This is a genomic window from Azospirillum soli, assembly GCF_017876165.1.
GTDB lineage: Bacteria > Pseudomonadota > Alphaproteobacteria > Azospirillales > Azospirillaceae > Azospirillum > Azospirillum soli.
Genome location: NZ_JAGINQ010000004.1, coordinates 281,095 through 392,556, shown reverse-complemented (window position 1 = coordinate 392,556; position 111,462 = coordinate 281,095). Strand labels below are relative to the sequence as shown.

The 111,462-nt window shown below is 68.1% G+C and carries 103 protein-coding genes and 4 tRNA genes (2 of these 107 cut by a window edge); 54 read left to right on the top strand and 53 right to left on the bottom strand.

Annotated features, from left to right (window positions below; translation table 11 throughout):
- Positions 1–534: the 5' portion of an LOG family protein gene (locus J2852_RS09530; RefSeq protein ID WP_209874377.1), read on the bottom strand. The gene continues 51 nt to the left of window position 1, outside the view; 534 of the gene's 585 nt are visible here — the first part of the coding sequence; it begins with the start codon at positions 532–534; its stop codon lies off the left edge, out of view.
- Between the two features lie 143 nt (positions 535–677).
- Here J2852_RS09530 and J2852_RS09525 point away from each other — a divergent pair, with 143 nt between their 5' ends.
- From J2852_RS09525 to J2852_RS09515, 3 genes are all read left to right on the top strand, one after another.
- Positions 678–1,163, top strand: a complete 486-nt coding sequence (locus J2852_RS09525; RefSeq protein WP_209874374.1) for a c-type cytochrome — start codon at positions 678–680, stop codon at positions 1,161–1,163.
- Entirely contained in the window at positions 1,163–2,035 is an 873-nt protein-coding gene (locus J2852_RS09520) for a cytochrome c (RefSeq protein ID WP_209874372.1), read from the top strand. The genes J2852_RS09525 and J2852_RS09520 overlap by 1 nt, the downstream gene beginning before the upstream one ends.
- Before the next feature lie 157 nt (positions 2,036–2,192).
- Entirely contained in the window at positions 2,193–3,308 is a 1,116-nt protein-coding gene (locus J2852_RS09515) for a LysM peptidoglycan-binding domain-containing protein (protein ID WP_209874369.1), read from the top strand.
- Between the two features lie 121 nt (positions 3,309–3,429).
- Here J2852_RS09515 and J2852_RS09510 read toward each other — a convergent pair whose 3' ends face one another.
- Complete coding sequence (locus J2852_RS09510; protein WP_209874367.1) at positions 3,430–3,894, bottom strand: hypothetical protein; 465 nt, start codon at positions 3,892–3,894, stop codon at positions 3,430–3,432.
- 127 nt (positions 3,895–4,021) lie between these two features.
- Between J2852_RS09510 and J2852_RS09505 the strand changes: the two genes are divergently transcribed.
- Together J2852_RS09505 and pssA are read left to right on the top strand one after the other, a co-directional pair.
- Positions 4,022–4,720, top strand: coding sequence for a phosphatidylserine decarboxylase (locus J2852_RS09505; RefSeq protein WP_209874364.1), 699 nt, complete (start codon positions 4,022–4,024; stop codon positions 4,718–4,720).
- Positions 4,717–5,613, top strand: a complete 897-nt coding sequence (gene pssA / locus J2852_RS09500) for a CDP-diacylglycerol--serine O-phosphatidyltransferase (protein ID WP_246499405.1) — start codon at positions 4,717–4,719, stop codon at positions 5,611–5,613. The genes J2852_RS09505 and pssA overlap by 4 nt, the downstream gene beginning before the upstream one ends.
- Before the next feature lie 19 nt (positions 5,614–5,632).
- Here pssA and J2852_RS09495 read toward each other — a convergent pair whose 3' ends face one another.
- Positions 5,633–6,001 (bottom strand): hypothetical protein, encoded by a 369-nt coding sequence (locus J2852_RS09495; RefSeq protein ID WP_209874361.1) that lies wholly within the window; start codon positions 5,999–6,001, stop codon positions 5,633–5,635.
- Positions 6,002–6,188: 187 nt separating this feature from the next.
- Between J2852_RS09495 and J2852_RS09490 the strand changes: the two genes are divergently transcribed.
- Together J2852_RS09490 and J2852_RS09485 are read left to right on the top strand one after the other, a co-directional pair.
- Positions 6,189–6,779, top strand: a complete 591-nt coding sequence (locus tag J2852_RS09490) for a GNAT family N-acetyltransferase (RefSeq protein ID WP_209874358.1) — start codon at positions 6,189–6,191, stop codon at positions 6,777–6,779.
- 113 nt (positions 6,780–6,892) lie between these two features.
- Positions 6,893–9,016, top strand: coding sequence for a hybrid sensor histidine kinase/response regulator (locus J2852_RS09485; RefSeq protein WP_209874355.1), 2,124 nt, complete (start codon positions 6,893–6,895; stop codon positions 9,014–9,016).
- Between the two features lie 56 nt (positions 9,017–9,072).
- Here the strand turns inward: J2852_RS09485 and prmB are convergent, their stop codons facing one another.
- Positions 9,073–10,038, bottom strand: coding sequence for a 50S ribosomal protein L3 N(5)-glutamine methyltransferase (prmB, locus tag J2852_RS09480; protein ID WP_343206705.1), 966 nt, complete (start codon positions 10,036–10,038; stop codon positions 9,073–9,075).
- Positions 10,039–10,380, bottom strand: a complete 342-nt coding sequence (gene arsC / locus J2852_RS09475) for an arsenate reductase (glutaredoxin) (protein WP_209874352.1) — start codon at positions 10,378–10,380, stop codon at positions 10,039–10,041.
- Between the two features lie 198 nt (positions 10,381–10,578).
- On the opposite strand from arsC, the gene serA reads away from it, so the two are divergent.
- The 7 genes from serA (at position 10,579) to J2852_RS09440 (ending at position 16,994) form a co-directional block, all read left to right on the top strand.
- The gene (serA, locus tag J2852_RS09470) at positions 10,579–11,826 is read left to right on the top strand and encodes a phosphoglycerate dehydrogenase (protein WP_425514361.1); all 1,248 of its coding nucleotides are present in this window, start codon (positions 10,579–10,581) and stop codon (positions 11,824–11,826) included.
- Positions 11,827–11,886: 60 nt separating this feature from the next.
- Complete coding sequence (locus J2852_RS09465; RefSeq protein ID WP_209874346.1) at positions 11,887–12,627, top strand: hypothetical protein; 741 nt, start codon at positions 11,887–11,889, stop codon at positions 12,625–12,627.
- Between the two features lie 88 nt (positions 12,628–12,715).
- Positions 12,716–13,564 (top strand): PIG-L deacetylase family protein, encoded by an 849-nt coding sequence (locus J2852_RS09460; RefSeq protein WP_209874343.1) that lies wholly within the window; start codon positions 12,716–12,718, stop codon positions 13,562–13,564.
- Positions 13,555–14,610, top strand: coding sequence for a glycosyltransferase family 4 protein (locus J2852_RS09455; protein ID WP_209874340.1), 1,056 nt, complete (start codon positions 13,555–13,557; stop codon positions 14,608–14,610). The genes J2852_RS09460 and J2852_RS09455 overlap by 10 nt, the downstream gene beginning before the upstream one ends.
- Positions 14,607–15,665 (top strand): GNAT family N-acetyltransferase, encoded by a 1,059-nt coding sequence (locus J2852_RS09450; protein WP_209874338.1) that lies wholly within the window; start codon positions 14,607–14,609, stop codon positions 15,663–15,665. The genes J2852_RS09455 and J2852_RS09450 overlap by 4 nt, the downstream gene beginning before the upstream one ends.
- The gene (locus J2852_RS09445) at positions 15,662–16,480 is read left to right on the top strand and encodes a hypothetical protein (RefSeq protein WP_209874335.1); all 819 of its coding nucleotides are present in this window, start codon (positions 15,662–15,664) and stop codon (positions 16,478–16,480) included. Before J2852_RS09450 ends, J2852_RS09445 begins: the two co-directional genes overlap by 4 nt.
- Positions 16,473–16,994 (top strand): GNAT family N-acetyltransferase, encoded by a 522-nt coding sequence (locus J2852_RS09440; protein ID WP_209874332.1) that lies wholly within the window; start codon positions 16,473–16,475, stop codon positions 16,992–16,994. Before J2852_RS09445 ends, J2852_RS09440 begins: the two co-directional genes overlap by 8 nt.
- A gap of 212 nt (positions 16,995–17,206) precedes the next feature.
- On the opposite strand, the gene J2852_RS09435 is transcribed toward J2852_RS09440, so the two are convergent.
- Complete coding sequence (locus J2852_RS09435) at positions 17,207–17,503, bottom strand: HNH endonuclease (RefSeq protein WP_246499403.1); 297 nt, start codon at positions 17,501–17,503, stop codon at positions 17,207–17,209.
- Between the two features lie 7 nt (positions 17,504–17,510).
- A complete protein-coding gene (locus J2852_RS09430) occupies positions 17,511–20,597 on the bottom strand; it encodes a response regulator (protein WP_209874329.1) in 3,087 nt (1,028 codons plus the stop codon).
- A 178-nt stretch (positions 20,598–20,775) separates the two neighbouring features.
- On the opposite strand from J2852_RS09430, the gene J2852_RS09425 reads away from it, so the two are divergent.
- The 3 genes from J2852_RS09425 to J2852_RS09415 all read left to right on the top strand — a co-directional run bounded on the left by J2852_RS09425 (position 20,776) and on the right by J2852_RS09415 (position 22,067).
- Entirely contained in the window at positions 20,776–21,135 is a 360-nt protein-coding gene (locus J2852_RS09425) for a hypothetical protein (RefSeq protein WP_209874326.1), read from the top strand.
- Between the two features lie 23 nt (positions 21,136–21,158).
- The gene (locus tag J2852_RS09420) at positions 21,159–21,425 is read left to right on the top strand and encodes a hypothetical protein (protein ID WP_209874323.1); all 267 of its coding nucleotides are present in this window, start codon (positions 21,159–21,161) and stop codon (positions 21,423–21,425) included.
- Between the two features lie 69 nt (positions 21,426–21,494).
- Positions 21,495–22,067, top strand: coding sequence for a DUF421 domain-containing protein (locus J2852_RS09415; protein WP_209874320.1), 573 nt, complete (start codon positions 21,495–21,497; stop codon positions 22,065–22,067).
- A gap of 57 nt (positions 22,068–22,124) precedes the next feature.
- Here the strand turns inward: J2852_RS09415 and carA are convergent, their stop codons facing one another.
- Entirely contained in the window at positions 22,125–23,300 is a 1,176-nt protein-coding gene (carA, locus tag J2852_RS09410; RefSeq protein WP_209874317.1) for a glutamine-hydrolyzing carbamoyl-phosphate synthase small subunit, read from the bottom strand.
- A gap of 324 nt (positions 23,301–23,624) precedes the next feature.
- On the opposite strand from carA, the gene J2852_RS09405 reads away from it, so the two are divergent.
- From J2852_RS09405 to J2852_RS09390, 4 genes are all read left to right on the top strand, one after another.
- Positions 23,625–24,083 (top strand): GatB/YqeY domain-containing protein, encoded by a 459-nt coding sequence (locus tag J2852_RS09405; protein WP_209874314.1) that lies wholly within the window; start codon positions 23,625–23,627, stop codon positions 24,081–24,083.
- Between the two features lie 121 nt (positions 24,084–24,204).
- Positions 24,205–26,121, top strand: a complete 1,917-nt coding sequence (dnaG, locus tag J2852_RS09400; RefSeq protein ID WP_209874311.1) for a DNA primase — start codon at positions 24,205–24,207, stop codon at positions 26,119–26,121.
- A 156-nt stretch (positions 26,122–26,277) separates the two neighbouring features.
- On the top strand, positions 26,278–28,236 hold the full coding sequence (gene rpoD, locus J2852_RS09395) for an RNA polymerase sigma factor RpoD (protein WP_209874308.1): 1,959 nt from the start codon (positions 26,278–26,280) through the stop codon (positions 28,234–28,236).
- Between the two features lie 133 nt (positions 28,237–28,369).
- Positions 28,370–28,445, top strand: a tRNA-Ile gene (locus tag J2852_RS09390).
- A 188-nt stretch (positions 28,446–28,633) separates the two neighbouring features.
- On the opposite strand, the gene J2852_RS09385 is transcribed toward J2852_RS09390, so the two are convergent.
- From J2852_RS09385 to J2852_RS09355, 7 genes are all read right to left on the bottom strand, one after another.
- A complete protein-coding gene (locus tag J2852_RS09385; RefSeq protein ID WP_209874305.1) occupies positions 28,634–29,659 on the bottom strand; it encodes a DUF4424 family protein in 1,026 nt (341 codons plus the stop codon).
- Between the two features lie 212 nt (positions 29,660–29,871).
- On the bottom strand, positions 29,872–31,662 hold the full coding sequence (locus J2852_RS09380) for an acyl-CoA dehydrogenase family protein (RefSeq protein WP_209874303.1): 1,791 nt from the start codon (positions 31,660–31,662) through the stop codon (positions 29,872–29,874).
- 26 nt (positions 31,663–31,688) lie between these two features.
- Positions 31,689–32,624, bottom strand: a complete 936-nt coding sequence (locus tag J2852_RS09375; protein ID WP_209874300.1) for an electron transfer flavoprotein subunit alpha/FixB family protein — start codon at positions 32,622–32,624, stop codon at positions 31,689–31,691.
- A gap of 2 nt (positions 32,625–32,626) precedes the next feature.
- Positions 32,627–33,376 carry an electron transfer flavoprotein subunit beta/FixA family protein gene (locus J2852_RS09370; RefSeq protein ID WP_209874297.1) on the bottom strand — a complete coding sequence of 250 codons (750 nt, stop codon included), beginning with the start codon at positions 33,374–33,376 and terminating at the stop codon, positions 32,627–32,629.
- Between the two features lie 2 nt (positions 33,377–33,378).
- The gene (locus J2852_RS09365; protein ID WP_209874294.1) at positions 33,379–35,007 is read right to left on the bottom strand and encodes an acyl-CoA synthetase; all 1,629 of its coding nucleotides are present in this window, start codon (positions 35,005–35,007) and stop codon (positions 33,379–33,381) included.
- Positions 35,008–35,533: 526 nt separating this feature from the next.
- A complete protein-coding gene (locus tag J2852_RS09360; protein ID WP_209874292.1) occupies positions 35,534–36,259 on the bottom strand; it encodes a response regulator transcription factor in 726 nt (241 codons plus the stop codon).
- Positions 36,260–36,280: 21 nt separating this feature from the next.
- Entirely contained in the window at positions 36,281–38,662 is a 2,382-nt protein-coding gene (locus J2852_RS09355; RefSeq protein ID WP_209874289.1) for a cache domain-containing protein, read from the bottom strand.
- Positions 38,663–38,806: 144 nt separating this feature from the next.
- Between J2852_RS09355 and J2852_RS09350 the strand changes: the two genes are divergently transcribed.
- On the top strand, positions 38,807–39,118 hold the full coding sequence (locus tag J2852_RS09350) for a DUF485 domain-containing protein (RefSeq protein ID WP_209874286.1): 312 nt from the start codon (positions 38,807–38,809) through the stop codon (positions 39,116–39,118).
- Positions 39,115–40,782, top strand: coding sequence for a cation/acetate symporter ActP (gene actP, locus J2852_RS09345; RefSeq protein WP_209874283.1), 1,668 nt, complete (start codon positions 39,115–39,117; stop codon positions 40,780–40,782). Before J2852_RS09350 ends, actP begins: the two co-directional genes overlap by 4 nt.
- Positions 40,783–40,841: 59 nt before the next feature.
- Here the strand turns inward: actP and J2852_RS09340 are convergent, their stop codons facing one another.
- From J2852_RS09340 to J2852_RS09325, 4 genes are read right to left on the bottom strand one after another with little or no spacing between them, the layout of a single operon-like run.
- Entirely contained in the window at positions 40,842–41,201 is a 360-nt protein-coding gene (locus J2852_RS09340; protein ID WP_209874280.1) for a carboxymuconolactone decarboxylase family protein, read from the bottom strand.
- Between the two features lie 45 nt (positions 41,202–41,246).
- On the bottom strand, positions 41,247–42,356 hold the full coding sequence (locus J2852_RS09335; RefSeq protein WP_209874277.1) for an NAD(P)/FAD-dependent oxidoreductase: 1,110 nt from the start codon (positions 42,354–42,356) through the stop codon (positions 41,247–41,249).
- Positions 42,353–43,063, bottom strand: a complete 711-nt coding sequence (locus J2852_RS09330) for a methyltransferase domain-containing protein (RefSeq protein WP_209874274.1) — start codon at positions 43,061–43,063, stop codon at positions 42,353–42,355. The genes J2852_RS09335 and J2852_RS09330 overlap by 4 nt, the downstream gene beginning before the upstream one ends.
- A complete protein-coding gene (locus J2852_RS09325) occupies positions 43,060–44,142 on the bottom strand; it encodes a type III polyketide synthase (RefSeq protein WP_209874271.1) in 1,083 nt (360 codons plus the stop codon). Before J2852_RS09325 ends, J2852_RS09330 begins: the two co-directional genes overlap by 4 nt.
- Before the next feature lie 121 nt (positions 44,143–44,263).
- On the opposite strand from J2852_RS09325, the gene J2852_RS09320 reads away from it, so the two are divergent.
- From J2852_RS09320 to J2852_RS09310, 3 genes are read left to right on the top strand one after another with little or no spacing between them, the layout of a single operon-like run.
- Entirely contained in the window at positions 44,264–45,139 is an 876-nt protein-coding gene (locus tag J2852_RS09320) for an SAM-dependent methyltransferase (RefSeq protein WP_209874268.1), read from the top strand.
- 21 nt (positions 45,140–45,160) lie between these two features.
- Positions 45,161–45,478, top strand: a complete 318-nt coding sequence (locus J2852_RS09315; RefSeq protein WP_209874265.1) for a hypothetical protein — start codon at positions 45,161–45,163, stop codon at positions 45,476–45,478.
- 56 nt (positions 45,479–45,534) lie between these two features.
- On the top strand, positions 45,535–46,308 hold the full coding sequence (locus tag J2852_RS09310; protein ID WP_209874262.1) for an SDR family oxidoreductase: 774 nt from the start codon (positions 45,535–45,537) through the stop codon (positions 46,306–46,308).
- 7 nt (positions 46,309–46,315) lie between these two features.
- Here J2852_RS09310 and J2852_RS09305 read toward each other — a convergent pair whose 3' ends face one another.
- From J2852_RS09305 to J2852_RS09295, 3 genes are all read right to left on the bottom strand, one after another.
- The gene (locus tag J2852_RS09305; RefSeq protein ID WP_209874259.1) at positions 46,316–47,317 is read right to left on the bottom strand and encodes a glutathione S-transferase family protein; all 1,002 of its coding nucleotides are present in this window, start codon (positions 47,315–47,317) and stop codon (positions 46,316–46,318) included.
- An 86-nt stretch (positions 47,318–47,403) separates the two neighbouring features.
- Positions 47,404–47,985: a YceI family protein gene (locus J2852_RS09300; RefSeq protein ID WP_209874256.1), complete on the bottom strand. Its 582-nt coding sequence runs from the start codon at positions 47,983–47,985 to the stop codon at positions 47,404–47,406.
- A 26-nt stretch (positions 47,986–48,011) separates the two neighbouring features.
- Positions 48,012–48,854: a hypothetical protein gene (locus tag J2852_RS09295; RefSeq protein ID WP_209874254.1), complete on the bottom strand. Its 843-nt coding sequence runs from the start codon at positions 48,852–48,854 to the stop codon at positions 48,012–48,014.
- 93 nt (positions 48,855–48,947) lie between these two features.
- On the opposite strand from J2852_RS09295, the gene J2852_RS09290 reads away from it, so the two are divergent.
- On the top strand, positions 48,948–49,847 hold the full coding sequence (locus J2852_RS09290; protein WP_209874251.1) for a LysR family transcriptional regulator: 900 nt from the start codon (positions 48,948–48,950) through the stop codon (positions 49,845–49,847).
- Between the two features lie 16 nt (positions 49,848–49,863).
- Here the strand turns inward: J2852_RS09290 and J2852_RS09285 are convergent.
- A tRNA-Arg gene (locus tag J2852_RS09285) sits at positions 49,864–49,940 on the bottom strand.
- A 181-nt stretch (positions 49,941–50,121) separates the two neighbouring features.
- Here J2852_RS09285 and J2852_RS09280 point away from each other — a divergent pair.
- Together J2852_RS09280 and J2852_RS09275 are read left to right on the top strand one after the other, a co-directional pair.
- Positions 50,122–50,595 (top strand): hypothetical protein, encoded by a 474-nt coding sequence (locus J2852_RS09280; protein WP_209874249.1) that lies wholly within the window; start codon positions 50,122–50,124, stop codon positions 50,593–50,595.
- A gap of 98 nt (positions 50,596–50,693) precedes the next feature.
- Positions 50,694–51,029 carry a hypothetical protein gene (locus J2852_RS09275; protein ID WP_209874246.1) on the top strand — a complete coding sequence of 112 codons (336 nt, stop codon included), beginning with the start codon at positions 50,694–50,696 and terminating at the stop codon, positions 51,027–51,029.
- On the opposite strand, the gene metK is transcribed toward J2852_RS09275, so the two are convergent.
- Positions 51,026–52,195 (bottom strand): methionine adenosyltransferase, encoded by a 1,170-nt coding sequence (gene metK / locus J2852_RS09270; protein WP_209874243.1) that lies wholly within the window; start codon positions 52,193–52,195, stop codon positions 51,026–51,028. The two genes, J2852_RS09275 and metK, sit on opposite strands and share 4 nt — an antisense overlap.
- Positions 52,196–52,490: 295 nt before the next feature.
- Between metK and J2852_RS09265 the strand changes: the two genes are divergently transcribed.
- Positions 52,491–53,915 carry a mannose-1-phosphate guanylyltransferase/mannose-6-phosphate isomerase gene (locus tag J2852_RS09265; RefSeq protein WP_209874240.1) on the top strand — a complete coding sequence of 475 codons (1,425 nt, stop codon included), beginning with the start codon at positions 52,491–52,493 and terminating at the stop codon, positions 53,913–53,915.
- A 488-nt stretch (positions 53,916–54,403) separates the two neighbouring features.
- Here J2852_RS09265 and J2852_RS09260 read toward each other — a convergent pair whose 3' ends face one another.
- Genes J2852_RS09260 through J2852_RS09235 form a run of 6 tightly spaced genes read right to left on the bottom strand, consistent with a single transcriptional unit; the run spans position 54,404 to position 61,956 of the window.
- Complete coding sequence (locus J2852_RS09260) at positions 54,404–55,522, bottom strand: acyltransferase family protein (RefSeq protein WP_209874236.1); 1,119 nt, start codon at positions 55,520–55,522, stop codon at positions 54,404–54,406.
- Between the two features lie 34 nt (positions 55,523–55,556).
- Entirely contained in the window at positions 55,557–56,336 is a 780-nt protein-coding gene (locus tag J2852_RS09255; RefSeq protein ID WP_209874233.1) for an FkbM family methyltransferase, read from the bottom strand.
- A gap of 24 nt (positions 56,337–56,360) precedes the next feature.
- On the bottom strand, positions 56,361–57,710 hold the full coding sequence (locus tag J2852_RS09250; RefSeq protein WP_209874231.1) for a lipopolysaccharide biosynthesis protein: 1,350 nt from the start codon (positions 57,708–57,710) through the stop codon (positions 56,361–56,363).
- A gap of 10 nt (positions 57,711–57,720) precedes the next feature.
- Positions 57,721–58,767, bottom strand: a complete 1,047-nt coding sequence (locus J2852_RS09245) for a glycosyltransferase family 2 protein (protein ID WP_209874229.1) — start codon at positions 58,765–58,767, stop codon at positions 57,721–57,723.
- 36 nt (positions 58,768–58,803) lie between these two features.
- Positions 58,804–61,077, bottom strand: a complete 2,274-nt coding sequence (locus J2852_RS09240) for a GumC family protein (RefSeq protein ID WP_209874226.1) — start codon at positions 61,075–61,077, stop codon at positions 58,804–58,806.
- A gap of 45 nt (positions 61,078–61,122) precedes the next feature.
- Entirely contained in the window at positions 61,123–61,956 is an 834-nt protein-coding gene (locus tag J2852_RS09235) for a WecB/TagA/CpsF family glycosyltransferase (protein ID WP_209874223.1), read from the bottom strand.
- Between the two features lie 864 nt (positions 61,957–62,820).
- On the opposite strand from J2852_RS09235, the gene J2852_RS09230 reads away from it, so the two are divergent.
- Genes J2852_RS09230 through J2852_RS09215 form a run of 4 tightly spaced genes read left to right on the top strand, consistent with a single transcriptional unit; the run spans position 62,821 to position 67,832 of the window.
- On the top strand, positions 62,821–64,026 hold the full coding sequence (locus J2852_RS09230; RefSeq protein ID WP_209874220.1) for a sugar transferase: 1,206 nt from the start codon (positions 62,821–62,823) through the stop codon (positions 64,024–64,026).
- A 3-nt stretch (positions 64,027–64,029) separates the two neighbouring features.
- Positions 64,030–65,169: a glycoside hydrolase family 113 gene (locus tag J2852_RS09225; RefSeq protein ID WP_209874216.1), complete on the top strand. Its 1,140-nt coding sequence runs from the start codon at positions 64,030–64,032 to the stop codon at positions 65,167–65,169.
- A 19-nt stretch (positions 65,170–65,188) separates the two neighbouring features.
- Complete coding sequence (locus J2852_RS09220) at positions 65,189–66,544, top strand: O-antigen ligase family protein (RefSeq protein ID WP_209874214.1); 1,356 nt, start codon at positions 65,189–65,191, stop codon at positions 66,542–66,544.
- A gap of 28 nt (positions 66,545–66,572) precedes the next feature.
- Entirely contained in the window at positions 66,573–67,832 is a 1,260-nt protein-coding gene (locus J2852_RS09215; RefSeq protein ID WP_209874211.1) for a glycosyltransferase, read from the top strand.
- Here the strand turns inward: J2852_RS09215 and J2852_RS09210 are convergent.
- Positions 67,802–70,333 (bottom strand): cellulase family glycosylhydrolase, encoded by a 2,532-nt coding sequence (locus tag J2852_RS09210; protein WP_209874208.1) that lies wholly within the window; start codon positions 70,331–70,333, stop codon positions 67,802–67,804. The two genes, J2852_RS09215 and J2852_RS09210, sit on opposite strands and share 31 nt — an antisense overlap.
- A gap of 380 nt (positions 70,334–70,713) precedes the next feature.
- Here J2852_RS09210 and J2852_RS09205 point away from each other — a divergent pair, with 380 nt between their 5' ends.
- The 4 genes from J2852_RS09205 (at position 70,714) to J2852_RS09190 (ending at position 76,389) form a co-directional block, all read left to right on the top strand.
- Positions 70,714–71,361: a phosphatase PAP2 family protein gene (locus J2852_RS09205; protein WP_209874206.1), complete on the top strand. Its 648-nt coding sequence runs from the start codon at positions 70,714–70,716 to the stop codon at positions 71,359–71,361.
- Positions 71,362–71,781: 420 nt separating this feature from the next.
- Positions 71,782–75,057: a DEAD/DEAH box helicase gene (locus J2852_RS09200; protein ID WP_246499400.1), complete on the top strand. Its 3,276-nt coding sequence runs from the start codon at positions 71,782–71,784 to the stop codon at positions 75,055–75,057.
- A 109-nt stretch (positions 75,058–75,166) separates the two neighbouring features.
- Positions 75,167–75,676: a hypothetical protein gene (locus tag J2852_RS09195; RefSeq protein WP_209874199.1), complete on the top strand. Its 510-nt coding sequence runs from the start codon at positions 75,167–75,169 to the stop codon at positions 75,674–75,676.
- On the top strand, positions 75,673–76,389 hold the full coding sequence (locus J2852_RS09190) for an endonuclease III domain-containing protein (RefSeq protein ID WP_209874196.1): 717 nt from the start codon (positions 75,673–75,675) through the stop codon (positions 76,387–76,389). The genes J2852_RS09195 and J2852_RS09190 overlap by 4 nt, the downstream gene beginning before the upstream one ends.
- Positions 76,390–76,659: 270 nt before the next feature.
- Here the strand turns inward: J2852_RS09190 and J2852_RS09185 are convergent, their stop codons facing one another.
- Both J2852_RS09185 and J2852_RS09180 read right to left on the bottom strand, forming a co-directional pair.
- Positions 76,660–76,866, bottom strand: a complete 207-nt coding sequence (locus J2852_RS09185; protein WP_209874193.1) for a hypothetical protein — start codon at positions 76,864–76,866, stop codon at positions 76,660–76,662.
- A 15-nt stretch (positions 76,867–76,881) separates the two neighbouring features.
- Positions 76,882–77,130, bottom strand: coding sequence for a hypothetical protein (locus J2852_RS09180; RefSeq protein WP_209874190.1), 249 nt, complete (start codon positions 77,128–77,130; stop codon positions 76,882–76,884).
- Between the two features lie 178 nt (positions 77,131–77,308).
- Here J2852_RS09180 and J2852_RS09175 point away from each other — a divergent pair, with 178 nt between their 5' ends.
- Positions 77,309–79,945 carry a glycosyltransferase gene (locus J2852_RS09175; RefSeq protein ID WP_209874187.1) on the top strand — a complete coding sequence of 879 codons (2,637 nt, stop codon included), beginning with the start codon at positions 77,309–77,311 and terminating at the stop codon, positions 79,943–79,945.
- Between the two features lie 120 nt (positions 79,946–80,065).
- On the opposite strand, the gene J2852_RS09170 is transcribed toward J2852_RS09175, so the two are convergent.
- From J2852_RS09170 to J2852_RS09140, 7 genes are all read right to left on the bottom strand, one after another.
- Positions 80,066–80,779 (bottom strand): hypothetical protein, encoded by a 714-nt coding sequence (locus J2852_RS09170; protein ID WP_209874184.1) that lies wholly within the window; start codon positions 80,777–80,779, stop codon positions 80,066–80,068.
- Between the two features lie 88 nt (positions 80,780–80,867).
- Positions 80,868–81,083, bottom strand: a complete 216-nt coding sequence (locus J2852_RS09165; protein WP_209874181.1) for a hypothetical protein — start codon at positions 81,081–81,083, stop codon at positions 80,868–80,870.
- Between the two features lie 61 nt (positions 81,084–81,144).
- The gene (locus tag J2852_RS09160) at positions 81,145–81,495 is read right to left on the bottom strand and encodes a hypothetical protein (protein WP_209874179.1); all 351 of its coding nucleotides are present in this window, start codon (positions 81,493–81,495) and stop codon (positions 81,145–81,147) included.
- 78 nt (positions 81,496–81,573) lie between these two features.
- Positions 81,574–82,053, bottom strand: coding sequence for a hypothetical protein (locus J2852_RS09155; RefSeq protein WP_209874176.1), 480 nt, complete (start codon positions 82,051–82,053; stop codon positions 81,574–81,576).
- 194 nt (positions 82,054–82,247) lie between these two features.
- On the bottom strand, positions 82,248–83,546 hold the full coding sequence (locus tag J2852_RS09150; protein WP_209874173.1) for a TRAP transporter large permease: 1,299 nt from the start codon (positions 83,544–83,546) through the stop codon (positions 82,248–82,250).
- The gene (locus J2852_RS09145) at positions 83,543–84,235 is read right to left on the bottom strand and encodes a TRAP transporter small permease (RefSeq protein WP_209874170.1); all 693 of its coding nucleotides are present in this window, start codon (positions 84,233–84,235) and stop codon (positions 83,543–83,545) included. The genes J2852_RS09150 and J2852_RS09145 overlap by 4 nt, the downstream gene beginning before the upstream one ends.
- 151 nt (positions 84,236–84,386) lie before the next feature.
- Positions 84,387–85,400: a TRAP transporter substrate-binding protein gene (locus J2852_RS09140; protein WP_209874167.1), complete on the bottom strand. Its 1,014-nt coding sequence runs from the start codon at positions 85,398–85,400 to the stop codon at positions 84,387–84,389.
- A gap of 156 nt (positions 85,401–85,556) precedes the next feature.
- Between J2852_RS09140 and J2852_RS09135 the strand changes: the two genes are divergently transcribed.
- The 3 genes from J2852_RS09135 (at position 85,557) to J2852_RS32000 (ending at position 89,989) form a co-directional block, all read left to right on the top strand.
- Entirely contained in the window at positions 85,557–87,515 is a 1,959-nt protein-coding gene (locus J2852_RS09135; protein ID WP_209874164.1) for a PAS domain-containing sensor histidine kinase, read from the top strand.
- Positions 87,515–88,147: a response regulator transcription factor gene (locus J2852_RS09130; RefSeq protein ID WP_246499398.1), complete on the top strand. Its 633-nt coding sequence runs from the start codon at positions 87,515–87,517 to the stop codon at positions 88,145–88,147. Before J2852_RS09135 ends, J2852_RS09130 begins: the two co-directional genes overlap by 1 nt.
- Before the next feature lie 114 nt (positions 88,148–88,261).
- Entirely contained in the window at positions 88,262–89,989 is a 1,728-nt protein-coding gene (locus tag J2852_RS32000; RefSeq protein ID WP_209874160.1) for a sensor histidine kinase, read from the top strand.
- A 36-nt stretch (positions 89,990–90,025) separates the two neighbouring features.
- On the opposite strand, the gene J2852_RS09120 is transcribed toward J2852_RS32000, so the two are convergent.
- Positions 90,026–90,331 (bottom strand): hypothetical protein, encoded by a 306-nt coding sequence (locus J2852_RS09120; RefSeq protein ID WP_209874157.1) that lies wholly within the window; start codon positions 90,329–90,331, stop codon positions 90,026–90,028.
- A gap of 429 nt (positions 90,332–90,760) precedes the next feature.
- Positions 90,761–91,012: a (2Fe-2S)-binding protein gene (locus tag J2852_RS09115; RefSeq protein WP_209874154.1), complete on the bottom strand. Its 252-nt coding sequence runs from the start codon at positions 91,010–91,012 to the stop codon at positions 90,761–90,763.
- 192 nt (positions 91,013–91,204) lie between these two features.
- Between J2852_RS09115 and J2852_RS09110 the strand changes: the two genes are divergently transcribed.
- Complete coding sequence (locus J2852_RS09110) at positions 91,205–92,191, top strand: alpha/beta hydrolase family protein (protein WP_209874151.1); 987 nt, start codon at positions 91,205–91,207, stop codon at positions 92,189–92,191.
- Positions 92,192–92,200: 9 nt separating this feature from the next.
- Positions 92,201–93,154, top strand: coding sequence for an SAM-dependent methyltransferase (locus J2852_RS09105; RefSeq protein ID WP_209874148.1), 954 nt, complete (start codon positions 92,201–92,203; stop codon positions 93,152–93,154).
- A 192-nt stretch (positions 93,155–93,346) separates the two neighbouring features.
- Here the strand turns inward: J2852_RS09105 and J2852_RS09100 are convergent, their stop codons facing one another.
- A complete protein-coding gene (locus J2852_RS09100; RefSeq protein WP_343206704.1) occupies positions 93,347–94,327 on the bottom strand; it encodes a patatin-like phospholipase family protein in 981 nt (326 codons plus the stop codon).
- Positions 94,328–94,607: 280 nt separating this feature from the next.
- Here J2852_RS09100 and J2852_RS31995 point away from each other — a divergent pair, with 280 nt between their 5' ends.
- Entirely contained in the window at positions 94,608–94,736 is a 129-nt protein-coding gene (locus J2852_RS31995; RefSeq protein WP_281418434.1) for a hypothetical protein, read from the top strand.
- Between the two features lie 14 nt (positions 94,737–94,750).
- On the opposite strand, the gene J2852_RS09095 is transcribed toward J2852_RS31995, so the two are convergent.
- From J2852_RS09095 to J2852_RS09085, 3 genes are all read right to left on the bottom strand, one after another.
- Positions 94,751–95,374, bottom strand: a complete 624-nt coding sequence (locus J2852_RS09095; RefSeq protein WP_209874142.1) for a LysE family translocator — start codon at positions 95,372–95,374, stop codon at positions 94,751–94,753.
- Between the two features lie 4 nt (positions 95,375–95,378).
- Complete coding sequence (locus J2852_RS09090; RefSeq protein WP_209874140.1) at positions 95,379–95,828, bottom strand: Lrp/AsnC family transcriptional regulator; 450 nt, start codon at positions 95,826–95,828, stop codon at positions 95,379–95,381.
- A 333-nt stretch (positions 95,829–96,161) separates the two neighbouring features.
- Positions 96,162–97,469 carry a pentapeptide repeat-containing protein gene (locus J2852_RS09085; RefSeq protein WP_209874137.1) on the bottom strand — a complete coding sequence of 436 codons (1,308 nt, stop codon included), beginning with the start codon at positions 97,467–97,469 and terminating at the stop codon, positions 96,162–96,164.
- A 417-nt stretch (positions 97,470–97,886) separates the two neighbouring features.
- Here J2852_RS09085 and mepK point away from each other — a divergent pair, with 417 nt between their 5' ends.
- Together mepK and J2852_RS09075 are read left to right on the top strand one after the other, a co-directional pair.
- Complete coding sequence (gene mepK / locus J2852_RS09080; RefSeq protein ID WP_209874134.1) at positions 97,887–98,477, top strand: peptidoglycan L,D-endopeptidase MepK; 591 nt, start codon at positions 97,887–97,889, stop codon at positions 98,475–98,477.
- Between the two features lie 230 nt (positions 98,478–98,707).
- The gene (locus J2852_RS09075) at positions 98,708–100,876 is read left to right on the top strand and encodes a TonB-dependent receptor (protein WP_209874131.1); all 2,169 of its coding nucleotides are present in this window, start codon (positions 98,708–98,710) and stop codon (positions 100,874–100,876) included.
- Positions 100,877–100,974: 98 nt separating this feature from the next.
- Here J2852_RS09075 and glmS read toward each other — a convergent pair whose 3' ends face one another.
- Together glmS and glmU are read right to left on the bottom strand one after the other, a co-directional pair.
- Positions 100,975–102,801: a glutamine--fructose-6-phosphate transaminase (isomerizing) gene (gene glmS / locus J2852_RS09070; RefSeq protein ID WP_209874128.1), complete on the bottom strand. Its 1,827-nt coding sequence runs from the start codon at positions 102,799–102,801 to the stop codon at positions 100,975–100,977.
- Between the two features lie 59 nt (positions 102,802–102,860).
- Entirely contained in the window at positions 102,861–104,216 is a 1,356-nt protein-coding gene (gene glmU, locus J2852_RS09065; protein ID WP_209874125.1) for a bifunctional UDP-N-acetylglucosamine diphosphorylase/glucosamine-1-phosphate N-acetyltransferase GlmU, read from the bottom strand.
- Between the two features lie 309 nt (positions 104,217–104,525).
- Here glmU and gph point away from each other — a divergent pair, with 309 nt between their 5' ends.
- Both gph and J2852_RS09055 read left to right on the top strand, forming a co-directional pair.
- The gene (gene gph, locus J2852_RS09060) at positions 104,526–105,191 is read left to right on the top strand and encodes a phosphoglycolate phosphatase (protein ID WP_209874122.1); all 666 of its coding nucleotides are present in this window, start codon (positions 104,526–104,528) and stop codon (positions 105,189–105,191) included.
- Between the two features lie 151 nt (positions 105,192–105,342).
- The gene (locus tag J2852_RS09055; protein ID WP_209874119.1) at positions 105,343–105,612 is read left to right on the top strand and encodes a hypothetical protein; all 270 of its coding nucleotides are present in this window, start codon (positions 105,343–105,345) and stop codon (positions 105,610–105,612) included.
- Here the strand turns inward: J2852_RS09055 and J2852_RS09050 are convergent.
- Entirely contained in the window at positions 105,609–106,439 is an 831-nt protein-coding gene (locus J2852_RS09050; RefSeq protein WP_209874116.1) for a DUF3108 domain-containing protein, read from the bottom strand. The genes J2852_RS09055 and J2852_RS09050 overlap by 4 nt on opposite strands.
- Positions 106,440–106,594: 155 nt before the next feature.
- Here J2852_RS09050 and J2852_RS09045 point away from each other — a divergent pair.
- Both J2852_RS09045 and J2852_RS09040 read left to right on the top strand, forming a co-directional pair.
- A tRNA-Val gene (locus tag J2852_RS09045) sits at positions 106,595–106,669 on the top strand.
- Positions 106,670–106,894: 225 nt separating this feature from the next.
- The gene (locus J2852_RS09040) at positions 106,895–107,302 is read left to right on the top strand and encodes a hypothetical protein (protein ID WP_209874113.1); all 408 of its coding nucleotides are present in this window, start codon (positions 106,895–106,897) and stop codon (positions 107,300–107,302) included.
- A gap of 87 nt (positions 107,303–107,389) precedes the next feature.
- Here the strand turns inward: J2852_RS09040 and J2852_RS09035 are convergent, their stop codons facing one another.
- The 4 genes from J2852_RS09035 to J2852_RS09020 all read right to left on the bottom strand — a co-directional run bounded on the left by J2852_RS09035 (position 107,390) and on the right by J2852_RS09020 (position 110,375).
- Positions 107,390–107,578 carry a hypothetical protein gene (locus J2852_RS09035; RefSeq protein WP_209874109.1) on the bottom strand — a complete coding sequence of 63 codons (189 nt, stop codon included), beginning with the start codon at positions 107,576–107,578 and terminating at the stop codon, positions 107,390–107,392.
- A gap of 16 nt (positions 107,579–107,594) precedes the next feature.
- Positions 107,595–109,286, bottom strand: coding sequence for a cbb3-type cytochrome c oxidase subunit I (locus J2852_RS09030; protein ID WP_209874106.1), 1,692 nt, complete (start codon positions 109,284–109,286; stop codon positions 107,595–107,597).
- Positions 109,287–109,304: 18 nt separating this feature from the next.
- Entirely contained in the window at positions 109,305–109,961 is a 657-nt protein-coding gene (locus J2852_RS09025) for a cupredoxin domain-containing protein (RefSeq protein ID WP_209874104.1), read from the bottom strand.
- 78 nt (positions 109,962–110,039) lie between these two features.
- Positions 110,040–110,375: a hypothetical protein gene (locus J2852_RS09020; protein ID WP_209874100.1), complete on the bottom strand. Its 336-nt coding sequence runs from the start codon at positions 110,373–110,375 to the stop codon at positions 110,040–110,042.
- 175 nt (positions 110,376–110,550) lie between these two features.
- Between J2852_RS09020 and J2852_RS09015 the strand changes: the two genes are divergently transcribed.
- From J2852_RS09015 to panC, 3 genes are all read left to right on the top strand, one after another.
- Positions 110,551–110,625, top strand: a tRNA-Val gene (locus J2852_RS09015).
- Positions 110,626–110,806: 181 nt separating this feature from the next.
- Complete coding sequence (locus J2852_RS09010; RefSeq protein WP_343206703.1) at positions 110,807–110,956, top strand: sugar tyrosine-protein kinase; 150 nt, start codon at positions 110,807–110,809, stop codon at positions 110,954–110,956.
- Positions 110,957–111,141: 185 nt separating this feature from the next.
- Positions 111,142–111,462 carry the 5' portion of a pantoate--beta-alanine ligase gene (gene panC / locus J2852_RS09005; protein WP_209874094.1) on the top strand. Its footprint extends 573 nt past the window's final position, so 321 of the gene's 894 nt are visible here — the first part of the coding sequence; it begins with the start codon at positions 111,142–111,144; its stop codon lies off the right edge, out of view.

The window sequence follows — 111,462 nt, the reverse complement described above, 5'->3', positions numbered from 1 at the left end:
CGCGTCGAACACTTCGTCCGCCTCGTTCACGACGGTGAACAGGGCGCGGTGGCCGGTCTGGGCGAAGCCCTGCGCGATCATGTGGTCGATCAGGCCCAGCAGCGGGCGCCAGTAGCCGTCCACGTCGACAATGACGATGGGCTTGTCGTGCAGCCGCAGCTGCTTCCAGGTCAGGACCTCGAAGGTCTCGTCCATGGTGCCGAGGCCGCCCGGCAGCACCACGAAGGCGTCCGACCGCTCCATCATCATGCGCTTTCGCGTGTGCATGCTGTCCACGACGTGCAGTTCGGTCAGGCCGGTGTGCTCGACCTCGGCGGACTGGATGTGCTCCGGGATGATGCCGACCACGCTGCCCCCGGCGCCCAGCGCCGCGTCGGCGACGATGCCCATCAGCCCGACCCGGCCGCCGCCGTAGACCAGCTGAATGTCCCGGCGGGCCAGCCCCTCGCCCAGCGCGTGCGCGGTATCCTTGTGGAGGTCGGCGACGCGGCTGGACGAACCGCAATAGACGCACACGGATTTCGGGGCCTTCATCGCTCACCCTTTCTTTCCCGGAGGGCACCACGTTTCGGCGACTGGTCCGATGCGCCGGTCCAATCCACCTAGGACCAGGGAATATCAGCCCCGGCCATTGCGTCTACCCGGACAACAGGCATCGACCCATTTGGAGGGACCATATGGACCCGCGCGTCATCAACGCTCTGGCGGCCGCTTCCGTTGCCGGAGTTCTGTTTCTTGGTTTCGGCGGCGTCGTCGGGACCGCCATCGGCGCCGATCCCGTGGCGCTCGTCAAGCAGCGCGAGCAGACGATGAAAACCATGGGCGGTGGTCTCGGCGCCGTCGCCAAGTTCGTGAAGGGGGAGGGGGCCACCGTCGCCGACGTCCGCTCCGCCGCCGCCGCCATCACCGAAATGGTCGCGAAGGATCCGCACACGGTCTTCCCGCAGGGCACCGCCATCGGGGTGTCCGACAGCGAGGCCAAGCCGGAACTGTGGCAGAACTGGCCGAAGGCGGTGGAGTACTGGAACGGCCTGAAGCCGGCCGCCGCCCGCCTGACCGAGGCCGCCAACGGTGGCGACCGCACCCAGATCGCGCAGGCGATGCAGGTCATGTCCAAGGCCTGTTCCAACTGCCATGAGGACTTCCGGCAGAAGAAGCCGTGATGTCCATGCGAGGTCCAGCACTCCTCGTCCTGCTTTTGACGATATCCGGCGGGGCGCTGGCGGCGGATCCGTCCTCGCCCAACGCGGTTGAGCGTGGCGAATACCTGTTCAACGCCGCCGGCTGCCTCGGCTGCCACACCGACGAGAAGGGCGGTGGCAAGCCGCTGGCCGGCGGCCGGCCGCTCGCCACGCCCTTTGGCACCTTCTATCCGCCCAACATCACCCCGGACCCGGACCACGGCATCGGCCGCTGGTCCGACGCCGACTTCATCCGCGCCCTGCGCGAGGGCAAGGGGCGGGAGGGCGAGCCCCTCTACCCGGCCTTTCCCTACACCAGCTACACGCGGATGACCGACCGCGACCTGTCGGACCTGAAGGCCTACCTGTTCACGCGGGAGGCCGTTCCCACCCCCAACAGGCCGCACGAGCTGTCGCCGCCCTTCTCCTGGCGCTTTACCCTGGCCGGCTGGCAGTGGCTCTACCTGACCGAGGTCGGTCCCCGCCCCGACGATCCGTCCAAACCGCCGGACTGGAACCGGGGGCGCTATCTGGTGGAGGCGGTCGCCCATTGCGGGGAATGCCACACCCCGCGCACGACGCTTGGCGGCTTGGACCGTGACCGTTATCTGGCTGGCAACCCCAAGGGACCGGACGGCGACAAGGTGCCCAACATCACGCCGCATCCCAAGGTGGGCATCGGCTCCTGGTCTCCCGGCGACATCGCGCTGTTGCTGGAAATCGGCCTGCTTCCCGACGGTGACGTGGCCGGCGGAGCGATGGCCGAGGTCGTCCGCAACTCCACCTCGAAACTGACGGCGGAGGATCGTGCGGCCATCGTCGCCTATCTCAAATCCATTCCACCCCTCGAATAGGTCTCGAACCGATGACGCAAACAGCCGGCGCGAAGGCGGTGCGGGCCGTCCGTGAGGATATGCATATGATCCATCGGCGGTGTTCTGCCTGGGCAATCCGATCTGCTATCCTCCGGACGGTCGGCGTGTCGGCCGGTGGCGAAGCGGCGGTGCATCCGTGAATCAGGTTCTCCTTTTCGGCGGTGTGGCGGCAGTCCTGGCGGCCGGAGCGGTCGCCTATGTCTCCGTGACCCCGCCTCCAGCCCCGAAAGGCGCCACCGTGGCGCTCGGACCGGCCGCCTCGGCGCCCGCGAAGCCCCCCGAACCCAAGTCCAGTGAACCCCGTGCCACACCCGCCGCCGTGGCCCCGGTCCCAGCCCAACCTCCCGCTCCCAGCGGCCCGCGCTTTGACATCGTCCGCGTCGCTCCCGATGGCGCGGCGGTGATCGCCGGCCGCGCGACGCCCGGTTCCTCGGTCACCGTGCGCGACGGCGAGCAGCCCCTGGGCTCGGTCAAGGCCGACGGGCGCGGCGAGTGGGTGCTTCTGCCCGACCAGCCCCTGACCCCCGGCACGCGCGAGCTGAATCTTTCCGAACAGAAGCCCGGCGCCGCCGAGCCCATTCCGTCCGAGCGGGTCGTGGTCGTCATGGTCCCGGAAGCGACGCCCTCCACCGGCGGCGCCTCCTCGGATGCGCCCTCGGCTCCGCTTGCCGCCCCGCTCGCCGTCGCCGTCCCGCGCGATGGCTTGGGGCCGAGCACCGTGCTGCAAGCCCCCACCGTTCCCAAGGACGCCACCCCCAAGGACGCCGGAACCGTGACGCGCAGCATCGCGGCCCCGCCGCCGCCGGGCGGCGTGTCGGTGGAAAGCATGGACTACGACGCCACCGGCCAAGTGGCGATGGGCGGACGCGCTCAGCCCGGCAGCGCGGTTCAGCTTTATCTCGACAACCTGCTGGTCGGCCGCGCCCACACCGACCCGGACGGCCGTTGGCGGCTCAGCCCCGAACGGGCGATCAGCCCCGGCGTCTACACGCTGCGCGCCGATCAGGTGACCGAGGCCGGCAAGGTAACCGCCCGAGTCGAGCTTCCCGTCCAGGTGTCCGAGGTGCCGGCCAACCTGCCGGAAGGCCGGAAGGTCGTGGTCCAGCCCGGCAACAGCCTGTGGCGCATCGCCCGCAGCACCTACGGCCACGGCGTGCAGTACACGCAGATCTATCAGGCCAACCGCGACCAGATCCGCGATCCGGACCTGATCTATCCGGGCCAGATCTTCGCGCTTCCCGTGGCGAACTGAGCCCCGTTGGGCCCCCACCCAAACCCTCCCCCACCTTCGGCGGGGGAGGGCTAAACAACCTGCCCCCGCCGAAGGTGGGGGAAGGAGGGGCCCACGCAGAGCGTGGGAGGAAGGGGGCCTGTCACAGGTACGGCGCGAGCATCCGCAGGAAGGGCCGCGCCTCCTGGAGCGCCAGCACCGTTTGATGGATCAAATCCTCCGGAGTCGCCTGCCCATCGTAGCGCGCTTCGGAAAACAGCAGGATCTTCTGCCCCCCCTGCACCAGGAACCGGGCGAACCTCAGGTCCTGAATCCCGCGCAGGATGCCGAGCAGCTGCCGACGCCGCTCCGGCGACTGCGCGGTGTAGGGGATGTGCCCGACCTCCGCCCAGATCTGCGACACCGACACCGCGCCGTCGAAGCTGACCGCCACGTTGAACGGCAGGTCGTCGGCCATGAAATGCAGGCGCGCCGGGCGTGGCGGCTTGGCGATGCCCAGCACGCCTTCCGGCGTCATCACGAAGGAGTCGGGGTTGAACGGAAGCGCGGTCTCGGCGACCTCCGCGAGCGACGGCATGGCCTGAAGGCGGGCGGCGGGAACGGACACGGGGGGTCGCTCATTCATGTCGATGGTTGGCGTTAGTCTCCGCCCCGCCTGCTAAAATTCTGTAAAGGGCGGGGGAGGACGTCTAGAATGCGCCGCATCAAACGCAGTAAGGGCTTAAGAGACGGCGATGTCCGCCATTGATACCGTAGTCGTTCCGATCCACCGCGCCGGCTGGCCCTTCATCGCCGCCTTCGCCGTGGTCTCCCTGGTCCTCGGGCTTGCCGTCGCCGAGCCGCTCGGCTGGATCGGGTTCGTGCTGACCCTGTGGTGCGCGTATTTCTTCCGCGACCCCGACCGCGTCACCCCGTCGCGCCCCGGCTTGCTGGTCAGCCCGGCCGATGGCCGCGTGACCATGATCGTGCCGGCCGTGCCGCCGCCCGAACTCGGCATGGGCGACGCGCCGCGCACCCGCATCAGCATCTTCCTCAACGTCTTCAACGTGCACGTCAACCGCGTGCCGGCGGACGGCACCGTGGTCGCGGCGGAATACCACAAGGGTACCTTCGTGAACGCCGCGCTGGACAAGGCCAGCGAGGAGAACGAGCGCGCCGCCTTCCGCCACCGTCTGCCCGACGGGCGGGAGATCGCCTATGTGCAGATCGCCGGCCTCGTCGCGCGCCGCATCCTGTTCTGGGTCAAGCCGGGGCAGGAGGTGAAGGCGGGCGAGCGCTTCGGCCTGATCCGTTTCGGCAGCCGCACCGACGTCTACCTGCCGGACGGCGTGGCCCCGCTGGTCTGCGTCGGGCAGAGCGCCATCGGCGGCGAGACGGTTCTGGCCGATCTCACCTCCACCGAACCGCAACGCCAGGGGGAAGTGCGCCGATGAAACGGCCGCCCGTCTTCAAGCAGCCGGTCTTCAAGCCGGGCGTCTTCCGCAAGCGCCGGGTGCGCCGGCCGCACCCGCGCCTGAAGGGGTTGTCGATCAACCACCTTCTTCCCAACGTGCTGACGGTGCTGGCGCTGTGCTCCGGCTTGACGGCGATCCGCTTCGCCATGCACGAGCGGTGGGAACCGGCGGTGATCGCCATCGTGATCGCCGCCATTCTCGACGCGCTGGACGGCCGCATCGCCCGCCTGCTGAACGGCCAGAGCAAGTTCGGCGCGGAGCTGGACAGCCTGTCCGACGTGATCAGCTTCGGCGTGGCGCCGGCCTTCATCATGTATCTGTGGGCGCTGAACGGGGCGGGCAGCCTGGGCTGGATCGCGGCCATGGCCTACGCCGTCTGCGCGGCGCTGCGGCTCGCCCGCTTCAACTCGCGCCTCGACGTCGAGATGCCGCCCTGGGCCTTCAACTACTTCACCGGCGTTCCGGCCCCGGCCGGCGCGGGTCTGGCCGTGCTGCCCATGGTCGTCGGGTTCGAGGCCGGGCCGGAGATCGCCGGCCATCCGGCCATCGTGGTGCCCTGGACGCTGCTGGTCGGCGGTCTGATGGTCAGCACGCTGCCCACCTTCTCCTTTAAGGGGATGCGGGTGCCGACCCACTATGTGGTGCCGGCGCTGGTCGGCGTCGGCCTGCTCGCCGCCGCGCTGGTCAGCCAACCCTGGTGGACGCTGGCCTTCGTCGGGCTCGCCTACCTCGTCACGCTGCCCTTCTCGGTGGCGCAGTTCGCCAAGCTGCAGCGCGCCGCCCAGCAGATGCAGGAAGAAGCGGAGCAAACCACCGACACGGGGGAGGCCCAGCCCACCCCCGCGCCCGAGACCAAGACGACGACCGAGTAGGCCGTCGACTGGGCAAGCCTCAATCGGCGGCTTCCGGCAGGTCGATGTGCCGCAGATCGACGTGCGGCAGATCGGCCGGGACCGTCCGTTCCACGACGGTCACCCGCGCCACCATGGGGATCTGGCGCAGGCAGTTGCCGACATGGTCCGACTCGGCGCGGACCATGCCGGCGACCTCCATCGCCACCTCCAGCGTATCGCCGGCCAGCCGACTGCTCAGCGACAGCGGGACGAGGCCGCGCTTGGCGATCAGCTCAAGCACGCGGGGCAGGGTGCCGGGATCGGCGTCGGCCTGCACCAGGAAGGCGACGCAGCGGTTGGGATCGGTCGGACGGGATTCAGCGGCGGGGGCCGACAGAACGGCCACGGGGCGCACGACGGTGGTCATGGATCACATCACTCAAAAACGGGTCGGAAAAAGCAGACGTACGAAATCCCCGGCTCTCAAAGGAGAACCGGGCTGCTAATTCGCTGACCGAGCGTGAGGTGATGTCCAACCATGCCAGCAGGGTACGGCGGGACGGACGGATGGTCAACGCCCACAACGACGCAGCAGCCGACAAAAGGAAAGCAGCATGTCCACGCCCGACATCCTCATCCGCCCGGCGGAGCCCGACGACGCGCCGGAGATGGCGCGGCTGATCGACATGGCCGGCGGCGGTGTCTACGAATTCCTGCTGGACGGGCTGGTGCCCGGCATGACGGCGGCGGAGATGCTGGTGCCCGGCCTCGCCGGCTCGTCCGGCTCCTTCTCGCACCGCCATTCCGGCGTGGCGGAACTGGGGGGGCGCGTCGTTGGCGTTGCGCACGCCTATCCCGTGGACTGGATCAAGACCGAGGATTACAGCGGTCTTCCCCCGGATCGCCTCGCCCATCTGGCGAGCTTCAACGCGACCCAGGATTGGGGCAGCTACTTCCTCTCGGCGCTGGCCGTCGATCCGGCCTTCCGTCGCGCGGGTGTCGCCCGCCGCCTGCTCGACTGGGTGTATGGGCGGGCGCGCACCGGCGGGTTCGACCGGGTGTCCCTGCACGTCTGGGCCGACAACCCCGCCGCCCTAAGCCTCTACGCCTCGGAAGGCTTCCACGAGGTCGCCCGCGCCGCCGTTCCCTGGCACGAACGCCTGCCGCACCAGGGCGGCAGCATCCTGCTGCGCAGGCACGTGTAGGGCCCCTTCGGCTGTTCGGCCTAGAACTTCAGCGGCGGCCTTCCGAATGGGGTAATGACAGCCCTGCCGGTTTTAGTATTCACTGACGCGGAACAACCCCGGCGGGCAACCCTATGTCGAAGCGACTCTCCATCGGCGAGTCCCTGACTCTGCTGGTGACGTGCTTCGCCGTCCCGCTGACCCTGCTGCTGGTCGCCTCCCTGCGTGACTACCGCGAAACCTTCCTGGAGGGGGAGCGCCACGCCAGGCGCACCGTCCAGCTTCTGCACGAGCAGGCGGCGCGCTCCTTCGCCACTCACCAGTTCATCCTGGATGAGTTGGACGACCGCCTCCGCGACCTGACCTGGGACGACATCGCCCGGTCCGAAACCGTCCACCGCATGCTGAAGCGCGTGGACGAGGCGTTCGACAGCGTGGACAGCATCTGGCTGACCGCTCCCGACGGGCACAGCGTCAACAGCAGCGTCATCTTTCCCCTGCCGGACATCAGCGTGGCCGACCGCGATTACTTCAAAGCGGTGCGCGAGCGCGACGCCCTGTTCGTCAGCGAAGCCTACGAAGGGCGCATCACCCACGTTCCCGCCTTCAATCTCGCGCGGCGGCGAACGGCCCCGGATGGCCGCTTCGACGGGGCGATCACGCTGTCGGTGCACATCGATGCCCACGCGGCGGCCTTCGCGCGGGCCTTGTCCGCATCCGGCGACGTCGCCGGCCTGATTCGGGCGGACGGCACGATCCTCGTGCGGCGCCCGTCTTTTTCCAGTCCGGGTTCCGTCCGCCTCGGCCCCGACAACCCCCTTCTCAAGGCGATGACGATCCGTCCCGAAAGCGGCCTGATCCGCACGCGGTCGGAACTGGACGGGGTGGAACGCTTTTTCGCCTATCGCCGGCTGGGCGATCTGCCGATCTACGTCACCTATGGCCATCCCGTGGCGGCGGTGCAGGCGCAATGGTTGAGCCACGTCGCCATCTACGCCCTCGTCGCGGTGCCCTCGTCCTTCCTGCTGGCTTTCCTCGCGCGGATCGCCATGCGCAAGAGCCGCTCGGAACGGCGCGCCGTCGCCCAATTGCAGGAAGAGGTGGTCCGGCGCGAGCGGGCCGAGGAAATCCTGCAAAAGATCCAGCGGCTGGAGATGCTGGGCCAGATCACCGGAGGCATCGCGCACGACTTCAACAATCTGCTGATGGTCATCACCAGCAACCTCTATCTGGCGCAGGCGCGGGCCGGCGCGGACAGCCCCTGCAACCCCTTCATCGACACGGCGATGCAGGCGGCCTACCGGGGCGGCCAACTGACGCAGCAGCTTTTGAGCTTCGCCCGGCAGCAGACCCTGAAACCGGAGGTCGTCAACCTCACCGAAACCCTGTCCACCATGGCGGACAGCATGCTGAAGCGGTCACTGCGCGGCGACATCGCCGTGGAGACCGACTTCGCCTCCGGCCTCTGGCCGGTCGAGGTGGACCGCGCGCAGCTGGAACTGGCCGTCCTGAACCTCGCCGTCAACGCCCGCGACGCCATGCCCACCGGCGGGACGTTGCGCGTGGTGACCCGCAACGTGGAGTTCGCTTGCAACGACGGCCCGGACGGCCTCGATGGCGCTTTCGTGGCGTTGACCCTGGCCGACACCGGCACCGGCATCGATCCGGCGATCCGCGACCGCGTCTTCGATCCCTTCTTCACGACGAAGGAGGTCGGCAAGGGCACCGGTCTCGGCCTCAGTCAGGTCTACGGCTTCGCCTCCCAGTCCGGCGGCACCGCCGTGATTGAGGGCGAGCCCGGCGCGGGCGCCGCGATCACTCTCTACCTGCCGCGCTCGCGCCACGCCCCGAACCTGGCGACGGGCGACATCCCGCCCCCCATCCCCGCAGGCCATGGACGCGCGGTCCTCTTGGTCGAGGACAGCCCGGAAATCGGCAAGACGACCACGACCCTTCTGCAGGGCTTCGGCTACGCGGTCACGCTGGCGGAAAACGCCGACCGCGCCCTGGAATGCCTGTCGAACGGCAAGCGCTTCGACCTCGTCTTCTCCGACATCGTCATGCCCGGCTCGATGAACGGGCTGGAACTCGCCCGGACCATCCGCCGGCGCTTTCCCGACCTGCCGGTGCTGCTGACGACCGGCTACTCCAACGGTGCCGGCAAAGCCCGCGAGGAAGGCTTCCAACTCCTCCACAAACCCTACCGCCCCGAAGCCCTCGCCAGGGCCATGCGCGACCTGCTGCGGGTCGAGGCATAGGCTCCAGGCGCCCTCTCCCGCCCGCTGTCGCGGGCAGGAGGGGGAGGAGTCGGCGCTTACTTCACGCCCTTCAGCTGGTCGCGGGTCAGCCAGAAGACCTCGCCGAAGCTGTTGGCCGTCTCGACCCAGAAGAAATCCAGGTCTGGATATTCGGCTTCCAGGATCTCGCGGCCGGTGCCGAACTCGCACAGCAGGCCACCCTCCGGCGTCAGGTGCTTGGCGGCTTCGCGCAGGATGCGGCGGACGATGTCCAGCCCGTCCTCGCCGGACGCCAGCGCCATTTCCGGCTCGTGCCGGAATTCCGGCGGCAGGTTCGCCATCGCCTCTGCGTCCACATAGGGCGGGTTGGTGATGATGACGTCGTATTTGCGGTTCTTCAGCGGCGCGAACAGGTCGCCCTGATGCAGGGTGATGCGGTCCTCGTAGCCGCTGTCGCCGACGTTGCGCCGGGCGACTTCCAGCGCGTCGGGCGACAGGTCCACGGCGTCCACCTGCGCCTCGGGGAAGATGCGCGCCGCCAGGATGGCGAGGCAGCCCGACCCGGTGCACAGGTCCAGCACCCGCTCCACCGAGGTCGGGTCCTCGACCAGGGTGAAGTCGTCGCCGTCATCGCTGTCGTCGTCACCGCCGATCAGGCCGGAGAACAGGATTTCCCCGATGTAGGAGCGCGGCACGATCACCCGCTCGTCCACGTAGAAGGGGATGCCCTGGATGTAGGCGCGGTTCAGCAGATAGGGCGCCGGCTTGCGCGTGTTGACCCGCTTGTGCAGCAGGTCGGCCAGCTTCTCGCGCTCCGGCGTGGTCAGCCGGGCGTCCAGATAGGGCTCCAGCTGGTCGATGGGCAGGTTCAGCCCTTCCAGCACCATGAAGACCGCCTCGTCGAAGGCGCTGTTGGTGCCGTGGCCGTAGTCCAGCTCGGCCTCGTTGAAGCGGCTGACGCCGAAGCGGATGAAGTCGCGGACGGTGCGCAGCTCGGCGGCCGCCGTCTTGGGATCGAAGCCGATCGTGGTGTTTGGGGTCACTTACAGGATCTCCAGAACGCTTTCCGGCGGGCGGCCGACGCGGGCCTTGTCGCCCTTGACGACGATGGGACGCTCGATGGCCGTGGGGTTGGCCGACAGGGCGGCGATCAGGGCGTCGCCGTCCAGATCCTTGGAAATCCCGGCCTCCGCCGCCTCCTTGGAACGGACGATGTCGCGCGGGCCCTTGCCCAGCTTGGTCAGGATGGCCTTCAGCTCGGCGGCGGATGGCGGGGTCTTCAGGTACTCCACCACCGTCGGGGTGATGCCCCTGGACTGCAACAGCTCCAGCGTCTGGCGCGACTTGCTGCATCGGGGGTTGTGGTAGATGGTCACGTCGCTCATGCCGGGGTGCCTCCCTCGCGTTATCCCGGCCCGGAGAAATACACCGGCCCCGCGCGCCCCGCCAAGCCGCCATGCGCGGACGCGTGCGGCAACGCAACATCCCTCGCGTGACAAGGCCCCGTCTTGGTATTACCTTGCGCGCTCGCATTTCATACGGCCCGCCGACATGGGGGCCACCAGACATTACGGATGCCCGCCGTGACCAAGCTTTCGCTCTCCAGGGACAAGATCAACATCCTTCTCCTCGAAGGCGTCCACGACAACGCCATCAACGAGCTGGCCCTCAGCGGCTACGCGACCGTTGAGCGGCTGCCGAACGCGCTGGACGAATCGGAACTGCTGGAGCGCATCGGCTCGGTGCACATGCTGGGCATCCGGTCGCGCACCCACCTGACCGCGAAGGTGCTGGAGGCGGCGACCCGCCTCTTCAGCGTCGGCTGCTTCTGCATCGGCACCAACCAGGTCGATCTGAAGGCGGCCCGCCGCATGGGCATCCCGGTCTTCAACGCGCCGTACTCCAACACCCGTTCGGTGGCGGAGCTGGTGATCGGCGAGATCATCATGCTGATGCGCGGCATCTTCCCGAAGTCCAACCTCGTCCACGGCGGCGGCTGGATGAAGTCGGCCAAGGACTCTTACGAGATCCGCGGCAAGACGCTGGGCATCGTCGGCTACGGCCACATCGGCACGCAGGTGTCGATTATGGCCGAATCCATGGGCATGCAGGTCCGCTACTACGACATCGTGAAGAAGCTGGCGCTCGGCAACGCGCAGCCCTGCCACTCGCTGGAGGAGCTGCTGGCGGTGTCCGACGTGGTGACCCTGCACGTGCCGGACACGGCCCAGACCCGCAACATGATCGGCGAGGCTCAGCTTCGCACCATGAAGAAGGGCAGCCACCTCATCAACGCTGCGCGCGGTCAGGTCGTGGACATCGACGCGCTGGCCCGCGCCCTGAAGGAGCGGCACCTGATCGGCGCCGCCATCGACGTCTTCCCGAAGGAGCCGGGCGGCAACGACGAGGAGTTCGTCAGCCCCCTGCGCGGCCTGGACAACGTCATCCTGACCCCGCACATCGGCGGCTCGACCATGGAGGCGCAGGCCAACATCGGCACCGAGGTGGCGCAGAAGCTGATCGAGTATTCGGACAACGGCTCGACCATGGGTGCCGTGAACTTCCCGCAGGTGGCGCTGCCGGTGCACGCCGGCTGCACCCGCTTCCTGCACGTCCACGAGAACCGTCCGGGCGTGCTGCGCAAGCTGAACGAGGTGTTCTCCGGCCGCAACCTGAACATCGCCGCCCAGTATCTCCAGACCGATCCGGAGCTGGGCTACGTGGTGGTGGACGTGGACGGCGACGTGGACGAGGCCGAGGTGACGAACGAGCTGCGCGCCATCGAAGGCACGCTGAAGGCCCGCTTCCTCTACCCCGGCGCGCGCGGCTGATCGGCGCAGACCCGGCAGCGGCCCTTGCTTGAGGCGGGGCCGCTCCCGACATTCGGGGACATGACGGTCGCACGCCTGCCTCTGACGGCATACCTCCTCGTGTCGGGCATGGTTCTGGGCGTGGCCGGGATGCTGTCCGCATCCCCGGCCATGGCGCAGCAGGGCGCCTCCTGCCCGCGCTTCGGCCCGGTGGAGGTGAACGTGCAGTTCCAGGTCGCCAAGCTCCAGCGCGACTACACCCGGCCGCTGGCGCAGCTCGCCGCCATGCCCGGCCGGGCGCCGGGGCCGGCGGGCGCCTCGCGCGGGCACATCATGGGCCTCGCCCACGCCAAATACGGCGAACAGTCGCAACTCGGCGCCCTGTTCCAGCCGATGGGCGACGGCACCGTCTGCGGCGCCGCCAAGACGCTGAACGTCACCTTCGGTTTTCAGGAACGCATCATCTTCGTGGCCCGCGAGCTGCCGCAGGGCTCCTGCATCCATGGCGAGGTGCTGAACCACGAGATGAAGCACATCGCCGTGGACGAGCAGCTGTTGCGGGAGTTCGGGCCGACCATCAAGCGCCGCTTGGAAGGGGCAATCTCCCAAACCCGGCCGGTGCGCGCCCGCTCCCAGGAACAAGCTCTAGGCGCGATCCGTCGGCCCATCGAAGCGACCATGCGCCAGATGATGCAGGAGTTCGGGCGCGAGCGCGAACGGCGTCAGGCCCAGGTGGACACGGTGGCCGAATACGAACGGGTCAGCCGGTCCTGCAACGGCGAGATCAACCGGTATATCCCAAAGGGGAAAAGCCGCCTGTAAGGGGTGTGTCTACCGCTCCGGAGTTCCGGAACACGGCAGCTCTGGTTCCTGTTTGGCTTTCGCTCTTCCGCAACAGCGAACCGCCGACATGCCCTTCTCCTGCATCGACGAGGCGCCACCCGCGTCCCGCCGTCCCGATGTTTGTGGCCATTTGCCCTTCGACCTCGGCCAGCGCGCGCTGGTGGTCGTGGCCCATCCCGATGACGAGACCATCGGGGCCGGCGCCCATCTCGGCCGCCTCAAGGAGGTCCGCATCCTCCACACCACCGATGGCGCCCCCCGCTCCGGTGTGGATGCCGAGGCCGCCGGCTGCACCGGCGTGCTGGAATACGCCGCCCTGCGCCGGCTGGAACTGGAACGGGCCTTGGCCCAGGCCGGCGTGACGGCCGACCGGCTGGACAGCTTGGGCTTCGCCGACCAGGACGCCTCCTTCCACCTCGCCGCCCTGACCCGGCTGGTCATGCATCGGATTGAGGACCGGGCGCCCGACGTGGTGCTGACCCACGCCTACGAGGGCGGACACCCCGACCACGACGCCACCGCCTTCGCCGTTCACGCCGCCTGCGCCCTGCTCGACGGTGCCGCCCCCAGCATCGTCGAGATGGCCGGCTATCACGGCGCGGACGGCATGACCAACGTGCAGGAATTCCTGCCGGCCCCCGGCATCCCCGTCCACACCGTCACCCTCGACCCCGCCGCCCGCCGGCTGAAGCGCCGGATGCTCGACGCCCACGCCAGCCAAGCGGCCACGCTCGCCCCCTTCCGGGACGACGTGGAGCAGTTCCGCCGCGCCCCCGCCTACGACTTCACCACCCCGCCGCATCCCGGCCTCCTGAACTACGACCGCTTCCCGTGGGGCATGACCGGGGAGCGCTGGCGCGGCTTGGCCGCCGAGGCGCTGCGCACGCTCGGGCTGGAGGGTGCCGGATGCCTCTGACCGTGCTGAGCGTCGCCTATCCCTTCGCCCCCGTCGGTCCCGACGCGGTCGGCGGGGCGGAGCAGGTGTTGAGCACCCTCGATCACGCCCTGGTGGAGGCCGGCCACCGTTCCCTCGTCGTGGCCTGCGAGGGCTCATCGGTCGCCGGAACCCTGCTGCCGGTCCACACCGTGCGCGGCCGGATCGACGATGCCGTCCGTGCCGCCGTCCACGCCACCGTGCGCCGCACGATCCGCGCGGCGCTGGCCCGTCATCAGGTCGATCTGGTCCATCTGCACGGCATCGACTTCGCCGACTATCTGCCGCCGCCAGGCGTGCCCGCGCTGGCGACCTTGCATCTGCCGCCCGGCTGGTACCCACCGGACGCGCTTGCTCCCAAGCGCCCGGACACGCATCTGGTCTGCGTCTCGGCCTCCCAGCACCGGGTCTGCCCCCCGAGCGTCCGGCTGCTGCCCCCCATCGCCAACGGCGTGGCGGTGGAGCGCTTCGCGGCCCGCCTGACCAAGCGGCGCTTCGCCCTGACCATGAGCCGGGTTTGCCCGGAGAAGGGCATCCACCTCGCCCTCGACGCCTCCAAGCGGGCTGGCCTGCCGTTGCTGATCGGCGGACAGGTGTTCCCGTACCCCGAGCACGAACGCTACTTCGCCAGCAAGGTCCGCCCCCGCTTGACCGGTGGCAGCCGTTTCCTCGGTCCGGTGGGCGGTGCCCGCAAGCGGCGCCTGCTGGCGGCGGCCCAATGCCTGTTGGTGCCGAGCCTCGCGCCGGAGACCAGCTCGCTCGTCGCCATGGAGGCGATGGCGAGCGGCACGCCGGTCGTCGCCTTTCCCAACGGTGCCTTGCCGGAGCTTGTGGAGCCCGGCGTGACCGGCTTCCTTGTCAGGGACGCGTCCGAAATGGCCGACGCCATCGCGAACGCCGCCCGCCTGGATCCGGAGGCCTGCCGGGCCGCCGCAAGAATGCGCTTTTCGGCCCGGCGCATGGCGGCCGACTATCTGGACCTCTACACCCGGCTGGCCGGCCGGAACCTGCAAGCGGGGGCGGCATGATGCGGGCTTGGACGGAAACGCGGGTGGAAACGGGGACGGTCCGCGTTCCCGCCTTATCGTCCGACATCCGCATCGTCTCCGCCCGCAGCGGGCCGGCGCTGGAGGCTTTGGCCGCACCCTGGGCCGCGCTGTGGCGCCGGGTGCCGCACGCCACGCCGTTCCAGCACCCGGCCTGGCTGATCCCCTGGTGGCGGAGCTTCGGTCATGGCGACCTGTGGGTGCTGGCCCTGTACCGCCGCGTCCGGCTGGTCGGCGTCATTCCCCTGTACCGGGAGGGTGACAGGTTGCTGCCGCTCGGCGTCGGCATCACCGACATGCTGGACGCGCTGGTGGAGGAGGACGTTCCGCTCGGTCCCGTTCTGGCCGCCATCCCCGGCCTGACCGGCTGCCCCAGCATCGAGTTCCCCGCGCTGGCCCCGTGGTCGCCGCTGCTCCGCACGGCGGCTCCGCCCGGCTGGTCGGAGGAAGGCGGGGTGACCGATGTCTGCCCCGTGCTGCCCCTGCCGCCGAGCGCCGCCAGCCTCGGCGCGGTGTTGCTGGCCAGCCAAGCCCGCAACCTGCGCCACACCACCCGCCGCGCCGAGCGGGCCGGCGCCATCGAGATCGAGGCGGCCACCGCGCACACGGCCGGCGGCATGCTGGAGGATCTGTTCCGCCTGCACGCTGCCCGCTGGGGAAAACGTGGCGAGTCCGGCGTCCTCGCCGACCCAGCCGTCCAGTCCTTCCACCGCATGGCCGCCCCGGCACTGGCCGAGGCCGGGCTGCTGCGCATGCACCGCCTGCGCATCGGCGGGCAGCTCGCCGCCGTCCATTACGGGTTCGGCGACGGTCTGGGTGGGGGCCGGCGCGCCTACTACTACCTGGGCGGCTTCGATCCGGAACTGGCGCCGCTCGGCCCCGGCGTTCTCATCGTCGGCCACGCCATCGCCGAGGCTCTGCGCGAGGGCGCCGCCGAGTTCCATTTCCTGCGCGGGCGGGAGCCCTACAAGTACCGCTGGGGCGCCCTGGACCAGCCGAGCGTCACGCGCCGCTTCCATTGCGGAGACGACGCATGAACCGACCCATCGGAGTCCGCTGGACCATCGGCGACGTCAGTCCGCGCGGGTTCGAGGCGCTGCGGCTCTCCATCTGGGGCGCGTGGCGGCTGTTCGGGCCGGAGGCGCGCTATGCGGTCGTCGTCAACAGCCTGACGCCCGAAGCCGCCCAGCGGCGCACGGGCGCCGTGCCGGACGCGGTGGAGTGGCGCACGGCCGGCGGACTGCCCGACTTCCTGCGCGATCACCTCGACGCCGAGATGGCGGAGGGCGTGGCCTGGAAGTTCGCACCGCTGCGCTGCTTCCCGGACCGGTACGAGCTGTCGCTCGACAACGACTGCATCCTCTGGGACCTGCCCGAGGCCATGCGGGCGTGGCTGGAGGAGGCGGAACCCCGCTGCCTCGTCGCCGCTGACGTGACGGCGGCCTTCGGCGCCTTCGCCGGCCTGACGCGGGACGATCCCCGGAACATGGGCATCCGCGGCCTGCCGCCCGGCCACGACCTGGGCGCCGCGCTTTGGGCCGTGTTGGCCCGGCATCCGGTGCCGCTGCGCTCCGAACTGGACGAGCAGGGGCTTCAGGTCGTGGCGCTGGATCTCGGCCGTCCGGCCCATGTGGTGTCCACGGCGGACGTGAACCTCTGTTCCCCCTTCTGGCCGAAGGTGCCGGAGCTTGGGCGGGCCGGCGCCCACTTCGTGGGTCTGAACGCCCGGAACCTGCCCTGGAACTACTACGACCGTCCGGCGACCGAATGCGTCATCGAGAACTGGCGCAACCACCGGCCGGAGCTGTACCGCCGCGTCGGGCTCGCCGAGCCCGTCCTGACCGATGCCTGAACCGCCCACACTCGGTCGGGCGACGCTGACGGTCGAGATGGTCATCCGCCTCTGCGCAGAGGCGGACCTGCCGGCGCTGGAATGGATGGGCCTCTTCTCCCCGCACCGGGCCGTGATCCGCGATGCCTTCGAGGCGCAGCAACGGGGCGACGGGCTGATGCTGCTGGCGCTGACCGCCGGATTCCCGGTCGGTCAGGTGTGGATCGACCTCGCCCGCAAGCGGGGGGAGGGGACGGCGGTGCTGTGGGCGGTGCGGACCTTTCCCCCCTTGCAGGGCGCCGGCATCGGCCGGCACCTGATGACCGCCGCCGAACGGATCCTGCGGGAGCGCGGTATCCACCGTGCCGAACTGGGGGTGGAGCGGGCGAACGAGGGGGCGCGGCGCTTCTACGAAAGGCTCGGCTGGCGAGAGGCGGGGACGCTCCGGGAAACGTTCCGCTTCACCGATCCCGAGGGGCGGATCTTGGAAGAGCCGTTGGATCAGTGGCGCATGGTCAAGGACCTGGACGGGTGACCACGCCGGTTTGGGCGGCCCGTCTTCGCCGTATGCCTGTCCTTATGTCGTCATTCCCGCGCAGGCGGGAATCCAGCCCGGACAAGCATTGAACCGCGGAGATCCTGGATCCCCGCCTTCGCGGGGATGACGGTGAGGAGACGGAACGCTCCGAGCGGGCACGCTTCCCCGGACAACCGTGCGCCTTCGCGGGGAGGACGAAGGGGAGACGGTCACCGCTTCCTCTTCCCGCGTCCGGAATCGTGTCGGTCCATGAACTCCGGCGGCTTGCGGGCGACCCAGCGGAGGAAGGACGCGATGTCCGGATGGCCGCGCAGGCTTTCGACCGTATGATAGTGGTCACGCAGTTGCTGTTCGCTCAGCACGGCGTGGATCTTGGCGTGGCAGATGCGGTGCATGGTCACCGTCTCCCGTCCCCCGTAGGTGCGCGGGACGAGGTGGTGTTCGTTCAGGCTCGGCCCCGGCATCATCGGACGGCCGCAGAGCGGGCAAGGCGGAAGGGCGTCCATCGGCCTGTCATGGCATGCCCACAGGGGAGGGCGGGGCGAGGGTCGCGCGGATGCGGGCCTCCAGCTCCTCCGAACGGTAGGGCTTCTGGATGATCGTCAGCCCGTCGATCTGCGCGGCCTTGGGGATCTCGGCGTAGCCGGTGACCATCAGCACCGGCAGGTTCGGCCGCTCGGCGCGCAGGGTCCGGATCAGCTCAAGCCCCGTCATGCCGGGCATGGCGTAGTCGGTCAGCACGAGGTCCACCTCCGTCTCGCCGGACAGAATCTCCAAAGCCTCGATGGCGCTGGACGCCTCCGTGACGTGGAAACCGGCCTGCTCCAGGACCGTCACGGTGGTCATGCGGACGAGCGCCTCGTCCTCCACCACGAGGACGGTGGCGAAACGCTGATGCTTGGCAGCCTCGGGTTCCGGGACGGCGGCCTCCAGCATCCTTTCCCCAATCTCGGCGCGCGGCAGGTAGAGCGCCACCGTCGTGCCGGCGCCGATACGGGTGTCGAGCGTCGCCGTGCCGCCGGACTGCGCTGCCAGCCCGTGCACCATGGATAGGCCGAGGCCAGTGCCGTGGCCGACGCCCTTGGTGGTGAAAAAGGGCTCGAAGACGCGGGCGGCGACGTCGGGGCTCATGCCCGTGCCGGTGTCGGTCACCGCGATTCGGACGAAGTCGCCGGGGGCGAGATCGGCCGGACGCGCGGCGGCATCGGCCGCGCAGTTGACGCTGCGGATCACCAGCGTTCCGCCGCCGGGCATGGCGTCGCGCGCGTTGATGGCGAGGTTCAGCAGCGCCATTTCCAGTTGGCTGGGGTCCACCTGCGCGGCCCACAGGCCGGGCTCGGTCTCCGTCATGATGTGGATCGTGCCGCCGAGCGTCCGCTCCAGCAGCCCAACCATGCCCTGGACCAGGGCGCCGACGTCCACCGTCTTCGGCTCCAGCCGCTGGCGGCGCGAGAAGGCCAGCAGGTGCTGGGTCAGCGTGGCGCCGCGATCCACCGCTCTGGTCGCCATGCTCAGCGCCTCGCCGGCTGGGCCGCCGTCGATGTCCGCCTTCGCCTCGATCAGATAGAGCGCCGACCCGATGGCCTGGAGCAGGTTGTTGAAGTCGTGCGCGATACCGCCGGTCAACTGGCCGATGGCGTCCATCTTGCGGGCCTGGTGCAGCGCCTCCTCGGCGTCGCGCAGCGCCGCTTGGGCGCGCTCGCGTTCGCTGATGTCGCGGGCGACGTGGAAGGCGCCAATGCGCCGGTCGCCCGCGTCCAGGATCGTGCCGAAGGCCAGCTCGTAGCGGCGGCGGCGCAGGATCGGGTTGCCGAAGTCGGAAACGATGGTGAAGCTCTCGCCGGACAGCGCGCGGCCCCACAGCTCCCGCGCCGCCGCCTCCATGTCCGGCAGTCCGGCCAGCATGTCGAGCAGCGAGGCGCCGATCTCCGGGCGCTGGCCGAAGAGGGACTCGAACTCGTCCTGGTAGGCGTTGTTGAACAGGATGAAGCGCAGATCCTGGTCCATGGCGACGATCATGTCGCCGCTGCTCTCGATGATCGCGGCGAACAGGCGGCGGTCGGCGGCGTGGCGCTCCACCACCTCGCCCAGCTGCTCCTCGTGGGCGCGGCGGCGCTCGGTGACGTCTTCCAGGATGCCGACGGCGCGCGTTGCCTGCGGATCGGGGTCGGCGAGAAAGGCGCCCCGCATGGCCAGCCAGCGCACCCGGCCATCGGGGGAGCCCACCGGGAACTCCACCTCGAACTCACCGGCGGCCGGACCGTCGCGGTGCAGGGCGATGCGGATGCGGTCGCGGTGGTCGGCCGCGACGTTGCGGATCCACGCCTCCAGCGACGACCCGCCGGTGGCGGACACGCCGAGCAGCGCGGCCGTGCGGCCCCAGCCGTGGAACTGCCCGCCGCGCGCGTCGAAGCGCCAGACGCCGAGGCCGACCGCTTCCATGGCGAGCCGCTGCTGTGCCTCGCTATCGCGCAGGCGCCGGGCGGTGGTGGCGAGCGCGCCGGCCACCTCGTTCACCTCGCGCAGCAGGGTGCGCTCGGCCAGAACCGGCGCGGCGGGGATGGATCCGCGGCCGAGCGCCAGCGCGGATTCGGCGAGCGCGGTCACCGGCTCGGTGATGCGCCGGCCGACCGCCAGCGTCATCAGCAGGCTGAGCATCAGCAGGATGCCGCCCCCGCTCAGCACCAGGGTCACCGACTGGCGCATCGGCTCGTCGATGATGGCCTGCGGCACGCCCACGGCGACGGTCCAGCCCGACAGGTCCGACCGGGCGAAGGCGTTGAAGAAGGGAACGCCGTCGCGCGCGTTGAAGCGGAAGGTTCCGGCCGGCGTCGTCGATGTCAGCTGGAAGGTGTCCGGCGATACGGGCGTGCCGGTGAACGCCTCCGGCGCCTTCGTCCGGGTGATGAAGACGCCCTTGCGGTCCCACAGGCCGGCGATCCACCCGGTCGGCAGCGTCTGGTTGGCCAGGACGGCCGCCAGGACTTCGGTCGGGACGCTCATCGACAGGACCCGGTTCACCCCGCCTTCGCGCGGGACCGGCACGGCGACGGCGACCACGGGGCGGCTGGCCACGGCGCCGGTGAACAGCTCCGAAATCTGCGGTTGGCCGGTTTCCGCCGCCCGGCGGATCAGGGCCGGCACCGCCGCGCGCGGCAGCGGTTCGCCATAAGGGCGGCGCGTGCTGACGATCTGCTGGCCGTTCCCGTCGGACAGGACGATGTGGATTCCCTCGCGCCGAATGTCCTTGTCGCGCAGCACGTTGGTGGCCTGCCGGTGGAAGGCGGCGAAATCATCCGTGGCGATGTGGTGGGAGTTCGTCAGCACCTGCAGCGCCGTGACCATGGAGGTCAGCTCACGGTCGATGGCGACGGCCATCGTTCGGGCGAGATCCTGGCCCGACCGCTCGATGGTTGCCCGCTGGGCCTCGGCCATGCGGATCACCGTCCAGCCGGCGAAGGCCAGCACCGGCAGCAGCGCCGCCATCACCAGCAGCACGAGCCCGGCGCGCAAAGACAGGCCACCGGCCGGCGTGCGGGGGGCGGTGCCGCTTTCCGCAGGTTGGGCTTGCAGGTCCGAGATCGGTTCCCGAACAGGCACGGTCGTGTCTTTCCTCGCGTTGGTTGAGCGGCGGCGCGGGCCCGCAACATCGCAGAGTCCGGCCTGAAAAGACATACCCCCATCGAAATAGACGCGTCCAAGGGGAACCGGCCGGGACTCGTTCTGTTGCCTGATTGCGAGGAACGCAAACTTTTGGCGAAGGACTTGGGTGACCGGAATGGTTGACCGCAACCCTGACGATACCGCGTCCGGCAAAGGCAGCCCCAACAATGGCAGACCCAGCAACGTCGGGGCCGGTCCCGGCACGGGCAATCCGCGCCCCGACTATCCCGGCGGTTCGCCGGCCGATGTCCGGGACGGCACTCTGCGCCAGCGCCCACCGGTGGACGACCGCACCGGGCCGGCCAATCCGGGCCTTGCCGCCGAGGGCGTCTCGCCCAATGCCCGGCATTCCACCGTGACGCATTCCACCGTGACGCCGTCTTCGACCCGCTCCGGCTGGTCGGGCGGTGGGATGGCGATCCCGGCGCTGTTCGTGGTGGTGGCGATTTTGGCCCTGATGGCGGTGTTTCTGTGAGCGTGCAGGAGGGAGAATTTACGATGTCCGATAAACGGAATGAGCGGAGCGGCGCCGACTGGCAGACCACCGGCCAGGCGCCCTTCAACGAGAAGCCCGGCCCCATGACTCCGCCCTGCGGGCCGGAAAAGCCGGCCGACGGCCAGGGCCGCAAGAGCCCCGGCAAGACGACCGAGGTGGATGACACCCAGGTCGGGCAGGCCGGCGGCGCCGGCGGTCGTGGCGGTGCCACCGCCTTCGGCGGCGTGGAGCGCGTCCAGCCCCGCACCAAACCCGGTGGCGGGAAATAGCGAAGAAATGGCACCGCCGCCGGCTGCCGTCGTTTCCCGTCGTAGAAGACGGAAGGGACGGGGGCAGAGATGGATGAGATTGCGGCGGTGGTGCGATTCGCTCTGGGACTCGGCCTCGACGGCAAGGAACTGGGCCTCGGCCAGATGGTCCTGCGGGCAGTCGTCGTCTATGTCGTGACCGTGGCGATGGTCCGCCTCGGCAAGAAGCGGTTCATGGGCAAGGCCACGGCCTTCGATGTGATCCTCGGCATCATGCTGGGCTCCGTCGTCAGCCGCGCCATCACCGGCAACGCTCCGTTCGTGCCGGCGCTCGGCGCGGCGGCGATGCTGATCGCGCTGCACGCCGCCATCTCCGCCATCGGCTGCCGGTTCCATGGCTTCGGCTGGCTGGTGAAGGGCGACGCGCGGCTTCTGGTCCGCGACGGCACGGTCGATTGGGCGGCGATGCGGCGCGCGCACCTGACCCAGAGGGACCTAGACGAGGATCTGCGCCGCCACGGGATGACCGGCGTCGATCAGGTGACCGAGGCCCGTCTGGAGCGCAACGGCGACATCAGCGTCATCAAGGCCAAAAGCGCGCCCAAGGTCGTGGAGATCGCCGTCGCCGACGGCGTGCAGACCGTGCGCGTGGAGTTGGGCTGACATAAGAAAAGGGAGCCGAAGCCGGCTCCCTTTCTTGCGTTCGTATGGCTGGGACGCTTACGGCAGCGGCTTGCCGGCCATCAGGTCCACGAAGCGGTCGAACAGATAGTGGCTGTCCTGCGGGCCGGGCGAGGCCTCGGGGTGGTACTGCACCGAGAAGACCGGCTTGCCCTTCAGGCGGATGCCCTCGTTGGTGCCGTCGAACAGGCTGACGTGGGTCACCTCGGCGTCGGCGGGCAGGGTCTCCTCCATCACCACGAAGCCGTGGTTCTGGCTGGTGATCTCCACGCGGCCGGTGGCGAGGTCCTTCACTGGATGGTTGGCGCCACGGTGGCCCAGCGGCATCTTCTTCGTCTTGGCGCCCAGCGCCAGCGACAGCATCTGGTGGCCCAGGCAGATGCCGAACACCGGCAGGCCGGTGTCGATCAGGCCGCGGATGGTCGGGACCGCATACTCGCCCGTGGCGGCGGGGTCGCCGGGGCCGTTCGACAGGAAGACGCCGTCCGGCTTGTGGCGCATCACGTCCTCGACTGTGGCGTTGCCGGGCACGACCGTCACCTTGCAGCCGGCCGCCGCGAGGCAGCGCAGGATGTTGCGCTTGGCGCCGAAGTCCAGCGCGACGACGTGGAAGCGCGGCTCCTCCTGCTTGGCATAGCCCTGGCCCATGGTCCAGGCGCCCTCGTCCCAGCCGTAGGTCTGGCGGCAGGAAACCTCCTTGGCGAGATCCATGCCCTCCAGCCCCGGCCAGCCCTTGGCCTTGGCGATCAGCGCGTCGAGGTCGAACTTGCCGTCCGGCGCGTGGGCGACGACGCCGTTCGGCGCGCCCAGGTCGCGGATGCGGCGGGTCAGGCGGCGGGTGTCCACGCCCGCCAGACCGACGAGGCCGAAGCTCTTCAGCCAGTCGTCCAGGTGGCGGGTGGCGCGCCAGTTCGACGGGTCGGTGATGTCCGCGCGCAGGATCAGGCCGCGCGCCACCGGGGTCACCGTCTCGATGTCCTCGACGTTGGCGCCGGTGTTGCCGATGTGCGGGAAGGTGAAGGTGATGATCTGCCCGGCGTAGCTCGGGTCGGTCAGGATTTCCTGATAGCCGGTCATCGAGGTGTTGAAGCACACCTCACCCACCGAATCTCCCACGGCACCGATGCCTCGGCCCTTGAAGACGGTGCCGTCGGACAGAACCAGGACACCGGTGTAAGCGCCGGCATCGCCCGCCGGGAGAGTCGATTGAGCCATCCTTCAGACCTTATCAAGAGCCGCCGCGGGTACATATAATCGTGTTGCGGAACGGCGACAGCGCGTTCGTCCCGCTCGGCGCACGCGTCGCCGTTCGCTCCTGGTTCGTCCGAAAATCCGTGAGGACACGCGGACGGAGCCGGGACCGATTAATCGGGACGGGTGGGCCGGTCAACCGTATATGACGATTGGTGATCCGATTTCCAGCGGTCCGTTTGCATGGTCGGGGTGCGGAAACGAATTGCCGTGGCAATCCGCCGGCATTTTAGGAATATTGCCGGTCCGTGCCGGGGTGTCCCGGCCTATCGAGATGAGGGAACAGGCATGCTGCGCACGCGGCTGAACGAGGCCTTGAAGCAGGCGATGCTCGCCAAGAACCAGCGCGCGGTGTCCACCGTGCGCCTGATCCTGGCCGCGTTGAAGGATCGCGACATCGCGGCGCGCACGCGCGGCGCCCCCGAACTGGACGACGCCGAAATCCTGTCGATGCTGCAGACCATGATCAAGCAGCGCCGCGAATCCATCAGCCTGTACGAGCAGGGCGGCCGCCTCGAACTCGCCGAGCAGGAGCGCGAGGAGATCGGCGTCATCGAAGGCTTCCTGCCGAAGCAGATGTCGGACGAGGAGGTGAACGCCGCCGTCCAGGCCGTGGTCGCCGAGACGGGTGCGGCCAGCATCAAGGACATGGGCAAGGTGATGGCGGAGCTGAAGGCCCGCTACGCCGGCCAGATGGACTTCGCCAAGGCCGGCCCCGTGGTGAAGCAGCAGCTTTCCGGCGGCTGAGGGGCGGGCGGCTGAAGGGCGGGGTGCCGGCGGAGTAGACCGAACGCGGGCGGAGCCGTTGGAGTGTCCGGCGGCGTTCTGCTATAGGGTTCTGCCCATCCCGTCACGGTGACGCTCACCCATGGCCTTTCCGCCCCAATTCCTGGAGGAGTTGCGCACCCGGCTGGCGCTGTCCGACGTCGTCGGCAAGCGCATGCGCCTGATCCGCGCCGGGCGCGAATACAAGGCCCCGTGCCCGTTCCACCACGAGAAGACGCCCTCCTTCTACGTCAACGACCAGAAGGGCTTCTTCCATTGCTTCGGCTGCGGGGCCCACGGCGACATCATCGGTTTCGTGATGCGCCACGACAATCTGGCCTTCCCCGAGGCGGTCGAGGCGCTGGCGGGGGAGGCGGGCCTGCCGGTCCCCCGCGCCACCGAAGAGGACAAGCAGCGCTACGAGCGCCGCAAGACGCTCCATGACCTCGTCGAGCAGGCGGCGCGCTGGTTCGAACAGCAGCTCTACGCCCCCGTGGGGCGGGCGGGGCTGGAGTATTTTCAGCGCCGGGGCCTCGACCCGGAAATCATGGCCCGCTTCCGGCTGGGCTTCGCGCCCGGCGATTCCGGGGCGCTGCGCCAGCATCTGCTGAAGCTGAACTTCGCCGAGGAGGACATGGTCACCGCCGGCCTGCTGAAGCGGCCGGACGACGGGCGGACGCCCTTCAGCTTCTTCCGCAACCGCGTGATCTTCCCGGTCACCGACCGGCGCGGCCGGGTGGTCGCCTTCGGCGGGCGCATCCTGGAGGGCGACGGGCCGAAATACGTCAACACCTCCGACACGCCGCTTTTCCAGAAGGGCACGCTGCTCTACGGCCTGTCGCGGGCGCGGCAGGCGGCGGCCGACGGCAAGCCGGTGATCGTCGCCGAAGGCTACATGGACGTGATCGCCCTTGTCCGCGCCGGCTTTGAGGGGGCGGTGGCGCCGCTCGGCACCGCGCTGACCGAGACGCAGGTGCAGGAGCTGTGGAAACTCATCCCCGACGCGGAAAAGGTGCCGTTCCTGTGCTTCGACGGCGACAACGCCGGCCGGCGCGCCGCGTGGCGGGCGGTGGAGCGCATCCTGCCGCACCTCGCCCCCGGCCATTCGGCCCGCGTCGCCTTCCTGCCGGAGGGGGAGGACCCCGACAGCCTGATCCGCCTTCAGGGTGCCCGCGCCATGCAGGCGTTGCTGGACGACGCCATTCCGCTGTCCGAGGCGGTCTGGCGGATGGAGACCGAGGGCAAGCCCACCGACACCCCCGAATCGAAGGCCGCCGTGAAGGCCGCGCTGGAGGCGCGGGTGGGGCAAATCGCCGACCGGGACGTTCAAATCTTCTATCGCACGGAAATGCGCCGCCGCGTGGACGAGGCCTTCGCCCCGCCGCCGCGCCAGCGTCCCGGACGGGCGCCGTGGCAGCCCGGCCAATGGGTGGGGGGGCGTCCCGGCCAGCCGCCGCGCCGCCACGTTCCCGGCACGCCGGGCCTGCGCACCGGGCCGCAGCCGGGCCACAAACGGCGCAATCCCGCCCATTTGCCCCATGCGCGCGAGCGCGTTCTTCTGGCCGTGATGATCAACCACCCTGATCTGTTTGACGAGTTGGGGGAATCGCTCGGTATGCTCCCGTTCGCCGATCCGGCGCTCGATGATTTGCGGCGCGCGGTCATCGAAACGCTGTCCGGAAACGCGAAAAACGACTCGGGACTTGACGCCGCTTCGCTTTGTCGCCACTTGTCTCTCGCCGGCCATGACACCATTGTCGGCTCTCTGCTGAGTGAGTCGACTTACGTTCACGCCGGCTTCGCACGACCGGATGCTTCCGCCTTGGAGGCCAAACGGGGGTGGTGGCCGACATGGCGGCATCTGCATCATCGGCAGGTGATGGCCGATTTGAGGGAAGCGGAGGCGGCTTTGGCCCGTGACAACAGCGAAGCGAACTTCGCGCGGGTCGTGGCCCTTCAACAGGAGGTTATCAGGTCCGGAATGGGTATGACGGATGACGAGGACCTCGACGATGCCTAGCTGTTATGACGGCCGGGCGCCGAACGGAAGGGTAAGGCCGCGCATGGTTCGGGGCGGTACACAACCGGGTTAGCAGGGGCGGATCGTCAGCGGGGGGCCGCTGCGGCACGCGCCATTTGTCTTTTTCTAATGGGGTAATGCGGGGGCATCGATCGCATGGCCACGAAAGCTGCGAACAGCGTTGAAGTTTCCGAAACCCGGGATGAATCCGGTGACGGTCCGCTCATGGACGGCATGGGTCTTGCCGTCAAGAAGATGATCGCCAAGGGCAAAGAGCGTGGCTACGTCACCTATGACGAGCTGAACGCGGCTCTGCCCCAGGATACGTCGTCTTCCGAGCAGATCGAAGACACGATGGCCATGCTGTCCGAAATGGGCATCAACATCGTCGAATCGGAAGAGCAGGATTCGGAAGGCAACGCCAACGCCGACGGCGAGGGCGAAGGCCGGTCGTCCGGCAATCTGGACGATGACGACATCGGCCGCACCGACGACCCCGTGCGCATGTATCTGCGCGAGATGGGCTCGGTCGAGCTGCTGTCCCGCGAGGGCGAAATCGCCATCGCCAAGCGCATCGAAGCCGGCCGCGAGATGATGATCGGCGCGATCTGCGAATCGCCGCTGACCATCCGCGCCATCCTTGAGTGGCACGACGCCCTCATGGAAGGGAAGATGCTGCTGCGCGACATCATCGACCTGGACGCCACCTATGGTGGTGGCCCGGACGGTGAGGAGATGCCCGAGGGTCTGGCCGAAGCGGTCGAGGCCGCCGAGGAGACCGAGGAGGAGCAGCCGCCGCGTCCCGAAGGCGAGGGCGAGGAAGAGGGCGACGAAGACGGCGAGAACAGCCTGTCTCTGTCGGCCATGGAAGCCGCCCTGAAGCCGCAGGTCATCGAGACCTTCGAGAAGATCAAGGCCACCTACGACAAGCTGCACAAGCTGCACGAGGCCCGCATCGCGGCCATGCAGCGCGGCGAGGACGTGGTCAAGCAGTCGGACAAGAAGTACGACAAGCTCAAGACCGAAATGGTCGAGCTGATGAACACCGTCCGCCTGAACAACCAGCGCATCGAGCAGTTGGTCGAGCAGCTGTACGCCCTGAACCGCAAGCTGACCGGCTTCGAGGGCAAGCTGCTGCGCATGGCGACCGAGTGCCGCGTGAAGCGCGAGGACTTCCTCAACCAGTATTTTGGCCATGAACTGGACCCGAACTGGATCGAGCGCATCCGTGGCCTGAACCCCAAGACCTGGGGCAAGTACGTCGAGAAGTACGAAGCCGACATCCGCAAGACGCGCGAGAACGTCTCGGGCATCTCGGACGAGGCGAAGCTGCCGATCAGCGAGTTCCGCCGCATCGTCTCCACCGTCCAGAAGGGCGAGAAGGAAGCGAGCCGCGCGAAGAAGGAGATGGTCGAGGCCAACCTGCGCCTCGTGATCTCCATCGCCAAGAAGTACACGAACCGCGGCCTGCAGTTCCTGGACCTGATCCAGGAGGGCAACATCGGCCTGATGAAGGCGGTGGACAAGTTCGAGTATCGGCGCGGCTACAAGTTCTCGACCTACGCGACGTGGTGGATTCGTCAGGCGATCACCCGCTCCATCGCGGACCAGGCGCGGACCATCCGCATCCCGGTCCACATGATCGAGACGATCAACAAGCTGGTCCGCACCAGCCGCCAGATGCTGCACGAGATCGGCCGCGAGCCGACCCCGGAAGAGCTGGCCGAGCGTCTGATGATGCCGCTGGAGAAGGTGCGCAAGGTCCTGAAGATCGCCAAGGAGCCGATCTCCCTCGAAACGCCGATCGGCGACGAGGAGGATTCGCACCTCGGCGATTTCATCGAGGACAAGAACGCGGTCCTGCCGCTCGACGCCGCCATCCAGGCGAACCTGCGCGAGACGACGACCCGCGTCCTGGCCTCGCTGACCCCGCGCGAGGAGCGCGTGCTGCGCATGCGCTTCGGCATCGGCATGAACACCGACCACACCCTGGAAGAGGTTGGCCAGCAGTTCAACGTGACGCGCGAGCGCATCCGCCAGATCGAGGCGAAGGCCCTGCGCAAGCTGAAGCACCCCTCGCGGTCGCGCAAGCTGCGCAGCTTCCTGGACACCTGATCCGGGACGGCGTCCTGCGTCGGAATGCGAAACGGGAGCCTTCGGGCTCCCGTTTTCGTTTTGGCGTGAAAGGGTTGCCAAACGGGGTTGCATAAAGCCCCGGTTCTGGCGCACATTCGCCTTCCCTTGGAACGGGCCTGTAGTTCAGCGGTTAGAACGCGCCGCTCATAACGGTGTTGTCGTCGGTTCGAATCCGGCCGGGCCCACCATCTTTTCAATGGCTTAGCGCGCCGCTTGGTAGGCACGCAACCAGATGGGCACGCAATGGGAAAGCAGACTCCATCGGCGGGCCCGCAAAATCGGCTCTTCTTCGCGCCGTGCCTTACGGGTGGCGCTGATCCTGCCGTCTGAGGCACCTGTCTGCTGATCGACCTCGGCGTGCGGATCGAAATCCGCTCTATGGCTGGTTCTTGGTTCGGACGAAGATCAGCAGGCGGATGTCGTGGTCCGGGACGAAGTCGTCGATGACCGATTCGAAGGTCGTTGGTCCCACCTTCTTCAGGCCGTTCCAGCAGAGCGAGAGGATGTTTTCCGGCGCGCCCTTGTCAAGGGTCAGGCGGAATCGGCCGATCGGTCCTCGCCAGTTGCGCGCCGTGGTCACGATGTATTCGATTTCCGCGGCGCTGAACGGCATCATGTCGTTGGGGTTGCGTCTTTCCACGGCCGCCAGGGCACGCTTGGTACCGTCGTCGAGGCAGTAGCGGTCAGTGCCCTTACCCGTCTCGTCACCGACGAGGCGGCCGACCGCCGTGCGCCCGTCGATGTCCGTCGCCTTGCCGATGAGGGCGTTGCCGACGAATGGCCGGTAGGCGTGCCGAACCCGCACGTCCATGCCCGGCGGAAAGGTCTGGCGCCAATAGTAGCGGGTCCGCAGCACCCATTGCGGTGTGTTCTCGTCCTCGCCGGACTGGATGAGGCCGGCGCGCCGCAACCGTTCGAGCGCGGCGGCGGGGATGGCCTTGACCTGCTCGTCATAACCGCCCGGCTTCCAAGGCACCAGATTGAGCGCGCCCGCCGCCTCGATCTCTCGGGTCACGTCTTGGCCTTGGTGGAACGCCCGCCGCTCCAGCTGCGGCGCCAGGGGACGGTCGTCCACCCACAGCCGGAAGCCCAGGAAGTCGGGGCCTTCAGCAGGGAACCCCCAATTCGGCGCGGTCAGCCCCTGTGACAGATCGAGATCCGGCAACGGGAACACCACGAGCGTGTCGATGGGGCGATCACCGACGTTGCGGAACACGTAGGACACCCGGATCTCGTCCAGGCCGATCCGCAGATCCTCGGACATCATCTGAATGTCTTCGCTGGCGGACAGCTCAATGCCGCCTGTCCCTTGGAAGCCCGTGCTGTCGTTGGCCACCGCCGGGCCGGACAGCAGCAACGCCGTCGTCAGCGCCAGGGGGAACAGGAAGCAGCGGTTGCGCATGACGTCGTCTCCGGCTTTCGGGATGCCTCCCGTTGTCCTTACCGCAACCGTGTCGGAATAATCCCGAAAAAGAAACGGGGCGGCGATGAACGCCACCCCGGCAAGTGAGGCTCCTTGGGGGAATTCCCGAAAACGGCTCCGAATCCGGGCCGTCCTCCGAGACCCGCCGGCGAGCCGACCGGCGGCGCAACTCTCGGCGCGCTCGTGCGCCGTTACAGCTGGGCGTCGTCCAGGGCCATGACCGTCGCGGTGCCGTTGACCACGGCCGAACGGTAACCCTCCACCTGACCCAGCAGATGTTCGGCGTAGAAGCGGGCGGTGACCGGCTTGGCGGCGAGGAAGCCGTCATCCGCCGCACCCTCCGCCAGCCGCTTCAGCGCGGCCCGCGCGCCGATGGCGAGGTAGTGGCCGCCAGCGACCAGACCCATGGCGTGCAGCAGAGGCACGGCCGCCCCCGCCGCCAGCGCCGGACTGCCGGCGTTGGCCAGAATCCAGGCCGCCGCCTCACCCGTGCGGGCCGCCGCCAGGGCCAGTTCGCGCCCGAGGACCTGAAGGTTGGCGTCGGCCGATGCCGTCAATTCCTCGGCGTGGCGGGACACCTCGGCCAGATAGGCGGTTAGGGCGGCGCCCTTGTCACGCAGCAGCTTGCGGTTCACGAGGTCATTGGCCTGGATGGCCGTGGTGCCCTCGTAGATGGTCGTAATGCGGGCGTCACGCAGATGCTGGGCGGCCCCGGTCTCTTCGATAAAGCCCATGCCGCCGTGCACCTGCACGCCGACCGAGGCGATGTCCTGGCCCATCTCGGTGCTCCACCCCTTGGCAATGGGGGTGAGCAGCTCCTCCAGCACCGCTGCCTTGGCGCGGGCCTCGGCGTCGGCGTGGTGGTGGCGCACGTCGTGGGCTGCGGCGGCGGTGTAGAGGATGCCGCGCATCGCCTCGATCCGCGCCTTCATGCCCATCAGCAGGCGGCGCACGTCCGGATGGTTGACGATGGGCGTCCGCCCTTCGCCCTTCCAGCCGGCGGGCGTGCCCTGGACGCGGTCGCGGGCGTAGGACAGCGCCTGCTGATAGGCGCGCTCGGCGATGGACAGGCCTTGCAGGCCGACCGACTGCCGGGCGTGGTTCATCATCACGAACATGTAGGCAAGGCCGTTGTGCGGCTCGCCCACCAGCCAGCCGAGCGCACCGCCTTGGTCGCCGAAGGACAGCACCGCGGTCGGGCTGGCATGGATGCCCAGCTTGTGTTCCAGCGACACGCAGGACACGTCGTTGCGGGCTCCGATGCTGCCGTCCGCGTTCACCAGGAACTTCGGTACGACGAACAGCGAAATGCCCTTCACCCCGGCCGGTGCGTCCGGCAGACGGGCCAGCACCAGATGGACGATGTTGTCCGTCAGGTCATGGTCGCCGTAGGTGATGAAGATCTTCTGGCCGAAGACCTTGTAGCTGCCGTCGCCCACCGGCTCCGCCTTCGACCGGATGGCGGCGAGGTCGGAACCCGCCTGCGGCTCGGTCAGGTTCATGGTGCCGGTCCATTCGCCCGACACCATGCGCGGCAGGTAGGTCTGCTTCAACTCGTCCGAGGCGAACTGCTGGAGCGCATTGACCGCACCCTGGGTCAGCATCGGGTTCAGCGCGAAGGCCATGTTGGCGGCGTGCCACATCTCCTGCACGGCCGTGTTCAGCACGTTCGGCAGGCCCATGCCGCCCCACTGCGCGTCGAAGGGCAGGCCGTTCCAGCCGCCCTCGACCAGGGTGTTCCAGGCGTCCGACCAGCCTTCCGGCGTGGTGACGTTGCCATCCACCCACTTGGCGCCCTGGGTGTCGCCGACGCGGTTGAGCGGCGCCAGCACCTCCCCGGCGATCTTGGCGGCCTCGTCGAGGATGGAGTCGCGAAGCTCCTCCGTCGCTTCCTCATAGCCGGGCAGGGCGGCGACGGCCCCGATGCCGGCGACTTCCTCAAGGGTGAAGCGGATGTCGCGCAGCGGTGCGGTGTAGGTCATTTTCGTTTTCCTCCCGTGCCTTATCGTCAGCCGCCCAGCGCCTGATCCAGTTCCGGCAGCGCCTTGAACAGGTCGCCGACGAGGCCGTAGTCGGCGACCTGGAAGATCGGCGCCTCTTCGTCCTTGTTGATGGCGACGATGACCTTGCTGTCCTTCATGCCGGCCAGATGCTGGATGGCGCCGGAGATGCCGACGGCGATGTACAGTTCGGGCGCCACGATCTTGCCGGTCTGGCCGACCTGATAGTCGTTCGGCACGAAGCCGGCGTCCACCGCCGCGCGGCTGGCGCCCACGGCGCCGCCCAGCTTGTCGGCGACCTTCTCCAGCAGGGGAAAGTTCTCGCCCGAGGCCATGCCCCGGCCGCCGGACACCACCACGCGGGCGGCGGTCAGTTCCGGCCGTTCGGACTTGACGATCTGCGCCGAGACGAAGCGCGACAGGCCCGGATCGCCGGCCGCCTCGACCGGGCGGACCTGCGCGGCGCCGCCGGTGGCGGGCGCGGCCTCGAACGCCGTGGTGCGGACGGTGACGACCTTCACCGCGTCCGACGACTGCACAGTCGCCAGGGCGTTGCCGGCGTAGATCGGCCGCACGAAGGTGTCCGGCGATTCCACCGCGACGATGTCCGACACCTGCGCCACGTCCAGAAGCGCCGCGACGCGCGGCAGCACGTTCTTCGCACTGGCCGTCGCCGGGGCGAGGATGTGGGTGTAGCCGCCGGCCAGTGACAGGATCAGCGCGGCCAGCGGTTCGGCCAGCGCGTGCTCATAGGCCGGGGCTTCGGCGGCCAGCACGGCGTCCACGCCCGCTATGGTCGCGGCGGCGTCAGCGGCAGCCTTGGCGGAGCCGGCGGCGACCAGCAGGTCCACCGGGGCGCCGATCTGGCGGGCCGCCGTAACGGCGTTCAGGGTGGCGGGCTTCAGCGCGCCGCCGTCGATGTCGGCGATGACCAGGGTGCGCATCGTCAGATCACCTTCGCTTCGTTCTTCAGCCGGTCCACCAGCGCCGCCACGTCCGGCACCTTGACACCGGCCTTGCGCGACGGCGGCTCCGCCACCTTCAGGGTCGTCAGGCGCGGCGTCACGTCCACGCCGAGGCTGTCCGCCGTGACGGTCTCCAGCGGCTTCTTCTTCGCCTTCATGATGTTGGGCAGGCTGGCGTAGCGCGGCTCGTTCAGGCGCAGGTCGGTGGTGACCACCGCCGGCAGCTTCAGTTCGACCGTCTCCAGGCCGCCGTCAATCTCACGCGTCACGGTCAGCGCGCCGTCGCCGGGCACGACCTTCGACGCGAAGGTACCCTGCGGCCAGCCGAGCAGGGCGGCGAGCATCTGGCCGGTCTGGTTGCTGTCGTCGTCGATGGCCTGCTTGCCGAGCAGGACGGCCTGCGGCTGCTCCTTCTCGGCCAGCGCCTTCAGGATCTTGGCGACGGCCAGCGGCTGCACCTCGGCGTCCGTCTGCACCAGGATGGCGCGGTCGGCGCCCATGGCCAGAGCGGTGCGCAGGGTCTCCTGCGCGCTCGTCGGGCCGACGGTGACGACGACGATCTCGGTCGCCTTGCCGGCTTCCTTCAGGCGAACCGCTTCCTCGACGGCGATCTCGTCGAAGGGGTTCATGCTCATCTTCACGTTCGCGGTCTCAACGCCGGACCCGTCCGCCTTCACGCGGATCTTGACGTTGTAATCGACCACGCGCTTCACCGCGCACAACAGCTTCACGGTCACAGCTCCTTCGCAATCTGGCGCAGCACGTACTTCTGGATCTTGCCGGTGGAGGTCTTCGGCAGCGGGCGAAAGACCACCGTGCGCGGCGCCTTGAAATGGGCCATGTGGTCACGGCAGAAGGCGATGATCTCCGCCTCCGTCGTCTTCGCCCCGTCTTTCAGCGTGACGAAGGCGCAGGGCGTCTCGCCCCACTTCGGATCCGGGCGCGACACCACGGCCGCCTCCAGAATGTCCGGGTGGCGGTAGAGCACGTCCTCGACCTCGATGGTGGAGATGTTCTCGCCGCCGGAGATGACGATGTCCTTCGAACGGTCCTTGATCTCCAGATAGCCGTCCTCGTGCCACACCGCGAGGTCGCCCGTGTGGAACCAGCCGCCCGCGAAGGCCTCCTCGGTCGCCGCCGCGTTCTTCAGATAGCCCTTCATGACGTTGTTGCCGCGCATGAAGACCTCGCCCATGGTCTTGCCGTCCTTCGGCACCGGCACCAGCGTGCCGGGGTCGGCGACCATCACGCCTTCCAGCATCGGGCCGCGCACGCCCTGGCGGGACTTCAGCGTGGCCTTTTCCTCAAGGTCCAGGCCGTCCCACTTGTCGTGCCAGACGCACAGGGTCACCGGGCCGTAAACCTCGGTCAGGCCGTAGACGTGGGTGACGTCCCAGCCCATGCGCTCCATGCCGGCGATGACGGCGGCGGGCGGGGCGGCGCCGGCGGTCATCACCTTGACCTTGTGGTCGATGCCGGCCTTCAACTCCGCCGGGGCGTTGTTGATCATGTTGAGCACGATGGGCGCGCCGCAGAAGTGCGTGACCTTCTCGTCGCGGATCGCGTTCAGCACGCTGTCCGGCCGCACCGCGCGCAGGCACACCGACGTGCCGGCCACCACCGCCAGCGTCCAGGGGAAGCACCAGCCGTTGCAGTGGAACATCGGCAGGGTCCACAGATAGACCGGGCCGTCGCCCATGCTCCAGGACAGCGCGTTGGACACCGCGTTCAGGTAGGCGCCGCGATGATGATAAACGACGCCCTTGGGGTTGCCCGTGGTGCCGGAGGTGTAGTTCAGCGCGATGGCGTCCCACTCGTCCGCCGGCATGGTCCAGGGGAAATCGGCGTCGCCGGTCGCCAGCAGCGCCTCGTAATCGCACTCGCCGATCAGCTCGCCGCCGGAATATTGCGGGTCGTCGATGTCGATGATCGGAATGGGGGTCTTCATGCCCGCGACCGCCGGCTTGCCGATCTTGGCGAACTCGCGGTCGCAGATCAGAATCTTGGCGTCGCCATGCTCCAGGATGAAGGTGACCGCCGCCGCGTCCAGGCGCGTGTTGATGGCGTTCAGCACGGCGCCGGCCAGCGGCACGCCGAAATGCGCCTCGAACAGTTCCGGGGTGTTGGCGGCCAGCATCGCCACCGTGTCGCCCTTGCCGATGCCGCGCTTGGCCAGCGCCGAGGCCAGCTTGCGGCAGCGAACGAAGGTCTCGGCCCAGCTGCGGCGGACCGTGCCATGCACGACGGCGGTGCGGTCGGGCCACACGCTTGCGGCGCGCTCCAGGAAGGTCAGCGGAGTCAGCGCGACGTGGTTGGCGGCGTTCTTGTCGAGATTCAGGTCGTACGGGCTTACGGAACCCATTCTTCGCTTCCCCCTAGGCGTTGACGGCGGCGCGTTGCGGCCGCGCGGCATTTGGCCGGGAAGGTAGCGGGGCTCCTTTTCTCAACTGTCTCCGAATTGTGTCGAAATGTGGCGGGGGGATTGGCGGCACCGCGCTTCCTTAGAGCGGATTTCGATCCGCTCTGGACCGCGACGGCGGTCCCGGACGCTCGTGCGTCCGAAGCCCGGCCGGCGTGTGAGGCCGTTTGAATCTAAAGCGAATGGAAATTCGCTTTAGCGTCATCCCCGCGAAGGCGAGGACTTGAGGGCCGTACGACGAGCCCAAGTGTCCTCAACCTTTCCACCGTCATTCCCGCGCAGGCGGGAATCCAGGGCACACAAGCACGTTTGTGCGGAGTTTTCTGGATCCCCGCCTGCGCGGGGATGACGGTGAGAGAAGGTGGTTGTCTCCTAGAAATGCTTTGACCTACTCACATCAGCGCCTATGCGCCTTCGCGGGAATGACGGGTGAGTGTTTTCGGCGTCGGGAATAAAGCCGGGGGTGTTGCTACCCGTTCACCCACGTCACATCGGCGGCGAACAGGTAGCCGGCGCCGTAGACGGTGCGGATCAGCTTGGGCGAGCGCGGGTCGGGCTCGATCTTCTTGCGGATGCGGGAAATCCGCACGTCCACCGCGCGTTCGAACGGCAGGTCGCCGCGATCCAGCTCCGCGCTTTGCAACTGTTCGCGCGACAGCACGCGGCGGGGGGCCTTCAGCAGCATGCTCAGCAGAGCCGCTTCCGCCGCCGTCAGCGTCTCGCGCCGGCCGTCGTCGGCGGTCAGGGTCAGGTCGCCCACGTCGAAGGTCCATTCGGCGAAGCGCGCCTTGCCCGTCGCGCCGTTGCGGCTGACCGCCATCAGCTGCTCGCGCCGCCGGATCACCGTGTTGACCCGCGCCACCAGTTCGCGCGGTTCGAACGGTTTGACGATGTAGTCGTCGGCCCCCAGCTCCAGCCCCAGAACGCGGTCGGACACGTCGCCCCGGCCGGTCAGGACGATGACGCCGAAGCGCACGTCCTCCCACAGCTCGCGGACCAGGGTCAGGCCGTCCATGTCCGGCAGGCCCAAATCCACGATGGCGACCTCCGGCGGTTCGCGGCGGATGGCCGCGCGCACCGCCCGGCCCGAACCGAAGACGGAGACCGCATAGCCGAAGCCGCCCAGCACGGTGCGCAGCAGGTCGCGCACGTCCGGGTCGTCATCGACGACGTATACGATCTTCCTCCCGTTCATGAGCCTTGAAGCCCTTTTTCCTTAGGCCGTGCACGGCAGCCGGATGGCCGTCGCCAAGTCGCATTTTTCCCATGGTTTTCCGAGAATGACCAGCCCCTCCCCATCGTCGATGGCCTCGGTGGAAAAGCCGCTGACCAGGATGACCTGAACGTCCGGCCGCGTGGCGCGCAGATGGCGGGCGAGCGTCAGGCCGGACACCCCCGGCATGACCACGTCCGACACCACCAGCCGCAGGTCGTCCAGCTGTTCGATCAGCTCCATGGCCTCGTCGCCGCTCTCCGCCTCGATCACCGACAGGCCGAAGTCCATCAGCTGTTGGCGCATGACCAGCCGCACGTCGGCGTCGTCCTCCACCACCAGAGCCAGCATGCCGTGCCAGTTAACGGCCGGCACCGGTTCCGCCGGGGCGTCGGCGACCACCGGCGCGGGCGCCTCGGCCTGCGGCAGCAGGAGGGTGACGGTGGTGCCGCGACCGGCCGCGCTCTCGATGCGGATGTAGCCGCCCGACTGCTTGACGAAGCCGTAGACCATCGACAGGCCGAGGCCGGAGCCCAGCGCCTTGGTGGTGAAGAAGGGCTCGAACGCACGGTCGGCGGCGCCGGGAGCGAAGCCCCGTCCGGTGTCGCCGACCCGGATTTCGATGTAGCGGCCGGGAACCGGCGCCTCGTCGAACCCCGCGTCGTCGGCCTCACTACGCGGCTGAACCGCGATGGTCAGGGTGCCGCCGTCGGGCATCGCGTCGCGGCTGTTCAGCGACAGGTTGACCAGCGCGTTTTCCAGCTGCGTCGGGTCGGCGACCGCCCAAACCGGTTCGTCCGGTCCCGGCGTGGCGATGGCGATGGAGGCGGGCAGGGAGCGGCTGAGCAGCACGGCCATTTCCTGGATCAGCGCGTGCACATCGACCGGCTGCGGCTTCAGCGGCTGGCGGCGTGCGAAGGCCAGCAGGCGCGCGGTGATATCCGCACCGCGCCGGCTGGCCCGCTGCGCCGGCTCCAGATAGGCGTGCAGCTCGCTCAAGTTGGCGAACCGCTCGCGCGCTACCGCCAGATTGCCGAGGATGATGGTCAGCAGGTTGTTGAAGTCGTGGGCGAGGCCCCCGGCCAACTGGCCGACCGCCTTCAATCGCTCCGCCTCCTCCAGCGCCGCCGTGCGCTCCTTCACGCGGCTGTCCAGCGTGGCGATATCGTCCTTCACGCGCTGGATCATGGCGTCGAAGGTGACGGCCAGATCGCCGATCTCGTCGTTGCGGACGATGCCGCTGCGCGCGTCGAGATTGCCGGCCCGCACCTGCGCCGCCGTGTCCGCCAACTGGCGCAACGGCCGTGCCAGCCGCCGGGCGCCCAGGTAGCCGAGGCCGCCGCCCAACGCCATGACCGCCAGCGACACGGCGAACAGCCGATTGCCGAGCACGACGGAGGAACTGCGCAGCTCCTCCTCATAGACGCTGGACGCGATGTACCAGTCCAGCCCATCCACGTGGCGGACCCAGCTGATCTTCTCGTAGGCGTAGTTGTTGGGATCGCTGGGCTTGTCCCACAGATAGCGGCGGTAGCGATCCTCCCGCGCCGCCTTCATCAGCGCCTCGCTGATGTATTCGTCGGTCGCCGGGTCCTTCAGGGTGCCGAAGGCCGTCCCCTCGATGTTGGCGTTGGGGTGGATGATCATCCGCCGCGACGAGTCGAAGATGAAGACGTAGCCGGTGCGCGCGATGCGGATGTTGCGCAGCGCCTGGCGCAAATCCTCCACGGCCGCCTGCATGCGGCGCTCCACCACCGCGTCGATGTCGTCCAGGAAGGATCCGGTGCCGACGATCAGCCCGTGCTTCGGCAGATGGCGGAAGTAGGACATCTTCTGCGCCGTACGGTCGGCGCCCGAACGCGGCCATGGGTAGGTGTGGTAGCCTTCGCCCTCTCGCCGCGCCTTGTCGACGATGATCGGAACGACCTCCCGGCCGTGCTCGTCCTGGGTGTCGCCGGCCAGTTCCGGGTGCGGGTGCGACAGCAGGACGGATTCGTAGTTGGTCAGCCAGATGTAATCGTCCGCGCTGGACTTGAACGCCCGCAGCCCGTCGTAGATCAGACGGTCGGCCTCCACGCGGGTGATCTCGCCGCGCTCCACCCGGCCCAGCACATACTCAATGTAGCCAGCGGCCAGGGACACCTTGGTCCGCATCTCCGCCTTGAAATTCTCGACGATGGACGCCCGCTGCTCGTCCAGGTTCGAGCGGATCTTGCTGACCGTCACATAGACGTTGTCGAGGATGGTGCGGCTGGCGTCCAGCTCGATCTGGTACGCCTTCTCCTTCACCATCGGCACCGTCAGGAGGTAGTTGGCCGAGGAGAACAGAACCACCAGAAGCAGCACGCTGGACAGCAGGCGGAGGAAGAGGCGGGAGCGGGCCATGGACGCCATCGGTATGACGGACGGGGAGGGCGGGATATATGCGGTTTTTCCGCGCTGGACACAATTCGTAACAATTAGGGGAAATTCAGGAAACATTGAGTTGGTAGGACGGCCCCCAGCTAAAATCAAGTGCCAGGGGGAAACATGTCTGATCCCGTGTACCAGCGGGTTCGCCAGAACCCGAAGTTCCAAACGCTGGTCAAGAAACGTGGACGGCTCGCACTGCTTCTGTCGGTAATCGTGCTGGCTGCCTACTACGCCCTGATGATGGCCGTCGCCTTCGCGCCCGACGCGCTGCGCACGCCCGTCGCCGAGGGTTCCGGCATCTCCATCGGCTTTCCGCTGAGCGCCATCGTCATCGTCATCTCGTGGCTGCTGACTGGCGTCTACTCCTACTTCGCCAACGGCGAGTTCGAGGAGCTCAACAACCAGATCGTGACGGAGAGCCAGCGATGAGAGCGTCCTTCATCGGCGCGCTGACCGCCGCCCTGCTCGCGGCCGGCCCGGCGCTGGCGGCCGGCGACATGGGGGCCGCCGACAAGCAGTCGGTCAACCCCATCGCCATCGGCATGTTCCTGGCCTTCGTCGGCCTGACGCTGGGCATCACCTACTGGGCGGCCAAGCGCACCCGCTCGGCGTCGGACTTCTACACCGCCGGCGGCGGCATCTCCGGCGTTCAGAACGGTCTCGCCATCGCCGGCGACTACATGTCGGCGGCGACACTGCTGGGCCTGTCGAGCCTCGTCTACCTGACCGGCTTCGACGGCATGGCCTACATCGTCAGCTTCTTCGTCGGCTGGCCGATCATCCTGTTCCTGATGGCGGAGCGCCTGCGCAACCTGGGCCGCTTCACCTTCGCGGACATCGCCTCCTACCGCCTCGACCAGTCGAAGGTGCGCACCTTCGCGGCGCTGGGCTCGCTGACCGTGGTGGTCTGCTACCTGATCGTCCAGATGGTCGGCGCCGGCCAGCTCATCAAGCTGCTGTTCGGCCTGGACTACGCGGTGGCCGTGGTGCTGGTGGGCGTGCTGATGGTGGTCTACGTCACCTTCGGCGGCATGATCGCCACCACCTGGGTGCAGATCATCAAGGCCTGCCTGATGCTGGGCGGCGGCTTCCTGCTGCTGTTCCTGACGCTCGCCCATTTCGGCTTCAGCCTGGAGGCCGTCGCCTCCTCGGCGACCAGCGCCCACAAGGCCGGCGTGAAGATCATGGGGCCGGGCACGATGCTGGCCGACCCGATCTCCACCGTGTCGATGTCGCTGGGTCTGGTGTTCGGCACCGCCGCCCTGCCGCACATCATGATGCGCTTCTTCACCGTTCCGAACGCCAAGGAAGCGCGCAAGAGCGTGTTCGTGGCTTCCGGCCTGATCGGCGCCTTCTTCCTGGTGGTCGGCATCCTCGGCATGGCGGCGATCTCCATCGTCGGCACCAACCCGAAGTTCTTCGAGGGCGGCGTCATCGGCGGCAAGCTGATCGGCGGCAACAACATGCCGATCATGCATCTGGCCCAGGCGATGGGCGGGGACCTGCTGCTGGGCTTCATGTCGGCGGTGGCCTTCGCGACGATCCTGGCGGTGGTCGCGGGTCTGGCGCTGGCTGGCGCGTCGTCCATCGCGCACGACCTCTACGCCCGCGTCATCCGCAAAGGCGAAGCGACCGAGGCGGAGGAGATGCGCGTCTCCAAGCTGTCGTCGCTGGCGCTGGGCGTGGTCGGCGTGGTGCTGGGCATTCTGTTCGAGAAGCAGAACGTCGCCTTCCTGGTCGGCCTGACCTTCGGCATCGCGGCTTCGGCCAACTTCCCGGTGCTGATCCTGTCCATGTACTGGAAGGGCCTGACCACGCGCGGCGCCCTGCTGGGCGGCCTGACCGGCCTGATTTCGGCGGTGGTCTTCGTGATCCTGTCGAAGACGGTGTGGGTGGCCGTGATCGGCTACGCGACCCCGGTCTTCCCGTACGAGCACCCGGCGCTGTTCTCCATGACGCTGGCCTTCCTGGTGACCATCGTCGTCTCCAAGCTGGACAACAGCCAGCGGGCGAAGGCGGAGATCGCCGCGTACGAGGACCAGTACGTGCGCTCGCAGACCGGCATCGGCGCCGCCGCCGCCTCGTCGCACTGAGCAAGCACGCCTAAAAAAAGGCCGGGGGCGTTCGCGTCCCCGGCCCTTTTCTTTTGCCGTCAGGCCACGGCCTTGGTCTTCTCCGTGAACTGGTCGAAGGCCTCCACCGCCTGCGCGGCGTACATGACCGACGGGCCGGCGCCCATGTAGACCGCCATGCCCATGGTCTCCATCACCTCCTCGCGGGTGGCGCCCTGCTTGACCGCCGCCTCGGCGTGAAAGGCGACGCAGCCGTCGCAGCGGATCGCCACGGCGATGCCCAGCGCGATCAACTCCTTCGTCTTGGTGTCCAGCGCGTTGGCCTTCAGCGCCGCCTGCGCGATCCCCGAAAAGGCCTTCATCACCTCCGGCGCGCCGCCGCGCAGATCGCGGATGGCGCCGGACAGTTCGACGGTCATCTCGGGCCAGTTCTTGTGCATGATCCTTGTCCTTTTAAAATTAGCATTTGCTAATTTAATAGGGGCTCATGCTCCAGTCAACTGGTCGACCCGCGTTCCCGTCGCCGCCCCCCGCAACAGGCCCGGCGCGATCCGGCACAAGCCGACCAGCCCGCTGTGCAACCCGCTCCAGCCGATGGCCCGCGACAGCAGCATGGCCCGCCCGATCTGCGCGCCGTAGGGCCGCCCGTCGAACGGCTCGCGGCGTCCCTCCAGCCAATGCTCCGCCGCCCGCCGCGCCGAATGCAGCGCGATGGCCATGCCGTCCCCGCAGAAGGAGGGGATCACCGCCAACTGATCGCCCAGCCGGTAGAGCGGGCCATCGTCCCCGCGCGACCGGTGCACGAAGCCATAGGGAATGCCGTGGATCGCCAGGGGCTTGTCCCACTGCGGCCGCATCCCGGCGATGCGCTCGGCGAAGATCGGGGAACTGTCCGCCATGTGCGCCAGCAGCGCCGGCCAGTGCCGCCCCAACCGGCGAAACGTTTCCTTCTCCACCAGCAGGCACAGGTTCGCCCGCCCGTCCGCCAGGGGCTGGAGCCCCGCGTAGCCGCCCGGAAACAGAATCATCTCGACGGCGTCGCCCAACGCCCGGGCCTGCTCCGGGGCCAGCGCGACGTGCAGCTTGAAGCCGATCCGGCCGTTGTCCCGCCCGCCGATCCGCCGCCACGCCTTCAGCTCGTGCTTTCCGATGGCGAGGAAGCCGGCGGCGGCGCGCAGCGGCGGGCCGTCCGCCGGCACCGCGACGACGCCGCCGTCCACCCGGTCCAGCGTCCGCACCAGCGTCCCGCGCTGGACCACGGCGCCGCGCTCCCCGGCGGCGCGCAGCAGCGCTTCGTCCAGCACCTTGCGCGACAGGCTGAAGGCGGGAAAGGGCAGGGGCGCCGACGCCTCACGCCCGCCGGCGATCAGCCGCACGCGCCCGATGGGCAGCGCCCCCAGCGCCGCCGGATCGAGCCCCAGCGTTTCCAGCTGCTCCGCCGCCTCGACGCTGACGAACTCGCCGCAGACCTTGTGGTGGGGCACCGCCTCCCGCTCGAACAGCACGACCCGGCGCCCCGCCTCGGCGAGCCAAGCCGCCGCCGCCGCTCCCGCCGGCCCGCCCCCGATCACGACGGCGTCAACGTCTCCGTTCACTTGATCCGCCCCACGCCGAAGCGGAAGGGAACGCACCAATCCACCGTCACCGCGTCGTCCGGCAGACCGGCCGCGCGCAGCCGCTCGCGCCAGTCCCGCCGGGTGAAGGCGCGCGCCACCGACACCGGCGCGTCGTGCACGACCAGCCGGTTGACCGGCACGGTGCGCACCATCCCCCGCACGAACCAATAGGGGATGGGGTGCCGGTGCAGGTCGTTGATGAACCAGCCGACCGCGCTGCGCCGCTCCATCCACCGGATGAAGCGGACGAGTTCCTCGTCATCCAGATGGTGCGTGAACAGGGCGCTGATGACGATGTCGACCCCCTCGTTCTCCAGATCGAAGACGTTGCCGACGCGGTAGTCGATCGCCAGATCCGGCGGCGTCGCCAGACGGGCCGTGCGCGCCGACCAGGGGTTCAGGTCCACCCCGGTCAGTTGAACCGCCACTTCGCGCGTGCGCGCCCAGCCCGCGATCCGCCGCAGCATGTCGCCGTGCCCGAACCCCACGTCCAGAATGCGCAGCGGGCGCCCCGGCTGCGCGCGCACGACCCGGTCCAGCCAGCCCAGCGTCGGCCGGTAGGCGAGCGACCAGCGGTTGATCCGGGTGAGGTCGCGCAGGCAATCCTGGAACTCCTCGAACGCGACCGGCTCGGTGTCCATCAGCTCCGGCAGGCGGCAGCGCCGGGACAGGTCCACCGCGCTCATGGGGCGGCCATGCGGAACAGCATGCTCTCGGCGGTCAGGCCGGGACCGAAGGCCATGGCGCAGCCGAGCCCATTGCCGCCCATGCCCGTTTGCCGGAACCGGTCGAGCATCCGCTTCAGCACGAACACCACCGTCGCCGAGGACATGTTGCCGAAGTCGCGCAGCACCGCACGGGAATCCGCCAGCCGGTCCGGCTCCAGCCCCGCCGCCTGCTCCACCGCATCCAGGATGGTGCGCCCGCCGGGGTGGACGGCCCACAGCTCCACATCCTCCGCGCTGCGCCCGCCCAGAATGCCGCCGAGCGCCTGCGGCAGCCCGCGCGCGATGGTGCTCGGCACCGCGCCGGCCAGGAACATGTCGAAGCCCTGCTGCCCGATCCGCCAGGTGATCTGCCCGCCGCTGTCCGGCACCACCGTCGCGCGGAAGTCCTCCAGCGCGATGCCCTCCGGTTCGGCGCTGACGAGGCAGGAGGCGCAGCCGTCCGCGAAGATCAGGAAGCTCAACACCTGCTCCAGATCGTCGGTCTCCTGAAGGTGCAGCGTGCACAGCTCCAGATTGACCACCAGCACGTTGGCGGATGGCTCCGACCGGACGATGTGCCGGGCCAGCTTCAGCGCGTTCATCGCGGCGTAGCAGCCCATGAAGCCGACGATGGTGCGCTCCACGCTCGCGTTGAGGCCGAAGCGCTCGACCAGCTGCAAATCCAGGCCCGGCGCATAGAAACCGGTGCAGGACGCGACGATCAGGTGCGTGATGCGCCCCCGGCACTCCTCGATTTCCAGCGCGTCCAAGCTCGCCTCCGCCAGCCCCAGCGCGTGCCGCTCGTACCAGCGCATGCGCGCCGCCGTATCGGGGAAGGCGCCACGCCGGAAGAATCGCTCCATGTCCAGCCCGTCCGGGTCGGGATCGGGTTCGAAGCTGGAATAGCGGTGTTCGATCTGGCAGCGTTCGGCCATGCGCTGGAACAGGCGGCGCGCCCGCTCGTCCGACAGCAGCTTGGGCGCGAACTCCACGAACTTCCGGTGGACGTCGTGCGCCGGGACGGCGGTCCCTATGCGGTTGATGTGCGGCGTGGTCATCCAGTCTCCGGCACCTGTGCGGCGATAGGGGGAAACGCCGCCCCCGGCGGAAAGGTTTCCGATCCCCGGAACGCCGGGCGCGCCCGCGCCGTTTCTGTCTGGCAAGCGGAGGGCGTCCGCCATGGATCAGGACTTCGTGTGGTTCCGCGACCATCACGCCGAAAACATGGAACGTATGTTCGCGGCGGTCGGCGACCTGTATGCCGAACAGTGGGGCGACTTCTTCCACTTCGCAATCTACGAGGATCCGGCCGAGGATCGTGACGCCGCCTTCGCGCACACCCACCGCCGCTACGCCGACGCTTTGCGCGTCGCTGAGGCCGCCAAGGTTTTGGAACTCGCCTGCGGGCGCGGCGGCTTCACCGATTTCCTGGCGGCGAACACGCAAGGGGACGTGCTGGGCATCGACATCTCGCGCGCGCAACTCTCCCACGCCATGCGCCATCGGCGGCCGAACCTGCGCTTCCGGCACCACGACATCATGCGGGTGGATGAGCTGGGCGAGACCTTCGACGCCGTTGCCTTCATGGATGCCGACTGCTACCTGCCGGACAAGGGCGCGGCGCTCGGCTCCATCGCGCGGGTCATGGCGTCGGGGGCGCGCTTCCTGCTGATCGCCTGGTGCAAGCGGGACGGCTTGAGCGGCCTTCAGGAGGAACTGGTGCTCCACCCCTTCATGCGATTCTGGGGCGTGCCCGGCCTTGAAACGCCGACCGCCTACCGCCGCCACTTCCAACAGGCCGGCCTGCGTCTGGTCGAGGAGCAGGACCTGAACGACAAGGTCCGGCCCAACTGGGACTTCGGCTACCAGCAGGCCATCGAGGGCGTGCGAACCGTGTCGATGGCCCGCGCCGCGCAACTGCTGTGGAAGGGCCTGCCGCTGGGCGCCGAGGGCATTCGTCTGATCAAGGAGCAGTTCCACGCCGCGCTCTACATCAAGGCAGCCTTCGACGCGGGACTCCTCCGCTACACCTATTTCCTGGCCGAAAAGCCGTAACGCCTTGCAGGAGCACAGACGATGGTCGAACCCAGCCCGGAGGTGATCGGCGGCTACGTCGTCGCCAGGGACGGCTTCTCCTATCTCGGCATTGGCCGGACGGAGGCGGAGGCCGTCGCCGACGCCACGCGGCGCGCGGGCGGCGTCCCCGTTTCACCCGACGACGCCCAAATCTCCATGGTTCTCGTCGGCCGCCGCCTTGCCGAAGCGGTGCTCGACCATGGCATGGACTTGGACGAGGCGATGCGCCTTGCGGGGCAGACGCTGATCCCCGGCGTGCCTTTGGACATCCCCGACGCCGACCTCGCCGCCGCCAAGGCAAGTTCCCGACAAAAATAGGTGCCGACCACCGGGCGTTGCACTATGAGAGAGGCTCCGGCCAACCGAGGTGCAGCATGACCGCTCCGTCCCTGTCGTCGATGTTCTCGCTGGAAGGCAAAGTGGCCCTGGTCACCGGCAGCGGCCGGGGCATCGGGCTGGAGATCGCCCGCGCGCTGGCCGGCGCCGGGGCGCACGTCCTGCTGAACGGCCGCGATGCCGGCCGGCTGCGCGAGGCGGCGGCGGACATTGGTACGGGCAACGTCGCATGCCTTCCCTTCGACATCGCCGACGGCAACGCCGTGCGCGAGGCCTTCGCCGTGATCGAGCACGAGCATGGCCGCCTCGACGTGCTCGTCCAGAACGTCGGGCAGCGCAACCGCAAGCCGCTGCAAGACTTCTCCGACGAGGAAATCCGCACCCTCATCGACGTGGACCTGTCCTCGGCCTTCATCCTGGCGCGGGAGGCGGCGCGGCTGATGCTGAAGCAGGGGGAGGGCCGGCTGATCGCCGTCACCTCCATCGCCGGGCAGATCGCGCGCGCCAACGATTCCGTCTACACGGCGGCCAAGGCCGGGCTGACCGGCATGGTGCGCGCGCTGGCCGCCGAATACGGTTCGCGCAACATCACCAGCAACGCCATCGCGCCGGGCTTCTTCGCAACGGAAACCAACCTCGCCATCGCGAACGATCCGGAGAAGGGCGCCTACTTCGCCAACCGCACGCCCATGGGCCGCTGGGGCCAGCCGTCCGAACTCGGCGGGGCGGCGGTGTTCCTCGCCTCACCCGCCGCGTCCTACGTCAACGGCCACACGCTGGTGGTGGATGGCGGCGCCACAATTCTGATGTGAGGGGGCATCAAGCCCGCCGCCAGATGCCCTGTCCAGCCAGCCGCGCGCGGTCGTGCGGGCGGTCAAGGTCCAGGACCGGCCCCTTCGGCACGATCAGCGTCGGGTTGATCGCCGGGTTGACGTAATAGCCGCGCTTGATGTGTTCCAGGTTTACGGTGCTCCGGATGCCCGGCCACTGGTACAGCTCGCGCAGGTAGTTCGACAGGTTCGGATAATCCTCGATCCGCCGGATGTTGCACTTGAAGGCCCCGTGATAGGCCGCGTCGAAGCGCACCAGCGTCACGAACAGCCGCCAGTCCGCCTCCGTCAGATGCTCGCCGGCCAGATAGCGGTTGGCCCTCAGGTGCGCGTCCAGCTCGTCCAGGGTCTCGAACAGCACGGTCACCGCCTCGTCGTAGCTCGCCTGCGACTTGGCGAAGCCGGCGCGGTAGACGCCGTTGTTGACGGCCTCGTAGATGCGCTCGTTCCAGCCGTCGATCGCCGCGCGCAACGGTTCGGGGTAAAGGTCCAGGGGGTTGCCGGTGATCCCGTCGAAGGCGGTGTTGAGCATGCGGATGATATCAGCCGACTCGTTGTTGACGATCCGGCGTTCCCGCTTGTCCCACAGCACGGGCACGGAGACCTTGCCGGTGTAGGTCGGATCGCTGGCGGTGTAGAGGCGGTAATGGTGCCGGAACGTGCCGACGCCTTCGCCGCCGTCCTGCTCATCGGCGTAGACCCAGCCGTCCTCACCGATCACCGGCTCGGCGACCGACAGGCCGATGATCCCCTCCAGCCCCTTCAGCGCGCGGAAGATCAGCGTCCGCGACGCCCACGGACACAGGTAGGAGACGTAGAGGTGATAGCGCCCGGCCTCCGCCGGCAGGGTTGGCTTGCCCTCCGCGTCCGGCGCGCCGTCCGGCGTGATCCAGGTGCGGAAGCGGGTCGGCTCGCGATGGAACGCGCCGTCCTTGATCTCACTCGCGGCGATGGGACCCTTGACCCATTCACCATTCACCAGCTGCGGCATCGCGCACTCCCGACCAGAACTTCCAAAACGAAGAAGGGACCGGCAAGCCGGCCCCCTCCCACGACAACAGGCGAAGGACGCCGATATCAGGCCTTCACGGCCTCGGCCTCGATGATCAGCTCGATCTCGTCGCCGATGTTCGGGGCGCCGTACTTCATGCCGAAGTCGGTGCGCTTGATCTTCCCGCGCGCGGAAAAGCCGACCGTGTCCTGCTTGCTGGCCGGGCTGACGCCGTCCTTGTTGAAGGTGACGTCCAGCACGACCGGCTTGGTGACGCCCAGCAGGGTCAGCTCGCCGTGCAGCTTGCCGGACTTGTCGCCGGTCTTCTCGACCTTGGTGCTCTTGAAGGTCAGCTTCGGGAACTCCTTCACGTTGAAGAAGTCCGGCGACTTCAGATGCTCGTCGCGCTTGGCGTGGTTGGTGTCCACGCTGGCCGTGTCGATCACCACGTTGACCGTGTTGTTCTGCACCGCGTCCTTGTCGAAGGCGACATCGCCCGCCACCGTGTTGAAGCGGCCGATGGCGTTGGAGAAGCCCAGGTGGTTGACCACGAACACCACCGCCGTGTGGGCGGGGTCGAGCTTGTAGGCGACCGGCGCGGCGCCGGCGGAAACGGCGCCCATGGCGGTGGTGGCGAACAGGGCGGCGGCGAACAGCATCTTCTTCATGGCAAACGACTCCAGATATGAGTGGATCAGTACGGCGACGCTTCGCCGCCGGAGAGGAGGTAGGCGGCGCCGATGGCGATCAGCGCCGGAACAACGGCAAGCACAGTGACCACGGCGGTGCCGGCGGCCCGGCCGAACCCGGTCTCGGGCAGGGGCAGGGCGGCGCGCAGCCGGTCGGCCAGCAGGGCGGGCAGGGCCAGCAGCAGCACGGCGGCCTGGGCCTGGGTGAACAGCGACAGCACGCCGGCCAGCAGAACCACGACGCCCAGCGCGGCTTGGCCCGACACGCCCCAGGCGTGGCGCTCGACCGGCCAGTTCCACAGCAGGAACCCGCCTGTGGCCGCCGCCAGCCCCAGCGCCAGCTGCGCGACCGAGGCCGAGGAGCCGATCAGCGCCGTCCCGCCCACGGCCAGCGCCAGGGCCAGCAGCACGGCGGCGGGTGCCGCCGGGCTTTCCGACCGGCTCGGCAGCCGCCCGAAGGCGACCCAGCCGCCGACCGCCAGCAGCAGGGCGAAGGTCACCCCCGCCACCGCCGAATCCAGCGCCGGATACGCGATCCAGCCCAGCGATACCGCCAACCACAGCGCCACCAGCGCCGAGGCCGCCCGGCCCCGCAGCCCCGCCGCGTCGGCGGCCCCGCCGATCAGCAGCCCGGCCACGGCGGACCAGAACAGCTTGCCCATGCTCGACGGCGGCGGCAGGGCCGGCACGCCGACCACCAGGGCGAACACCGCGACGAAGGTCACGGCGATGCCCAGCACCGCCAGCCGGCGCCCGCCGACCAGCCGCAGCAGGCCCACCGCACCGACGCTCAGCAGCAGCGGCAGGAGGCTGGACTGCACAAAGGGATCGTGGATGAGATCGGTCATTGAGGGAGAACCGCGAGTTCGTTCGTGCTTCTCCAATTACGTATTATGTGCTTGAATAAGCGTGAATTCGGAAAATTCGCAGAAAGCCTCTGCATGAATGCACAGGACAACTGGGACGACGTCCGCTACTTCCTGGCGGTGGCGCGGCACGGCTCCCTGTCGGCGGCGGCCCGCGCGCTGGGGGTCAACCACACCACCGTTCTGCGCCGCGTCGCCGCGCTGGAGGCGGCCTTCGGCACCGGACTGTTCGACAAGCAGCCGGGCGGCTATGTCCTGACGGCGGCCGGCGATGAAATGCACCGCGTCGCCCTGAAAGTGGAGGCGGAACTGGCCGCCGCCAACCGCCTGCTGTCCGGCCGCGACACGCAGCTCAGCGGCACGGTGCGCGTCACCACCATCGACATTCTGGCGATGCACTTCCTGCCCCGTCACCTCGCGGCGTTTCGGGCGCTTTACCCCGGCATGCGCGTCGATCTGCTGATCGCCGAGGCGTCGCTCAGCCTGGCCCGGCGCGAGGCCGACGTGGCGATCCGCTCCACCAACAAGCCGCCGGAAAACCTCGTCGGGCGGGTCGTGGCGGGGCTGGCCTTCGCGGTCTACGGTTCGGCCGCCTATCTGGACCGCACCGCCGACGATCCCGCCCGGCGGGACTGGGTCGGGCTGGACGAGACCTTCGACCATACGCGCATGGCCCAGTGGTTCAAGCGCACCGTCGCGCCGGAGCGGGTCGGCCACCGGGTCAACTCGGTCGCGGTGCTGGCGGAGGCGGTGCGGGCCGGCGCCGGGCTCGGCCTGCTGCCCTGCGGCTTGGCCGACCGCATGCCGGAGCTTTGCCGCCTCGGCGATCTGGTCGAGGAAGTGGAAACCAAAATCTGGCTGCTGACGCACGGGGACCTGCGCCACATGGCGCGCGTGCGGGCGTTTCTGGATTTTATCGGGGATGCCCTGGTCGGCGAGCGTGATCTGCTCGAAGGTCGAAGAGGACCGGGCTAGGGAAGAAAAGGAGAGATGGCGCGCCCGAAGAGATTCGAACTCCTGACCCCCAGATTCGTAGTCTGGTGCTCTATCCAGCTGAGCTACGGGCGCTTCTCTCTGGCCTGGGGCGGCGGTGCCGTCCGAGGCAGAGGCGCGTTGTAGATCGGCCCGGCGCGGAAGGCAACCAAAATTTTTCGTTCCCGTGAAATTTGCCGTTCGGCCGACTTCCCACGCACCGCCGGCTTCCCTACCTTCGCCGACGGAACGCCAGCGGCAAGAGGGGTAGAAGGCGGTGAAGGCACGGATTTCCCTGGGTTGCGTCCTGTCGGCGATGGTCACGACAGCGGGCGTCATGGCGGTGATCCCCGCCAGCGCTGCCGACGTGCGCCTGCAAGCGGCCATCGGCAATGAGACCCTGCAACTGGTCGAGGACGGCCCAAAGCTCAACCGCGTCATCGTGAACGAGCGCGTCGTGTTCGAAGACCGCGACAGCCGCTCCATCGCTTTCGTCAACGCCTACAATCTGCAAGGCCGCTGGCTGGTGCTGCTCCAGCACAATGGGGATGGGGGCAATTGCGCGGCGCGTTACCGCGTCCTCGACCTGTCCGGCCCGCAGCCCAGCGTCTCGCTTCCCTTCGGCACCTGCAGCGACGCGCCGGAAGTCGCTACCGCCGGGCAAGCCCTGACGGTCTCCATGCCCGCCAACGACGGCAAGAGCACCGCCGCCTGGAGCTATCAGGCGGGCCGGCTGGCACGGGTCCGGTAACAGGGCGGCCCCCTCCCTCATCCACTTCCCTCATCCGTGGGCCGATCCGGCGCCCCGCGCGTTTCCGTTCTGGAACTCCGCTTCGGAACGACACCGCCATGCGTCTGCGAACCATCCTGGCCGCCGCCCTGACCCTGCTCCTGGTCAGCGCGTGCGAGACCTACGATCCCGGCAACCCGCTGATCGGACGCTGGACGCTGACGGCGCCCATAGGCCTCGGCATGTCCCTGGGAACCTACGAGTTCCGCCGGTCGAGCATGCGCGTCCTCGGGCTCGACCAGCCGGTCAACTACTCGGTCGCCGGCAACACCGTCACCGTGATCCCGGAGAGCTTCGGGCCGACCCTGGAGATCGAACTGATCGACCAGAACACGGCCCGCCTCCGGGACCCGCTGACCGGCGGCCTGATGACGCTTCGCCGCCTGCGTTCTTAAAAGAACGCGGTGCGCAGATCGTGGATCAGGTCGGTCCGCTCCCACCCGAAACCGCCATCCGCCTCCGCCTCGCGCCCGAAATGGCCGTAGGCGGCGGTGCGCGCGTAAATCGGCTTGTTCAGGCCGAGGTGCGTCCGGATGCCGCGCGGGGACAGGTCCACCAACTGCTGAAGGATCTTGGACAGCCGATCCTCGTCCACGACCCCGGTGCCGTGCGTGTCCACATAGACCGACAGCGGCTTGGAGACGCCAATCGCATAGGACAGCTGAATGGTGCAGCGCTGCGCCAAATCCGCCGCGACGACGTTCTTGGCGAGGTAGCGCGCGGCGTAGGCGGCCGAGCGGTCGACTTTGGTCGGATCCTTGCCGGAGAAGGCACCGCCGCCGTGCGGGGCGGCCCCGCCGTAGGTGTCCACGATGATCTTGCGGCCCGTCAGGCCGGCGTCGCCGTCCGGCCCGCCGATCACGAAGCGGCCGGTCGGGTTGACGTAGAAGCTGGCCTCGTCGCACATCCAGCCCTGCGGCAGGCAATTGACGACGTGCGGGCGGACGATCTCGCGCACCTCCTCCTGGGTCAGGCCATCGGCGTGCTGGGTGGAGACCACGACGGCGGTGGCGCGCACCGGCTTGCCGTTCTCGTACTGCAGCGTCACCTGGCTCTTGGCGTCGGGGCCGAGCTGCGGGGCGGCACCCGAATGGCGGGCCTCGGCCAGCGACTTCAGGATGGCGTGGGCGTAGTAGATCGGCGCCGGCATCAGAGCCGGGGTCTCGTTGCAGGCGTAGCCGAACATGATGCCCTGGTCGCCGGCGCCCTCGTCCTTCTCACCGGCGGCGTCGACACCAACCGCGATGTCGGCGGACTGCGAGTGGACGAAGCACTTGACGTCCATCTTCTCCCAATGGAAGCCGTCCTGCTCGTAGCCGATGTCCTTCACCGCGGCGCGCGCGACCTGGATCAGCATGTCGGGCGTGATGCTCTCCGGACCGCGCACCTCGCCGGCCAGCACCACCTGATTGGTTGTGGCGAGCGTTTCCACGGCCACGCGGGCGTACGGGTCGTGCGACAGGTACAGATCGACGATCGCGTCGGAGATGCGGTCGCACACCTTGTCCGGATGGCCTTCGGACACGGACTCGCTGGTGAAGCAATAGCTGTTCGCCGGCATCCCGCTCGCTCCTTCGATTCATTTCGAGTTGCGACGATATTATGGGCTGCCCGTGCCCAACCCATCCAAGGCGTATTCCGGGCTACTCCGGTCATTTGCTGCAATGCAACAGGGCTATGCCGCCCTGCGAAGGCACATGCACCCGTTGCGCAGGTCCGTCAGTCCTGCGGGGAGACACCAAGCGTCGCCGGGGGTACGTCCCCTGCGTGGTCCGACCTGTGGCGGAACTCGGGTAATACAGAATTAGAACGATGCCCGTCGTTTGATGAATAGTCATTCCAGAAGGGGGCGGCTGATGGACAAACCCATCATTCCCGTGCTGCTGTCGGGCGGCGCCGGGGTCAGGCTCTGGCCGATGTCGCGCGAACTTTATCCGAAGCAACTTCTGAATTTATGCTCGGACAAGTCGATGCTTCAGGAGACGGCCCTGCGTGTGTCCGACGGGGCCCGCTTCGCCGCTCCCATCGTCATCTGCAACCAGGAACACCGCTTCATCATTGCCGAGCAGCTGCGCCAGGCCGGCGTGACGCCCGGCGCCATCGTGCTGGAGCCGTCCGCGCGCAACACGGCGGCGGCCTGCGCCGTCGGCGCGCTGCACGCCGCCGCCACCGATCCCGACGCGCTGATTCTGGTCCTGCCCGCCGACCATCTGATCCGCGACGTTCCCGCCTTCAAGGAGGCGGTGGGCCGCGCGGTGGAGGCGGCGTCCTCCGGCCATCTCGTCACCTTCGGCATCACGCCCACCGGGCCGGAAACTGGCTACGGCTACATCCGGCGCGGCGCGTCGTTCACCGACCAGCCGGGCGTCCACCGCGTCGCGGCCTTCGTCGAAAAGCCGGATCGCGCGGTGGCCGAGGCCTACGTCGCGGACGGGGAGCACAGCTGGAACAGCGGCATGTTCCTCTTTCCCGCCGCCAAGCTGATCGAGGAGCTGGGCCGCTACGCCCCCTCTGTGCTGGCCGCAAGCCGCGCCGCGCTGGAGGCCGGCAAGGCCGATCTGGACTTCTTCCGCCTGGACGCCGACGCCTTCGCGCGGGCGCCCAGCATCTCCATCGATCATGCGGTGATGGAGCATACCGACGACGCCGTGGTGGTGCCCTGCGATCTCGGCTGGGCCGACGTCGGCGGCTGGGCCGCGCTGTGGGAAGTCGGCGAGAAGGACGGCGAAGGCAACGTCGCCCACGGCGACGTGGTGACCCACGGCGCCCGCAACTGCTACGTCCGCAGCGAAGGGCAGCTGACCGCCGTGGTCGGCCTCGACGACGTGGTGGTGGTCAGCACGGAGGATGCGGTCCTCGTCGCCTCCCGCGACCGCGCGCAGGACGTGAAGGCGCTGGTTGAACAACTGCGCCGCGACGGCCGAACCGAGCCCTTCACCCACCGTCAGGTGCACCGCCCCTGGGGCTCCTTCCAGTCGATTCACGCTGGCGAGCGTTTCCAGGTGAAGTGCCTGACGGTGAAGCCCGGCGCCCGCCTGTCCCTGCAAAAGCACTATCACCGCGCCGAACACTGGGTCGTGGTGAAGGGCACCGCGCTGGTCACGCGCGGCGAGGAGGAGGTGCTGGTCTACGAGAACGAGTCCATCTACCTGCCCATCGGCACGGTTCACCGGCTGGAAAACCCCGGCAAGGTGCCCTTGCACATCATCGAGGTGCAGTCCGGCTCCTACCTCGGCGAGGACGACATCGTGCGCATCGAGGACACCTACGGGCGGCACTGACCGCCCGTGTTGTTTGGGCGCCGGTTTTCGATTACTCTGCCAAAAGCCAGCGGCCGAGATGTGTCCGCTGGCTTTTTTTGTTTGCTCACAAATCGTTGTGCATCGACTGCACAATGAACGCACACAAACGGATCGGTGTAAGTCGCTGATCCGACAAAGAAAAATGGCGATTTTCGCCATTGTGCAGATTTGCGTTCCTGCACAAACTGCACAACGATGCACAATGGCGGCACACGAACAATATCCCCTCTCCCCCCTGGGGAGAGGGTTAAAGCGGATTTCGATCCGCTCTGGACCGCGACGGCGGGCCCGGACGCCTATGCGTCCGAAGCCCGGCCGGCACATGAGGCCATATGAATCTAAAGCGAATGCAAATTCGCTTTAGGGCGAGGGGGAAACGCCGACGATCCCAGAGGCTTTCCGGCCTGTCGGCCGCCCCCTCATCCCAACCACTCTCCGCCTCCGGTCGCCTTCAGCGCCCGTCCCGCTTAGCGGGCCGGCTCCGAGCCCCGGAGGGGCGAAGGGCTTTTGGCGAATGACATGATCTGCGCCCGCGCCGGCTCCTCGACGAAGCGCCAGACCAGCGCCGCCGCCAGCAGGCTCAGCGGCAAGGCAACCGCGTGCGCCATCGGCGTCGGGCCGAGGAGCAGCGGGTGCGTCGCGATGGTCCGGATCGGCATGTGCAGGATGTACAGCGCGAAGCTGATCCGCCCGAGGATTACCAGCCCCGGCCGCTCCAGCCACAGGCAGCGCCCGGTGCCAAGCCCCGCCGCCCCGGCGATCAGAACCGCGAACGGCACGATGAACAGCGCGTTGTGAAAGACCACGATGGAGACGTGATCCCGCAAGGCCACCCCGGCCAACACCGCCGCCAGTCCGGCTGCGAACAGCCACGGTCCCGGCGACGGCCCCCGCCACCGCGTCACCACCGCGTAGGCCAGCATCCCCGCCACGAAGGCCGGCAGGTGGTTGATGGGCAGGTACTTGATCGCCTGGGCCAGCGCCTGGACCGGTACCGGCTCCGCCAGTTCGTCCATCAGCCGGGCCGGCTCCCCCCACATGGTCCATGCAACCGCCCACCCCGCCACCAGCAGGGCTCCCCCGACCACCACCACCACCGCGAACGACCGCCGCCACACCAGCGGCAGCAACAGCGGAAACAGCAGATAGAAGAAAGCCTCGTTGGACAGCGACCAGCCCGGACAGTTCCAGGTGCAGGCCCCCAGCGGTACCCAGCTTTGCAGCATGAAGGGCGCCAGCAGCAGCGACGATCCGCGCAGCAGGAATTCCGCCCCGTCCGGCGGCAGCTTCAGGACCCAGAACAGGACGAAGGGGAAACTCAACGCCAGTCCCAGCAGATAGACCGGCACGATCCGCGCCACCCGCGCCAGCAGGAACCGCCGGACCGCTCCCGGCTCCGTCAGATTGCGGTTGCGATAGGCGTGGCTCAGGATGAAACCCGACAGCACATAGAAGAAGGTGACCCCGATGAACCCGGAATCGAAGCCGAGCCCATACAGGGAGGCCAGCGGCTCCACCGACCCGACATAGTGCCCGTAGTGATAGAGCACCACCGCGAAGGCCGCGAAGAATCGCAACGACGTCAAGGCCGGAAGGTCTTCCCTTTCCATGACTCGGCCCTCACGCCACGGCCTGCGGGCCGAGCCGTTCGACATGCCCATCGGTCAGGAAGAAGGAGTTGAGATCGCCCGGCCGCCCCTCGACGAACCGCCCGCCATGGAAGCCATAGAGCTTGTATCCGAAGGGGGCGAGATAGGAGGCCTCGTGGTCCTCGCTGGCCGCTTCGCACATGATGACGGGCTGGTGCTGGCGCAACGTCCGCTCCCCGCCGATCAGCACGTCCAGCTCCGACCCCTGGGTGTCCAGCTTCAGGAAGGTCGGCGCCATCTCATAGCTGTCCAGCGTCCGGATCGCGCATTCCATCTTGCGGCAGGTCAGGTGCCGTTCGTCGAAGCCGATGATCCGCTCCGCGTTCAGCCAGCCGAGCGCGTGTTCCTCGCTGATGGAGGCGAGGCCGTCGAACATGTAGCCCTTGTAGAAGGGGACGTAGAGCGTCGCAACACCGGGCTCCCGCCCCAGCGCCACGTTCTCCGGAAGGACGCGCGGATCGTCCCGGTACATCCATTGAAGCCGGACGAACAGCTCGGCGTTCGGCTCGAAGGAGCGGATGACGCACGCAGGGTGCAGCATGCGGATGGCGTCGATGCTCTGTCCCCGGTTGGCGCCCACGTCCACATAGACGTCGCGGTCGGACTTCGGCAGCAGGGCGATGGCCCGGAAGTCCGCCTCGAACGGCCGGCGCAACGTGTTGCGGTAGGTGCGCTGGAGCAGGAACTTGTAATCGACCAGCCGGGGGAAATTGACCTGAAGCGTGCGCAGAGCGGTCGCGTGGTCGAGCATCGGGGACTCCGTGGCAAGGGGAATTCAGGCGGCGCGGGCCTTCAGCCGCGCGAGCCGGACGAGGATCGAGGTCTCATAGGGCGTCAGCCGCCGGACCATGGCGTACATGGCCGCCTTCCACAGCAGCGTGCCAGTGGCGGTGCCGAGTGCTGCACCCTCCAGCCCCCACAGGCTGGCGAAGACGGCCACGACGGCGACGTTGGCGGCGGCGAAGGCCAGATTGGCGCGGAAGACGCGGTGGTGGTGGCCGGTCATCATCAGCACCTCGCTGGCCGGGCCGGTCAGCACGTCGATGGTCCGGTAGGCGGCGAGGATGCCCATGGCGACATAGCCGGCGGTGAAGTCCGGCCCGAACAGCCGCAGCAGCGGCTCGCCGAAGGCCAGCAGCATCAGCGCCACGCCAACCGTTGGCACCGCCGACAGGACCATCATCAGGTCCACCGTGCGCTGGAGCCGGTCGGGCTGGCGCAGGGTGTGGCACTCCGCCAGCCTGGCCAGCCCGACGCCGTTGACGGCGATGGAGCAGAACATGGTCAGCTCGGCCAGCCGCCGCGCCACCTGATAGACGCCGACCTCGGCCGGGGACCCGACGAGGCCCAGCACCAGAATGTCGGTCTCGGAGATGACGTAGAAGAACAGCGGCGTGGTCAGCATCAGAAGCGCGGTGGACCCCCACCGGCGGTAGAGCGGCCCCAGGCGCCGGGGCGGGTTGGCCTCCATGACGCGGACCCGCGCCAGCACGGCGGTCAGCAGCACGGCGACGACCACCGCGTTGGCGGCGATGTAGACCTCAACCGCCACCCGCACCGACAGGCCGAGGGGGAGCAGCAACGCCGCCCCAACGCCGATCAGGTACAAGAGCCGCACGCCCGCCGTCTCCGCCCCGAAGCCCAGCAGCGGCCGGCCGAGCGCGCGGGCTGTGTCGGTCAGGAAGCGCATCAGCGCCATGGTCAGGATCAGGCCGGTCAGGTGCCACCAACTCAGGTCGGCGGCCCCGTACCAGACCCAGGCCAGATCGAACAGCGTCCCGCAGACCAGCGAGGCGGCGACGATGGCGCCGGTGCCGAACATTATGAACCGCCGCGACCGGCCGATCCGCCCCCGCGCGGTGTAGCGGGACACGATCTTGTTGGCCGCCATCGGCAGCCCCAGCGTGGCAATCAGTACCACCGCGAAGCTGACCGAGATCAGGTAGGCGAAGGTGCCGTACTCCGCCGCCCCCATGACCCGCGTCATGGCGATGGTGACGATCAGGATCAGGAGTTGCCCGACGATCTTCAGGGCCAGAACGCCGACGCTGTCCCAGGCGAAGCGGGCGTTGCCGTGCTGGCCCAGGACCGTTTGGATGCGCAGGCGCAGGGTCTCGACGTTCATGGTTTGGGGCTCATGACTTGCTCATGGCGCCGACCGGCCGGGTCTCGGCACGCCGTCCGCTCTGCCCATAGGCGCGGCGGCGGAAAGGCTTCATCCACAGAAGCTTGCCGAGACCGGTCATGGCCGTGGTGCCGTAACGCGCCGCGCGCACCCGATCGACCGGCAGAAAGGCCAGCGCCAGCCCGCCGCCGATACCGAGCTGCGCCAGCCCAGCCAGCATCCAGCCGGCGGTGCGACCGACGCGCGGGCGGTCCAGCATCATCGGGGTGAAGCCGGTGATCTGCCCGTCGCGGAACCGCCGCCAGAGGAGGAAGGTCTCGGTCAGCCGCTCGGCCGGCACGAACTCGTGCACCACCGCCTCGGCGCACCAGACCAGCCGGCAGCGGCGGTAGTGGAGGTCGAGGAAGAACAGGGAGTCCTCGCCACCCGTCCGCCCCAGGTCGGGCCGGAAGGGCGTGTCGGAATGGATGCAGCGTTCCTTGACCAGCAGCGCGTTGTTGGTCGCCATCGGTCGCCGGCAGATGGGCCAGGGCATCAGGTTCGGCATCAGCTGGTTCGGCGCCACCGCCGTCCCGGTCGGACAGTCGGAGGTCTGGGTAAAGGCCGCCTCGAACCAGGAACGCCGCTTTTCCCCGGCATCCGCCATCACCTCGGCCGGGAATTCCGGCAGGACAGGGCCGAACACCACGTCGGCGTCGAAGCGGCGCTGGGTGTCCAGCAGGTGGCGCAGCCACAGGGGCGAGGGCACCTCGTCGTCGTCGATGAAGGCGATCATCCGGCCGCAGGCCGCGACCACCCCGGTGTTGCGGGCGTGCGAGATGCCGGGCCGGGGCTCCGACACGTAGCGGATGGGGAAGCGGTTGCGCCCCGCCGCCTCGTTCACCGTGGGCAGCGCGGACTGGTCCGGCGCGTTGTCCACGACGATGATCTCGACGGACGTGCCGTCCAGCTCCTGCAAGCCGTCGCAGCGGTCGAGCAGCCGGCGCAGCATCGGCATGCGGTTGAAGGTCGCTATGACGATGGAAACGTCGGGCGTCACCACGGAACGTGTCTGCATCGCGGTCGTCCTTATCAGGGAGGGGGTGGGGCGGCGTCAGCGCAGGTAGTAGTGGCTGTGCTTGGACTGGACGTAGGCCATGTCGCCGTAGCGGTAGCGGGCGTGCTTGCGGACGTTGACGCGGGTCAGCACGGCGCCCAGCAGCGGCGCGTTCGCCTGCCGCAGCGCCGCCAGAGCGTTCTGGACGACGGCGCGCGGGGTCCTTTCCCAGCGCACGACCATCAGCACCCCGTCCACCAGCTGCGACAGGATCGCGGCGTCGGACACGGCCAGCAGCGGCGCTGAGTCGATGACGACCACGTCGTACTGCGCCCGCGCCCGGTCGAGCAGGCGGCGCGTCTCGACCGACGACAGCTTGGACGGCACGTCGCCGTGCACCACGCCGGCCGGCACAAAGTCGAGCGTGCTCATCTCGTCGCGCAGGACCGGGGCGCCGCCCCCATGGACGCCGTTTTCATAGATATCCGGCAGCATGGCGCCGAGGCTGCCGTCCGGCACCACATGGGTCAGCGGCGCGCCGAGCAGCCGCCCGACCGAGGGCTGGCGCCAGTCGAAGTCGAGCAGCAGCACCCGCTTGCCCGACAGCGCCAGCGCGCGGGCGAGCGAGGTCGCCAGGACCGTCTTGCCCTCCTGCGGCACCGAGGAGGTGACCAGCAGCACCTTGCAGGAATCATGGCCGGCGGCGCTGCCCTGCAAGGCGGCAACGATGGAATGGATCGCCTCCGGGAACAGGGAGCCGGGGGAGCGGACGATGGCGTCCACGGCGAACAGGCCACGCGGCATCTCCGGCACGGTGCCGAGCGGCCGGATGCCGTTGGCCCCGAAGGTGTCCAGGTTCGAGATGCCGTGGCGCAGCCGGTGCGCCAGTAGGGCCAGCAGCACGGCGAAGGACATCGCGGTCATGAGGGCAGCGGCCAGCAGCAGCGCCCGGTTCGGCCCCGAGGGCTCCGGCGGAGGTTCGGCGCCGGAGATCAGGACGGCGTCCTGCAACTGGTCCTTCTCCCCGGCGGCCAGCTCGGCCGATTTCTGGAGCAGGTTGCTGTAGGAGGTGCGGAAGGCGGCCAGCTCGCGCTCCATCTCCTGGGCTTGGCGCTCGGCCCCGGTCAGGGCGGCGCGCTCCTGCTGAAGGGCGGCAAGGGTCGCGCGGGTCGTCGCTTCCCGCTGGCGGGCGACCGCCACGTCTTGCGCGAAGGAGCCGGACAGGCGGGCGGTCTCCCGGCTGAGATTGTCGCGGATCTCGCGGAGCTGGGCGCGGGCCTTGGCGACCTCGGGGTTGGCGTCGCCCTTGGCGGTCAGCAGGTCGGCCTCCCGCGCCTTCAGCTCGGCCTCCTGTCGGCGCAGGTTCTGCACGACGGGGGAGTTGAGGATCGCACGGTTGGAATCCCCGGCGGCCCCGCGCGCCTGCTGCAGGGCGGCTTCGGCGGCGCGGACCTGGGAAGCGGCCTCGACCAGCGCGGAGTTCGTCTCGACGATCCGCCGGTCCAGCAGGGTCATGCCCTCGGTCTGGAACAGGTTGTGCTGCTCGCGGAAGGCCCCCAGCGCCTGCTCCTTGGCGACGACCAGTTCACGCAGTTCGGTCAGGCGGGTGTTGAGCCAGGACAGCGCCGTCTCGTTGCCCCGGCTGCGCAGGTCGTTGCGCTGCTCCAGGTAAAGCGTGGCGAAGGTATTGGCGACGGCGGCGGCCTCATTCGCCGACGTGCCCTGGTAGCGGATCTTGATGGCGTAGGAGCCGCCCTCGTTCAAGAGCGTCAGCTTCTTGGCGACCTGCCGGGCGGCGGCCGTCGCGGCGCTCTTGTTCGGGTCCGCATCGGGCTTGGCCGTGTCGGGGCGGGGAAGCCAGCGGGATAAGCCGACGCCCTCCGCCCAGGAGGCCACCTCCGGGCCGGCGATCCAGGCGCGGGCCATCCGTTCCGGCCCCCGCAGGAATTCGGGCAGCGGCTTGGGATCCTTGATCCCGTAGCCGGGCTTGTCGGCGAGGCCGAGGTCCTTGACCACCTGCGCGACCATGGCCGGGGCCTGAATGATGTCCATCTGCGTGCGGATGACCGCCGCGTCGGATTGCAGGCCGGCGATCATCTTGTCGGAGGTGGACTGCAGCTGCGCCAGCTTGGTGTCCCGGTTGCTCAACAGGATGATCGCTTCGGCGGTGTAGTGGTCGGGCAGGTTCGTGACCACCGCCACGGCACCCGCCATGATCAGGCCGCTGGTCATGATGATCAGCCCCCGCCGGCGCAGCAGGACGCGCGCTGCCTCCATGAACACGGGCGAGCTGAGGCGACCGTATGAACGTTCCACGGCAAAGTCGGTCATCGGATCTCCGCCAATCTGGGGATTTGGGCGTGGGATGTGCCTGGATCAGGCAGGCCGCTTCGGCACGCGGCCCCGGCTGGGCATGAGCAAGGCTTCCGTTCGGGCCGGGGACAGGTACCAGCGGGCGAACAGCCAGACGATTTGCAGGTCGGTGACCAAATACCGCTTCCACATGCGGCCCGGATCCTTGGCGAGGCGGTGGACCCATTCCAGCCCGCGCCGCTGCATCCAGATCGGCGCCCGCGCTTGCAGGCCGGTCAGGAACAGGAGCGAGGCGCCGACGCAGAAGCCGAGGCCGGTCGCCCGGCCCGAACGGCGGATGCGGTAGGCGAGGATTTCCTGCTGCGGTGACCCAACGGCAAGGAAGACGAAGCGCGCCGGATGCTCGGCGACGAAATCGACGCAACGGGCGACCGCGTCGGGATTGCCGATGAACCCCATCGGCGGGACGTGAACGTTAATCGTGACGTGCGGATAGCGCGCCCGCAGCCGTTCGATCATGCGCGGGCCGCCGCCGATGACGCTGATCGTGTTCCCCGGCGCCAGCACACTGCCGAACAGCTCGGCGACGAGGTTGGAGCCCGGAAAATAGGTCAGGTCGAGGTCGGACATCCGCGCGAACAGATTCAGGTACCAGCTGTCGCACAGGCTGATCCAGGCCTCCTCGTAGATGGCGCGGTAGGGCGCGTCGCGCTCGTTCAAGCGGACCACATGGTCGGCGTTCGGCGTTACGACGTATTGGAAAGGAAGACCGGCATCGCGCTCCCGAATGGCGGACAGGACGTCGTCGTTTGGTAGGCTGTCGAACGGGACCGAACACAATCGCTTGCGCGGATACTGTTCGAAATTTTTCTCGACATCGGCGGAATGCGTGATCATGAGCCCTCCCTTGGCGGTTTTGGGCACGGCAAAGATCGGCCAGCAAAGGATCGGCTGCACGCCATAGCGCGCGCTGTATCCTCCCTTTTTCTTCGCCTTTATTGTGAAGCGATGGACGAATGCGGACGGCGTTCAGCGCCCGATTTCAATGGGCGACCGTTTCGATAGCCCGTCATGCTGCGGTGCGAATATTATGCTGCTCTGCAACTGGTACCGCGCTCAGTCTTTTTTGAGCAAGAGAATTTCCCCTTTCTAACGCCTTTGCACCAAAAATCGAGCACACTAACGCCTTTGATCGTGTAGGAATTCGGTGATCGGGCCGAGTGATATTGCGCTGCGGTATGTATGAATGTAGGCCGGTTGGTGGTGTCTGTACGCACATTTCGGTACAGGTCGGAATGATGGTGTTGCTTTCTCTGTTTTTTCGTCGCGATCTTCGCGCTTTTGTCTGGGGCTTGGCGGGACGGAGGTCGGGAAGAAACGGACGCGCAGATCAAGTTCACCTAACCAGAGGGCGTTACCACCAAAGGGCCTTTGAAAAGACAGTTCGCAGGTGCACAATTCGCTTGGTTATGGAATGACATTCGGACGTTCCAAGAACTCGCCGCTTTACTCGTCGCTTTATGCGTGGACTTCGGTTCTCTGGACAGAAATAATCCTTGAAAAATCGTCGGCAAGCCGTAGTGCTTGTCGTCAATGTCTGCCTCTTTTGCCCGGCTGCGTTCATCGCCGCAATGGACTGGTGATGGCGCGTCAAGGCGCAGTAATATCTGAAATTTTAAAGTATAAATTTTTGGTGATTTGTACACGCATGAGGTATCGCGGAATTTTGTTCTGCCGCTTATCCCTTGTCGGAGGAAATGCATGAGCCAAGGTAGAATGGCCGCCGATGGATTGGCTTCGCCAGGTGCCGGCGTGGTCGTGGCTCCGTGTCCAACGGTCCCGAAGCTGACCGCCACCTTCACCGCGTTCGATCTTGGCCTGCTGGTGCTGTGCCTTTTCGCCATAGCCGGGGTGTGGATCGGCCCACAGCTGTTGCTGGACGGCGACCCGGCCGCGGAACAGGTCGCTCTCCTCGGAATGGCGCTGGTGCTGGCGCCGTGCTGCAAGGCGGCGTTCGGCCTTTATGAGGAGGAGCGCATCTTTTCGCGCCGCCGTCAGGCCAGGGTGCTTCAGGCGTTCCTCGTCTGCATCCTGCTGATCGGGACGGTGTTCGCCGCGCGGGATGGGCGGTTGCCGGCGCTGGAGCTCTGGCTTCCCTTGACGGTGCTGCTCCTTTTGTCGCCGCATCTCGACGCCGCCGCCCTGGGGCTCGGCGTCCGCTTGAGCGTCCAGTTCCAGGAGATCGCGCGCTTCGCGGCCGGCGGTCCGGGGCAGGCGGCAGGGGCGCTGGCCCTAATCCGCCGGGGAGCGCACGAGCGTAAGGGTGCAACCCGTATCCGCCGGGGATTCCTCTCGGGGAGCTTCCAATTCCTGAAGCGTGCGACCGACATGATGGCGGCAGCGGTGCTGCTGAGCCTTCTGGTGCCGCTGCTGGTCCTTGTCGCCATCGCCATCAAAATCGATTCCCGTGGTCCTGTCTTCTTCCGGCAGAAGCGCTCCGGCTTGGGCGGGGCCGACTTCGCCGCGCTGAAGTTCCGCACCATGCACACCGACGCGGAGCAACGGCTCGCGGAGCTGCTGCGCGGCAACGCCGCCTATCGGGAACAGTATGAGCGCTTTCACAAGCTGCCCGACGACCCGCGCGTGACGCGCGTCGGCCGCCTGTTGCGCCGCACGAGCCTCGATGAACTGCCGCAGCTTTGGAACGTGCTGGTCGGGGACATGAGCCTGATCGGCTACCGGCCATACATGCCTAGGGAACTCGCCCCCTATCCGGAGCTGGCGCGGATTCTGGGGCAACTGCGGCCGGGCATCACGGGGCTCTGGCAGGTCTCCGGCCGGCATCGGCTGTCCTTCGAGCAGCGGCTGTTGCTGGACGCCTACTATGTGCAGCATTGCTCGCCGCTGCTCGACCTCTTCATCGTCTGGCGGACCGTCTGGGTGGTGCTGCGGGCCGAGGGGGCGTGACCCATGCCGGACAGCATGACCTTCAAGGGGGTGAACTATCCGTCCTGGTGGAACGGCAAGTTCGCCTCCCCGGAATCCGACGCGGCGCTGGCGCGGTTGGCGGAGGCGAAGGGGAACGCGGTCGCCATCGTGCCGACCCACTACATCTCGACCCTGACCAGCCACGACATCCACGCCACGGAGCAGACGGAGAGCGCCGCCTCCGTTGCCCACGCCATCGCCACGGCGAAGGCGCAGGGACTTCAGGTCATGCTGAAGCCGCATGTGGACACGCTGGCCCACGACTTCCGGGGCTTCATCAAGCCGGACGATCCGGGGGCGTGGTTCGCGGCTTACACGGACCTGATGGTCGGCTACGCCCGCATGGCGCAGGCGCAGGGGGTGGAACTGCTGTCCATCGGGTCCGAGTACCAGACGCTCACGCAGCCGGTTTATGCGCCGTACTGGAACGCGCTGATCGACGCAGTGCGGGGCGTGTACGGCGGCAAGCTGACCTACGCCGCCTATCTGGGGGAAGCGTCGTCGGTGCCTTTCTGGGGGCGGCTGGACTATGTCGGGGCCAACATCTACACCGGTCTCGCCACCCAGCCCAACCCGAGCGTGGATGACCTTGTCGCCGCTTGGAGCCGACCGCCGCCGGACCCGCAGCACGCCGGGCAGACCGGCGGCATGGCTCCAGCCGAGTACCTGGCCCACATCGCCAAGGCTTCCGGCAAGCCGGTCCTGATCACCGAGATCGGGTACCGCAGCGCGCCTGGTGCGGCCCAAAAGCCGGAGGCGGTCGGGGTGCCGGGGCACGTCGATGGGGCGGGGCAGGCGGCGCTTTACGAGGCCATGTTCCAGGTCTGGCTGCGCGACCGGCCGGACTGGGTCAAGGGCCTGTTCCTGTGGGACTGGCAACCGGTCCCGACGGGGGAGGACGCCACCGGCTACACCCCCCAGGACAAGCCGGCCGAGGCGGTCATGAAGCGCTGGTTCAGCGGTGAAGCTGCCGGCATCGGGATACCGCTTCCCGGCTGGGACCGGGCGATGCTGGTCGTGCCGAAGGAATTCGCGGCCAAGGTCGCGGCCGCTCACCATCAGACGTGGTGCGAGGTCGGGCTGCCGGACGGCGGCTGGACCCATGCGAATGTCATTCTCTGACCGGGACGGAGCCCTCTTGATGAAGACCGAAACCGGTGAGCGCATCGTCGCCATGGCAAGCCCGGCGCTGCTGTTCATCATGCTGACGGTTCTGCTGGTCGGGCCGCACCCGCTGTCCGGGGTTGGGGTGGACAAGTTGGAGGTGGCGCAGGACGGCAACCTCCTGAACCGCGTCGCCATGGTGGCCTTCCTCGGGTTGGCCGTGCCGCTGGCCGCGACGGCGCCGGGCACGGTTTGGCGCATCCTGCGGCGGAACTGGGCCGTGGTGGCGCTGCTGGTCTGGTTCATGGCCTCGGCGCTGTGGGCCTCCCACCCGGAACTGACCGTGCGGCGGGCGTTGGCCTACTGGATGTTCTACGTGGCGGCGGTCGCGGTGGCGGCGACGATGCCAAGCCTCCAGGCCTTTCAGAAAAGTCTGTTCGCGTGCTTTGCTCTGATCGCGGCGGCGAACGCCGGGTCGGTGCTGCTGGTGCCGGGGCTGGCGATCAACGAGCTGGGCGCCATCGGCATCAGCGACAACAAGAACACCGCCGGTTCGATGGCGCTGATGTCCATCGTCGTGCTGACCTTCAGCCTGGGCGTGCTGCGCCGGGCGCCGAGCATCGCGCTGGCCGCCCTGCTGCTGATCGCCAGCTGGTGGTTCCTGGTCCAGACCAACTCCAAGACCAGCCTGGGCCTTGCCATGCTGCTCACCGTGGCGCTGCCGGGGCCGCTGTGGGCGCTGAACCGGATCGAGAGCGCGCGGCTGGCCCTGCCGCTGATGGCGCTGCTGGGCCTCAGCCTGGGCGTGCTCTACCTCGGCGTCCTCGGCATCGACTTCGAGGATTTGCAGCTGCTGGTGTTCGGGGATCTGACCTTCACCGGGCGCACCTTCATCTGGGATGCGCTGGTGCGGGAGATCGCCGATCGGCCGTTGCTGGGGTATGGCTTTGGGTCCTTCTGGGACATCGGGCAGCCGCTGAACCCCATCAAGTCGGCGTCCCCGTACGAGTTCTTCCTTCTCGCCAACCTCATCAACACGGCCCACAGCGGGTATCTGGACGTGCTGCTGCAGACCGGCGTCGTCGGGCTGCTGCTGGCCGTGGCGGCGCTGCTGCGCGGGCTGAGGCTGTCGGTCCTGCTGATCCTTCCGCAGAAGAGCCTGCGGGACGCCTTCGTCGTCATGGGCATGGTCGGCCTGCTGGTCGCCTGCGCGCTCAACAACTTCCTGGAAAGCATCCTGTTCCGCGCCGGGGACGCCATCGGCTACCTCGCGGTCGTCGTGCTGCTGCACGCGGAGCGCTGGAGCCTCGCGCTGGAGGACCGGCGGGTTCCCGTCCGGGTGCCGGCGCCCGAGGCGCTGTGGATGCCGCCCCCTCCCCATCGGACAGTGTGATCCGGACGGTGTGAAAGGACGAAAAGCCATGCGACTGCTGTACCTGACGACCGCCTCGCCGCGCCCGGCCCACTCCGGCGTCAGCCTCCGGGTGGAGGCGAACTGGCAGGCCATGCGGACCTTCGGGCAGGTCGAGGCCATCGTGCTGGGCAGCACGCCCGGCCCGGTCACCCGCGCCGCCCTGCGGCGGGAAGGGGTGGACTTCTTCCCCGCAAGGCGCGAGGCGATGCCGAACCGCATCGTTCGGCAGGCCGACGCCCTGCTGCGGGGCGAAAGCATGCTGGTCGCCCGCGCGCTGTCGCCGGAGCGGATCGAGCGGCTGCGGGAGCGCATCCGGCGGCTGCGGCCGGACGCGGTGGTGCTGGGCGACACGTGGCTGACGCCGCTGATCCGGGTCATCCGGCCGCTCGGCCCCGCCGTGGTGGTGGACACCCATAACGTCGAGACGAAGCTGTACCGCCGCATCCTGGCCCAAAGCTCCGGCAAGGCGGCGCTGCGCCCGCTGCTGTTCTACCTGAACATGCTGGGGCTGGAGCGGCGGCTGGCCGAGGCCGACGCCGTGTGGGGCGTCTCCCCCAACGACGTGGAGCATTACCGGACGGTGATGGGGCTGCGCGACGTGTTCGTCGTTCCCAACGCCATCGACCTGTCCCGCTACCCGACCCCGCCGGAGCGGGAGGAGGCGGAACCGGGCATCGTCTTCACCGGCGACTTCCGCTACTGGCCGAACGAGGACGCCGCAAGGCGTCTGATCGGGCAGGCGCGGCAGCTGTCCGCTCTCGGCATCCCGCACCGGCTGTGGCTGGTCGGGCGGGGGCCGAGCGAAGCCATGCGGACCGCCGCCGCGCAGGTCCCCTCCGTCACCATCACGGGGGAGGTGCCGGACGTGCGGCCCTATGTCCAGGGCGCCGCCGTCTTCGCCGCCCCGCTCAGCGCCGGGTCGGGCACGAAGTTCAAGATCCTCGAAGCCTTTGCCCTGCGACGGGCGGTGCTGACCACTCCCATCGGGGTCGAGGGCATGGGCTGCGAGTCCGGCCGGGAACTGATCGTCGCCGAGGATGGCGACACCTTCCTGAACGGCCTGACTCAGCTGCTCAGCGACCGTGACCTGCGCCTGCGGCTGGGGACCGCCGGGCGGGAGTGGGTCGAGGCCCATGGGTCCATGGAGGCGCTGGTTGCCTCCATGGCCGTGGCGCTGGGCGGGACGCTGCACGGTGCGGCGAGGACGGGGCGCGGGGTCGCCGCACCCCCGGAGACTCAGGCCGCTTCCAGCGGGTACGCCGCGTGATCGTGCGGCGACAGATAGTCGGCGGTTTCCGGCCCGGCCGGCATGAACGGGGCCGGGTTCGCCGGCTCGACCGGTGCGATGGCTTGCGCGGTCGCTTCGGCCGGGGCGGCAATGTGGTTCCAGACGTCCACATTCTCCATGGCGAGCGTCTGGGCGATGGCTTGGGCGGTGGCCTTGTCCAGGATGGTCCCGGTGCCCTGGGCGGTGCCGATGGTGGCGTTGGCGGCGGTGGACAGCTTCAGGCCGAAGGTCTCCGTCCCCTCTGTCAGGCTGTCGCCGAGCACGCCGACCTTGACGGTCTTCACCGTCTCGCCGGGGGCGAAGGTCAGGGTGCCGCTGGCCGCCTTGTAGTCGGAACCGGCCTTGGCCGTGCCGTCCACGGTGGCGTAGTTGACGGTCACCGTCTGGGTCGCCGACTGCGACAGCTTCACCGTGAAGGTGGCCTCGGTCTGGCCCGGCGTGACGGTGGTCGTGCCGGTGTAGAGCGCGTTCTTGATGGCGTTGTACTTGACGGGATCGACCGTCTTCCAGTCGTCCATCAGGATGCCGCCGGTGTCGCCCGAGTTCGGGTTCCACGACCAGTAGGTCCAGCTCGCCCCCTGCTTGCCGGCGCCGAGATCCAACGTGCCGTTGGCGTCGAGGTCACCATTCATGTACTTGGTCAGGGTGGCCATGTACTGCTGGTCGGCGGCGGTCTTCATGAAGCCGCCGAACTCACCCACCAGGACCGGGTGCTTGTTGTCGCGCAGCAGCCAGCCCCAGTTGTCGGTGTAGAGACCCGGCATGTTGTTGGGGAAGTTCGGGTCGCTGAAGGCCGGCTGCATGTAGAGCGACGGGCCGTAGACGTGCGGGGAGTAGACCAGCTTGTCCGGCACGCTGAAGGTCACGTCGTAGGCCTTGGCGCCGCGCAGGTTGCCGCCCCACCAGTCCCACTGGTTGTTGTAGACCTCGACCCCCTCCACGACCATCAGCCAGTCCTTGTTGACGGTCTGGATGGCGTTGCCGATGCGCTCCGCCGCGCGGGCCCAGTCGGTGGCTTGGTTGCCGTCGCCCCAGGTGGCCGGGCCGTGCGGCTCGTTGTGGAGGTCGGCACCGATCACCGCGTCCTTGCCGGCGTAGCGCGCTGCCAGCATCTTCCAGTTGGCGATCATCGTCGCCTCGGACGTCTGGGCCGTGTACCAGAGCCCGTTCTCGTTGGCCGAGATGCCGTCGTCGTTGCGGTGGTGGTCCAGCAGGATCTTCATGCCGATCTTGCCGGCGTAGTCGATCACCTTGTCCATCACCTGAAGCGGGGTGAGCCCCTTGAGATCGGGATTCAGGCTGTAGTCGATACCCTTCGCCACGGCGCCCGGCGCCAGCGTGGCATCGCTGAAGGGGAAGCGGATCACGTTGAAGCCCAGACCTTTCATCTGGTCCATCATGTCCTGGTAGTTCCGCGTCCACAGCCCGTCCGGCGTGAAGTTGTTGTTGCCGGCCCCGAACCAGTTCACGCCGGTCAGCCGGACGTTGTTGCCGGCGGAATCGACGATCTGGTTGCCCGAGGTGTGCAGAAAGCCCGGCGCGATCCCGCCCGAGGCGGAGGTGGTCACGCCCGGTTCGGTCACGCTGGTGCCGTCTACGGACAGAACCGGGATGGTCGGTGTCGGGGTGGGGGTGGTCGGCGTGGTGGTCGTGCCGGAGGGGAAGTAGCTTTTGTCGGCGCTGACGACCAGCGTGCCGTTCCACCACAGACCGGATTGGCCGGGGGCCACGTCCTTTCCGTCCAGGGCGCCCTTGTCATAGGTGACGATGGACGCGGTGGGGGAGACCGCCTTGCCGTTGATGGTGACGGCGTTGACGATCAGGTTGCGGTCCTGGCCGTTGATGGTGGCGTCGTTATCGAACTGCACCTGCACCTTGTGCGCCGCGTCGGGGGTGACCGGGGCGGTGAAGGCGAAGTCCTTGGCCGAGGTGCCGGCGGTGCCTTCGCCGACCTTCTTGCCGTCCACCAGCAGGTTGAAGTGGGCGTTCGTGCCGCCCGCCGGGGTGCCCTGCGCGTTCACGACGATCTGGGCCGTGCCGGCGGTGGGCGTGGCCGGCGTGGTGGTCACCGGCGCGGGGAAGTCGCTGGCCGGCGCGGTGAAGGCGATGGCGCCCTGCCACCACATACCCTCCTGCCCGGCGACGACGTCAAGACCGTCGAGGTCGTAGCGGTCGTAGGTCACACCCGCGTCGGTCGGCAGCATGGTGTGGCCGTTCACGACGATGGACTTCAGGCCGAGGTTCCGGTCCTCGCCGTTCAGAAAGGCATCGTTGTCGAAATGCACCTGGATTCTGTGCGCCTGACCGGCGGTCAGCTGGGTGTCGAAGCTGTAGGCGATCGGCGTCGTGGTGGTGGCCGAGGCCCGGCCGATCTCGACGCCGTCGGCCAGCACGCGGAAATGGGGGGCAACGCCGGCGGCGGGCGTGCCGTAGGCGTTCACCACGATCCGGGTGCCGACGAGGCTCTGAGTCGTTGCCATGGGGTGGAAACCCTGTGCGGTTGTCGTTGCCTGCCACCATGAAAGGCAGTGATTAATCAGTATCCGTGGAGTGGTATCAGGAGTCGGTCATTTGGCGTGACAAAGTTTGTCTGTGACTGGACTGGAAGTTGTGTGCGTTTGGACTCAATTGAGACTCGGTGTTGCGTAAATAGATCTTGTGGATTTTTGTCGTTGACTCGATGCGGTGTCATGTTCATCGGAAGTCCCGGCGAGCCTGCCGGCAATATAAAATTTTAACCGTGCTGTGCTCAGCTTCCGGTGGCGCGCACCGTTCGGCCGGTGGGCGGCAACCACTGGCCCTTGTTCCGCTGGTGGTGGAAACCTTCGACGAACCGCAGCCGGCGAATGGCCAGCCTTGAATGGACACCATACTCCTGCCCCTGCTTCAGGCCGTGACCCTGCTGGGCAATTCGGCACTGCTGCTGCCCCTGTCGGGCCTCTTCGCCATCCTGCTGTGGCGCCGGCACTCGCTGCCCGCAGCGGTTGCCTGGGTCGGCGTGCTGATGGTCTGCGCCGGTGTTCTGGTGGTGCTGAAGGTTGCCGGCCATGCCTGTGACTTTCATGTGTTCGACGCGCGGCTGACCAGCCCCAGCGGGCACGCCGCGCTCAGCGCCACCGTCTATGGAGCCGTCGGGCTGGTCGCCGCCCGCCGTTTCGACGGCTGGCGTCGCCGCGCGCTGCTGCTCGCCGTCGTCGGGGTGGTCGGCGCGGTCGGCCTGTCGCGCGTCGTGCTCGGCATGCATTCGATGCCGGAGGTGCTGGTCGGCCTTGCGCTCGGCGCGATGGCGGTCGCGGTCTTCGCGCAGAGCCTGTCCCGCTTCGCCCCGTCGCAGCCGAACCTGAACCCGCTGCTGATCGCCATGGTGGTGCTGGCCGGCATCGTCGGCACCACGCTGGGCGACCAGTCGATGGTCGAGCCGGTCCTTCAGAAGATCGCCGCGCTGGCCCAGCAGGAAGCCGTGCTGTGCGGGGCACCGCCGACGTTAACCGGAGCCCTGATGCGCTGAATTGTGCATCGTTGTGCAGTTTTCGCGGAATCGCGATTCTGCACAATGGCGAAAAACGCCGAATTCGTCCGTCATCACAATGGATTGCGCGTCAGCGTTCGTGTGCATCCATTGTGCAGTCGATGCACAACGATTTGCACACGCATGATGATGCGCGGGACGGCCAGGCGTTAACCAATGCGCCATCGTGCAACGGTTTTCCGACATGTTGCACGGGTCAAGACGCAGGTTGTCCGTTGATAGGCGTAGCCTAACCCGTCCCCATGGGCAGTGACAAGCTTTTGGGTTGAGAGCGGGCTTGCGGCGGGGCATGGTGTGGCTCTATACCCACGGCCCCGTTCACGCTCCGTTTCCCGCTGGCCCTTCTCGGACATGTCGCTTTTCGACTCTCTTCCGCGCGCCTCGGCATCCGGCGGCGCCATGGTCCCCTTTTCCCAGGAGGACCTGACGCGCGTCTTCGATGCGAAGACCGTGCAGCGGGGGCGCACGCTCGTGCTGTCGGGCGCGGTGACGCTGGACGACGCCGAAGGGCGGATCGAGGCGCATGTCAGCGACCTCGGCCGGCAGCTGTCGGTCACGGTGACGCCGGTGCAGGGCAGCCGCCGCGTGGTGTTCGACCGCAGCTGCACCTGCGGGCGCAACGCCTGCGCGCACATGGCGGCGGCGGCGATGCTGGCGCTGGACACCCGGCCGGAATGGCGGCGCACCTCGCTGTTCGACCTGCCGTCGAAGACGGCGCGCGGGGAGGGAAGGGCCGGCGAGGACGCGCCCGATCCGGTTCCGCCGCCCGCGCCACCGCCACCTCCGCCACCACCTCCGCCCCCGCCCCCGCCCCCGCCGCCGGCTCCCGTGCCGGTGCTGCGCGTGCGCTGGACGCTGGAGCCGGGGAAGGACGACGTCGCGCTGTTCGTCTCGGCCTCGATCTGCGCGGAGGGGGAAACGAAGGCTTCGCCGGCCAGCCCGCGCGACGTGATGGCGCGCGCCGCCCGCGACGTGGAGGGCGACGTGGACCGCGCCATCGCCCGGCTGCTGGGCGGCGGCGGGGTGGTGCGCACGCCCGTGGCGAAAAGCCGGGGCGACGTGGTGGACCGCGTGCTGCGCCGCCTGCTGGGCACCGGCCGGCTGCGCTGGCGCGGCGGCGCTCTGCTGTCGGAGGGACCAGCGCGGACGGTGCGCGCCTTCCGCGATCCGGCCACGCGCAAGCTGCGGCCGAGCGGCCTGCCGGAGGGCGGGGCGCTGATCAAGGGGCAGGGCTACTGGTGCGTCGATCCGGGGGCGGGCACGGTCTCGCCGGTGGAACTCCAGGTCGTCGAGGTGCCGAAGCCGAAGGGGGCGCCGGCCACGCCGAAGCCTGCGCCGGTCGTCGAGAAGCCGACCATTCCGCTGACCGCGTCGATGCCGGCCGGGGTGCGGATGGGGTCGGAGGCCGCCGCGACCATCGTGGAACGCGACCCGCGCATCGTCGCGCGGCTGGGCCGGGTGGTGTCGCCGGACGGCGGACTGGTGGACGTGCTGCGCCTGTCCTTCGACTATGGCGAGGACGGTTCGCCTTCGGAGATCGAGCCCGACGACCAGCGCCAGTTCGCCCGCGTCGAGGAACCCGGCGGGGCCGTCTTCGTCCGCCGCGACAAGGCGCTGGAGCAGGGGGCGCTGGAGCGGCTGGCCGGCTTCGGCTTCGCCCAAGGGCGCATCGAGCCGCCGAAGGGGCAGTTGAACGCGCGGGGCACGCGCGTGCACTGGCTGACCGGGAAGGATGCCGACGAGAAGTGGGCGGCCTTCCTGGCGACCGAGGTGCCGGCCCTGACCAAGGACGGCTGGGTGGTGGAGGTCGGCGCCGACTTCGGCACCAAGGTGGTCGAGGGCGGTGACGAGGTGGCGGTCGCCGTGCGCGATGCGGGCGACGGCTGGTTCGACCTGGACGTCGGCGTGGAGATCGACGGGCAGCGGCGCGCCCTGCTGCCGATCCTGGCGACTCTGATCGAGCGCGGCGGCATGGAGGCGACCCGCGTCATCGAGGGCCGCGCGCACATTGTTCTGGACGACGGCAACGTGCTGGCCCTGCCGGCCGACCGCGTGGAGCGGCTGCTGAGCGTGCTGGAGGCCATGCTGGACAGCGGGCGGCGGGTCGATGACACGCTGAAGGTGCCGCTGGCCGAGGCCGACAGCCTGCTGGACATCGACGACCTGATCGCCCGGCGGACCGAGGACACGGCGGAAATCGACCGCTATCTGCGCACCATCCGGGACCAGGAGCTGCCGCCGGAGATGGACCCGCCGGCCGGCTTCAAGGGCACGCTGCGCGACTATCAGCGCGTGGGCCTCGCCTGGATGCAGAGCCTGCGGGCGAACAAGGTCGCGGGCATCCTGGCTGACGACATGGGTCTGGGCAAGACGGCGCAGACGCTGGCCCACATCGCGACGGAGCATGCGGAGGGGCGGCTGAGCGATCCGTGCCTGGTGGTGGTGCCGACCAGCCTTGTGCCGAACTGGGTCGCGGAGGCGCAGCGCTTCACGCCGCACCTGCGGGTGGTCGTGCTGCATGGGCTGGACCGGCACGAGCGGCTGAGCGACGTGGACCGCGCGCACATCGTCGTCACGACCTACGGCGTGGTAGCGCGCGACGTGGATCTGCTGAAGCGGCTGACGTGGCACATGCTGATCCTGGACGAGGCGCAGGCCATCAAGAACCCGGACGGCAAGGCGACGCGGGCGGTCTGCGCGCTGCCGTCGCGGCATCGGCTCTGCCTGTCCGGCACGCCGGTCGAGAACAATTTGGGCGAGTTGTGGAGCCAGTTCGCTTTCCTGATGCCGGGCCTGCTGGGGGATCGGAAGGAGTTCGGGAAGCGGTACCGCACGCCGATCGAGAAGCGCGGCGACTCGACGCGGGCCAAGCTGCTGATGCGGCGGATCAAGCCGTTCCTGCTGCGCCGCACCAAGGAGGCGGTCGCCAAGGAACTGCCGCCCAAGACGGAGGTGGTCGTCCGCATCGACCTTGAGGCGGAGCAGCGCGACCTCTACGAGACGATCCGTCTGTCGGTGAACGAGACGGTGCGGGCGGCGCTGGCGGTCAGCGGCGTGTCGCGCAACGCGATTACCATCATCGACGCGCTTCTGAAGCTGCGGCAGGTCTGCTGCGACCCGCGTCTGGTGAAGATCCCGGCGGCGGCCAAGGTGAAGGAAAGCGCCAAGCTGCAGGCGCTGACCGACATGGTGCTGGAGATGGTGCCGGAGGGGCGGCGCATCCTGATCTTCTCGCAGTTCACCACCATGCTGGATCTCATCAAGGTGCAACTGGAGGACGCGCGGATCCCCTATGTGGAGCTGACCGGCCGTACGCTGGACCGGGCGGAGCCGGTGAACCGCTTCCAGAACCGGGAGGTGCCGGTCTTCCTCATCAGCCTGAAGGCCGGCGGGCGCGGCCTGAACCTGACGGCGGCGGACACGGTCATTCACTACGACCCGTGGTGGAACCCGGCGGCCGAGGATCAGGCGACCGACCGCGCCTACCGAATCGGGCAGGACAAGCCGGTCTTCGTCTACAAGCTGATCGCCGCGAACACGGTGGAGGAACGCATCCTCGATCTGCAACGGCGCAAAGGCAGCCTGTCGGAGGCCACCATCGAGGGCACGGGCCTCGTCAGCGCGCTCGACGGCGGCGATGTCGATTATCTACTTGGGGGACTATCCGCTGGGTAAAGTCGAGTGCCGACGCAATCCTCGGGGGTAATGCCCTATTCGGGGCTGGCTTGCATCGCGTAATGGCCTAAATCCCTAGGAATAGTATTCCCTGGGGGAGGGAAGGGCCATGGCTTCGACTCAGCGGGAGAGCATAGCACCCGAGCCGGAACGGCTCATCGAGGCGTGGCGCGATGCCGCCGCCGAGGCCCGGCGCTGGCGCGACGATCCCGCGCGCATCGCCGCGTTGAAGGCCGCCCGCAACCGGCTGCACCAGCCGGAAGCGCCTCCGCCGCGCCGGCCGGAGCAGGTGCTTGCCGACGAGTTGCGCATGGCGCGGACGGCGCTGGCCGCCGCCGAGGGGAACGCGCGGGCGCTGGCCTACGCCAATCTGAAGCGGTGGGAGCCGGGGCTGTTCGGCTACAGCGAGACGCAACGCTCCACCGCCGGGAAGATCGCCGCGTCGGAGGCGGAGCAGGCCCGACGCGACGCCCAGGAACGGGCCGAGGCCCTGGCCCTGGTGCGGGAGTTCCGCGAGGTGCAGGACCGGGCGCGCAACGCCGCGCGGGCCGTCTGGGCCGATCCGCAGGCGCGGGCGCTGGCCGATGAGGCCGGGCTGTCGCGCGTGTCCGCCTCATGACGGTTTTCGAGACCGTCGAAGCCAAGCTGCTGGAGATTCATCGCCGGCTGTGCCTCGTCTACGGCTGCCCGGTCGCCTATTTCCGGTCGAACGATCCGCTGAGCGAGCTGGTCTCGTCGCTGCTGTCGCACCGGACGCGGAACGCGGCGTCGGGGGCGGCCTTTCGGGCCCTGAAGGCGCGGTGGAGCGATTGGGCGGCGGTCAGGGACGCCGATCCGGCGGAGGTCGAGGCCGCCATTGCCGGCGTGACCTGGCCGGAGCAGAAGGCGCCGCGCATCCAGGCGATCCTACGGGCGATCACGGAGCTGCGGGGAGAACTGTCGCTGGATTTTTTGGCGGAGATGCCCGTGGAGGAGGCGCGGGCCTGGTTGGAGCAACTGCCGGGGGTAGGGCCGAAGACCAGTGCGGCGGTGATGTGTTTCAGCAGCCTGCGGCGGCCGGCGCTGCCGGTGGACAGCCATCATCATCGGGTGGCGGTGCGCACCGGGTTGATCCCGCCGAAGGTGGCGGTCGGGCCGTCGCACAAGATCCTGGCGGCGCAGTTGCCGGCGGACTGGACGGCGCAGCAGATCTACGACAACCACGAGGTTCTGATGCTGCACGGGCAGCGGTGCTGCACCTTCCACGATCCGGCCTGTCACCGCTGCGTGCTGGTGAGCCTGTGCCCGACCGGGCAGGCCCGGATGGAGGGGCCGGATCGGGCAAGGGCATAAAGTTTTTTGACACAGATGGACACAGATAAACACAGACAGCCCGCCACGAACCGTCATCCCCGCGAAGGCGGGGATCCAGAAAACTATGCATAACGGTGCTGGTCTGTTCTGGATTCCCGCCTCTCGCGCTGGCGCACCAGCGCTGACGGCGTCAGGCGGATCGAAGATCCGCTGAGAGCCTTCGCAGTAATGACGATGGAAAGGTGCCGGGACTATCTGAATCCCATCATTTCCATCCGTGTTTATCTGTGTCCATCTGTGTCACAATAATTATTTCCTCTTGAAGTTCTCGGCCTTGCGGCGGTCGTTCTCGACCTCGCGGGCCATTTCGTCGTCGATCTTGGGGTCGATGTCGCGGGCCTGATCGGCCAGCTTCTTCGCGCCCTTCAGGTCGCCTTCGGCAGCCTTGTCGATGGCCTTTTCGGCGAGGTCGTGGGCCTTCTTGTGCTCCTGGCTCTGCTCGTGCTTGCTGGCCATGGGGTGCTCCTTTCCTCAGTGCAGAAGTCCGTTGGGGCGGGACGTGTCGGGGGTGGGGCGCTCCGGCGCGTCGTCGTCGGCCTGCTCGGCGGCGTCCAGCATGGCCTCGGCCTGCTTGCGGACGGCACGGGCGCGGGCGCGGTCGTCGGGGTCGGGGTTCCTGGATTCGGCGAATTCGGCCGCCTGTTCGGCGAGGTCGAGGGTCTCGACCACCTCCTCCATCGTCTCCTCCAGGGCCTCCACATCGACTTTCTTGTCGCTCATGCGGGCTTCTCCGGTCGTCAGGGTCGGTTCAGCCAACAGGAGGAACAGGGCCGCGTTCCCGGCAAAATGCAGGACAAAAAATCTGGAAGGGGGGCGGGAATAGTTTTTTGCGGTGCACGTTCGTCGTTGTGTCCGGTGGCGCTCGCCACCTTCCTTCCAGGCTTGCGAATATCCCCACATGAGCAACCCGAAGCGTTCGATGCGGTCTGCGGCGGTCGCCGCCGCCATGCTGGCCGTGACCGCCGGCCACGCGTCCTTCTGGTCCTGGCGCAACGCGCCGACGCCCGTGGAGGCGGAGCCGGGGCGCATCGAGTCCGTGTCCTATTCGCCGTCGGGCCGGACCTACGACCCGAACGAATCACCGGTCGTCCCGCGCGCCGAGCTTGAAAAGGATATGATCGCCATCGCCGGCTTCGCCGACGGCGTGCGCACCTACTCCACGCTGGGTTCGCAAGGGCAGGTGCCGGCCATCGCGGCCAAGCACGGCCTGGACGTCTCGCTGGGCATCTGGCTCAGCGACGACAAGGCCCGGAACGAGCAGGAAGTCGCCCGCGCCATCGTGATGGCCAAGACCGTGCGGGGCATCACCCGCATCGTCGTCGGCAACGAGACGCTGCTGCGTGCCGAGCTGACCGACGAGGAGCTGGCCGGCTACGTCAAGCGCGTGCGCGCCGCCGTTCCCCGCCACATCAAGGTCGGCACCGCCGACGTGTGGTCGGAGATCGTGAAGGCCAAGGAGACGGTGAAGGCGTCCGACTACATGGGCGTGCACGTCCTGCCCTACTGGGAAGGCGTGCCGGCCGACAAGGCGCTGACCTGGATCCGCGACCGGCTGGACACCGTGCGGAAGACGCACCCCGGCAAGCAGCTGTTCGTCGGCGAGGTGGGCTGGCCGTCGGGCGGCGAGAACTTCCACGACGCCTTCCCGTCGCCGGAGGCGCAGGCCTCGGTGGTGCGGAACTTCGCGGCCGAGGCCGGGATGCTGGGCATCGACTACAATGTGGTCGAGGCGTTCGACGGCATCTGGAAGTCCACCATCGAAGGCTCGCCCGGTCCGACCTGGGGCATGCTGGACGCCGACCGCGCGCCGAAATGGCCGCTGGCGGGCGCCGTGCCGGCCCCCTATGGGGATCGGGTCGGTGCCGGCGTGGCGCTGGGCCTGGGGCTGGCGCTGTCGGCCTTCGCCGCGCTGCGGCGGCGGACGGGTCTGCGCTACGCGCTGGCCGCGTCGGTGGGCGCGAACATTATCGGTTTCGGTGTCGGGTCGGCCGTGGCCGGGGCGTATGGTGAGTACTTCACCTTCGGCGCCGCGACGACCTGGGGTTCGGCCTTCCTGCTCGGCGCGCTGATGATGGGCGTGGCCTTCGCCGACCTGACGGAGGTGGTGCGGCGGCTGCTCACCGGCCGGGCGCCGGCCCTGCTGCCGCGCAGGCCGGAGGTGCCCGATCACCAGCCGATGGTCTCCATCCACGTCGCCGCCTGCCGCGAGCAGCCGGAGGTGCTGGGCGCCACGCTGTCCTCGCTGGCCCGGCTCGACTACCCAAACTACGAGGTCGTCGTCCTCATCAACAACACCGAGGACGAGGCGCTGGTGCGGCCGGTCGAGGAGCTGTGCGCCGAGCTGGGACCGAAGTTCAAGTTCCACTGGTACAAGAAGATCAGCGGCTTCAAGGCCGGCGCGCTGAACGCGGCGCTGCGGCACACGGATCCGGCGGCCGAGATCGTCGCGGTTCTGGACGCCGACTACACCGTGTCGCCGGACTGGCTGAAGAAGCTGGCCCCGACCTTCGCGGACCCCTCGGTCGGCATCGTGCAGGCCCCGCAGGAGCACCGCGACGGCCACGAGACCCCGCTGAAGGCCGCGATGACCGCCGAGTATCGTCCCTTCTTCGACGTCGGCATGCAGGAGGGTCTGACCACCCAAGCCTTCGTCTGCCACGGCACGATGATCATGCTGCGCCGCTCCGCCATGGAGCAGGTCGGCGGCTGGTCGGAAGAGGGCATCTGCGAGGATACCGAGCTTGGCATCCGCATCCTGTCGGCCGGCTACCGCGCCGCCTACACGGACGAGCGGCTGGGCGAGGGCCTGGCTCCGGACAACTTCATGCAGTTCCGCAAGCAGCGTGACCGGTGGGTGTTCGGTTCCACCCAGATCCTGCGCGCCCACTGGCGGAAGTTCCTGCCGGGTGCCGCTGAGCTGAGCGTGGCGCAGAAGGTCGGCTACCTGACCAACTGGGCGCGCTGGTGGTCGGACGCGGTGGGCCTGCTGGCCGCCGGTGCTGCGGTGACCTGGACCTTCGCCTCGCTGGTGCTGCCGCTGCATCTGCCGCCGGTGGAAGCGACCGCTGCCGTGTTGGGTGCCCTGGTCCTGCGCGCCGGGTCGAGCCTGCTGGCCTCGCGCTACGCCTCGGGCAACTCGTGGAAGGAGAGCTTCGGGGCCTGCGCCGTGGGCATGGCGCTGTCCACCACGGTGGCGCTCGCCGCGCTGCGCGGCGTGGTGCGCAAGCGGGACGCCTTCCGGGTGACGGCCAAGGGCGGCAAGCGGGCTCCCAGCCGGTTCTGCGCCAAGCCGGAAGCCTATCTGTCGGCCGCCCTGGTCGCGGCGTCCGCCACGGCGGCCCTGGTCAACCCGCTGGGCACCCTGTCGCTGGAGCTGTGGTCGATCCTGCTGGCCGCGATGGCCGTGCCGAACCTGATGGCGGTTGGTTTCGCGATTGGTGACATGCTGCCGGCGCGGGCTCCGCGCCCGGTGGAGCGGACCGTTCCGCAGGTGCAGCCGCAGCAGACGGAACAGCGTCAGCCGGCGGTGGCATAAGTCTCAGCGACGGGCCCCCACCCAAACCCTCCCCCACCTGACGGCGGGGGAGGGCTTTTTTTGCTCCGTCCCCCGCCGTCAGGTGGGGGAAGGTTGGGATGGGGGCCCGTTTGCCGGACCTTACCGCTTGCCGGTCTTCTGCACGGCGGTGACCTGCTGAAGGGCGACGTTGCCCTGGCCGGAGGCGACGTTGACGGCGGTGCCGACGTTGTTGAACTGCACCCCACCGGTCGCCAGCGCGGTCGGCAGGTGCGGCAGGGGGCCGAAGTTGGACAGCACCGGGTCGATCTCCCCGGCCGGGGGAGTGGCGGGAGCCGGGGTGGGATGGGGCGCGGGATGCCCGGCGCCGCCGCCCTCCACCGGGATGCCACCTTCCTGGGGGAAGCCCTGGCCGGACACGTTGTTGTCGCCGAAGGTCAACGCCAGCGTGCTGTTCAGGTTGTTCACGATGAACGGCGCGTCGATGAAGGTGAAGTTCGGCACGAAGGGCTCGACCGGCTTCTGACGGCTCGCCGCCAGCGGCTGGCCCTTGTTGAAGCCGGCCAGGAAACCCGCGTCGCCACGGACCTTGGTGATGGCCTCCTGGTGGACCGCCTTGCGGCTGACGCCGGGGTTGGTGACCAGCGCGCCCGGAGGAGCGCCGCGCTTGGCCGCGTTCACGAAGACCGGCTGGCGTGGCATCAGGGGCGGCATGCCCATCCCCATGCCCATGGACATCCCGACCATGGCCCCCATGCGCGGATCGACGACGGTGCCGCCCCCGTCCTGCGCGGCGGCGGTTCCGGTCGCCAGGGTGAGGGCGGCCAGCCCGGAAAGCAGGACGGTGCGGATCATGGCGGTCTCCTGGGTTCAGCCTTGTGGTCACGATCCTAGGGGAGGGATGGGGCGGCCCGCTGTGAGGCGGACCACAGGCGGTGCCACATCAGTGGACGCTGAGTGCGCGGAGGCTTTGCTGGTGCAACTTGGCCTCGGCCAGTTCACGGGTCCGGAAACGCCACAGCAGCGTTCCGTCCGCGCCATAGGCGATGTAGGTGGTCCGTCCCCGGCGGGTCACCACCTTGACGTAGGCGCGGTCGAGCAGCCCGAACCGGGCGAGACGCTCGCGGACGATGCTGTCCAGATCATCGGGAAGGCACATGGCGGGTCCTTGGCTTTGCTCGGCGGTTCTGCTCGGCGGTTCTGCTCGGCTGGCGAGACGGTCACACCTCTTCCTCGAAGGGGAAGCTGCGGCCGAACGGGGTGTCGGGTATCGGGTGGGTCTGCGGGTGAAGCGGCGGCATGGGCAGGGGTTTCAGATCCTGCGGGGGAGCGCCACGGCGGCAGGTGGTGTTGCCGTTGATGGTTTCGCAGGTCAGCACGCCCGGCCCGGTCATGCAGGTGGTCTTGTCGTTGACCGTCTGGCAGGACAGCGTGCCCTGGCCCCGGCTGCACACCGTCTTGCCGTTGACCGTCTGGCAGGCGAGGTTCTCGGCGCCGGCGGTAACGGGAAGGCCGGTCAGGAGCAGCACGGCGAGGGTAGGGCCAGCGGCCAGGAGCGGGATGCGGAGCATGGCGAAACGCCTCCAATGAGGGTCGCGAAAAGGGGCGCCGCCAGTTGGGGAGCAAGGCGGCCGGCGGCGCCCATCGGTTTAGCGGGCTTGCAGACCGAACACGCTCTGGCCGGCGAAGTTGCCGAGGCCGGCGGCCACGTTGGTGTTCACGCCGACGTTGGTGTCCATCAGGCCACCCCGGCCGAAGCCGAAGGTCACTCCGGTGACGCTCTGCTGCGCCTTGTTGCCGATGCCGGCGGCGACGTTGGTCGCTACGCCGACGTTGGTGTTGACCAGCGGATTGCCGAAGCCGGAACCCTGCTGGATGCCGATCACCTGCTGCTGGGCCTTGTTGCCGATGCCGGCGGCGGTGTTGGTCGCGACGCCGACGTTGGTGTTCGCGCCGCCCATCAGGGGGCTGCCCATCATGGGGTGGCCCGGCATCGCCATGCCCATGGGCATGTGGGCGCCGACCGGCACGCCGCCGGTCTTCAGGTCGTAAGCGAAGGCCGAAGTGGTGAAGGCGGGTGCTGCGAGCAGGGTGGCGGCGGCGACGGAGATCAGGGTCAGGCGGCGCATGGGTCGGTTCTCCTCCGGAAGGTGGGGTGGCCGGGCGTTCGCCGCGGCGGCGTCGATGACCGGAGAATAGGCCGGGGCCCGGCCGGCCGCTGTGGCCTGGGCCACAGTCGGGCGCCGAAGCCGGGCGCCGAAAACGAAAAACCCCCTTCCGCCGGGCGGAAGGGGGTTCTCGACGCTTGAAGGGGCGCGGACGGTTACATCATGCCGAGCATGCGCGGCAGCCAGAGCGAGACGGCCGGCACGTAGGTGATCAGCACCAGGAAGCCCAGCATCGCCAGCAGCCACGGCCAGACGGCCACGGTCAGTTCGGTGATGCCCATCTTGGTGATGCCCGAGGCGACGTAGAGGTTCAGTCCGACCGGCGGGTGGCACATGCCGATCTCCATGTTCACCACCATCATGATGCCGAAGTGCACCGGGTCGACGCCGAGCTTGATCGCCACCGGGAACAGGATCGGCGCCATGATCAGAACGATGGACGACGGCTCCATGAAGTTGCCGGCCATCAGCAGCAGGATGTTCGTCACCAGCAGGAAGGCGATCACGCCGAAGCCCTGGCCGACGATCCAGTCGGCGATGGTCTGCGGGATGTTCTCCGACGTCAGCACGAACGAGAACAGCACCGCGTTCGTGATGATGTAGAGCAGCATCGCCGACATGTTGGCGGACGACAGCAGCACCTTCGGCACGCCCCGCAGCGGCATGTCCTTGTAGACGAAGACCGCGATGACGAAGGCGTAGACGGCGCTCATCGCCGCGGCCTCGGTCGGCGTGAAGACGCCGGTGTAGATGCCACCGATGACGATGACGATCAGCAGCAGGCCCCACATCGCTTCACGGAAGGCGGCGAAGCGCTCGGCGAAGCTGGCCTTCGGCAGGCGGGGATAGCCGAACTTGCGCGCGCGGTACCAGGTGACGCCGCCGAGCAGGGACGCCAGCATCAGGCCGGGGATCACGCCAGCCATGAACAGCTGGCCGACCGAGGCGGCGTGCGGGCTGCCGCTGGTGGCGACCGAGTACATCACCATCACGATGGACGGCGGGATCAGGATGCCCAGCGCGCCCGACGTGGTGATGACGCCGGCGCCGAACTGGCGCGGGAAGCCCTGGGCCACCATCGCCGGCAGCACAATGGAGCCGATGGCCACCACCGTCGCCGGGCTGGAGCCCGACACCGCCGCGAACAACGCGCAGCCCACCACACCGGCGAGGCCCAGGCCGCCGTGCCAGTGCCCGACCATGGCGGTGGCGAAATTGATCATGCGGCGCGCCACGCCGCCGTGCGTCAGGAAGTTGCCGGCCAGGATGAAGAACGGGATCGCCATGATCTCGAACTTCTCGATGCCCGTGAACAGCTTCAGCGCCACGGCCTGGATCGGCACCTCGGTCATGGTGAAGAGGAAGGTCAGAACCGTCAGGCCGAGCGAGATCGAGATCGGCATGCCGGTCAGCATCAGGGCCAGCAGCAGGCCGAAGATGATGGCGGCGCTCATCGGTTGTTCTCCTTCGGCTCATTCGAGCCGGGCTCGTTCGGACCCTTGCGCGGCTTGCCGCCCTCGTGGTGGGCGATGTCGTGCGGGTGCAGGTTGTCGTCCATCTCGAACCAGTTGACGTCCTGCGCCGCGCGCTGCGGATCGGTCGTGTCCTCCTCCAGGCCCTCGACGTGGCCGTGGTCGTGGTGCGGCAGTTCACCCGTGCGGGCGAAGGACCAGGTCACCTGAAGGAAGCGGAAGCACATCAGGAAGGAACCGACGGGAATCGCCAGATAGATCAGCCACATCGGCCATTCCAGGTCGGCCGAGGTCTGCTCCGTCTGCGCGATGTGCCAGACGAAATTGGTGCCCAGCGCGCCGACCACGCCGGTGAACAGGGCGCCGGCCAGCAGGCCGAAGATGATGAATTTGGCGCGAACCGGAGCGTCCATCTTGTTGATGAGCACGTCCACACCCACATGGATGCCGGTGCGGACGCCGTAGGCGGCGCCGAACTTCGCCATCCACACGAACATGTAGATGCACAGTTCCTGCGCCCAGGCGAAGTTCCAGTGCAGGATGTAGTCTTGGATCACCGGCACGCCCGAGGCGTAGCGGTGCACGACGGCGACGAAGATGATCGTCGTCGCGGCGGCCATGAGGAAGGCGATCACCACCTCCTCGAGCCGGTCGAGCAATTTCATAAGCATGGAGAGGGCTCCGGCGAGCGGGCATGTCAGGCCCTCCTCCGCCTCTCGCGCAAACCGAAGGTTTGCGCTGACGGCTCCCGGCGAATGCCTTAGGGCATTCGCCGGGAGCCAGAGGCGGGAGAGGGGTAGAAAAGCAACGCTGGCGTAATTTTTACATCTTGAAGCCGGCGGCTTCGGCTTCCTTGTAGATCTGCTGGATCAGGTCCTTGCCGACGCGGGACTCGGCGTCCTTGTGGACCGGCTTGAGGGCATTCACCCAAGCCTGACGCTCTTCCTTGGTCTGCTCGTGGAACTGGGTCTTGCCCGACGCCTTCATCTGCGCCATCGCCACGTCGTTCTCGTTCTGGGCGATGTCGTTGGCGTAGGCGGTGGCGTCCTTCATCGCGCTCTCAAGCTGGGTGCGGACGTCGGTGGGCAGGCCGTCCCAGAACTTCTTGTTCACGATGACCGCGTAGCCGAGATAGCCGTGGTCGGTCAGCGTGGCGTGCTTCTGCACCTCGTGCATCTTCTGGGTGTACATGTTGGACGGCGGGTTTTCCGTGCCGTCCACGACGCCGGTCTGCAGCGCCTGGTACACTTCCGAGAAGGCCATCACCTGCGGCAGGGCGCCGAGCGCGCGCATCTGGGCGTCCAGAACCTTGGACGACTGGATGCGCATCTTCAGGCCCTTCATGTCCTCCGGCTTGGTGAGCGGCTTGTTGGCGCTCATGATCTTGAAGCCGTTGTCCCAGTAGGCGAGGCCGACGATGCCCTTGCTCTCCAGCTTCTGGAACAGCTGCTTGCCGACCTCACCCTCGGTCACGCGGCGCAGGACGTCCTTGCTCGGGAAGATGTAGGGGAGGTCGAAGACTTCGAACTCCTTGGCGCCCAGCGGGCCGAACTTGGCGAGCGAGGGGGCGAGCATCTGAACGGCGCCGAGCTGGAGGGCCTCAAGCTCCTCCTTGTCCTTGTAGAGCTGGCTGTTCGGATAGACCTCGACCTTGACCTTGCCGCCGGTGCGCTGCTCGGCCAGTTCCTTGAACTTCTCCGCACCCTTGCCCTTCGGGGTCTCAGGGGCGACGACGTGGCTGAACTTGATGACGATCTGGTTCTGCGCAAGCGCGACCGACGAGGTCATCAGGCAGCCGACGGCGGCCGCCGCGCACAGCAGCTTCGTGAGTTTCATTCTGGCATTCCTCCGAGACTCGATTGGCTTGCATTTTGTTGGTCACGCGGATTGTTCCGCTTTCAACATACCATCATTGTTCGATAATTTCGACACGAGGCGCTATTGTGGAAATCCGTATCCACCGCGATAACGCCTTCGACAAGCCCCCACGCGATGAGCAGCGCAGCCCTCGGCCAACGAAGCCCCATCCAGTCCACGCCCATCGTCGCCATGGCGCTGGTGGTTCTGCTGCTGGGCGTGTTCCTGTGGCTCCTGCACCGGAGCGAGCAGGAAGAAGCCGCCCTCACCCTCATCAAGGACGTGCTGTGGGTCGAGCAGAACCTGCATTTCCAGCTGACGTCGGACGAGGAAAAGCTTCAGCATCTGGCGGAGTCGCTGGGGCATGAGGACGGCAAGGGCGAGCGGTTCGCCGCCATGGCGCGGCATGTCGTCACCGCCAACCCGGCGATCCAGCGGGTGGTGTGGCTGGACGCGCAGGGGCGCCCGGTGCTGTCGGAACCGCCGGTCGAGGACGACCGGATCATGGACGACACCTTCGGCCCCAGCCCGCGCGTCGACGCCTTCCGGATCGCGCAGGGGTCGGGGCGGCGGACCTACACCGCGCCCTATCGGCTGGAGGGGACGGACAGCGCGTTCGAAATCCTGATCCCCGTGTTCAAGGGGCAGGACTTCGCCGGCATGCTGGCCGGCGTGATCTCCATCGAGGCGATGATGACCCACCATGTGCCGTGGTGGTTCGCCCAGCGCTACCAGCTGGAGGTGGTCGATCCCTATGGGGCGGTGCTGGGCGCCAAGTCGCGCATCGCCGTGCCGGAACCCCGGCGCAGCCATGTCGTCGCCTTCGACCCGCCGGGGCACGGGCTGACGCTGGTCGCCACGGTGCACCAGACCGAGACGAACATCGCGCGCAACGTATTGGTCGCAGCCATCTTCGCGCTGACCGTCTCGGCCCTGTGGAGCCTGTGGGCGGTGCGCCGCCACATCGCCCGGCGCATCCGGGCGGAGGAGGCGCTGCGCGCCGAGCACGCCTTCCGCAAGGCCATGGAGGACAGCCTGACCGTGGGCATGCGCGCCCGCGACCTGGACGGGCGGGTCATCTATGTGAACCCGGCCTTCTGCCGCATGGTCGGCTGGTCGGCGGAGGAACTGGTCGGCTGCGGCCCGGTGATGCCCTATTGGGTGCCGGAGGACATGGAGCGCACCGAGGCGGTCTTCCGCGCCGTGATGGCCGGCAAGGCGCCGCCGGAGGGGTTCGAGATGCGTTTCCGCCGCGCCGACGGGGAGCGGTTCGACGCGCTGATCTACGAGGCGCCGCTGATCGACGCGAACGGCCGTCACACCGGTTGGATGGGGTCGGTCCTCGACATCACCGAGCGCAAGAAGGCCGAGGAGCTGGCCCGGCAGCAGCAGGAACGGCTGCAACAAACGGCGCGCCTGATCACCATGGGCGAGATGGCCTCGACCCTGGCGCATGAGCTGAACCAGCCGCTGTCGGCCATCGCAAGCTATTGCACGGGCTGTCTGAACCGCCTGCGCTCGGGCGGTTTTCAGGGGGACGAGCTGGCGGTGGCACTCGACAAGCTGGCCGGCCAGGCCAAGCGCGCCGGGCAGATCATCCGCCGCGTCCACGATTTCGTCCGCAAGAGCGAGCCGAACGTCGCGCCCTGTTCTCTGGTCCGGGTGGTCGGCGACTGCGTGGCGTTGATGGAGTTGGACGCCAAGCAGCAGGGGGTGAAGCTGGTGCTGGACGCGACCGACGACCTGCCGATGGTGATGGGCGACCGCATCCTGTTGCAGCAGGTGATCATCAACCTGATGCGCAACGGCATCGAGGCCATGGCCGGCACCCTGCGTGCGGAGCGGGAATTGGCGGTCAGCGTGACGGCGGCCGACGGCGTGGTGCTGACTCGCATTCGTGACCGTGGCTGTGGCATTTCAACAGAAAATGCTGAAAAACTCTTTTCGCCGTTCTTCACCACCAAGACCGAGGGCATGGGCATGGGCCTGAACATCTGCCGGTCCATCATCGAACACCACCAGGGCCGCCTGTGGTTCGAGCCCGCGCCGCAGGGGGGCACCGCCTTCCTGTTCACGCTGCCTGTGATGCTGTGATGGCCCCAACCATTATGCCCTCAAACATCACCAACGGCGCGCGGCTGCACATCGTCGATGACGACGAGGCGATCCGCGACGCGCTGAGCTGGCTGTTCCAGTCGCGCAGCGTGCCGGTGGCCGCTTGGCCGTCCGCCGAGGCGTTTTTGCAGGATTACGAGCCGGACATGGCCGGTTGCCTGCTGCTGGACATCCGCATGGAGGGGATGGGCGGGCTGGAGCTGTTCGACCGGCTGCGCGAGCTGGGCTGCCGCATGCCGGTGCTGTTCCTGACCGGACACGGCGACGTGCCCATCGCGGTGTCGGCGCTGAAGAAGGGCGCGCGGGACTTCGTGGAGAAGCCCTTCAACGACAACGATCTCGTGGACCGGGTCATCGAGGCGCTGGCCTTCGACGCCGAACAGCGCGAGCGCGAGGCGGGGCAGGCCGGCGTCGCGGCCCGACTCGGCACCCTGACGCAGCGCGAGCGCCAGGTGATGGAGCTGGTCGTCGCCGGCAAGCTGAACAAGGTCATCGCCGACGACCTGGGCATCAGCATGCGTACGGTCGAGGTCCACCGCGCCCATGTCTTCGAGAAAATGGGCGTCAAGACGGCCGTGGAGCTGGCCCGGCTGCTGGCCGCCGTGGGGTAGGCGTGGGGTAGGCGCGCGCGTCACAGGGTTAAAGCTTGACAGGGGTGCTTGGACAAGGCGACCAACGGTGTGTTGTGCCCGTTGGGGATACACGCCGATCCGCCGGAGACGCCCTTGCGCCTGCCCTCCTCCTCATTCGGGCTTGGTCTCGCCACCATCGCGCCACTGCTGCTGTTCATGGTCGTCGTGGTTTGGGCGCTCGACCACAAGCAGCAGGACGAGGTGGAGGCGGAGCTGCGCGGTCACGCGCGCACCCTCTCGCTGGCCATCGACCGTGAACTGGCGAGCCAGGCGCGCCCGCTGGAACTGCTGGCGGCGCTGGGCCGCAGCACCATGCACGATCTGCCGACGCTGCAGACCTACGCGATCGAGGCGGTGCAGAACCAGCCGGGCTGGCTGGCCGTCGGGCTGATCGACGCGGAGACGTTCCGCTTTCTGTTCCACACGCAATTTCCGCTGGGGGCCGCCCTGCCGCCGCCGCGGCTGGACGACGTGACGCGGCAGGTCATCGCGACCGGCCGGTCGGTCGTCGGTGGAATTCTGCCGCCGGGCGGGCCGCCGGGACGGCCGGCTCTGATCATCCGCGCGCCTGTTCTGGAGGTGGATCGGGTCCGCCGCGTGTTCTCGCTGGCGGTCGGGTTGAACAGTCTGGACGCGGTGGTGCGGGCCGCCGGTCTGCCGAGCAGCTGGACCATCGCGGCCATCGACCCGGCCCTGATCATTGCCGCCCGATCCCGCGAACCGGAGCATTACGTCGGGCAACGGATTACCAAATCCCTGGAAGACGCGCTGACGTCCAAGCGGGATGGGCTGCTGCGGACGGTGATGAAGGACGGGCAGGAGGCCTACACGGTGACCTACCGGTCGCCCGAGACGGGTTGGTCGGTGGTGCTGGGCGTGCCGGAGGCGCAGGTGCGCGGCAAGTTGCTGGAATCCCGCTGGACCGTTACGGCCGGCGGCATCGCCGCCTGCCTGACGTCCCTGGCGCTGGCGGGGGTGATGGTGCGGTCCCGGCGGCGGCAGCATAAGGCGGAAATCGACGCCCGCGAGGCGCGCGAGGCCATGCTGATGGAGCAGCGCCGCCGCCTGGAGGCCGAGAAGGAACACGCCGAGGCCGCGAACCGCGCCAAGTCGGACTTCCTGGCCAACATGAGCCACGAACTGCGCACGCCGCTGAACGCCATCATCGGCTTCAGCGAGGCTCTGCTGTCCGGCATCTTCGGACCATGCCCGCCGAAGCACCAGGAGTATGTCACGGCCATTCACGGTTCCGGCCGGCACCTGTTGCAGCTGGTGAACGACGTGCTGGACATGGCGAAGGTCGAGGCCGGGCGGCTGGAACTGCATCCCGAACCGGTGCGCGTCGCCGATCTGCTGGCGGAATGCCTGGAGCTGGTCGAGCCGCTGGCCGCACGCAAGGGCTTGCTGCTGCAGGCGGGGGCGGTGGCGCCCGACCTCGTGGTCGAGGCCGACGCGGTCCGGCTGCGGCAGACCGTGCTGAACATCCTGTCCAACGCCGTCAAGTTCACGCCGTCCGGCGGGGTGGTGCGCGTCGAGGCGAACCGGCGCGGGGCGGATGCCATCGTGCTGTCCATTGCGGACACCGGCGTCGGCATGTCCGAAGACGACCTTCTCGTGGCGTTGGAGCCGTTCCGGCAGGTGAACAACTACATGACGAAGTCGCAGCCCGGCACGGGGCTCGGCCTGCCGCTCGCCAAGCGTTTCGTCGAGGCCCACGGCGGGCGTCTGGAGCTGCGCAGCGCCTCCGGCCGGGGCACGACCGTGATGATCATGATGCCCGTGGAATCCGTGAAGGCGGAATTGGAGGCCCCCCTCCCGTAAGGAAGAGGGGGCTTTGAACCGCAATCCGACCGCCGGTTATGCGGCGGCCCGTTTCAGCCGGTTCTCGACGGCGTCCAGGCCGGCCATCAGTTCCTCGATGGACTGATCGGCCGTGGCGCGGGCGAAGGGCCAAGCGTCCTCGGCGGCGATGTGGGCGGCTTCCACCCGCGCCATCACGCGGTTGCGGAGCCCGCGCAAGGTGTCGAGCGTGCGCTCAAGCTCCTCGCGCTCTTGCAGGCCGGACCGCTCCACCATGGTCCGCAGCCGGTCGAGCCGTTCGGCGGTGTGCAGGACAAGGTCACGGCACAGGAGGTCGTGTGCTTGCCGTTGGTTACGGCGCATGATGTTCCCCTCTTGCATCGCTTCGGTATCGGCCGGTGGCAACTTCCGCTGGCGCTTGCAGTTTTCAGCGTTTGAACAGGTCGCTGATGCCAAGCAGGGTGCAGCGCAAAATCAAATTTGCTGCATTGCCAAAAGAAAACCGGCCGGGCGTGCCTTTCATTTGTATGAAATGGCATTGCCCGGTTTCCGAAGTCGGATTGATGTTTGGTGCGTCCCCTCTTGCGGGCGGTTGGTCCCGCTCGCATTTTTCTAAGTTTTTGCTGTTTTGTTCGTTCGTTGTTCTGCCGCATCCGCCGCGGTTCGTCAACCGAACCAAAAGCATATGCCGAAGGCAGTTTGTCGCAGCCCGTCCGGGCAGGCCCGTTTTCGTGGCCGTGTCGCAATCGCGGCGCGGCCGCTCGCCGGGAGGTGGGAGAGGGAGGTCCGCCGTTACTCGGCGGCGATGCCGTAGGCGAAGGCGTCGGCGTTGGCCGGTTCGGGCGCGCGCTGGTGCTGGTTGGGGCAGCTGGGGCACTGGTTGGCGCAGTGTTCCTGCGCCATGTCGCGCATCATGGGAACGCATTTGCCGCACTGAACCTGACGTTCGAAGTGGCGGAAAACGGAGGCCGGCGTGCGCGCGCCGTTGTCGAGGGCCTGCTTGACTTGCTTGTCGTTCAGCGCGTGGCAGATGCAGACGTACATGAGCCCTCGACGGTGGGGAGTGTGCGTTGTTGCTTCGCCCATTTAATGCGATTGAGAATGACTGTCAATTGATCTGGATCAGGTGCCGCGCTTGCGCCGCCATGTCGCGACGGATTGTCACAGGTCGCGCCGAAAGGAGGTGCCCGCGCCACCTTCGGATATGCTCCGTTACCATCCTTGGTGGAGATGGGCATGAGGCAATTCGTGTCGGCGTTGGCGGTGGTGCTTTGCTTGGGCTGGGCGTGCGGAGCGGCGGCCGAGGTCGGCATGCGCACGCTGAGCTTTCCCGATCCGGCGCGGGGTGGCCTCGGCCGGATGGTCGTCTGGTACCCGACGACCGAGCCGGAGGGCCCGGTGCGGCGCGGCCCCTTCACCTTCATGGCGGCCGATGGGGCGCCGGTGGCTGCGGGGCGGCATCCGCTGGTGGTCGTGTCGCACGGTTCCGGAGGCAGTGCGCTCAATCACGGCGACACGGCGATGGCGCTGGCCCGGCGGGGCTATGTGGTGGCGGCGGTGCACCACGGGGGCAACACATTCGACGACAACGGGGATGTCGGCACCGAACGGATGTGGAAGAACCGTCCGGTCCAGTTTTCGGCCGCGCTCAACGCGGTGCTTGCCGACCCGGAGTTCGGGGGGCGTGTGGATGCGGATCGGATCGGCGCGCTCGGTATGTCGGCCGGTGGCTTCACCGTTCTGGCGGCGGCGGGCGCCGTCGCCGACCTGGGGCACATCGCCGCCTATTGCGCCACGCAACGGGAGGATCCCGGATTTTGCCGTGGTGGGGGACCCCACTGGCAGGGCGTCATCGGCGCCCACGACCGGCGGCTGCGCGCCGTCGTGGCGATGGCGCCGGTTGCCGCGATGTTCGGCGAGAACGCCTTCGCCAAGGTGACCGTTCCGGTCCGGCTGTACCGGGCGGAGCTGGATGAGTTGGTCGGTGCGGCGCAGTTGGAGGGCGTGCGCGACCGTCTGCCCAGACCGCCGGAGTATGTGGTGGTGGACGGTGCTGGGCATTTCGCCTTCGTCATGCCCTTTCCGGCTTTTGCCGTTGCCGAGGCAGGGCCACCGGCTCAGGACCCGCCGGGCTTCGACCGGGCGGCCTTCCATGAACGGCTGAACCGCGAGGTCGTGGATTTCTTCGACCGCGCGCTTGCATTCGCCGGCCAGGGGCGTTAGCCCCACGGCATGAACGCGCCGCCGAACGACACCCCGCCGAACCGCACCCCACCCAATCACACCGCGTTGGGGGAGACCATCTATCTCGCGCCGGAAGGCTTCGTGGACGACCTCGTCGCGGAACTGGGCGACGTGTCGGCGGTGGAGGACCGGCTGGTCTTCGCCCCCGGCCAGGCGCGGCCGGCGGCCTGGGCGCAGAATATCTGGCACGACCCGGTGAAGATCGAGATCGCCTCGATCAAGGACGGGGCCAAGGCCCTGCGCGGCATCCAGCGCAACTGGGCGCTCTGGTCGATCCGGCATCACCGCCGCGCCAACCTGATCCAGGAAAACCTGCCGCACGTCTCGGCCAAGCCGGTGGTCTTCCCGTCACCTCTGCCAACGGCGCCGCTGGGGTCCTGGACTCTGCTGGACGAGAACACCATCGTCGCGGCGGCGCGTTGCTCCAGCCCCTACCGGCACGGCGAGGTGAATTTCGTCGAGAACAAGACCGCTCCGCCCAACCGCGCCTATCTGAAGCTGTGGGAGGCGCTGACCCTGTTCGGCGAGCAGCCGGGGCCGGGTGACCGCTGCATCGACCTGGGCGCCTGTCCGGGCGGCTGGACCTGGGTGCTGCACGAGCTGGGCGCCAGCGTCGTCAGCGTGGACAAAGCGCCGCTGGACCCGGCCATCGCGGCGCTGCCCCGCGTCGAGTTCCGCCAGGAGAGCGCCTTCGGCCTGAAACCGCAGGACGTGGGGCCGGTGGATTGGCTGTGCTGCGACGTGATCTGCTACCCGACGCGGTTGTTGCGGCTGGTGAACCAGTGGAGGGAAAGCGGCCTCGCCAAGCGCTTTATCTGCACGCTGAAATTCCAGGCGGAGACCGACCACGAGACGGCGCGGGCCTTCGCGGCCATTCCGGGCAGCCGCGTGCTGCACCTGCACCATAACAAGCACGAACTGACCTGGATGTGGCCGGGGTAATCCTCGTGTGACGTTCAGGGGTGTTGAACAAGATCAGGCACGGATTTCACGGATTTTATACTTGAGCTTGGCGGCGCCGTTGACGAACCGGGCAAAGCCGGTCTTGAACGGAGAAACATCCGTGTAATCCGTGGTTAATCGGCGAAATCCGTGTGAATTGTTGCCCGCCGTTCCACGCCGCTTCAAGAAGCCTCACGCCCGCCGGAGCGCCAGTTCGATGGCCGGGCGGCAGACGGAGGCGGTGGCGTAGCCGATTTCCACCACCTCCTCGGCGCGGTCGAACTCCAGAATGCCGACGTGGGCGAGGCGGGGGGCGATCAGCACGTCCGGCGGCTCGCCGGCGAGGCGGGAGCGCGTGATGCGGTCCTGCATGATGTCGATGGAGCCGGCCATCACCTCCATCACGTTCGGGTTCGGCGTCGCGGTGTGCTCCAGCTGGTTGGCGAGGAAGCGCGTGCGCGGGCCGGGGCGGCGGCCGAGCCAGGAGGCGATCTGCGCGCTCAGCGTGAAGGTTGGCGAGGCGGCGTCGCCCGCCGCTGCAATGGGCGTTGCGGCGGGAACCGGGGCCGGCGCGGGTGGGGTGACCGCCGGGGCGCGCATGGCCGGGCGGCCGAGTGGCGAGAATTCGCTGTTCAGGTTCACGGCGATGACGATGTCCGCGCCGAGCGCCCTGCACAGCGACACCGGAACCGGGTTGACCAGCGCGCCGTCCACCAGCCAATGCCCGTCGTGCCGCACCGCCGGGAACAGACCGGGCATGGCGGCCGACGCCTGGACGGCGGGTAACAGGGGGCCTTCGCGCAGCCAGATCTCGCGGCCGGTGGAGAGATCCGTGGCGACGGCGGCGAAGGGCTTGGGCAGGCTTTCGATGGTCACTTCGGTGCGGTCATTGCGGAACCGCTCGAACGCGCGTTCGGCGGCGACGAGGCCGCCGCGCCGGAAGGTGATGTCGATGATGCCCAGCATGCCGAGCCAGCCCATGCTCTGCGCCCAGCCCTGCAGTTCATCCATCTGGTCGGTCAGGTAGGCGGCCCCCACGGCGGCGCCGATGGACGTGCCGCAGATCACGTCCGGTTCGATCCCGATTTCGGCCAAGGCGCGCAGCACGCCGATATGCGCCCAGCCGCGTGCCGCCCCGCTGCCCAGCGCCAATCCGATTTTCAGCCCGGTCACGCCACGCACTCCGCCATCAGCACTGTCTCTTTATCTGGGGTGGAAACGGGGGCCTAAAACCCTTCCATTCGAGGGAACCGCAATGGATTCAGACGGTTGATCTCGCAAGTGCGAAAATTTTAGCGGATTTTGCTCTCTATTTGATATGGATCAGTCGTTTATCTTTCAGAGCTGTGGCATTTTCATGGAAGAGTCGATTGCTGCCCGACGTTAACCAAACAGCAATCGGTCAAGCGCAAGATCGTCGCAGGAACGGACAGTAGGGATGGCGGAGGTTGCCATGGCCCGTGAATTGAAGAGCTTCAAGAAGGATTGGCAGCGCTGGACGATGAGCGAGAAGCTTATCGCCGTCGCGCTGCTGGTGGTCGCCACGATCGTGCTGGGCGGCCCGGTCACCACGCTTCTGTAAGGGCTGGGTGAGGGTTAGAGGAGCGACGCGAGCGCCGCGACGCCGAATCCCCCCAGCACCGCGCCCGACGCGCGGTTGATCCACAGCATGGCGGCGGGAGTCACCCGTTGCCGAAAGGCGCCGACCGAGGCGCTGAGCGCAAACCACCACATGGCGGACCCGACGAAAACGCCGGCCACGAGCACGGCGGCGACGGTCGTGCTGTCGTTCGCTCCGGACGCGACGCCCAGTCCGCCGAACACGGCGGCGAAGCTGAGGATGGTCGCCGGGTTGGCGAGCGTCAGCAGGAAGGTGGACGCGTAGGCCCCGGCCAGCCCGGCGCCGCCTTTCGCCTCCGCCGGCCGTTCGGCCGGGCGGGCGCGCAGCGTGGTCCAGCCGAAATACAGCAGCATCAGACCGCCGAACAGCTTCAGGGCGACTTGCCCACCCATCAGCGCGTCGGTGACCAGGGCCACGCCGAATCCGGCGATGGCGCCGTAGACCGCGTCGGCCGTCGCGGCGCCGAGGCCGCTGGCGAAGCCGTGCGCCGGTCCCTCGGCCAGCGTGCGGCGGATGCACAGCAGGCCGATGGGGCCGACCGGGGCGGCGATGCTGAGGCCGATGATGAGGCCCTTCAGCAGGGCAGGCAGCGTGTCCATGACCTTACTCCACCGGCAGGGCAGGGGTTTCCTTCACCGAGGACAGGGCGATCACCGTGTGGGAGCGCACGATCCCGGGCAGCGTCTTCAGCTGTTCGGACAGGAAGCGTTCCAGCGCGCTGGTGTCGGCCACGCGCACCTTCAGCAGATAGGACCACTCCCCGGTCACGTGGTGGCATTCCTGCACGGCGGGCATGGCGAGCATCGCGGCGCGGAACGGGGCGTCGTGCTCGGGGCGTTCCAGCAGCACCTCCACGAAGGCCAGCACGTCGAGGCCGACGGCCTTGGCGGACACCCGCGCGCTGTAGCCCTCAATGGCGCCGCTTGCCTGGAGCTTCTTCAGCCGTTCGTTGACGGCGGAAACGGACAGGCCGGCGGACGCTCCGATGTCGGCGTAGGAAGCACGCCCGTCAGCCTGCATGTGAGCGATGATTTTGCGGTCAATATCGTCCATGACCGCAAATATTACATGGCATGCGGCTTATCTCAAGTGGACTTTGCGGCGAAGCAAGGGGCGTTGAGCCGCTGACGTTGCCTCCCGCGAGGAAGCTCCCCTTCCATAATCATTTCCGTGAAGGCTCTCAGCGGATCTTCGATCCGCCTGACGGCGTCAGCGCTGGCTGTGCCGGCGCAAGAGGCGGCAATTCCGTCCGTTCAGGCGCTTAAGCGTCAAACTTCCGGATTCCCGCCTGCGCGGGGATGACGTGGAGGGGAGGTGGATGTCAGCCCAAACGCTGTTCAATCGGCAGGGGATTTCAAACGCGTCAGCCCTGGCGACGAGGCGGGATCAGCGACGGCGGGCGTTCTTGCCGTTCAGGTGGGCGCGCTGGATCTTCGCGCCGGCGAGGTCTGCGCCGTCGAGGTCGGCGTTCTCCAGGTCGGCGTCGGTCAGGTTCGCCTGCGTCATGCAGGAGCCGACGAGCAGGGCCTGCCGCAGGTCCGCCCCCATCAGGTTGGCGGCCCAGGACCGGCCAGTCGGGCGGCCGGTGGGGTCCTTGATCTCCGCCGGGCCGAGATGGACGCGCGTCAGGTCGGCCCCGGACAGCTTGGCGTAGCTGAGGTTGGCGCCGGACAGGTCCGCGCCCATCAGGTTGGCACCCTCCAGATTGGCTCCGGACAGGTCGGCCATCATCAGCCGCGCGCCGGTCAACGCCGCCGCCGACAGATTGGCGCCGCGCAAGGAGGCCGCGCTGAGATTCACGTTGCGCAGGTCGGCGCGGCTGAGGTCGGCGCCGTCCAGCTCCGCCCGCTCGCCGCGCTGGCCGAAGCTGTCGATCCAGCGCTCGTGGTCGAAGATGGCGCGCTGGATCTCCGACCCTACGCTGTCGATGGGGCGGGTCAGGCAGGCGCTGCCGATGTTCGTCTGCGACAGGTCGCAGTCGGCCATGCGCGTGCCGACGAGGTCGGCGTTGTCGAAATTCGCGCCGTCCAGCTGCGCACCCGACAGGTTGGCGCCGTTCAGCCGCGCGCCCGACAGGTTGGCGTTGGCGAGGATGGCGCCGGACAGGTCCGCGTTCTGAAGGACGGAGCCGGTCAGGTCGGCGTCGCTCAGGTTGGCGCCGCGCAGCACCGCGCCGGTCAGGTCGGTGGGAATGCCGCCCTCGGCCGTGGTGCCGCCTTGCAGGATAGCCAGAGCGGCCTTGTGCAGCTGGCGGGCGGCGTCGGCGTCCTGCGCGTCGGGACCGGTGCCGCGCCGGGCGGTGCCGCCGGGCTCCAGCGTGCCGGTGCGCAGGTCCGCGCCGCGCAGGTTGGCGTTGGAAAAGTCAGCCGCGCGCAGCCGGGCGCCGCGCAGGTCGGTCTGCATCAGGTTGGCACGGGTGATGTCGGCGTCGCGCAGATCCACCCCGAACAGGTCGGCCCCGGCGAGGTTGGTGCCGGCCAGACGGCAGCGGGCGAGCTTCGCCCCGACCAGACGTGCCCCGCGCAGATCCCGCTGCGACAGATCGACACCCTCCAGGTCCGCCAGCGCCAGATTGGCGCGCGCGCCGCCCGGCTGGCCCTTGATCCAGCGGGTGTGCCGGTCCAGCACCTCAGCCAGTTGATCCGGCCGGAGCGGTGAGGCGGCTGACGGGATGGAAGAGGTGGCCGTGGGCACGGAAAATGTCGCCACGCACTGTTTTGGATATCCAAACTATGGGGGTAGATTCCTTACCGAAGCCTAAACAGTGTCTTTCGCCGCCGTGACGGAAATGGGACGCGACTCTGTTGCGCCATTGCCACGGTATGCGGCATTTGAGAAACATGCGGTGGACATTCGGCGGGCGGTGCTCTATCACAGCCCGAAAATTCGGTCCGAATCAGGGCCGATTCGGGGCGTGTTTCAGCCCCGTAACACGCTGCCCCGCCGGGCGGCGCCATTTCCGTTTCAAAAAAATTCCACGGTTTCCGCGGCTTCCCCGAGTCGTTAACCATTGGTCGCTTGACACAATGGGGGTGGCTGTCCCCAAAAGGTCTCAAACGAAAGGGGTAGAGCCTCAATGCTCACCCCGATTTGGGAGCTATTGGAGGCCATATGACCGCAGCGGATTCCCAGTCGACCCCAGTGGCTGCGGGGACAGCCATGCTCGGCCGGCGGGACTTGTTGCGCCTGGGTTTGGCGGCGGCCGCCACCGCCGCTGTCCTTGCACCGGAAGAGTCCGAAGCGGCACTGCGCGCGCCGCCGCGACAACTGTCGCTTCTCAACCTGCACACCGGCGAGCGGGTGAGGGTCGAGTATTGGGCCAAGGGACGTTACCAGCGCGACGGCATGCGCGAAATCAACCGCCTGCTGCGCGACCACCGCACCGGGGCCGTCTTCCCGATGGACCCGAAGCTGCTGGACCTGGTGCATGCGCTGAGCCGCAAGATCGGCAGCCGTGGCCCGGTGGAGATCGTGTCCGCCTATCGCTCGCCGGAGACGAACGCGATGCTGCGCGAGCATGACGGCTCCGGCGTCGCCCAGAACAGCTATCACATGCAGGGAAAGGCCATCGACCTGCGCGTGCCGGGCCTGCCGCTGCGCACGTTGCAGCGTGCCGCTTTGTCGTTGCGGGGCGGGGGTGTGGGCTATTACCCCGAAAGCAAGTTCGTCCATGTGGACGTGGGACCGCTGCGCCGCTGGTAAGGGCGGCGCGCACTGTTTCCAAACGCTTAGATGCGCGGACCGGCCGGATCGGCCGGTCCGTTTGCGTTTGGCCGGGCGGCCTGATTATGAAAATGAGAGTTATTATCAGAAACCCCTTGCCTCGGGGTTTCGTACGCCTTATGGACTAATGCCAAAGTGCGAATGAATTGCAATCGCATGGGGATGCGGGGGCGGTTCGCTCGTTTGGCGAAAGATCATGGGGCTGAAAAATGACGGGGACGATCAGCGGGTTCGCTGCGTGTTTTGGAGGACGGGGCAGCAAGACGCGCCGTGCGGCGTGGCTGCACGCAACGACGGCGCTGGTGACGCTGTGTCTGGCGGGGGCCGCCCAGGCGCAGCAGGCGCAAACCCAGGCGGGTTCGGCGGGCACCATGGTGCTGGGGCCGGTGACGGTCGGCGACGACGCGCCGGTGCAGGGCTATGTCGCGAAGCGCTCGACCACGGCCACCAAGACCGACACGCCGCTGCAGGACGTGCCGCAGTCGGTGACGGTGGTGCCCGAGGCGCTGATCAAGGATCAGGCCATGCAGAGCATGGCGGACGTCGTGCGCTACATCCCCGGCATCAACCCCGCCCAGGGCGAGGGCAACCGTGACCAGCTGGTCATCCGCGGCAACAACACCACCGCCGACTTCTTCGTCGATGGCGTGCGCGACGACGTGCAGTATTACCGCGACCTTTACAACGTCGACCGCGTGGAGGCCTTGAAGGGCTCCAACGCCATGATCTTCGGCCGTGGCGGCGGCGGCGGCGTGATCAACCGCGTGATCAAGGAAGCGGACGGCCGCTCGATCCGGGCCTTCAGCCTCCAAGGCGGCTCGTTCGAGAACAAGCGCGCGACCGCCGACGTCGGGCAGTCGTTCGGCCCGATTGTTTCCGGCCGCCTGAACGCGGTGGTCGAGAATTCCGGCAGCTATCGCGACCATGTCGAGCTGGAGCGCTACGGCATCAACCCGACCGTCACGGTGACGCCCTCCGACAAGACCAAGATCAAGCTGGGCTACGAGTTCTTCCGCGACGACCGCACGGCCGACCGCGGCATCCCGTCCTTCCGTGGCGCACCGCTGAACACGGACGTGTCCACCTTCTTCGGCAACCCGGACCTCAGCTTCTCCAAGGTGGACGCGCACGCGGTCGATGCGACCGTGGAGCATGAGTTCTCCAGCAGCGTCCTGCTGCGGAACCGCTCGCGCTATGCCAATTACGACAAGATCTACCAGAACGTCTTCCCGGGCGCGGTCAACGCCGCCGGGACGCAGGTCAGCATTTCCGCCTACAACAACGCGACCAAGCGCGAAAACCTGTTCAACCAGACCGACCTGATCTTCTCGGTCAACACCGGCGCGATCAAGCACAAGCTGCTGGCCGGCGTCGAGCTGGGCCGGCAGGAGACTGACAGCTTCCGCAACACCGGCTATTTCGGCAACGCCACGTCGATCAGCGTGCCGGTTTCCAACCCGACGACCTACCGTTCGGTCGCCTTCCGGCAGAGCGCCACGGACGCCAACGCGTCCACCACGACCACCACGGCGGCGGCCTACATCCAGGACCAGATCGAGCTGTCCGACCAGTGGCAGGTGATCGGCGGCCTGCGCTACGACCGCTTCAACGTGGACTTCCACAACAACCGCAACGGCCAGGAATTCAGCCGTGACGACGGCCTGCTGTCGCCGCGCCTGGGCGTGGTCTTCAAGCCGATCCAGCCGCTGTCGCTCTACGCCAGCTACAGCGTGTCGTACCTGCCCAGCTCCGGCGACCAGTTCTCGTCGCTGACCTCGACCACGGTGAACCTGAAGCCGGAGAAGTTCCGGAACCTGGAAGTCGGCGCCAAGTGGGACGTGCTGCCCAACCTGTCGCTCACCACGGCGCTGTTCCAGTTGAACCGCGACAACACCCAGGCGCCGGACCCGAACAACCCCGGCTTCGTCATCCAGACCGGCGAGCAGCGCACGCGCGGCTTCGAGCTGGGCGTCAGCGGCAACATCACCGAAAACTGGCAGATCGCCGGCGGCTACGCGCTGCAGAAGGCGGAAATCACCAGCACGACCAACTCCGCGCTGGCCGGCGCTCAGGTGGCCCTGGTGCCGCGCCACAGCTTCTCGCTGTGGAACAAGTACCAGTTCACGCCGATGTGGGCCGCCGGCCTAGGCGTGATCCACCAGTCGAAGGTTTACGCCGGTGCCGACAACGCCGTGACCCTGCCGAGCTTCACCCGCTTCGACGCGGCGGTCTTCGCCAACGTGACGGAGAACGTGAAGGCCCAGCTGAATGTGCAGAACCTGTTCGACCGCAAGTACTACGCGACCGCCCACAGCAACAACAACATCATGCCGGGCGCGCCGCGCACCTTCCTGGTGACGCTGTCGAGCAACTTCTAAACTTCTGAGGGGAAACACCCGAGGAAGGCCCGGCGCAAGCGCCGTTACGAAGAAAACCCCCGCCTGCCATCCCAGGCGGGGGTTTTCTTTGTCTGCGTTTACTCGACGGTGACGCTCTTGGCGAGGTTGCGCGGCTGGTCCACGTCGGTGCCCTTCAGCACGGCGACGTGATAGGCCAGCAGCTGCACCGGGATTGCGTAGAGCAGCGGGGCGACCAGCGGGTCGCAGGCCGGCAGCTCCACCGACCAGCGGACCTTGTCGCCCAGCTTGTCGATGCCCTTCTTGTCGGCGATCAGCAGGACCTTGCCGGAACGGGCGCAGACCTCCTGCACGTTCGACACGGTCTTCTCGAACAGGCCGTCGGAGGGGACCAGCACGATCACCGGGACGCTCTCGTCGATCAGCGCGATGGGGCCGTGCTTCAACTCGCCGGCTGCGTAGCCCTCGGCGTGGATGTAGCTGATCTCCTTGAGCTTCAACGCACCTTCCAGGGCCAGCGGGTACATGGCGCCACGGCCGAGGTAGAGAACGTCGCGGGCCTCCGACACTTCCTGCGCCAGTTCCTTCAGGCGCTCGTCGTGGGCCAGCACGTCGGCGGCGCGGGCGGGAACCTCGCGCAGCGCCTGGGCGATGGACTGCATGCGCTCGGCTGGGATCGCGCCACGGGCGCGGCCGACCGTCACGGCGAGGCAGGCCAGCGTGGTCAGCTGCGTGGTGAAGGCCTTGGTCGAGGCGACGCCGATCTCCGGCCCGGCCATGGTGTAGAGCACCGCGTCGGATTCACGCGCGATGGTGCTCTCCGGCACGTTGACGATGGAGAGGATCTTCTGGCCCTGGCGCTTGCAGTAGCGCAGCGCCTCCAGCGTATCCAGCGTCTCGCCCGACTGTGAGATGAACAGCGCCACGCCGCCCTCCGGCAGCGGGGCCTCGCGGTAACGGAACTCCGACGCGATGTCCACCTCGACCGGCAGGCGGGCCAGCGTTTCAAACCAGTACTTCGCGACCACGCCCGCGTAATAGGCGGTGCCGCACGCCACGATGGTCAGCTTGGTCGCCTTCGCGATGTCGAAGTTGAACTCCGGCAGGGCGATGTAGCTGGTCACCGGGTTGATGTAGGCGTTCAGCGTGTCGCCGATGACCTGCGGCTGCTCGTAGATTTCCTTGAGCATGTAGTGGCGGTAGCCGTCCTTGCCGATCAGGGCGCCGGACAGGGCGGTGGTTTTCACCGCGCGCTCCACGACCGCGTCCGAGGCGTCGTGGATCACCGCGCCCTCGCGGGTCAGCTCGACCCAATCGCCGTCGTCGAGGTAGCAGATGCGGTTGGTCAGCGGGGCCAGCGCGAAGGCGTCGGAGGCGAAATACATCTCGCCGTCGCCGTAGCCCACGGCCAGCGGCGTGCCGTGGCGGGCGCCGATCAGAAGCTGTTCCTGGCCCGCGAACAGCAGAACCAGCGAGAAGGCGCCGGTGAAGCGCTTGAAGGAGGCGGACGCGGCCTGGACCGGCGTCATGCCTTCCTTTTCCAGGTAATAGGTGACGAGGTGGGCGATGACCTCGGTGTCGGTCGCGCTCTCGAACACGTAGCCGTGGCCGATCAGCTCGTCCTTCAGCTCCTGGTAATTCTCGATGATGCCGTTGTGGACGACGGCCACGCGCTTGGTCGCGTGCGGGTGGGCGTTGTCCTCGGTCGGGCCGCCGTGGGTCGCCCAGCGGGTGTGGCCGATGCCGATGATGCCGGGCAGCGGCGCCTCGCGCAGCTTGGCGTCGAGGTTCAGCAGCTTGCCTTCGGCGCGGCGGCGCTCGATGGCGCCGTTGACCAGCGTCGCCACGCCGGCGCTGTCGTAACCACGGTATTCGAGACGCCGCAGGCCCTCGACCAGACGGGGGGCCGCGTCATGCGTGCCGATGATGCCGATGATGCCGCACATGGACCTGCAACTCCTGAATGGTGGCAACGGAGTGTCCGACCGACGAGGCCGGGGCTACGTTACGCCTTTTTCGCTTTCTCGTTTTGCTTCCGTTCGCGGAAGCGCTTGGCCCAGCCGGAGTAAGCCTGCTGCCGGCCGCGGGCCACGGCCAGCGTGTCCGCCTCCACGTCCGTGGTGATGACGCTGCCCGCCCCGATGATGGCGCCGTCGCCGATCTTCACCGGCGCCACCAGCGAGCTGTTGGAGCCGATGAAGGCCCCGGCGCCGATGTCGGTCAGGCTCTTGTTGTAGCCGTCGTAATTGCAGGTGATGGTGCCGGCGCCGACGTTGGCCTTCGCACCCACCCGCGCGTCGCCGATGTAGGTCAGGTGGTTGACCTTGGCGCCGGCCTCGATCCGGGCGTTCTTGACCTCGACGAAGTTGCCGATGTGGACGTCCGGGCCGATCTCTGCACCCGGCCGCAGGCGTGCGTAGGGGCCGATCTGCGCGCCGGATTCGATGCGCACCTGCTCCAGATGGGTGAAGGACTTGATCTCCACCCGGTCGCCGACGACCACGCCGGGGGCGAACACCACATGCGGGCCGACGATCACGTCGCGGCCGAGCTTCGTGTCGAAGCTGAAGGTGACGGTGTCCGGGTCGGTCAGGGTGGCGCCGTTGTCCATGGCGGCCTTGCGCAGGCGGCGCTGGATCAGCTTTTCCACCTCGGCCAGTTCGGCGCGGGAATTGACGCCGACCACCTCGGCCGGGGCGGCCTCGACCACCGCGCAGGTCATGCCGTCGCCGCGCGCGATCTGCACCACGTCGGTCAGGTAGTACTCGCCCTTGGCGTTGGCGTTGCCGATGCGGTTGATCAGGTCGAACATCCGCGCGCCGTCGAAGGCCATCAGGCCGGCGTTGCACAGGCCGACCTTGCGCTCGTCCTCGGTGGCGTCGAGATATTCGACGATCTTCTCCAGCCCGCCGCGCGCGTTCAGGATCAGGCGGCCATAGGCGGCCGGGTCGTCCGGGCGCATGCCCAGCACGACCACCGCCGGGTCGCTGGCCTGACGGCGAGCGGCCACCATGGCGCGCAGCGTGTCCGGCGTGACCAGCGGCGTGTCGCCGTAAAGAACCACGACGTCCCCCGAGAAGCCTTCCAGCAGGCCGAAGGCGGAGTGAACGGCGTCGGCGGTGCCGCGCTGTTCATGCTGGACGGCGGTGGGGTAGGGGGCGACCGCCGCCGCCACGTCGTCCATGCCGGGGCCGACCACCACGACCACATGGTCGGGGTCCAGCGCCTTCACCGCCGCCAGCACATGGCCGACCATCGGCCGTCCGGCGACGCGGTGGAGAACCTTGGGCATGTCGGATTTCATACGGGTGCCCTTGCCGGCGGCAAGGATCACGCAGGCGAGCGGGCGGTGGGTGGTCATGCGTATCTCTGCGTTAATGTCGCGTTCGTTATGCCGGCCGGCGGGAAAACGGGTTGATCAAATCACACGGATATTCACTGCCACAGTCGGCGCGCAATGCCCAAGTCAACTTTTGTGTCATCGTGTCATAGGCATCTAGGCATTTCGGGCCAAAGGGTTGGGCCGGTCCGCGCCGCAATGGCTAACCCTGTCTAAGGGGGTGGTGGAGTCCTGTAAAGGGCGCCTCGTCGGATTCGGGGGCCGGATGACGGGGAAGGGCGGGGCGTGCTATCGAACGTGGCCGTCAGCCTCGCGATCGGGATACCCACGATGCCCACTCATTTCTCCTCCGTCGTCTTCGACCTGGACGGCACGCTGATCGACAGCGCGCCGGACATGACCCGCGTGCTGAACCGCACGCTGGCCCGGTTCGACCGGTCCGCCCTGACGGAAGCGCAGGTGCGCACGATGGTCGGCGACGGGTCGGCCAATCTGGTGCGCCAAGCCTTCGCCGCCACCGGGGAGCCGCTGGACGACGGGACGGTGCAGCCGGTCCTGCGCCATTACCTCGACACCTATTATGAAGACTCCGAGCCGTCGCGGCTTTATCCGGACGTGGCGGAGACCCTGCGGGATCTCGCCGGGCAGGGGGTGCGGCTGGGCCTGTGCACCAACAAGCCGGAACGCATCAGCCGCAAGCTGCTGGGCATGCTGGGTTTGTCCGACCTGTTCGGCGCGGTGGCCGGGGGCGACACGCTGCCGGTGAAGAAGCCGGACGGGCGGCATCTGGCCTGGGTGCTGGAGCAGTTGGGCGGCGGGCCGGCGGCGATGGTCGGCGACAACGGCAACGACGTGAAGGCCGCCCGCGCGGTCGGCATCCCGGTTGTGGCGATGAGCTACGGCTATCCGCGCATGCCGGTGGAGGACCTCGGCGCCGACGTGATCCTCGACCACTTCGCGGAGCTGCCGGCGGCGCTGGAGCGGCTGGCGGGGTAGGGCCAGAGGGATGGCCAGCGGGGGCGGGGCCGTAGGTCCCACTCTTGTCATGGTTAATGAGAGATTAACAGTGGCTAACGAAAGGTAAATCCCGTTAGATGGGGCCGTCGCCCAGTCGCGCAGATGCCAGTCTTTCCGATGGAGGAACCCGATGGCCCAGATCCTTTCCTTCCCCCAGAAGACCCTGTCCGTCGAAGCCAGCCGTGACGATGCCGCCCGCGCCGTTGCCCGCCGCCAGATGGAAGCCGCGACCGCCGAGTTCGACCGCATGCTGGCCCACCATTCCGACCTTCAGCGCCAAGCGGCGGAGTTCAGCCGCCTGTGCGAGGAAGCCACGAGCGAGCGCCCCTCGGCCGAGGTTCTGTATTATCCGGTGGCCCAGTCCCCGGTAGCTGTGTCCGCCGAGCGTCTTTACGCCTAAGGCTTTTCCGCCGTTTGGGGCGCCACGCTGGCGCCCGTGAGGTGAACGACCACGCCGCCGAAGCCGCTGTCGGTTTCCACCCGCACCGGCAGGGGCGGTCCGCCGGGCGTCACCGGCGCGATCCACACATCGACGGGCGGGCGCTCCTCCGGGCCGGGGTTGCGCTGCCAGAAGGCGCTGTTGGGGGTGCGGTTGTAGCCCGCGATGGGCGTGTAGGACACCCGGCACTGCCGGGCCGGTCCCGAGAAGATCGAGTAGCGGGACTGCCCCACCTGCTGCATGCCCTGATCCGAGAACAGCATGTCGTAGCGCCGCCGCCCGTCATAGACCGGGACCTTGCGGCCGCAGCCCTCGCCGCGCAGGCCGGCGAACAGCACCGTCAGCACGCCGCTGAGCGGGTCCTGCGTGGTGCGGCGCAGCGATTCGGGAACGGGCTCGCGATCGTCGTCCTGCGGGGGCGGCGTGACCTTGGCCTGCACGTTGCCGCGCCCGTCATACTCCAGCGTCACGTTGCGCGGCTTGCCCCGGAAGGTGCTGACCTGCGTGTGCCGCGCCGGGGCCAGCCCGTCCGGCCGCACCGCGCCGTCGCTTTGCGAATGCGTCTGCCAGGGAAACATGCGGCCGAGAAAGCCGTCCGTTGCCGCGTCCACTGCCACGCTGTAACGGTCGCCGGACAGCGATAACTGCGCCCGCGCGTCGAGCACCGCCACGCCGCCGACATGCACGCGGTAGGTCAATTGCCAGTTCTGCGCAAGGGCGGGCAGGGGAGCTAGGGACAGGAGGGCCGCAAGCAATCCGGCGTAAAGGGGCGGGTGGCGGGCGGTCACGGGGCGGTGTCTCCGGGCTGACGGGTTTCTTTGATATTGGTGCGAAACAGACGCTTGACAGGTGGGGGCGAGCCCTATAGAAACCCGCCTCACCGCAGCGGCGGGCACGACGCGAAAGCGAAACGAGCCAAGCGGCTGAACGGTTTCCTTGGGATGGGCGCATAGCTCAGCGGGAGAGCACACCCTTCACACGGGTGGGGTCGTAGGTTCAATCCCTACTGCGCCCACCATCCCAAAGCCTGAACGGTTCAGGCCTTTGCGGATGGACCATCCCTTTCTCCTTTCCAAAATCAGTGATCGATTGGTTCGGCGCGCTTCGGGCATGGAGCGGTTTGCCGAACTGTTTCGATTCGTCTGAACGGAACTTGAACGGGCCGTTCAGGTTCGGCTCAGGGCCGTTTTGCCATGCTCTCCTCATCGGGGCGTTTGATCGCCCGTGAGATGGAGGAATGGACATGCGCAACACAGCCGCTTTCGCCCTTTTCGTCGCGACGCTCTCGGCGGGTGCCGGGACGGCCTACGCGGACCAGAAACATTCCCCGGTGCAGGCCTCGGCGCCGCAGCCGATCGCCGATGTGCTCAACGCGGGGTGGGGTACCGTCGCCGGCTCGGTGACGGCGGTCGGTGCCAACTGGCTGACCGTCAGCGACGGGGCGAGCCAAGCCGACGTGACCGTCCGGGGCTTCCTGCCGGAAGGCATCCGTCCGAACGACCCGGTCACCGTCACCGGACGCACCCGCCACGGCAAGCTCATGGCCAGCCAAGTCATCCTGGCCGATGGGACCGCGCACGGTACCGTCGGCAAGGGCGAACGGCATGCCCGCGCCGACGATCATGATGACGACCGCCACGATGACGATTGAGGAGTCATGAGCGGCAAGAGGGGCCGGATGTTGCGTCCAGCCCCTTTGCCCCGGCTCCTTCGCCCCGGTTCGTTCGCCGTTGGCCCGTCAGCCCTGGCGCGCCTTGCGGCCGATGGCGGTCAGCAGGCCGGCAAGCAGCAGGAACAGCACGGCGCCGCCGCCCCAGACCCGGACGTAGCCGGGCATGCCGAGGCTGGGGACGAAGGCGTAGACAGCGGCCAGCACCGCCCACACGGCGGCGATGGTCAGGGTCAGCCAGAGTTCGTCGTTCTTCATGGCTTTTCTCCTGCGCTCAGTGTCCGTGACCGCCGCCGACGGCGATGATCGGCAGAGACTGGATCAATTGGAACGCGACGATGGTGAAGACGTACATGGCGGCGACCAAGGCCGCGACCGACAGTGGACCGGTCCAGGCGGGTGCGGCACCGACTCCGTCCGGCCCGGCCCGCCAATCGACCACGGAGGCCTGAAAGGCCGGCGTGCGACGGGACAGCAGCGTGCGGACGACTCCGTAGACGGTGACCGCAATGGCGACGGCGAAAACCGTGGCGCCGACGCCGACCAAGGCCATCAGAACCGGCCAAGCGGCCGGGGCCACCCCGCCATAGCTGACGTCGAACACCCGGCGCGGCACGCCCATGAAGCCCGCCGCGATCCCCGCCGCTCCGAACAGCACGAGGCCGGCCGTCACCAGCGCCGGCATGCGTGTCAGCACCGCCGGACGCCACAACGCGCCGCCGCCGAAAGCCGGGAGCATCACCATCATGGCCGCCAGGAAGGTCTGGGTGAGAACGCCCGCCGCGAAGAAATGAAAATAGCCGGGCACGAAGAAGGTGTCCGACAGCAGCGGCGCCAGTTCGCCCTGGATCAGCACGAAGGCGAAGGTGATGCCGACCATCATGTTCACCGCCGCCCAGCCCATGTTCGCCATGGCCGGGTTATCCCAGGGCAGCCCGCGCATCCAGCCGAAGAGGCCGGAAGCGCCACGCGCCCGCGCGCTGGCCTCCAGGGAGGAGACGATGATGGCGAAGGCCGCCAGCGTCGGCACCGACACGAACAGCGACAGCAGCGAGCCGACAACGCGCACGCTCTCCGACAGGTTCGGCTCCAGGAACATGTGGTAGAGGCTGGTCGGCGGCACGAAGACCAGATAGGCGGCGAAGACGATCTTCGACATCCTGGCGCCGTGGATGGACTTCACGCCCGTCAGGTGCTCGGTCAGCACGTACCACACCAGCACCGTCGCCATCAGCGGCAGGTAGTGCAGGTTGTGGAACAGGATGTGCCATTCCGTGCCGTGATCGGCCGGGAACGGTCCGGCGCCCAGCGACCACAGCACGCCCGGCAGGAAGGCGTTGGTGGCGGCGATGGCGCTGACCACCAGGAAGCCGGCCCAGGCGAACAGCGCGAAGCCGATGGAGGAGAATTCATCCGCGTCACCGCGCAGGCGCGGCTGGAGGACCGTGGCGATGCCGCTGACGGCGGACGCCACCAGACCGGCCGACAGCAGCAGGTAGCCCAGCGCGAAGAAACCGACCGAGCGCGGGTCGTCCACGGCGAGTTCCGGGCTGCCGTCGTAGAGCAACGGCGTGCCGGTGGCGGAGATCCACTCGCTGACGCCGAAACCGGCCAGCATCAGCGCGGCGCCGAGCCACGCGACGGGGCGGAGAGCCAAGCCACGCCCGTTCTCGGCCGCCGCCAGCACCAGCAGAAGAGCCGCCTGGATCAGGTAGAGCCAATAGAAAAAGACCGAAACGCCGTGCAGGGTCAGGATGCGGTAGGCGTCGTCCGGAAAGAAGGTCAGTGCGCCGGCGCGGGCCAGCGCGGTGACGAATCCTCCGGCGAGGCCCAGCGCCAAGGCCAGCAGGGCGGCGCCGAACAACAGCTTCAACAGGGCCTTGTCGGCCGCCGGCAGGGCGGCGATCCGGGCGGTCAGGCGGGAGCGCGAACCGGCCGGGGCGAAGGGTGTCGACATGGAACTCATAATGCGTCCTCCCTTCAATCAGCCGACGACGATGCGGCCCTGCATGGCGTCGTGCGCTTGGCCGCAATAGACGGTGCAGTAGACGAGGTACTCGCCCGGCTTGGTGAAGGTGATCGTCTGTTCGGTGACCGTGTTGGGGCGCAGGCGGATGATGCGGCTGCCCGACCCCAACTGAATCGAGGCACCATGGGTGATGTCGTCCGCCATCATGCGGAACCGGTAGGGCTGGCCGGTTCTCAGACGGATGAAATCGGGGCTGTAGGCGAACTTCTGCGCCATCAGATAGACATCGACGGGTTCTCCGTCGGCGCCATGGGCATGGCCGGCGGTGGCGCCGTGCTGACCGTGGGCGCTGCCGCCGGTGTGCGGGTTCATGCTGCCGTCGTCTTGAGCGTATTTCCGGACGAAGGCGTCGTGTTCGAAGCGGAATTCTTCGGGCGCCATGCCGGTGGACGCGCCGTGGCCACCATGGCCAGCGGGTTCGGCGGGCGCCTCCGCGGCGCCATGACCGTCATGGTTGCCGTGTGAGTCGGATTCGGGAGTCGCCGAGGGTTTGCCGCCGAAGGGGAGCGGCGCGGCGCCGTAGGCCGCCCAGGCGCCGTACAGGGAAACGGCGCCGAAGCCCAGCCCGGCGATGAAGCCGCGACGGGTCGTGAAATGCCTCGAATCGGGCATGATGGAAGTCCTCTGATCGCGTGATGGGAATCGCTCGCGCATCGCCGGATGGCGGCATGCGTCGGAGCGCTCAGCGGGTCAGAGGCTGGACTTCGGAGGAGGCGTGTCCGGGGTGATGTCCCGGGCGTTGGGCGCGTTGCTGGGGCGCGGGTGCCAGGACGCTTCGACCACCCTCTCCGGGATCGAGGCGCCGTGTTGCGCCGGAGCTTCGGCGGCAGGGCAGCAGGGGGCTACGATGACCAGTGCGGCCTTATGCGAAGCGCCGTGCGTTGGGGCCGAGGGCGCATGCTGGGTGCCATGGTGGTCCATGGCGCCGGGATGGGCCTCCGCATGCGCCATGGCTCCGCCCGCCATGCCCATCAGGAGCGCGAAGGCGAACGCCAGTGTGGCGAAGATGTGGCCCAACCGCTTCATGTCTGCCGTTGTTGCGGACGACGGGTATGCCCCGGCCCTCTGAACGATCGCCTTCATGTGGGTGCGCTTACGGACCGGTGTCAACCGATTATCCTGGGGCTTGCATTCGCCGCGGCAGTGCTGTTAGGGTGCGCCCCCGCCGGACGGTCGATCCGTTGGCTGAGTTTCCTGGGATGGGCGCATAGCTCAGCGGGAGAGCACACCCTTCACACGGGTGGGGTCGTAGGTTCAATCCCTACTGCGCCCACCATCCCAATTTCAAAAGGCCGGAGCCGACGCTCCGGCCTTTTGTGTTTCCGGTGGTGCGTGTCTTTTTGAGGCGAACGGGCCGATTTTTGATTCAGATCAGCTACAGGGAGTGGGGTTTTCGTCTAGCTGTGCGCTCTTAGAGTCGACCTCTCAGCTGGAAGAGTGAAATGGAAGATACGCGCGTGACCCTTCTCGCCCTCGGCCTGCTGGTCGTGGCCCTCGTCGTCATCCTCGGTTCGGTGGTCCTGTCGCCGTCCACGCTGGTGCTGCTGGCCACGCTCGGCGCGTGGATCAACCTGACCTATCTGGTCGCCATCACTCTGAAGCGCTGACGTTCGGATCGGGCAGGGGGGGGCGTCAGCCCCTTCTGCCCACCGAATCCGGTTGGCCTCGTCAGGTTGGCCGAATCAAAAAGTTGCTCGAAAACAGAGGGCGGCTTTAACAGTGTGACTGGACAGGGGGCGGTCCGGCGGTTTATCCCAGCGCCGTTTTCGACGCTCGCGTGGGGACCCGTTCCATGACCACCCTGGCTTTTGCTCAGACCTCCGCCCTGCAAACCGTGCGAACGGTGGACGACCTCCGCGCCCAGGTGGCCGCGTGGCGCCAGAAGGGCGAGACGGTCGCGCTGGTCCCGACCATGGGCGCCCTGCACGACGGGCATCTGGCGCTGGTGCGCCGCGCCCGCGAACTGGCCAGCCGCGTGGTCGCCAGTGTGTTCGTGAACCCCACCCAGTTCGCGCCTCACGAGGATTTCGACCGCTATCCGCGCGACGAGGCGGGGGATGCCGCGAAGCTGGTCTCGGCCGGCTGCAATCTGCTTTACGCCCCCACGGTGCGG

What these genes read in the sequence shown, in the direction of transcription:
- rpoD (WP_209874308.1), top strand. Translation starts at nt 26,278, where the DNA reads ATGGCCACGAAAGCTGCGAACAGCGTTGAAGTTTCCGAAACCCGGGAT.
- pssA (WP_246499405.1), top strand. Translation starts at nt 4,717, where the DNA reads ATGAAACGGCCGCCCGTCTTCAAGCAGCCGGTCTTCAAGCCGGGCGTC.
- J2852_RS09425 (WP_209874326.1), top strand. Translation starts at nt 20,776, where the DNA reads ATGGTTGACCGCAACCCTGACGATACCGCGTCCGGCAAAGGCAGCCCC.
- J2852_RS09440 (WP_209874332.1), top strand. Translation starts at nt 16,473, where the DNA reads ATGCCTGAACCGCCCACACTCGGTCGGGCGACGCTGACGGTCGAGATG.
- J2852_RS09190 (WP_209874196.1), top strand. Translation starts at nt 75,673, where the DNA reads ATGACGGTTTTCGAGACCGTCGAAGCCAAGCTGCTGGAGATTCATCGC.
- J2852_RS09160 (WP_209874179.1), bottom strand. Translation starts at nt 81,495, where the DNA reads ATGCTCCGCATCCCGCTCCTGGCCGCTGGCCCTACCCTCGCCGTGCTG.
- J2852_RS09520 (WP_209874372.1), top strand. Translation starts at nt 1,163, where the DNA reads ATGTCCATGCGAGGTCCAGCACTCCTCGTCCTGCTTTTGACGATATCC.
- J2852_RS09055 (WP_209874119.1), top strand. Translation starts at nt 105,343, where the DNA reads ATGGCCCAGATCCTTTCCTTCCCCCAGAAGACCCTGTCCGTCGAAGCC.
- J2852_RS09210 (WP_209874208.1), bottom strand. Translation starts at nt 70,333, where the DNA reads ATGGCAACGACTCAGAGCCTCGTCGGCACCCGGATCGTGGTGAACGCC.
- J2852_RS09495 (WP_209874361.1), bottom strand. Translation starts at nt 6,001, where the DNA reads ATGACCACCGTCGTGCGCCCCGTGGCCGTTCTGTCGGCCCCCGCCGCT.
- J2852_RS09150 (WP_209874173.1), bottom strand. Translation starts at nt 83,546, where the DNA reads ATGAGCGCCGCCATCATCTTCGGCCTGCTGCTGGCCCTGATGCTGACC.
- J2852_RS09115 (WP_209874154.1), bottom strand. Translation starts at nt 91,012, where the DNA reads ATGTACGTCTGCATCTGCCACGCGCTGAACGACAAGCAAGTCAAGCAG.
- J2852_RS09315 (WP_209874265.1), top strand. Translation starts at nt 45,161, where the DNA reads ATGGTCGAACCCAGCCCGGAGGTGATCGGCGGCTACGTCGTCGCCAGG.
- J2852_RS09465 (WP_209874346.1), top strand. Translation starts at nt 11,887, where the DNA reads ATGACGGTCGCACGCCTGCCTCTGACGGCATACCTCCTCGTGTCGGGC.
- J2852_RS09300 (WP_209874256.1), bottom strand. Translation starts at nt 47,985, where the DNA reads ATGAAGAAGATGCTGTTCGCCGCCGCCCTGTTCGCCACCACCGCCATG.
- J2852_RS09310 (WP_209874262.1), top strand. Translation starts at nt 45,535, where the DNA reads ATGACCGCTCCGTCCCTGTCGTCGATGTTCTCGCTGGAAGGCAAAGTG.
- J2852_RS09145 (WP_209874170.1), bottom strand. Translation starts at nt 84,235, where the DNA reads ATGCTTATGAAATTGCTCGACCGGCTCGAGGAGGTGGTGATCGCCTTC.
- actP (WP_209874283.1), top strand. Translation starts at nt 39,115, where the DNA reads ATGAGAGCGTCCTTCATCGGCGCGCTGACCGCCGCCCTGCTCGCGGCC.
- J2852_RS09230 (WP_209874220.1), top strand. Translation starts at nt 62,821, where the DNA reads ATGAGCCAAGGTAGAATGGCCGCCGATGGATTGGCTTCGCCAGGTGCC.
- J2852_RS09460 (WP_209874343.1), top strand. Translation starts at nt 12,716, where the DNA reads ATGCCCTTCTCCTGCATCGACGAGGCGCCACCCGCGTCCCGCCGTCCC.
- J2852_RS09420 (WP_209874323.1), top strand. Translation starts at nt 21,159, where the DNA reads ATGTCCGATAAACGGAATGAGCGGAGCGGCGCCGACTGGCAGACCACC.
- J2852_RS09380 (WP_209874303.1), bottom strand. Translation starts at nt 31,662, where the DNA reads ATGACCTACACCGCACCGCTGCGCGACATCCGCTTCACCCTTGAGGAA.
- J2852_RS09375 (WP_209874300.1), bottom strand. Translation starts at nt 32,624, where the DNA reads ATGCGCACCCTGGTCATCGCCGACATCGACGGCGGCGCGCTGAAGCCC.
- gph (WP_209874122.1), top strand. Translation starts at nt 104,526, where the DNA reads ATGCCCACTCATTTCTCCTCCGTCGTCTTCGACCTGGACGGCACGCTG.
- J2852_RS09040 (WP_209874113.1), top strand. Translation starts at nt 106,895, where the DNA reads ATGCGCAACACAGCCGCTTTCGCCCTTTTCGTCGCGACGCTCTCGGCG.
- J2852_RS09170 (WP_209874184.1), bottom strand. Translation starts at nt 80,779, where the DNA reads ATGATCCGCACCGTCCTGCTTTCCGGGCTGGCCGCCCTCACCCTGGCG.
- J2852_RS09185 (WP_209874193.1), bottom strand. Translation starts at nt 76,866, where the DNA reads ATGGCCAGCAAGCACGAGCAGAGCCAGGAGCACAAGAAGGCCCACGAC.
- J2852_RS09385 (WP_209874305.1), bottom strand. Translation starts at nt 29,659, where the DNA reads ATGCGCAACCGCTGCTTCCTGTTCCCCCTGGCGCTGACGACGGCGTTG.
- J2852_RS09130 (WP_246499398.1), top strand. Translation starts at nt 87,515, where the DNA reads ATGGCCCCAACCATTATGCCCTCAAACATCACCAACGGCGCGCGGCTG.
- J2852_RS09415 (WP_209874320.1), top strand. Translation starts at nt 21,495, where the DNA reads ATGGATGAGATTGCGGCGGTGGTGCGATTCGCTCTGGGACTCGGCCTC.
- J2852_RS09450 (WP_209874338.1), top strand. Translation starts at nt 14,607, where the DNA reads ATGATGCGGGCTTGGACGGAAACGCGGGTGGAAACGGGGACGGTCCGC.
- J2852_RS09200 (WP_246499400.1), top strand. Translation starts at nt 71,782, where the DNA reads ATGGTCCCCTTTTCCCAGGAGGACCTGACGCGCGTCTTCGATGCGAAG.
- J2852_RS09290 (WP_209874251.1), top strand. Translation starts at nt 48,948, where the DNA reads ATGAATGCACAGGACAACTGGGACGACGTCCGCTACTTCCTGGCGGTG.
- J2852_RS09330 (WP_209874274.1), bottom strand. Translation starts at nt 43,063, where the DNA reads ATGAGCGCGGTGGACCTGTCCCGGCGCTGCCGCCTGCCGGAGCTGATG.
- mepK (WP_209874134.1), top strand. Translation starts at nt 97,887, where the DNA reads ATGACCGCAGCGGATTCCCAGTCGACCCCAGTGGCTGCGGGGACAGCC.
- J2852_RS09075 (WP_209874131.1), top strand. Translation starts at nt 98,708, where the DNA reads ATGACGGGGACGATCAGCGGGTTCGCTGCGTGTTTTGGAGGACGGGGC.
- J2852_RS09165 (WP_209874181.1), bottom strand. Translation starts at nt 81,083, where the DNA reads ATGTGCCTTCCCGATGATCTGGACAGCATCGTCCGCGAGCGTCTCGCC.
- glmS (WP_209874128.1), bottom strand. Translation starts at nt 102,801, where the DNA reads ATGTGCGGCATCATCGGCATCATCGGCACGCATGACGCGGCCCCCCGT.
- J2852_RS31995 (WP_281418434.1), top strand. Translation starts at nt 94,608, where the DNA reads ATGGCCCGTGAATTGAAGAGCTTCAAGAAGGATTGGCAGCGCTGGACG.
- glmU (WP_209874125.1), bottom strand. Translation starts at nt 104,216, where the DNA reads ATGACCACCCACCGCCCGCTCGCCTGCGTGATCCTTGCCGCCGGCAAG.
- J2852_RS09020 (WP_209874100.1), bottom strand. Translation starts at nt 110,375, where the DNA reads ATGAAGCGGTTGGGCCACATCTTCGCCACACTGGCGTTCGCCTTCGCG.
- J2852_RS09155 (WP_209874176.1), bottom strand. Translation starts at nt 82,053, where the DNA reads ATGCGCCGCCTGACCCTGATCTCCGTCGCCGCCGCCACCCTGCTCGCA.
- J2852_RS09120 (WP_209874157.1), bottom strand. Translation starts at nt 90,331, where the DNA reads ATGCGCCGTAACCAACGGCAAGCACACGACCTCCTGTGCCGTGACCTT.
- J2852_RS09095 (WP_209874142.1), bottom strand. Translation starts at nt 95,374, where the DNA reads ATGGACACGCTGCCTGCCCTGCTGAAGGGCCTCATCATCGGCCTCAGC.
- dnaG (WP_209874311.1), top strand. Translation starts at nt 24,205, where the DNA reads ATGGCCTTTCCGCCCCAATTCCTGGAGGAGTTGCGCACCCGGCTGGCG.
- J2852_RS09250 (WP_209874231.1), bottom strand. Translation starts at nt 57,710, where the DNA reads ATGAACGTCGAGACCCTGCGCCTGCGCATCCAAACGGTCCTGGGCCAG.
- metK (WP_209874243.1), bottom strand. Translation starts at nt 52,195, where the DNA reads ATGCCGGCGAACAGCTATTGCTTCACCAGCGAGTCCGTGTCCGAAGGC.
- J2852_RS09485 (WP_209874355.1), top strand. Translation starts at nt 6,893, where the DNA reads ATGTCGAAGCGACTCTCCATCGGCGAGTCCCTGACTCTGCTGGTGACG.
- J2852_RS09235 (WP_209874223.1), bottom strand. Translation starts at nt 61,956, where the DNA reads ATGATCACGCATTCCGCCGATGTCGAGAAAAATTTCGAACAGTATCCG.
- J2852_RS09320 (WP_209874268.1), top strand. Translation starts at nt 44,264, where the DNA reads ATGGATCAGGACTTCGTGTGGTTCCGCGACCATCACGCCGAAAACATG.
- J2852_RS09455 (WP_209874340.1), top strand. Translation starts at nt 13,555, where the DNA reads ATGCCTCTGACCGTGCTGAGCGTCGCCTATCCCTTCGCCCCCGTCGGT.
- J2852_RS09255 (WP_209874233.1), bottom strand. Translation starts at nt 56,336, where the DNA reads ATGCTCGACCACGCGACCGCTCTGCGCACGCTTCAGGTCAATTTCCCC.
- J2852_RS09505 (WP_209874364.1), top strand. Translation starts at nt 4,022, where the DNA reads ATGTCCGCCATTGATACCGTAGTCGTTCCGATCCACCGCGCCGGCTGG.
- J2852_RS09325 (WP_209874271.1), bottom strand. Translation starts at nt 44,142, where the DNA reads ATGACCACGCCGCACATCAACCGCATAGGGACCGCCGTCCCGGCGCAC.
- J2852_RS09350 (WP_209874286.1), top strand. Translation starts at nt 38,807, where the DNA reads ATGTCTGATCCCGTGTACCAGCGGGTTCGCCAGAACCCGAAGTTCCAA.
- J2852_RS09355 (WP_209874289.1), bottom strand. Translation starts at nt 38,662, where the DNA reads ATGGCCCGCTCCCGCCTCTTCCTCCGCCTGCTGTCCAGCGTGCTGCTT.
- J2852_RS09225 (WP_209874216.1), top strand. Translation starts at nt 64,030, where the DNA reads ATGCCGGACAGCATGACCTTCAAGGGGGTGAACTATCCGTCCTGGTGG.
- J2852_RS09035 (WP_209874109.1), bottom strand. Translation starts at nt 107,578, where the DNA reads ATGAAGAACGACGAACTCTGGCTGACCCTGACCATCGCCGCCGTGTGG.
- J2852_RS09245 (WP_209874229.1), bottom strand. Translation starts at nt 58,767, where the DNA reads ATGCAGACACGTTCCGTGGTGACGCCCGACGTTTCCATCGTCATAGCG.
- J2852_RS09220 (WP_209874214.1), top strand. Translation starts at nt 65,189, where the DNA reads ATGAAGACCGAAACCGGTGAGCGCATCGTCGCCATGGCAAGCCCGGCG.
- J2852_RS09435 (WP_246499403.1), bottom strand. Translation starts at nt 17,503, where the DNA reads ATGGACGCCCTTCCGCCTTGCCCGCTCTGCGGCCGTCCGATGATGCCG.
- J2852_RS09175 (WP_209874187.1), top strand. Translation starts at nt 77,309, where the DNA reads ATGAGCAACCCGAAGCGTTCGATGCGGTCTGCGGCGGTCGCCGCCGCC.
- J2852_RS09365 (WP_209874294.1), bottom strand. Translation starts at nt 35,007, where the DNA reads ATGGGTTCCGTAAGCCCGTACGACCTGAATCTCGACAAGAACGCCGCC.
- J2852_RS09445 (WP_209874335.1), top strand. Translation starts at nt 15,662, where the DNA reads ATGAACCGACCCATCGGAGTCCGCTGGACCATCGGCGACGTCAGTCCG.
- J2852_RS09180 (WP_209874190.1), bottom strand. Translation starts at nt 77,130, where the DNA reads ATGAGCGACAAGAAAGTCGATGTGGAGGCCCTGGAGGAGACGATGGAG.
- J2852_RS09525 (WP_209874374.1), top strand. Translation starts at nt 678, where the DNA reads ATGGACCCGCGCGTCATCAACGCTCTGGCGGCCGCTTCCGTTGCCGGA.
- J2852_RS09110 (WP_209874151.1), top strand. Translation starts at nt 91,205, where the DNA reads ATGAGGCAATTCGTGTCGGCGTTGGCGGTGGTGCTTTGCTTGGGCTGG.
- J2852_RS09490 (WP_209874358.1), top strand. Translation starts at nt 6,189, where the DNA reads ATGTCCACGCCCGACATCCTCATCCGCCCGGCGGAGCCCGACGACGCG.
- J2852_RS09105 (WP_209874148.1), top strand. Translation starts at nt 92,201, where the DNA reads ATGAACGCGCCGCCGAACGACACCCCGCCGAACCGCACCCCACCCAAT.
- J2852_RS09275 (WP_209874246.1), top strand. Translation starts at nt 50,694, where the DNA reads ATGCGTCTGCGAACCATCCTGGCCGCCGCCCTGACCCTGCTCCTGGTC.
- J2852_RS09030 (WP_209874106.1), bottom strand. Translation starts at nt 109,286, where the DNA reads ATGAGTTCCATGTCGACACCCTTCGCCCCGGCCGGTTCGCGCTCCCGC.
- arsC (WP_209874352.1), bottom strand. Translation starts at nt 10,380, where the DNA reads ATGAGCGACGTGACCATCTACCACAACCCCCGATGCAGCAAGTCGCGC.
- J2852_RS09340 (WP_209874280.1), bottom strand. Translation starts at nt 41,201, where the DNA reads ATGCACAAGAACTGGCCCGAGATGACCGTCGAACTGTCCGGCGCCATC.
- J2852_RS09135 (WP_209874164.1), top strand. Translation starts at nt 85,557, where the DNA reads ATGAGCAGCGCAGCCCTCGGCCAACGAAGCCCCATCCAGTCCACGCCC.
- J2852_RS09305 (WP_209874259.1), bottom strand. Translation starts at nt 47,317, where the DNA reads ATGCCGCAGCTGGTGAATGGTGAATGGGTCAAGGGTCCCATCGCCGCG.
- J2852_RS09195 (WP_209874199.1), top strand. Translation starts at nt 75,167, where the DNA reads ATGGCTTCGACTCAGCGGGAGAGCATAGCACCCGAGCCGGAACGGCTC.
- J2852_RS09405 (WP_209874314.1), top strand. Translation starts at nt 23,625, where the DNA reads ATGCTGCGCACGCGGCTGAACGAGGCCTTGAAGCAGGCGATGCTCGCC.
- J2852_RS09360 (WP_209874292.1), bottom strand. Translation starts at nt 36,259, where the DNA reads ATGAACGGGAGGAAGATCGTATACGTCGTCGATGACGACCCGGACGTG.
- J2852_RS09205 (WP_209874206.1), top strand. Translation starts at nt 70,714, where the DNA reads ATGGACACCATACTCCTGCCCCTGCTTCAGGCCGTGACCCTGCTGGGC.
- J2852_RS09215 (WP_209874211.1), top strand. Translation starts at nt 66,573, where the DNA reads ATGCGACTGCTGTACCTGACGACCGCCTCGCCGCGCCCGGCCCACTCC.
- J2852_RS09140 (WP_209874167.1), bottom strand. Translation starts at nt 85,400, where the DNA reads ATGAAACTCACGAAGCTGCTGTGCGCGGCGGCCGCCGTCGGCTGCCTG.
- J2852_RS09240 (WP_209874226.1), bottom strand. Translation starts at nt 61,077, where the DNA reads ATGACCGACTTTGCCGTGGAACGTTCATACGGTCGCCTCAGCTCGCCC.
- J2852_RS09090 (WP_209874140.1), bottom strand. Translation starts at nt 95,828, where the DNA reads ATGGACGATATTGACCGCAAAATCATCGCTCACATGCAGGCTGACGGG.
- J2852_RS09025 (WP_209874104.1), bottom strand. Translation starts at nt 109,961, where the DNA reads ATGCCCGATTCGAGGCATTTCACGACCCGTCGCGGCTTCATCGCCGGG.
- J2852_RS09265 (WP_209874240.1), top strand. Translation starts at nt 52,491, where the DNA reads ATGGACAAACCCATCATTCCCGTGCTGCTGTCGGGCGGCGCCGGGGTC.
- J2852_RS09295 (WP_209874254.1), bottom strand. Translation starts at nt 48,854, where the DNA reads ATGACCGATCTCATCCACGATCCCTTTGTGCAGTCCAGCCTCCTGCCG.
- carA (WP_209874317.1), bottom strand. Translation starts at nt 23,300, where the DNA reads ATGGCTCAATCGACTCTCCCGGCGGGCGATGCCGGCGCTTACACCGGT.